Source organism: Pseudomonas vanderleydeniana, assembly GCF_014268755.2.
Taxonomy (GTDB): Bacteria; Pseudomonadota; Gammaproteobacteria; order Pseudomonadales; family Pseudomonadaceae; genus Aquipseudomonas; species Aquipseudomonas vanderleydeniana.
In genome coordinates this window covers 5,506,443-5,617,683 of sequence record NZ_CP077093.1, presented here as the reverse complement: position 1 = coordinate 5,617,683, position 111,241 = coordinate 5,506,443, and the positions used below count along the sequence as shown (strand labels likewise).

Here is a 111,241-nt window from a genome sequence, read left to right as displayed (position 1 = left end):
GCCTTGACTTGCGCCCGGCAACTGTCGAGGCTGGGCGGGTTGAAAGGGAGACAACCATGCCTGACCTTGCTACCGCCACTATGCCATCTCGTTCCGTTCCGGCCCCCGTGCCTTCTGTCCAGGCACTGCCGATCCGATGAAGTTATCCACAACCCTGGCCTGGGCGCTCGCCCCGGCCTGTATCAGCGGTGTGCTGCTGGCCGCCGACGTTCCGGGTAGCCATGACCTGCCGCTGGTACCACGCCTGGCCGATGCGCAGATCGTCGATTACCGGGCCCCGGCCGAGCTGGAACGCATTTATCCACAGGGCTCGATCCGCAAGATCAGCAATCGGCTGCGCAGCGAGGGACAGGTCAATGCCCGAGGACAGATGACCTCGGTGACCTACGAGCTGCCCCCGGAACACACGGCCAACGAGGCCTTTACGGCGGCACGCGAGGCCCTGCAGAAGGAGGGCGCGCAGTTGCTGTTCTGGTGCCAGGCCCGCGATTGCGGCGAGAACAGCCTGTGGGCCAACGAGGTTTTCGCCAATCCGCTGCTGTCCGGGGCCGATGACCAGCAGGCCTACCTGCTGTTGCGCCTGGCCGCGCCCCAGGATGATTCGCTGATGGCCCTGTACAGCATCACCCGTGGCAACCGCCGGGCCTACCTGCACGTCGAGCAGTTCGCCGCGAACGCGCCGTTGGGCGAGTTGCTGCCTACCTCGGCGACCCTGCTGCGCGAGTTGCGTGACACTGGCAAGCTCGACCTGCCGAAGCTGGCTGGCGAACCGCAGGCAACCTGGGTCACCCTGATTTCCCGAGGCCTGAATCTCGATACCACCTCCCGTGTCAGCCTGTCGGGCGCTTCCGCCGAGGCCTGGCGCCAGGCGCTGGTGGCTGCCGGTGTCAGGGGCTCCCGACTGGAACTGGGTGACAGCAGGACCGCTGGCCTGCACCTGGAGCTGTTGCGATAGTGGTGCGAATGGCGAACCCGGGCTTGCGGGTTCGCCTAAGCTTTCCTTGTCTGATCTCTTTGTGGAATCCCCATGCTCAATAATGATCGGCTGTTGGTGCAGATACTGCTCCTCGTGCTGTTTGGCGCCAGCCTGTGGGTCATGGCGCCGTTCTGGTCGGCGCTGTTCTGGGGCGCGGTGCTGGCGTTCGCCAGTTGGCCACTGATGCTGCTGCTGACACGCCTGCTGGGTGGGCGCGAGTCGCTGGCGGCCGGGGTCCTGACCCTTGGCTGGATCGTCCTGGTGGCGGCGCCGCTGGTGTGGCTGGGGCTCAACCTGGCGGACCACGTGCGCGATGCGGTGTCCTTCATCAAGGACGTCCAGGTCGACGGCCTGCCTGCGGCCCCGACCTGGCTGGCCGGAGTGCCGATCGTCGGCGAGCGCCTGGTCGGCTTCTGGGACACCGTCGACCAGCAGGGGGCCGCGCTGATGGTGACGGTCAAGCCGTACCTGGGGCAGGTCGGCAACTGGTTGCTGGCGCGCAGTGCGCAGATTGGCGGCGGCATCCTCGAGCTGACCCTGAGCATCCTCTTCGTGTTCTTTTTCTATCGGGACGGCCCGCGCTTGGCGGCGTTCGTGCTCAGCCTGCTGGAGCGGCTGATCGGCGAGCGTGCCGGCTACTACCAGGAACTGGTGGCCGGTACGGTGCAGCGGGTGGTCAACGGCGTGATCGGTACGGCGGCGGCTCAGGCGCTGCTGGCGCTGATCGGTTTCCTCATCGCCGGAGTACCTGGGGCCCTGGTGCTGGGGCTGGCGACTTTCCTGCTCAGCCTGATCCCCATGGGGCCGCCGCTGGTGTGGATTCCGGCCACGGCCTGGCTGGCCTGGAAGGGCGAGTACGGCATGGCGGTGTTCCTGGGGATCTGGGGGACGTTCATCATCAGTGGCGTGGACAACGTGCTCAAGCCGTACCTGATCAGTCGCGGTGGCAACCTGCCGCTGGTGGTGGTGTTACTGGGGGTGTTCGGCGGGCTGATCACCTTCGGCTTCATCGGCCTGTTCATCGGCCCGACCCTGTTGGCGGTGGCCTACAGCCTGCTGCTCGACTGGAGTGCGAGCCAGGGGCGGCGCGAGGAAAAGACCTGACATTTGTCTGTGGGGGGATTCCGGGGAGGCGCAAGGCTTACGGGCCTGTTCGCGGGCAAGCCTCGCTCCTACAGAGCCTGTGTCGCACAGCTGTTCTGTGCACGACTAAGACTCTGTAGGAGCGAGGCTTGCCCGCGAAGGCGTCAGTGAGATCGGCACCGCACTTTAGGTACCCCGCATCTCCCACTGCCGCAGGATCAGGCCGCCGCCGCGGTGCTGCTGGTCGCCGTCACGGTGTTGCGGTTCTGATACTGGGTGTTGAGGTTGACGAGCAACCGGCTGAGGGCTTCGGCGATGTTGTCCTGGGCCGTCTGGGTCGTGGTACGGCTGGTGGTGCCGCTGGCGTCGGCCAGGGCCTGGAGCAGCATGGCGCTGGCCGTGTTGCTGGTACTGGCCGTCGTCGAGGTGCTGCTGGTGGTGGCGGTGCTGGTCGCACAGCTGTCGGTGGTGCCTTGCAGTGCGCTGGCCAGTTCGGCCTGGCTGATGCTGCCATCGCCATTGCTGTCCAGCTGGCTGAACAGCTGGCTGCTCGACAGTTGCGCCGGCGGCGGTGGCGGGGCGAAGGCCGCAGCCAGCTCGTCAACGCTGATGCTGCCGCTCGAGTCCTTGTCCAGGGACGAGAACAGCGAGGAACTGTCGGTGGTGATGCCGGCATTGGTCAGTCCGGTGGACAGTTCGTCGTTGCTGACGGTGCCGTCGCCATTGGTGTCCAGGGCCTTGAGCAGGGCATCGGCCAGCTGGGTGTCAGGGGCGTGATCGCCATGCTCGGGGCGCTTGAGGGCGGCCAGTTCGTCAAGGCTGATGCCACCGCTGCTGTCGCTGTCGAGCGAAGTGAAGTTCTGGCTCAGGTCGGTGAGCAGCTTGTTGTCGCTGTCCTTGGACAGGGCGGTGTTCAGTTCATCCTGGCTGATGGAGCCGTCGCCGTTGGTGTCGAGCTTGGCGAGCAGTTGCTTCTGGAATTGTTGCTGGCGTTGCGTGGCCGTCGTCGTGCTGTTGTAGCCGACGTAGCTCAGTAGACTGCTGACGCTACCGATCATGGTGCTCACTCCCTAAGTGTTGGCAAGGCCGATGACGGTGCACCGGCTCATGCAGACTCCCAAGGGCAGGTGTCGAGGGTATGTGGGCTTTGTACCGGTCGGTACACACAGCGATCAGGCGCGGGGCAGGGTGACCACGGCGGTCAGGCCGCCACCGGGGGTTTCTTCCAGCATCAGTTCGCCGCCCAGGCGCTGCGCGGCTTCCCGGGCGATGGTCATGCCCAGGCCGACGCCACCGGAGTTGCGGTTGCGCGAACCTTCCAGGCGATAGAACGGCTCGAACACCGCCTCGCGCTTGTCGGCGGCGATGCCGGGGCCATGGTCGATGACCCGGATGACCAATTGCCGCCGGCTGTCCTCCAGGGTGATCAGGGCATCGCCAGCGTAGCGCAGGGCATTGTCCATCAGGTTGTTCAGGCAGGAACGCAAGGCCATCGGCTGTACCAGCAGCGGTGCGCAATGGCCGCTGGCGCGGACCTGGGCCCCCTGGTCCTGGGCGTTCTCGCACAGCGATTCGACCAGTGCCTGCACGTCCATCCATTGCATGGCTTCGCTGGTGCGCTGTTCGTGCAGGTAGCTCAGGGTGGCATCGAGCATGCCGATCATGTCGTTCAGGTCCTGGCGCATCTGGCCCTGCAGTTTCACATCGTCGATCTGCTCCAGGCGCAGCTTGAGGCGTGACAGCGGCGTGCGCAGGTCATGGGACACCGCGCCGAGCATACGGCCACGCTGCTGCACCTGCTCACGGATACGCTGCTGCATCAGGTTGAAGGTGGCGGCCGCCTGCCGGGCTTCCTGCGGACCGGTTTCGTCCAGCGGCGGGCTGTCGAGGTCCTCGCTCAGGCGCTCGGCCGCCTTGCTCAGGCGGTGGATGGGCCGCGAGAGCAGCTTGGCACCGTACCAGGCGGCAATGACCAGGGCCACGAGCTGGAAGGTCAATGGCACCAACGGCCCGCCGAACCATGGCCGTGGTGGATGACGAAAGTGGGGCGGCGGCGGTCCGAAGCGCGGGTCGGCGTTTTGCGCCATGTTCATCGGAGGCGGCGGTGGTGGCGGGCCACCACCGTAATGACGGAACCAGAGAAAGGCCAGCAGGTGAGCCAGGACGATGGCCAGCATCAACACGCCGAACAGGCGCCCGAACAGCGTGTTGAAGCGGGGCCGCATCAGCCGATGTCTCGTGCGTCGAACAGGTAGCCTTCACCGCGCACGGTCTTGATCAGTTGTGGCGATTTCGGATCGTCGCCGAGCTTCTGCCGCAACCGCGAGACCAGCAGGTCGATACTGCGATCGAACGCCTCTATGGAGCGGCCCCGCGCGGCGTCGAGCAACTGCTCGCGGCTCAGGACCCGGCGCGGACGCTCGATGAATACCCACAGCAGGCGGAACTCGGCGTTGGACAGCGGCACCACCAGGCCATCGTCGGCGATCAGCTGGCGCAGCACACTGTTCAGGCGCCAGTTGTCGAAACGGATATTGGCTCGTTGCTCGGTGCGGTCATCGCGCACCCGGCGCAGGATGGTCTGGATGCGTGCCACCAGCTCCCGTGGTTCGAACGGCTTGGCCATGTAGTCGTCGGCACCCAGTTCCAGGCCGATGATGCGGTCGGTGGGTTCGCAGCGCGCGGTCAGCATCAGGATCGGGATGTCCGATTCGGCGCGCAGCCAGCGGCACAGCGACAGGCCGTCTTCGCCTGGCAGCATCAGGTCCAGGACCACCACGTCGAAGGTTTCCAACTGCATGGCCTGGCGCATGGCCGCGCCGTCGGTCACGCCGACCGCCTGGATACTGAAGCGGGCGAGGTAGTCGATCAGCAGCTCACGGATCGGAATATCGTCGTCGACGATCAGCGCGCGGACATTCCAGCGCTTGTCATCGCCCGGCGATAGCGGTTTGTTGACGTCGGCCAGAGGTGCGGGAGTGTTCTGCATGCGTGTGATTATCTGCCGGTAAAGCCGCGAAACGCAAAGCGCCCCGCGAGGTCGTTGCACGAATAAGAGGGCCCGGCCCACAGGCGGGGTGCCCGTTTCAAGTGTAGCTGCGCAGGAAGCTACAGGCGCCGCATGTTGACTGGTTGTCAGTTATGTAACGACTTTGACACAAAGCGGCGGGGCGCCCAGAACCCCTGCTCGCACCGGGTCCGGGTCAGCTTCCTGGGGATTCTAGGGTGTAATGCCTACGTAAATTGACTCTTTACGCCTTCTTTACGTATCGCCCCGGGTGTCGCTCTCGTTCCTTTACGGCCTTCCTTCCGACAATGGCTCCACACGCGGCAATCGCCGTATCACGGAGAAATCCCATGGGCATTCTGGACGCGGTGTCACTGCTGCTGGCAGTGGCGCTGTTCATCTATCTACTGGTTGCGCTGTTGCGCGCGGATCGGAACTAGGAGCGGCGGTTATGCATGGTTATGACTATTGGCTGATCCTGGCCTTCCTGGCACTGGTGCTGTTGCCGGCACCTGCGCTGGGACGCTTCTACTACAACGTGATGGAAGGTCGGCGCACCTGGCTGACACCGGTGTTGGGGCCAGTGGAACGGGCCTGTTATCGCCTGTCCGGGGTGGATGAACAGACCGAACAGAGCTGGCAGAAATACACCCTGGCGGTGCTGGCCTTCAATTTCGCCGGCTTCGTGCTGCTGTTCGCGATCCTGCAACTGCAGCAGTACCTGCCACTCAACCCGCAGAACCTGCCGGGCCAGGAGTGGACGCTGGCGTTCAATACCGCGGTCAGTTTCATGACCAACACCAACTGGCAGAACTACAGCGGCGAGGCATCCCTCAGCTACCTGAGCCAGATGATCGGCCTGACCGTGCAGAACTTCGTCAGTGCCGCCACCGGCCTGGCCGTACTGGTCGCGTTGTGCCGGGGCATTGCCCGGCGCTCGGCGTCGACCCTGGGGAACTTCTGGGTCGACATGACCCGTGCGACCCTCTATGGCCTGCTGCCGCTGTGCCTGCTGCTGGCGCTGTTCCTGGTCTGGCAGGGCGTGCCGCAGACCTTTGCCCATTACGTCAATGCCGTCACCCTGCAGGGCGCCGACCAGGTGATTCCGCTCGGCCCGGCCGCCAGCCAGATCGCCATCAAGCAACTGGGAACCAACGGCGGTGGTTTCTTCGGCGTCAACTCGGCGCATCCGTTCGAGAACCCGACGGCCTGGAGCGACCTGTTCGAACTGGCCTCGATCATCCTGATCCCGGCAGCGCTGGTGTTCACCTTCGGCCATTACGTCAAGGACCTGCGCCAGAGCCGCGCGATCATGGGCTGCATGCTGGCCCTGCTGCTGATCGGTGGCGCCGTCTCGCTGTATGCCGAGTACCAGCCGAACCCGACGCTGAACAACCCGGTGGTGGAGCAGACCGCCCCGCTCGAAGGCAAGGAAACCCGCTTCGGTACCACCGGCAGCGTGCTCTGGTCGGTGACCACCACGGCGGCCTCCAACGGTTCGGTCAACGCCATGCATGACAGCCTCAGCCCGCTGAGCGGCATGGTGGCGCTGGTCAACATGATGGTTGGCGAAGTGATCTTCGGCGGTGTCGGCGCGGGCCTTTACGGCATGCTGCTGAACGTGCTGATCGCGGTATTCCTCGCCGGCCTGATGATCGGCCGGACTCCTGAGTACCTGGGCAAGAAGCTCCAGGCCCGGGAAGTGCAACTGCTGGTGGTGACGTTGCTGGTAATGCCGATCGGTACCCTGGTGCTGGGCGCGATCGCCGCCAGCCTGCCCGGCCCGGCCGCTGCGGTCAGCAACCCCGGTGCCCACGGCTTCAGCCAGCTGCTGTACGCCTACACCTCGGCCAGTGCCAACAACGGCTCGGCGTTCGGTGGCTTCAGTGGCAACACCGCGTTCCACAACCTGATGCTGGGCCTGAGCATGCTGCTCGGCCGCTTCGGCTACATCCTTCCGGTACTGGCCCTGGCCGGCAGCCTGGCGATGAAGAAAACCGTGCCGGTCGGCCAGAACAGCTTCCCGACCCACGGCCCGCTGTTCGTCACCCTGCTGACCGTGACCATCCTGCTGGTCGGTGGCCTGACGTTCCTGCCGACCCTGGCCCTGGGGCCGATCGCCGAACATTTGAGTATGGCCGCTCTTGGGTTCAAGAGCTGAGGACCTGATGATGAACATGCCTCTTCCTGCGACAAAACCGGCTGTCGTCGCACAGCCCAAGACTACCTTCGCCGACCTGTGGCGGCCGGCGCTGGTGCAGGCCTTCGTCAAGCTCGATCCGCGCCAGTTGCAGCGGGCGCCGGTGATGCTGGTGGTGGAACTGACGGCGGTATTGACCACCGTCCTCTGCCTGGTCCCCAACAGCGCCGTGCCGACCTTCGTTGCGGTACAGATCGCCCTCTGGCTGTGGTTCACCGTGCTGTTCGCCAACTTCGCCGAAGCCTTGGCCGAAGGTCGCGGCAAGGCCCGGGCCGACAGCCTCAAGGCCGGCAGCGAGGGGCTCAGCGCCCGGCGTCGCAAGGCCGACAACAGCTTCCAGGTGGTGCCTGCCAGCAGCCTGCGCAAGGGCGACGTGGTCCGGGTCGAGGCCGGTGAGATGATTCCCGGTGACGGCGAGGTGATCGAAGGTATCGCCGCGGTCAACGAAGCGGCCATCACCGGCGAATCGGCGCCGGTGATCCGCGAGTCCGGCGGCGACCGCTCGGCGGTGACCGGCAACACCCGGCTGGTCTCCGACTGGTTGCTGGTGCGCATCACCAGCAACCCCGGCGAGTCGACCCTGGACCGCATGATCGCCCTGGTCGAAGGTGCCAAGCGGCAGAAAACACCCAATGAGGTCGCGCTGGATATCCTGCTGATCGGCCTGACCCTGATCTTCCTGCTGGTGGTGGTGACCCTGCAGCCGTTCGCCCACTTCGCTGGCGGCAGCTTGCCGCTGGTGTTCCTGGTGGCGCTGCTGGTGACGCTGATCCCGACCACCATCGGCGGCCTGCTGTCGGCCATCGGTATCGCCGGGATGGACCGCCTGGTGCGGCTGAACGTGATCGCCAAGTCCGGTCGTGCGGTAGAGGCCGCTGGTGATGTGCACGTGCTGCTGCTGGACAAGACCGGCACCATCACCTTCGGCAACCGCCGTTGCTCGGCGATCCACCCGGCGCCTGGCGTACCGGTTCGCGAACTGGCCGAGGGGGCCCTGCTGGCCTCGCTGGCCGATGAAACCGCCGAAGGCAAATCCATCGTCGAGTACCTGCGGGATCTTTATCCACAGGCGGAGCCGGCGGCCGCGGAACTGACCGCGGTGCCGTTCAGTGCCGAAACCCGCCTGTCGGGTGTCGACCACCAGGGGCGGGTGTACCGCAAGGGCGCGGTGGATTCGCTGCTGGCCTTCCTCGGCCAGAAACGCGCCGACCTGCAGCCGGCACTGTCCCGCGAGATCGACAAGATCGCCCAGAGTGGCGGGACGCCGCTGCTGGTCTGCGCCCAAGGCAAGCTGCTCGGTGTCATCCACCTCAAGGACGTGGTCAAGCCGGGCATCCGCGAGCGTTTCGCCGAACTGCGCAAGCTGGGTATTCGCACCGTCATGGTCACCGGTGACAACCCGCTGACGGCGGCGGCGATCGCTGCCGAGGCCGGGGTCGACGACGTGCTGGCCGAGGCCACGCCGGAGAAGAAACTGGCCCGCATCCGCCTGGAGCAGAACGACGGTCGGCTGGTCGCGATGTGCGGCGACGGGGCCAACGACGCCCCGGCACTGGCGCAGGCCGACGTCGGCATGGCGATGAACGATGGTACGCAGGCTGCCCGCGAAGCGGCGAACATGGTCGACCTCGACAGCGACCCGACCAAGCTGCTGGACGTAGTGCAGATCGGCAAGGAGCTGCTGGTGACCCGTGGTGCGCTGACCACCTTCTCGATCGCCAACGACGTGGCCAAGTACTTCGCGATCCTGCCGGCACTGTTCGCGGCGATCTATCCGCAGCTCGGCGTGCTCAACATCATGCAGTTGGCCAGCCCGCAGAGCGCGATCCTTTCGGCCATCGTGTTCAACGCGTTGATCATCGTCGTACTGATCCCGCTGGCACTGCGTGGTGTGCGGGTCCAGGCGGCGAGCGCCGCGCACCTGCTGCGCCGCAACCTGCTGATCTACGGCCTGGGCGGGATCCTCGTGCCATTCGTGGGCATCAAGGCCATCGACCTGCTGCTGACCGCATTGCACCTGGTGTAGCCCTGGTGGCCCGCTCCCTGTGGGGCGGGCCCCATGGCTGCCGGATTTGTAGGGAATAACTCTAGTGGGAGCCGGCGGTCCGGCGCCCCGGTTTATCCACGAAGACGGCACGCCCGTCACCCCATCATCCGAATCGAGGAACTGAACATGTCTACTGTATGGCGCCCGGCCCTGAGCCTGTTGGCCCTGATGACCCTGATCACCGGCATCGCCTACCCGCTGGTGGTCACCGGCGTGGCCCAGGCCGTTTTCCCCGACCAGGCCAATGGCAGCCTGCTGCGCGACGCCGACGGCAAGGTCCGTGGCTCGTCGCTGATTGCCCAGGATTTCACCGGCGACGCCTGGTTCCATCCACGGCCTTCGGCCGGGGCCTTTGCCACGGTATCCAGCGGCGCGAGCAACCTCTCGCCGAGCAACCCGGCGCTGGCCACGCGCATTTTCGACGATGCGGCCAAGCAGGCGGTACCTGGCCAGGGGCCGGTGCCGCTGGCGCTGCTGACCACTTCCGGCAGCGGTCTCGATCCGCACTTGCCACCGGCTGCGGTTCGCTATCAACTGGCACGGGTGGCGCAGGCACGCAACCTGTCGGCGGCGGCCGTGGAGAAGCTGGTAGAGGCGCATATCGAGCAGCCGCTGATTGGCCCGCCGGTGGTCAATGTGCTTGCCTTGAATGCGGCGCTGGCCGATATCTCGAAATAGTCCGCTGTTGCCAGGGGGATGTGGGTCAGGTTTGCTGGCCTCTTCGCGGCTTCTTTGATCGTTCCCACGCTCTGCGTGGGAATGCATCCGGTGACGCTCCGCGTTGCCAAGGCTGGACGCCGAGCGTCCGGCGTGGTGTTCCCACGCAGAGCGTGGGAACAATCATGAATCCATGAAATTCCCCGCATGATCGTTCCCACGCTCTGCGTGGGAATGCATCCTGTGGCGCTCTGCGTCGCCAAGGCTGGACGCGGAGCGTCCGGTGCGGCATTCCCACGCAGAGCGTGGGAACGATCAACACATCCTATGAGGGGGAGTTTCGTACATGAGTGATTCAGGTCGCGCCGACGCGCTGCTCGCCGAACTGCCCCGGGCCGGTCGTGGCCGGCTCAAGGTATTCCTCGGCGCCGCCCCGGGCGTGGGCAAGACCTATGCGATGCTCCAGGCCGCGCATACGCAATTGCGCCAGGGCGTGAAGGTACTGGCTGGCGTGGTGGAGACCCATGGCCGGGCGGAGACCGAGGCGCTGCTCGCGGGGTTGCCGCAACTGCCGCTGGTACGCTCCGAATATCGCGGCGTGCTGCTTGAGGAAATGGACCTCGACGGTCTGCTCAAGGCCCGGCCGAAACTGGTGCTGGTCGATGAGCTGGCCCACAGCAACGCACCCGGCAGTCGCCATCTCAAGCGTTGGCAGGATGTCCAGGAACTGCTGGCTGCTGGCGTCGATGTATTCACCACGGTCAACGTCCAGCATCTGGAAAGCCTCAATGACCAGGTCCGCGGCATCACCGGCGTGCAGGTGCGCGAGACCTTGCCCGACTGGGTCCTGCAGGAAGCCGATGAGCTGCTGTTGATCGACCTGCCGCCACGTGAACTGCTCGAACGCCTGCGCGACGGCAAGGTCTATGTACCGGAGCAGGCACGGGCGGCGATCGATGCGTTCTTTACCCAGACCAATCTCACCGCCCTGCGCGAGCTGGCCATGCAGACCGCTGCGGCCCAGGTCGACAATGACCTGGCCCAGGGTTACCGGACTCTCGGCCAGGCCGCCCCGGCGATTCGTGGTCGCCTGCTGGTGGGGGTGGACGGCGATGCACAGGCTGAGCGCCTGGTGCGCCATGCCAGCCGGGTCGCGCAGCGGCGGCATCTGCCCTGGAGCCTGGTGCACGTGGATAACGGCAGCAGCCGCGACGAGCAGTCGCGACTGCGCCTGCAGAGTGCCCAGCAACTGGCCGAGCGCCTGGGCGGCGAAGTGGTGCTGCTGCGAGCCGGCGAGGTGGCCAAGACCCTGATCCAGCATGCCGCCGAGCGCCGTGCCAGCCTGGTGCTGGTCGGCCAGTCGCGCCAGCGTCTGCGTCGTCGGCTGTTTGGCGGCGGGCTGGCGGCACACCTGCTGCGCAATGCCCGGGGCCTGGAAATCAACGTTCTCGACAGCCAGGAGGAGCAACGCCAGCCCCGTGTCCGTGAACCCCATGCGGTGGTCTGGCTCGACTATCTGCTGGCCGTGCTGGCGACGGTGCTGGCCAGCGCCCTGGCCTGGGGCGTGGCCAGTGTGCTGCCGTTGCCGAACATCTCGCTGGTGTTTCTCGCCGCGGTGTTGCTGGTGGCGGTGCGCAGCAGCCTCGGCCCGTCGCTGGTCTGTGCGGTGTTGTCATTCCTGACCTACGACTTCCTGTTCATCCCGCCGAACTTCTCCTTTGCGATCCAGCGTGAAGAGGATGTGCTGACCTTGCTGTTCTTCCTGATGATGGCGGCGCTGACCGGCAACCTGGCCGCTCGCCAGCGCCGCCAGTTGCAGGCCCTGCGCGATACCCAGGAGGAAACCAGCGAATTGCTCGACCTGTCGCGCAAGTTGACCGCCGCCACCGACCGCCAGGCGGTGATCAGCGCGGCGTCCCTGCACCTCAGTGGCTGGGACGAATTGGACGTGTGCCTGCTCAACCGCGACGGGCAGGGTGGCTGGAAGGTCGAGAGCGGTGGCGCATGGAGTTTTTCCGAGGCTGAACGCGCTGCGGCCGATTGGGCCTGGCAGCACGACCAGCCGGCGGGGATGGGGACCGGTACACTGCCATTCGGCCGCTGGTGGTGGTGGCCGTTGTCGGCGGAGGAAGGGCCGTTGGCGTTGCTTGGTGTCTGTCCGCGCGAAGGCCAGTCGTTGACGGGACAGCGTCGCCGCCTGCTGACCGCGCTGAGCCAGCCGCTGGCCCAGGCCCTGGCCCGGGCACAGTTGGCCGACGACCTCGAGGCGGCCCGCCTGCACGGCGAAACCGAGCAACTGCGCAGCGCCTTGCTGGCGTCGGTCTCCCATGACCTGCGCACACCGCTGACCTCGATGCGCGGCAGCATCGACAGCCTGCTGGCCCTCGGCGAGGCGATCCCGCTGGCCGACCGCCAGGAGCTGCTGGAAGGCACCCGCGACGAGGCCGAACGGCTCGACCGCTATATCCAGAACCTGCTGGACATGACCCGGCTCGGTCACGGCGCGCTGAAACTGGCGCGCGACTGGGTGGCGCCGGCGGACATCGTCGGCAGTGCCCTGAACCGCTTGCGCGCGGTGCTGGCGCCATTGCAGGTCAGTACCCGGGTTCCTGACGAGTTGCCGCTGCTCTACGTGCATGCCGCCTTGATCGAGCAGGCCCTGGTCAATGTCATGGAGAACGCCGCGCGCTTTTCACCGAGCCATGGTCGCCTGCACATCCATGCCGGGGTGGCCGCTGGCGAACTGTTCTTCGCGGTCAGCGACGAGGGACCGGGCATTCCCGAGGAGGAGCGCAGCAAGATCTTCGACATGTTCTACACCGCGGCGCGTGGCGATCGTGGCGGCCAGGGTACCGGCCTCGGCTTGGCGATCTGCCAGGGCATGGTCGGCGCCCATGGCGGGCATATCGGCGTGTCGGAGGGCATCGATGGTCGAGGCACCTGTATCACTCTATTCCTGCCCCTGCAGGAGCAACCGGGATTTGAAAGTGAAGCCTGATATGCTTTGGCGCTTCTTCAGCACGATTGCCCAACCATGAGCCAGATTTCGACCATCCTGGTCATCGACGACGAACCGCAGATTCGCAAGTTCCTGCGCATCAGCCTCGCTTCCCAGGGGTATCGGGTGCTGGAGGCCGGTACGGGCGCCGAGGGCCTGGCCCAGGCGGCGCTGAACAAGCCCGACCTGCTGGTACTGGACCTCGGCTTGCCGGACATGGACGGCCAGCAGGTGCTGCGCGAGTTTCGCGAATGGTCCGCGGCGCCGGTGCTGGTACTGTCGGTACGGGCCAGCGAAGCGCAGAAGGTCCAGGCCCTCGATGGCGGCGCCAACGACTATGTGACCAAGCCCTTCGGTATCCAGGAGTTCCTTGCGCGCATCCGTGCGCTGCTGCGCCAGGTGCCGGTGGGCGAGGTTCAGGAGGCGGCCCTGAAGTTCGGCCCGCTGACCGTCGACCTGGCGTATCGCCGGGTGTCGCTGGACGGTATGGAAGTGGCGCTGACGCGCAAGGAATACGCGGTGCTCGCCCAGCTGGCGCGGCATCCCGGGCGGGTCATCACCCAGCAGCAACTGCTCAAGGACATCTGGGGGCCGACCCATACCGAGGACAGCCACTACCTGCGGATCGTGGTCGGGCACCTGCGCCAGAAACTGGCTGATGATCCGACCCGACCGCGTTTCATTGTCACCGAAGCCGGTGTCGGCTATCGCCTGCTCGACAACCAGGGCTGACTTCGGGCCGATAGCGTCTTTGCGGCGAGTGGGCTGCTGGGGTGAGCGAGCTGCTGTGGTCGGCGAGCTGTTGTGGTGAGCGGGCTTGCCCGCGCTGGGGTGCGAAGCAGCCCTGAAGCCAGGCGACCCGGCTGGGTCAGATGGATCGCGGTGGCTGGTTTTGGGGCTGCCTTGCCGCCCAGCGCGGGCAAGCCCGCTCACCACAGAAGCCCGCCTACCACAGCCGCGGGCTTGCCACACACCAGGTGTTTGCCGCATGGCTTGATGTGTTCCACAGGATTTCTTTGACAGGCCGCCCGGCCTCAGCGGCGTTCCTCCTCGTAGCGATCCAGGGTATCGCGGGCGATTTCGCGGCCCAGGGCGATCAATTCCGGCGCCTTGTAGAACTCGAAGAAGCGACAGACCCGCTTGGGCACGTTGATCAGGATATCCGGTGGATAGCCGGCAATCTTGTACTGCGCCAGCGAGGTCTGCATCACCTCGAAACTCTGGTTGATCAGGTCCAGCAAGGACGCGGGGCCAACGTTGTCGACGATGAACGAACCGGTCGCCGATTTCGGCGCGCCATCGGCCTCGGGAGCGGCCGCCGGCTGCTGGGCTTCGGGATCGGCGGCGTCGAGCCAGGCGTTGGCGAGGTCCGCCGAGTCGGCGACCAGGGTCTGCTGCTCCAGGCGCAGCAACTCCTCGGCCTGCTTGCGGCGGAACGGCAGGCGCGAACCCATCGAGCTGAGCAGGGCGTTGAAGCGGCTCTTGAAGGCCGGTGGCCGTTGGATCACCGGCAGTTGGTACTGCTTCTGGTTGGTGGCGTTGAGGTTGACGGCGATGATCAGGTCGCAGTGGCTGGAGACCACCGGTACGATCGGCAGCGGGTTGAGAATGCCGCCGTCGACCAGCATGCGATTGCCTTGCATGACCGGGGTGAACAGGCTCGGGATGGCCGCCGAGGCGCGCATCGCCTGGTGCAGGCAACCTTCCTGGAACCAGATTTCCTGCTGGTTGGTGAGGTCGGCGGCGACTGCCGTGTAGGGAATGCGCAGGTTCTCGATGTCGATTTCGCCAACGATCTTGCGGATCTGGCCGAAGACCTTTTCGCCGCGGATCGCCCCCAGCCGGAAGCTGACGTCGACCAGGCGCAGGACGTCGAGATAGTCCAGGCTTTCGATCCAGTTGCGGTATTCGTCGAGCTTGCCGGCAGCGTAGATGCCGCCGACCACTGCGCCCATCGAGCAGCCGGCGATGCAGGCCACTTCATAGCCGCGTCGTTCGATCTCCTCGATTACCCCGATATGGGCATACCCCCGGGCCCCACCCGAACCCAGCACCAATGCAACGCGTTTTTTCATCATGCACTCCTTCCAGCCGGTGACCCACAATGCACCCAAGGCGGGTGGCGGCACAATCATCGGCATTTGCATGAAGTCATCGATGGCTTTCGTTCATGGGGATTGGCTAAGCTTGTAGAACGGTGCAAGGCACTTTTTGCCTGGCGTGCCGTCATAAGCTGCACGACTGTTTTTTCTTGAGGTGTCATCGATGAAAGCCTGGATCTGTGTGCCATTGATTGCATTGGCGTTGGCCGGTTGCGCGGGCAAGACTGCCTATCGCGAAACCTGCGGTACCCAGCTGGATGCTGCCTGGCGTGAACTGGACCTGGCCAAGGCCGAGGGCTTTGCCGGGACCGTGAGCTACTCCAAGGCTCTCTCGTTGCTGACCGGGGCCAAGACCCAACAGCAGTTCGAGGCCTACGAGGGTTGTTCGGCCAAGGCCGAGAAAGCGCGTTTCTACATTCGTGAGTCGCGTGCCGGTCGCTAACTGGATTTGATTCGGGGCAGTTTGCCGGGTAGATGCGTGCGCCGAGCACGCCTCTGTGTCACGTCCTCGCTCTGCAGGAGCAGGGCTTGCCCGCGAAAAACGAGACTGCGGTGTCTCTGAAAGGTCGCAGCGATACCTTCGCGGGCAAGCCCTGCTCCTACAGGGTTGCGGCGATGCCTTCACATTTGGATGTCTGCCTATGCGCAGTAAACTGCAAGACTGCCTGGAGGCCGTCAACCAGGTGGTGTTGGGCAAGGATGCGCAGGTCCGGCTGGCCCTGACCTGTCTTCTGGCCGACGGCCATCTGCTGATCGAGGACCTGCCCGGCATGGGCAAGACCACGCTCAGCCATACCCTGGCCAGGGTTCTTGGCCTGAGTTTCCAGCGTATCCAGTTCACGTCCGACCTACTGCCCAGTGATATTCTCGGTACCTCGGTGTTCGACAAGGACAGCGGCGGTTTCGTGTTCCATCCCGGGCCGATCTTCGCCGAGCTGGTATTGGCCGATGAAATCAACCGCGCCACCCCCAAGAGCCAGAGTGCCCTGCTCGAAGCCATGGAAGAAGGCCAGGTGACCATCGAAGGCGCCACCCGGCCATTGCCGTCGCCGTTCTTCGTCATCGCCACGCAGAATCCCACCAGCCAGGGCGGCACCTTCGCCTTGCCCGAGTCGCAGCTCGATCGCTTCCTGATGCGCGTGTCCCTCGGCTATCCGGCCCGGGCGGCGGAAAAGGCCTTGTTGCTGGGGGCCTCGCGGCGCGACCTGCTGCCCCGGCTGCAACCGATCCTCAGCCATGGCGAACTGGCTGCGCTGCAACAGCAGGTCAAGCAGGTCCGCGCCAGCGACCCGCTGGTGGACTACGTCCTGCGCCTGGTCGGCGCGACCCGCAGCGAGGCGCAGTTCGCCTGGGGGCTGTCGCCGCGGGCCAGCCTGGCGATCCTCGCCGCCGCCCGTGCCTGGGCGCTGCTCGCCGGCCGCGACTATGTGATCCCGGAGGACGTGCAGGCGGTGTTGCCGGCGGTGGTCGGCCATCGCCTGCGCGAGCGCGCCGACCCGGCCGGGTTGGGCGGTGGCGCGTTGGTGCAATGGTTGCTGCGCGAAGTGCCGGCGCTTTGATTGTCCGTCTGCGCACGGCGTGGCGGGCCTGGCTGGCCCGACGCCTGCCGCCGGCGCCGCGGGTGGAACTGACCCAGCGGCGGATTTTCATCATGCCCAACCGCGCGGGCGGGGTGTTTGCCACCTTGCTGTTGCTGATCCTGCTGGTGGCGATCAACTACCAGAACAGCCTTGCCTATGGCCTGTGCTTCCTGCTGTTGTCGGTGTTCGTGGTGGCGATCCTGCATACCTATCGCAATCTGCGCGGCCTGGTGCTCAGTGCCGGGGTTGGGCCGGCGGTGTTCGTCGGCGAGGAGGCGCGTTTCGTGGTGCGCCTGGAAAGCGCCGGGAAGCGTCACCAGGCGATCCATCTCGGCTGGTCAGGCCAGGCGAGCCAGCTTGCGGATGTGCCGCCGGCGGGTTTCCATGAACTGGAACTGACCCGGCCGACCCGGGCCCGCGGCTGGCTGGCGGCACCACGTATCGGCGTGCGCAGCAGCTTTCCGCTGGGCATCCTGCGGGCCTGGAGTTGGGTCGACCTGGGCCAGCAGGTGCTGGTTTATCCACAGCCGCTGGAAGGTGAACTGCCAACCCTGGCCAGCGTACCGGAGGATGCCCCGCAGGAGGGGGTGCGGGCCCACGGGCAGGGCGTCGACGACTACCAGGGCCTGAAACCCTACCAGCCTGGCGACTCCTGGCGGCGCTTGCACTGGAAGGCCTATTCCCGTGGACAGGGGTTGCTGATCAAGGATTTCGCCCGCCTTGAAGGCCAGGAGCATTGCCTGGACTTCCTGGCGCTGGGGGGGGACGTCGAGCAGCGTCTGTCACGCCTGTGCTACTGGGTACTGGAACTGACCCGTCGCGAACAGCCGTTCGCCTTGCAATTGCCCGGTCGACACCTGGCCACGGACAGCGGCGCGGTGCACTGCGAAGCCTGCCTGCGTGCCCTGGCACTGTTTGGACAGTCGCCATGAGCGGCGCGACGACGATTTCCCGCGCCAGCCTGGTCTGGCTGCTGGTGGCCCAGGCCCTGGTCATGTTGCCGTTCTGGTTCCACGTGCCGTTGTGGATGGTCGCCTTCTGGCTGGGCTGCACCTTCTGGCGTATCCAGGTGTACCGCATGCGCGCAACGTTTCCCGGGCGCTTGCTGGAGTTGCTGTTGCTGCTGTTCACCATCGCCGGGATCTGGCTGTCGCGCAGCAGCCTGATCGGCCTGGATGCCGGCGCGGTGCTGCTGGTGGCGATGTTCATCCTCAAGCTGGTGGAAACCCGCACCCATCGCGATGCGCTGGTGCTGATATTCCTCGGGTTGTTCTGCGTGGCGGTGGCCTATCTGTTCGAGGACAGCCTGCCGTGGGCAGCCTACAGCCTGTTGCCGATCACCGCCCTGCTGGCGGCCCTGATCGGCTTGCAGCAGGGCCCGGGTACCCGGCCACCGGCAACCCTGAGGCTGGCCGCGACGCTGCTGGCGCAAGCCTTGCCGCTGATGCTGTTGCTGTTCCTGTTCTTCCCGCGGATCGCGCCGCTGTGGTCATTGCCGCTGCCGAGCGACAAGGGCCTGAGCGGCCTTTCCGAAAGCATGGCGCCGGCCGACGTGGCTGAACTCGGGCGCTCCGCCGAGCTGGCATTTCGTGCCAGCTTCGACGGCCCGCTGCCGCCGCGGCGGGAACTGTACTGGCGTGCCCTGACCCTGGAACAGTTCGATGGCCGGCGCTGGAGCCAGTCGCCGGGGATCGCCTCCAGCCCACCACCGAAATGGCAGGCCAGCGGCGAGCCGTGGCGCTACAGCGTCATCCTGCAACCCAGCGGCAAACCCTGGCTGCCGACGCTCGATGTCGCCCGTAGCGAATTGGGCGACGCGCGCCAGTTGGCGGACTATCGGCTGCAGCGCCAGCGCCCGGTACAGCAGGCGCTGCTGTACCGGGCCAGTTCCTGGCCGCAGGTGCCGCGCGATGTGCAGCTCGATGAACGGGCGCGCCGCCGGGCCCTGCAATTGCCCGCCGAGGGCGATCCCCGGACGCGGCAGTGGGCCGCCGAACTGCGGCGCACTTATCCACAGCCCGAGGCGTTGGTGGCGGCACTGCTCAGACATTTTCACGATGAACCCTATCGCTACACCCTCCAGCCGCCGACGCTGGGAGCGGACAGCATCGACGGTTTCCTGTTCGACAGCCGCCAGGGCTTCTGCGCGCACTTCGCCGGAGCCATGACCTATGTGCTGCGGGCGGCCGGCATTCCGGCGCGGGTGGTGGCCGGCTACCAGGGCGGCGAGTTGAATCCGAGTGGCGGTTTCCTTACCGTACGCCAGTACGACGCCCATGCCTGGGTCGAGTATTGGCAGGTCGCAAGGGGCTGGCGCAGCGTCGATCCGACCTATGCGGTGGCACCGCAACGGATCGACCAGGGGCTGGAGCAGGCCCTGTCCGCCGACGAGGGCGTGCCCGGCGCCTCGGTGTTCTCGCCGCTGCGCTACCGGCAGCTGACCTGGCTCAACGAGTTGCGCCTGGGCTGGGATAATCTCAATTACGGTTGGCAACGCTGGGTCCTGGGTTATCAGGGGGAACAGCAGTTGCAGTTGCTTTGGCGCTGGTTCGGCGACCTGTCGCGGCTGGCGCTGCCGGTTGGCCTGGTGGTGATCCTGGGCCTGCTGTCGTTATGGCTGCTACGTCCCTGGCAGGTGAGGACCGACCCGCAGTTGCGGGCGTTCGCCACCTTCGAAAAACTGTTGCGGCGGCATGGCCTGGTGCGCGAGCCGGGCGAGGGGCCGCTGGCGTTTGCCGAGCGTGCGGCCGTGCACTTGCCACGCCAGGCACAGGGTATCCGCCGCTTTGGCGAGTTGTTCGTCAGTCAGCGCTATGCTGAGCGAACCCCGTCGATGGATGTATTGCAACAGGAGTTGCGCTCATTGCGTCGCAGTCTTGGCAATTCCATTTGGGAGTGAATGTCGATGTCGGTCCTGGTTGATCGTTTGGTGGTTCAGGTGCTGAACCTGGAAGTACGCTTGCTGGCCTGTCATGCGCGGATCGATGCGCTGACCGATGACGAGGGCCTGCATGACCTGCGCATTGCCGTGCGCCGGCTACGCAGCCTGTTGCGACCCTTGCGCGGACTGCCGGGTGTCGAGCAACTGGAGCTGGCGGCAGCCGAAGTAGGCCGGCTGACCACGCCGATTCGCGATCGCGAGGTTCTGGCGGCCTATCTGCATCGCCAGGGGCACCATGGCGCGGCGACACGGCGTACCGCGCAACTGGCCGAGGACTACTGGAAAGTCGCACGCAGTACCGAGCTCAAGCACCTGCTCGATGTGCTCGATGCCTTTCCGCGCTTCCTGCGCGCGGCTGAACACCAGGGCCTGCTCAAGGGCTTGCAGAAACGCATTGAGAAGCGCCTGGCCAGGCAATGGCAGGCATTGGACGAGGCCTTGCATGCACCGGGGCATGATCGCCATCGCCTGCGCCTGCTGATCAAGCGGGTGCGCTACGCCGCTGAAGCCTACCCCGAGCTGGATCGATTGCCGCCCCCGGCGTTGCCGAGGCTCAAGGCGGCCCAGGAGGCCCTGGGCGACTGGCATGACTGCTGGCAGTGGTTGCTCCAGGCCGAAACCCAGGCGGACCTGCAACCTTGCGTCAATGGTTGGCGCCGCACCATGGCCGATGCCGAAGGCAAGTCGGACCGGATGCTGGAGAAACTGAGCAACCGCTGTTTTTCCTGAAGCGACGACCTGTATGACAGGTCATTTGGCCGGAATAGGCCCTTTACCTCCCCATAAGGCTGGTTAAGATTCACTTCCATCATGCAAGTTTCCAATTTGCAGGGATATCAGGGAATTCTTGTCAGCCGAGGTGTGCATGCGCTTTTCCGATCTGCTCGAAGGGGTCCGTCGTGATCCCCAGGCTCTTGTCATCCCGGCCGAGTGGGGCCAGGGGCGTGCTTCCTTTGGCGGCCTGGTGGTCGCACTCCAGTACGAGGCCATGCGCGCCCGTGTGCCGGCCGAGCGCCCGGTGCGTTCGTTGGCGGTGACTTTCGTCGGTCCGGTCGAGCCGCTGGTGCCGGTCAGTTTCGAGGTCGAGGTGCTGCGCGAGGGCAAGGCGGTCAGTCAGGTGCTCGGGCGGGCGGTGCAGAACGGCCAGGTGGTGACTCTGGTGCAGGGCAGCTTCGGCGCGTCGCGCGAGTCGGTGGTTGCGGTGGCCGCCGAGCCGGCGCCGGAAATGAAGCACTGGGACAAGTGCCAGGAGTTGCCGTACTTCAAGGGCGTGACGCCGGAGTTCATGCAGCACGTGGCAATGCGCTGGGCGGTCGGTGGCTTTCCGTTCACCGGCAACACTTCGCGGGAGATGGGCGGCTGGGTGCGCCTGCGCGGCGACGTCGAGCAGGAGCCCCTGAACGAGGCGCATCTGCTGGCCCTGGTGGATGCCTGGCCGCCGGCGCTGCTGCCGCACCTGAAAAAGATGGCGGCGGGCAGCACCCTGACCTGGACCATCGAGTTCGTGCAGCCGCTGCTGGCACTCGACACCCTGGACTGGTGCAAGTACCTGGCGGTGATCGAGCATGCCCGCGATGGCTACGGCCATGTGGCGGCGGCGCTGTGGAGCCCGGACGATCGCCTGATCGCCCTGAGCCGGCAGACCGTCACGGTGTTTGGCTGACTGGCGCTGTGTGTGGGGGCCGGGGTACTTCTTCCGGGATCGGAGGCATTGCTGTGGGAGCCGGATTTATCCGCGAAGAAGGTAACACGTCTCTTCTGGAAGACCTCGTTATCGTTCTTCGCGGATAAATCCGGCTCCCACAGGATAGTGTGCTCCTACAGGGGCGTTGTGCTTTCGGAGTCCGGTTACTAGGCTTCGAGCGTCTGCCGCTTGCGCTGCACTGCACTGGCCGCGACCAGGCCGATCACGCCGATGGCGACGTTGGTCAGGTCCTGGGTGAAGACCCCGCTGGCCAGCAGCAGGAACGCCAGGGCAAACAGGATCACCGAGAGCAGTTGCAGGCCTTCGCGTGTGCCGTCGCTCGAAGCTTGTGGCGCAACGCGCCATTGCCAGGCGGGAAAGTTGGGATGACGTTTGCCCATGATCGTGTTCCTTGGTTCGTGTATTCGATGAACCTAGGATAGGGCGGGCAAACGTCGGCGACGAATCAACTCTTGCTATCGCGGCTATAGCTTGAGCTGGCCAATGGCTTTGTTCAGTTCACCGGCCAGGGTTGCCAGTTCATTGCTGGTGCTGGCCGAGTCGACGGTCTGTTGGACGGTGTTCTCGGTGACATCGCGGATGCTCACCACCGCCCGGTTCATTTCCTCGGCGACCTGGCTCTGCTGCTCGGCGGCTACGGCGATCTGGGTGTTGCTCTCGCGCATCTGCGCCACCGCACCGGTGATCTCGGCCAGGGCGGCTCCGGCTTCCTGGGCCTGCTGGACGCAGTCGTCGGCCTTGAACGAGCTTTCCTGCATGAAGTCCACGGCATCGCGGGTGCCGGACTGCAGGGCCGAGACCATGGTGGTGATTTCATCGGTGGAGGTCTGCACGCGCTTGGCCAGGTTGCGTACCTCGTCGGCGACCACCGCGAAGCCGCGCCCCATTTCCCCGGCCCGGGCCGCCTCGATCGCGGCGTTGAGGGCGAGCAGGTTGGTCTGCTCGGCGATGCTGTGGATCACGTTGACCACGCCATTGATCTTCTGGCTGTCCTCGGCCAGGCGCTGGATCATCTCGGCGGTCTGCTGCACGCCGTTGGACAGGCCGGCGATCGATTGCTGGACGCGGCTGACCACCTCCTTGCCGCTGCCGGCCAGGGTGTCGGCGGTCTTCGACAGGTCGCGGGTGGCACCGGCGTGCTGGGCGATGTGGTAGACCGTCGCGGTCATTTCGTTGATGGCAGTGGCGGCCTGATCGGTTTCGCTCTGTTGGCCGAGCATGCCGTGCTGGACGTCGTTCATGCTCGACGCCAGGCGCGCCGCACCGACATCCAGCTGTGCGGCGGTACGGGCGACGGTGCCGACCACGCGCTGGTAGCCGGCCTGCATGGCGTTGAAGGCACTGGCCATCTGGCCGACCTCATCCTTGCACGCCAGGGGTACCCGGGCGGACAGGTCGCCGGTCTTTTCCACGTGCAGCATCACGTCCTTGAGGGTGTTGAGCTGGCTGAGCAGGAAGCGGATCAGCAACTGCGAGGCGCAGAGCATCGCCAGCATCAGGATGAACACGGCCACGGCGTAGTGGGTGAAACGGTCGCTGAATACCTGGGCCAGGCTCGGCGCATAGGCGAGCACGGCGACTCGCTGGTCGCCATGGCTGAGCACTTCGGCGCCGTGCAGCGGGTTGTCGCCGAACAGCGGCATGTAGTCGTAGGCGACCCAACCCTGGGCGTCGCCCAGGCGTGGCAGCATCTGGCCATTGAGGCTGGGTGTCTGGCCGTTCTGGAACACCAGCAACTGGTCATTCTGCGGCAGGGGCTGGCCGGCGGGCCAGCTGGACAGCAGCCGTGCCTCGGCCTGTGCGGCGGCGCGCGCGCTGTCGGTGCGGGCCTGCTGTTCAAGCTGTACCGCGTACAGCACCAACAGCAGGGTGGTGACGAAGGCCACTGCGTTGACGGCCCAGAATTTGTACTTCAGCGAGATGTTGCTAAGCCAGGCACCCATGGAAGGTCTTCTCTGATTGAGCGGAAACAGTATTGGCAAGGTGCCATCATTGTGTCCCGCGCAAGGTGAAGACGTGTTGACATGGGTCAAGCAATCGATGGCAGGCCGAAGAATGCCCGCGCGCAGGCAGTGCTGTGGGCGGCCAGCTCGGTTTCGCTTTCACCGCGATGCAGGGCCACTTCGCGCAGGACTTCGGTGAGGAAGGCGGGCTCGTTGCGTCCGTTCTTCGGCTTGGGCCGCAGGCTGCGCGGTAGCAGGTAGGGCGCATCGCTTTCCAGCATCAGGCGACCCCGGGGGATTTCCCGCACCAGCGGATGCAGGTGGGTGCCGCGGCGCTCGTCGCAGATCCAGCCGGTGATGCCGATGTGCAGGTCCAGGTCCAGGTAGCTGAACAGCGCCCGCTGCTCGCCGGTGAAGCAATGCACCACGGCAGCGGGCAGCTGGTCGCGGTAGTCACGCAGGATTTCCAGCAGGCGCGGGTTGGCGTCGCGTTCGTGGAGGAACACCGGCATCTGCAGTTCGACCGCCAGGGCCAGGTGCTCCTCGAGGACTTTCTCCTGCTGTGGGCGTGGAGAAAAGTCGCGGTTGAAATCCAACCCGCATTCACCGACCGCACGAACGTTCGTCTCCTTGAGCAGGCTTTTCAGACGAGCGGCACTGTCGGCGTTCCAGTCACTGGCGGAGTGGGGGTGGACACCGGCCGTGGCGAACAGTTGGCGACCGCTCTCATCCAGCGTCCGGCATAGCTCCAGGGCCTGTTCGCTGCCTTCGATACTGGTGCCGGTCAGCACCAGTTGGCAGACCCCGGCGGCCTGTGCGCGGTCGAGTATTTCCCGGTGTTTTCCGGAAAAAGCCGAGTTGGTCAGGTTGACGCCGATATCGATGAGTTGCATGGTTCGTCCTCAGGCCACAGGCCGGAAAGCATACCAGAGCTGTAGATTTATAATAAAAACCAAGAACTACAACGAGTTATGACTGTCTTTTAAGGCCGCAAGCAAGCAGCGACAGCTTTTTCGTCCGCTGCCGTAGTCGTCTTGCGCACCCTGTATGCGTTCAAGAGACGCGCGGTTTCTATCGACCCGTAGCACGTCAGGTGACTTGCGCGGGACAGTATTCTTTCCGGAGAACGGATGAAGCGACCCTCGCTGTTGCTCCTGCTGTGCCTGTTCCTGCTGCCGCTGCCGGCGGTTGCGCGGCTGGCCGGGCCATTGGAAATCGGCCATCCGGGCAAGGTCCGCGACCTGGCGGACATCCGCAGCAGTCGTGTCCTGCGGGTACTGGTCAACCAGAGTCGCAACAGCTCGGGAGAAATCCAGGGTGAGGCCATCGGTGTCGAGTACCACCGCCTGCGGGCCTTCGAGCAGTACCTGAACGGGCATGCCCGGGACAATCAGGAGATCACCCTCAAGCTCATTCCCAAGGCCAAGGACCAGTTGCTCGGCGCCCTGCAGCGCGGCGAAGGCGACCTGGTCGCACCGGGCGAACTGCTGGATGCGCAACCCGGGCATGCGGTCAGCGCCAGTGAGCCGATCGGCAATCCGGTGCCGCTGCTGTTGGTGGGCCTCAAGGGCGAAAAGCGGGTTACCCGCGTCGAGCAGCTTTCCGGGCGGACACTGACCCTGACCACCGGCAGTGCCGCCGCCGATGCGCTGAACCAGATCAACCAGAAACTGGCCCTGCACAAGCTGCCACCGGTGAAGGTCGAGTGGGTTGACCCGAGCCTGGCAGTCGAAGATGTGCTGGAAATGGTCCAGGGCGGGATCTTTCACCTGACCATCGTCGAGCAGCCGATTGCCGAGCGCTGGGCCAGGATCATGCCCAAGCTGCGTTTCGACCGGCAGGTGCTGGTCGGCGAGCCGGGGCAGATGCATTGGTTCGTGCGCCGCGATGCCTCGATGCTGCTGGCCAGCATCGATCGTTTCTTCAAGACCTACAAGTCACCGTCCGATCAGGACGTGGCGTTCCTGCGCATCTATCGGCGCCTGTACCAGGTGCATTATCCGCTGGCCCGCGATGACCGGCAGAAGCTGGACAAGCTGCGGCCGGTGCTGCAGCGGCATGCCCAGGCCCAGGGTCTTGACTGGCTGAACCTGGCCGCGCTGGCGTTCAAGGAGTCGGCACTGGACCCGGCAGCCCGGGGTGCGAGCGGGGCCACCGGGCTACTGCAGATCACCCCCTCGGCGGCGCAACGGGTCGGCGTGGGCAATATCCAGAATGTCGATAACAACGTGCAGGCCGGGGCCAAGTACCTGGCGATGATCCGCCGCAAGTTCTTCGCCAGCCCCAAGCTCAACGAGCGTGAGCGCATGGCCTTCGTCCTGGCGGCCTACAACATGGGGCCCGAGCGGGTCCAGGGCATGCGCGCCGAGGCGCGGCGGCGTGGATTGAACCCCAACCAGTGGTTCTTCCAGGTCGAGCGGGTGGCGATGGAGCAGGTGGGAATGGCGCCGGTCAACTATGTTAATAGTGTGAACAAGTACTACCTGGCGTTCGATCGGGAGCGCGGTTCCCTGGAAAGGGATTCTCTGGAACACAACGGAAGGAAGATTGCCTCACGGAAATGATCGAATAGTTCGATTGTTATGTCAGGTTTTTTGCGCTTTTTTCATTTTAAAAGCTGATTAATATGGCGCCCATCAACTCGACATTTGAATTAAGGATTCAACCATGAGCACTCTGACCCAACGCGTTCTGAACACCCGTGCCGGCTACGGCCTGACTGCCCTGCGGATTCTGGTGGGGATCATCTTCGCCGCCCACGGCGCGCAAAAACTCTTCGGCCTGTTCGGTGGCTACGGCCTGGCAGGCACCGCCCAATGGATGGAAAGCATCGGTCTGGCACCCGGCCACCTGATGGCGCTGCTGGCGGGTGGCACGGAGTTCTTCGGTGGCCTGGCACTGATCGTCGGCCTGCTGGCACGTCCTGCGGCGTTGGGCCTGACCTTCACCCTGGTGGTGGCAATCCTCTCGGTGCACATCCACAACGGCCTGTTCATGAGCAACAACGGCTACGAGTTCGCCCTGGCCCTGTTGGGCGGCACTCTCGCGGTGCTGATCGAAGGTGCGGGCAAGGCCTCGATCGATGGCATCATCAAGCGCTGATCATCCAGGAAGATTACCAAAGGCCCGCACCCGCGGGCCTTTTTCATTGGGACACTGCGCAGGGCGCGATTCTTGACAGCCCCCCCCGGGCTTCTCTAGGATGCCGCGTATGCGCCGATTTAAACAGCTACTTGCGGGGCGCCAGGGGAGTCGACTGCACTCCGCCAGAGGTCTGGTCCAGACTTCGAAATACCGCTAAAGCGCTGGTTCGGTGTTGCCTCACACCTGCCCGGCAGATCGTTGAGGCGGAGACCACACGTTGAACAATCCACGCCCAGTTGTACGTCTTGTGCCTATCACGGCCCACCTTCCCGAACGCAATCCGAAAATTCTCCTGTGTGGCAAGAACCAGCCGACGCTGCTGCGTTGCCTGGACGGCTGGCCGCGTCGCAAGGGGCGTGCCTCGGCCTTCCTGATCCAGTTTGCCGAAGACGGTGATTCGCTGGAGCGCTTTGCCGATGACAGTTTCGACATGGCGGTGATCCAGTCGCCGAGTGCGGAGCAGGCCGAGGCGGTGATCCGCCAGTTGACGCGCGTGGCGCGACAGGGGCTGATTACCCGGCGCTGAGCCTGTCGGTATTCAAGTGAGTCCTTCGCGGCTCAGGGATAGTCGATGGCGGTGATGTACACCAACTGCTCGCCAGTCGGTGTCATGACCTTCACCTCGGCATCCAGCGCCTTGCCGATCAGGGCGCGGGCCAGGGGCGAGTCGATGCTGATCAGGTTCAGCTTCAGGTCCAGCTCGTCGGGGCCGACGATGCGGTAGCGCGACTCCTTGCCCTCCTCGTTCTCGATGGTCACCCAGGCACCGAAGTAGACCTTGTTCGGATCGCTCGGGCGTTCGCCGACCACCTTGAGGTTTTCCAGGCGCTTGGTCAGGAAGCGCACGCGACTGTCGATCTCGCGCAGCATCTTCTTGCCGTAGGTGTACTCGGCATTTTCCGAACGATCGCCCTGGGCGGCCGCCTCGCTGACCGACTGGGTGACCTGTGGCCGACGTACGTGCCACAACTCGTGCAGTTCGGCGCGCATGCGCGCTTCGCCCTCGGGGGTGATCAGGGCGGTGCCGGCGGTACGGGGAGGGCGGTAACGGCTCATTGTCATTCCATTCGTGAAACAGCGCGCGAGTCTATCAGCCCTCGCGCAGCACTGTCAGTGGGCTGGCATTCAGCGCCCGGCGGGTGCCGAAGACACCTGCGCCGCCGATCATCAGGGCACCGAGCAACGGCAGTAGCAACAGCCATGGATGCGGGTGCCAGGGCAGGTCGAAGGCGAACCGATACAGCACCAGGCTCACCAGCTCGGCACCCAGCGCAGCCAACAGGCCACTGGCGGCGCCAAGCAGACCGAACTCGATACGCCGCGCCTTGACCAGCAGGCGCCGCTCCGCGCCCAGTGCCCGCAACAGCGCGCCCTGGCGAATGCGTTCGTCGAGGGTCGCCTGCAGGCCGGAGAACAGCACCGCCATGCCCGCCGCGAGGACGAACAGCAGAACGTATTCCACCGCGATGGTGACCTGCGCGAGGATGCTGCGCAACTGTGCGAGCAGGGCCTCGACCTGCAGGATGGTCGCCGCCGGGAAGGCCCGGGACAGCTCGACGATATCCTTGTCGTGACCGGGTGCCAGGTAGAAGCTGGTCAGGTAGGTCGCCGGCAGGTCCTGCAGGGTACCGGGCTGGAAAATCATGAAGAAGTTCGGCTGGAAGTTGTCCCAGTTGATGCTGCGCAAGCTGCTGACCCGGGCTTCGCGCTGGCTGCCGCCGACGCTGAACACCAGGTGGTCACCGAGCTTGATCTTCAGGCTGGCGGCGACCTTGGCCTCCACCGACACCTCGGGAATGCCGCCATCGGGCTGCTGTGACCACCAGCTGCCAGCCGTCAGGGCGTTGCCCGCCGGCAGGTCGGCGGCCCAGGTCAGGCTGAGGTCGCGCTGGATCGCCCGGTCGCCGGCGGAGTCCTTGCTGACGATTTCCTGCACCGGCTCGCCGTTGATGCTGACCAGGCGCCCCGGCACCACCGGGTAGATCGGCGCCGACTGGGCCGAAAGCCTGTTCAGGTGGTCACGGAAGCCGTCCTTGTCCGCTGGCAGGATGTTCAGGGCGAAGTAGTTCGGGGCGTTCTTCGGCAACTGGTTCTGCCAGGTGTCGAGCAGTTCGCCGCGCAGCAGTGCGATCAATGCCATGGACAGCAGGATCAGCCCGAATGCCAGGGACTGGCCCGCAGCGGCCAGCGGGTGGCGCAGCAGTTGGCCGAGGCCCAGGCGCCAGGGTAGCGAGGCCTTGGCCAGCAGGCGGCGCAGGCTCTGCAAGCCGAGCAGCATCAGGCCGCCGAGCAGCAGGGCGGCAATCACGCCGCCGCCGAGCAGGGCGAAGGTCAGCACCAGGTCCAGGCTCAGGCGCCACATGATCAACCCCAGGGCCAGCAACGCGGTGCCATAGACCACCCAGGTGCTGGCGGGAATCGGCAGCAGGTCGCGGCGCAATACCCGCAACGGTGGGACCCGGCCCAGCGCCGCCAGCGGTGGCAGGGCAAAACCGGCCAGCGCCACCAGCCCGGTGCCGATGCCGGCCAGCGCCGGGGTCAGGCCACCGGGGGGAACATCGGCCGGCAACAGGTCGTGCAGCAACTGGAACAGTCCCAGTTGGGCCAGCCAACCCAGCAGTGCGCCGCTGATGCTGGCGAGCAGGCCGAGGATCGCCAATTGCAGGCTGAACAGGGTCATGGCTTCCCGTCGCGACAGCCCGAGACAGCGCAACAGCGCGCTGGCGTCGAAACGGCGGGCGGCGAAGCGGCTGGCGCTGAGGGCCACGGCCACGCCGGACAGCAGTACCGCGACCAGGCTCGCCATGTTCAGGTAGCGTTCGGCCTTGCCCAGCGCGCCGCCAATCTGCTGGTTGCCGTCGCGGGCATCGAGCAGCCGCTGGTTGGCCGCCAGTCCCGGCTTGAGCAGGTCGCGGTAGGTCAGCAGGGCGCTGGCCGGGCCGCGCCACAGCTCGCGGAAGTTGACCCGGCTGCCGGGCTGTACCACGCCGGTGGCCTCCAGGTCCGCCAGGTTGATCAGTACCCGGGGCGTCAGGCTGTAGAAATTGGCGGCCCGATCCGGCTCGTAGGTGAGCACCCGGGCGATGCGCACGGTCTTCATGCCAACGTCGATGCTGTCGCCGATCTTCAGGTCCAGTGCGGTCATCAACCGTGCTTCGACCCAGGCCTCGCCAGGCGCCGGCCCGCCGCCAGCGGTTTCTGCCCCGAAGGGCTGTGCCGCGCTCTTGAGTTCACCGCGCAGCGGGTAGTGCTCGTCCGCGGCCTTGATGCTCGACAGCTGGATGCCGTTGTCGGTGGCGATGACGCTGGAGAACTCGACGACCTGGGCATGCTCCAGGCCCAGCTCGCGACCGATCTGGAGCTGTTCCGGGCGGGCTTTCGAGGTGCCCTCGAGCACCAGGTCGGCGGCGAGGAATTCGGTGGCGCGCAACATCATCGCGCCGTTCAGGCGAGCACCGAAGTAACCGATGGCGGTACTGGCCGCCACGGCGACCAGCAGGGCGAAGAACAGTACCCGCAGTTCCCCGGCGCGGGCATCGCGCTGGAGCTGGCGGGTGGCGAGACTGAACAGGCGCAACAGCGGCAGGCGTGCCATCAAGGCTCCAGGGGCGCGACCAGCTGGCCGGCGTCAAGACGGATCAGGCGCCGGCAGCGATGCGCCAGGCGTTCGTCGTGGGTCACCAGCACCAGCGTGGTGCCGCGCTCCTTGTTCAGCTCGAAGAGCAGGTCGCTGATGCGTTCGCCGGTGTGGCTGTCGAGGTTGCCGGTGGGTTCGTCGGCGAACAGCACGTCCGGCTCGGCGGCAAAGGCCCGGGCGATCGCCACCCGCTGCTGCTCGCCACCGGACAGCTGGCGTGGCGAGTGGGTCAGCCGCTTGCCCAGGCCAACTCGTTCGAGCAGGCCGCGGGCGCGTTCGCGGGCGTCGCTGCGGCCATCGAGTTCCAGTGGCAGCATGACGTTTTCCAGGGCGTTGAGGCTGTCGAGCAGTTGGAAGCTCTGGAACACGAAGCCGACATGCTCGGCACGGATGCGCGCGCGCTGGTCTTCGTCGAGGTTGCTCAGCGCACGTCCGGCCAGGGTCACCTCGCCGCCGCTGGGCAGGTCGAGGCCGGCCAGCAGGCCGAGCAGGGTGGATTTGCCGGAGCCGGAGGCGCCGACGATGGCCAGGCTGTCGCCCTTGTTCAGGTGCAGGGAGAGAGGGTGCAGGATGGTCAGTTCGCCTTCCGCGCTGGGAACCACTTTGCTAAGGTTCTGCGCGGTGAGAATGCTTTCGCCCATGGAGAATCCGATGCGAGTTTGGTTTTTGAGTGCCGGCCTGGCCCTGATGTGCATGGCTCAGAATGCGGCGGCGGGCACGGTCCTGATCGTTGGAGATAGTATCAGCGCGGCTTTCGGCCTGGATACCCGTGTCGGCTGGGTCGCCTTGTTGGAAAAGCGGCTCAGGGACGAGGGTTTCAAGGACAAGGTGGTCAACGCTTCCATCAGCGGTGACACCAGTGCAGGTGGCCAGGCGCGGCTACCGGCGCTGCTTGCGCAGCACAAGCCGGAGCTGGTGATCATCGAGTTGGGGGGCAACGATGGCCTGCGTGGGCAGTTGCCTACGCAATTGAAACAAAATCTTGCATCGATGATCGACAACGCCCGGGCCAGTGGGGCCAAGGTGCTGTTGCTCGGCATGCAGTTGCCGCCCAACTATGGCGCTCGCTACACCAAGGCTTTTGCCGAGGTGTATCCGGCCCTGGCCCAGGAGAAAAACGTCGCGCTGGTGCCGTTTTTTCTCGAAGGCGTGGGCGGCCACCCGGACCTGATGCAGGCCGATGGGATTCACCCGGGGCCCGCTGGTCAGGACAAGTTGCTCAATAACGTCTGGCCGACCCTGAAACCGCTGCTTTGAGCTTTTTTACCGGCGGTTTTTCGGCTAAGGTGGCGCCCCCCTGTCAGGAGCCCCCGATGCAGCGTCCCGCCTGGTCCCTATTTGCCTACCAACTGATCGAGCCCGACGAGCAGCTGGATCTGTTCGCCTGCCAGGAAGTGCGGGTGCATCTGGTCACGCGTCAGTTGGAACTGGGTGGCTCCGCCGATCGCACGCTGTGCGGCAGCCTGCTGCCGGCACAACCGCGCTGGTCGGGAGTGGACAAGTCGATTTTTCGCGACCAGCGTCTGTGCCCGTTCTGCCGAGCGATTCTCGAGTCCCAGAAGCGTGGCACGCCACCGATCTGGCCGGAATTGCGTTTCGAACTGTAAAACCTGCCTGTCTGCCAGCTGAAGCGCCGCCAATGTCCTGCCGGGTGGCCGGCAGCAGGTGTACAATCGCGTTTTATTTCTCCGTTGATCATGCGAAGGATTTCCCGGATGTTGTCGCGCTTTCCTGCCGTCACCCGTTGCCTGTCCATTGCCGCCCTGTGTGCGGCAGGTCCCGTTTCTGCACTGGAATTGCCGCTGCCACCGCCGGGCGAGGATATCGTCGGCCAGGTCCAGGTGATCAAGGCCAAGTACGAAGATACCTTTGCCGATCTCGGTACCACCTACGACCTGGGCTACTCGGAGATGGTCGCGGCCAACCCGGGTGTCGACGCCTGGTTGCCGGGTGCGGGTACCGATGTCGTCCTGCCGACCCGCTTCATCCTGCCGCCGGGGCCGCGCGAAGGCATCGTGATCAACCTGGCCGAGTATCGCCTGTACTATTTCCCCAAGGGCCGCAACGTGGTCTACACCTTCCCGTTGGGTATCGGACGTGAAGGCTGGGGCTCGCCGATCGCGCACACCACCATCACCGCCAAGACGCCGAACCCGACCTGGACGCCGCCGGCCTCGATCAAGGCCGAGCACGCCGCCAACGGCGACCCGCTGCCCAATGTGGTGCCGGCCGGTCCGGACAACCCGCTGGGGCCGTTCAAGTTCACCCTGGGCACGCCGGGCTACCTGATCCATGGTTCGAACATGAAGTTCGGTATCGGTACCCGGACCAGTCATGGCTGCTTCCGCATGTTCAACAACAATGTGCTGGAAATGGCCAGCATGGTGCCGGTCGGTACCTCGGTGCGGATCATCAACGAGGCCTACAAGTTCGGTATCAGTGGCGGCAAGGTCTACCTGGAGGCGCACACGCCGCTGGACGACAACGGCAACCCGTCGGTGGTCGACAAGCACACCGCGGTGATCAACGCCCTGCTCAAGCGTGACGACCTGGCGAAGAACCTGCGGGTGAACTGGGACGAGGTGCGTGACGTGGTGGCGGCCGAAGATGGCCTGCCGACCGAAATCGCCGTGCCGGGTACGGCGCCGGTGGTATCGAGCGCACCGATCGACCTGCAGCAGTAAGCGCTTCGAACGACCCGCCTGGGGCCTTGCGCGCCAGGCGGGTTTTTCATGCCTGGCCGCCAGGCGACAGGCATAAAAAAAGCCGACCCAAGAATGGATCGGCTTGATAACAGCCCCGAGGGACTATTACTTGCGGCTGGCTTTTTCCAGCATGCGCAGAGCGCGCTCGTTAGCTTCGTCAGCAGTCTGTTGTGCTTTTTGAGCAGCAGCCAGAGCTTCATCAGCTTTGCGGTAGGCTTCGTCAGCACGAGCCTGAGCACGAGCAGCTGCGTCTTCAGTAGCAGTCAGACGAGCTTCGGTTTCTTTCGATGCACTGCTGCAACCGGTAGCCAGAACAGCGGCCAGGGCCAGAGCCGAGAATTTCAGAACGTTGTTCATCGTGTTCCCCTTCAAGGACTTTCTATTAATGACCATAACCCCAGAGTGAGGAAATAGCCGGCATACATACTACCCATTACTTGTAGTAAGTAAACTGACGTAACGCAAGAAGCAAAAAAAATTCTTGGCACAGAATGTTTTTCAGCTAACTTTTCATGAAGCTGTATAAAAAATATGCAGCTGCAACACCCGTTCCGAGCGCTTTTTGGAATCTTGAACCGGTCTGTATGTCAATGGTGGCAATTGTCCGGCTCGTATCCAGGAATCGTTCTAATTGTCACGGGTGACTCTTGCTCTCTACCGCTTGCCGAGCGGCGAGTGTCTTTTGCTAGTTGAAAAGTGACTTTAACCACAGCCGTGCGTCATACAACATGACATTCCGGCAATTTTCAGCCTGCATTCAGGTTTTCGTCCGCAGGGGCGTGTTTGCCCGCGCTATGATCCGAACGGTGCCAGGCAACGTGACGAGCGTATCTTGAGCATTTGCGCCAAGGGTGCCTACTATTTGATACGTGCTCGTGTTTTCAGGGAGCGGTCGGCTTTTCTCGTTGTCCAAACAGGCACGGGGTGGCGTAGAGGTTCCTTCGCCGGAAAAACATCGGTAAGGTAGGGTCGAATACCAAGACCCGCGAGGAGTAGTGATGAGCGAGGCGTTGTCCATCCACCATGACCAGGCTGGTCATCAGTTCGAGACCAATGTGGACGGTCATCGTGCCTACCTGACCTATATGGACCTGGGTAAGCAGACCCTGGATATCTACCGCACCTTCGTGCCCAACGCGTTGCGTGGCCGAGGCATTGCGGCGGCGCTGACCGAACAGGCACTGGAGTACGCCGAACGGATGGGGTACACGGTCATCCCTTCCTGCTCCTATGTGGAGCGCTACATGGAGCGGCACCAGCGGCACGCTGCCAAGACCTGATCCAATCGAACAGACATGAAAACGCCGGGCATTGCCCGGCGTTTTCGTTTGTGCGCAATCGTTTCGCGATCAGCCACGGCCACGCTTGGGCAGCACGTCCTTGAGCTTGGCGTGCATGCTGCGCAGGGTTTTCTCGGTGCTGTCCCAGTCGATGCAGGCGTCGGTAATCGAGACACCGTACTGCAGGTCGGCGAGGTCTTTCGGAATTGCCTGGCAGCCCCAGTTCAGGTGGCTCTCGACCATCAGGCCGATGATCGACTGGTTGCCTTCGAGGATCTGGTTGGCGACGTTCTCCATCACCAGCGGTTGCAGGGCCGGGTCCTTGTTGGAGTTGGCGTGGCTGCAATCGACCATGATGTTGTTCTGGATCCCGGCCTTGGTCAGCGCCTGCTCGCAGAGCGCAACGCTCACCGAGTCATAGTTGGGCTTGCCGTTGCCGCCGCGCAGTACCACGTGACCGTAGGCGTTGCCCTTGGTGGTGACGATCGACACGCCGCCTTCCTGGTTGATCCCGAGGAAGCGGTGCGGCTTGGAGACCGACTGCAGGGCGTTGATCGCCACGGTCAGGCCGCCGTCGGTGCCATTCTTGAAACCGACTGCCGAGGACAGGCCGGAAGCCATTTCGCGGTGGGTCTGGGATTCGGTGGTGCGGGCACCGATGGCCGACCAGCTGATCAGGTCCTGCAGGTACTGCGGCGAGATCGGGTCCAGCGCTTCGGTCGCGGTCGGCAGGCCCATTTCGGCCAGGTCCAGCAGCAATTGGCGGCCGATGTGCAGGCCGTCCTGGATCTTGAACGAGTCATCCAGGTATGGATCGTTGATCAGGCCCTTCCAGCCGACCGTGGTCCGCGGCTTCTCGAAGTACACGCGCATCACCAGGTACAGGCTGTCGGAGACTTCGGCAGCAAGCACCTTGAGACGTTCGGCATATTCGTGGGCCGCCTTGATGTCGTGGATCGAGCAGGGCCCGATGACGACGAACAGGCGATGGTCCTTGCCATCGAGAATATTGCGAATCACTTCGCGGCCCCGGGTCACGGTGCGCAGGGCAGCCTCGCTCAGGGGAATGTCACGCTTGAGCTGATCAGGCGTGATCAGCGTCTCGTTGGAGGCGACGTTAAGGTCGTTGATCGGTAAATCAGCCATCGTGTTACTCGTCAGGTCACGGGTGCCGGTCGCCAGCCCCGCGCGGCGGAGCACAGCGATATGAGCGTGTCGGGGAGCCGAACCTTAGCGCGTTAGGCCGTGGCCGGGCAATGGGCAAAGGCCGGATTAATCCAGCAACGTGCGGGTAAAGGGCTGCCCGAGGCTGGCGTGGGAAAAATCGCTGGCATTTTGCAGCACCCATTCGCGGGCGATGGCCTCGATGCTTTGCGGCCCGGCATCCAGTTGCTGGCGGGCGCGCTGGTAGCGTTCTATCTGGCAGATCTGCTCGCCCATGCGGGCGCCGAACAGGGTCTGCTCGTCGACGAAGGCGATGCCGACCAGAAATACATGCTTGCGTTTCAGGCACCAGGCCACGTAGCCGGAGTAACATGCGCTTTCGCCCAGGCTCGGAATGCGCATTTCCAGCGCCGAACCATGTCGCCAGGCGCGTGGCGAGTGGCAGGCGATGCCACCGAGGCTGAGGCTGTGCAGCCTGTGCCTGGAAATGCAAGAGTGCTCGAGCAAGGTCAGTTTCACTGGAACGTCTACGGGATGAGGTAGAAAACGCACCATGACAAACGACTCCGTGTGCCGGTCACCGGAAAAACCTTTCCCCAGTATAGTGAAGGGGGTCGAGTTGTCCGATTTCGATGCGGATCGCCAGTTGCTCGACCTGCCGGGTGTTTCGTTGCTGATCTTCACCAGTCCCGGTTGCGCTTCCTGCCGTTTTGCCCGGCAGGCGTTGCCGGCACTGGGCTTGCCGGTCGATCGCCTGTGCTGGATCGACGCCGGTGACAATGGCGGGCTGGTCCAGCGCTACGAGGTTTTCCACCTGCCCGCCCTGTTCGTGGTGCGCGACGGCGAGTTTCAGGGCGCCCTGCGTTCCACGCTGGCCCGGCGCGAGTTGACCGAGGCCCTGCAGCAGGCGCTGGAGCGGGTGCCCGAGGAGTTGCCATGAACGAGACGGTGGTGTCCCCGCGCATCGGTATCATCGGAACGGGGGCCATTGGCGGTTTCTACGGGGTCATGCTGGCGCGGGCCGGGTTCGACGTGCACTTTCTGCTGCGCAGCGATTTCCAGCAGGTGACCGATCATGGCCTGGTGCTGGACAGCCTGATCCATGGCCGGCTGCACCTGCATCCGGTCCAGGGCTACGCCGCCGCGCAGGACCTGCCGGTCTGCGACTACCTGCTGATCTGCACCAAGGCGCTGGATGACCCGCAACTGCTGGCCTCGGTGGTCGGCATTGCCGCCCCGGGCGCGAGCCTGCTGCTGATGCAGAATGGCCTGCGGGTCGAGGAGCGATTGCGCCGGACACTGCCCGATGAGCTGCACCTGCTGGGCGGCCTGTGCCTGAGTTGCGTGCATCGCCAGTCGCCCGGGGTGGTGGCCCACCAGGCCATGGGCGGAGTGAACATCGCCTATCACAGTGGGCCGGCGCAGGGGCTGGAGCAGCAGCGGGCAGTGGTCGAGTCGGCGGCCCGGCTGTTCCGCCAGGCAGGGTTGGAGTCGAACGCCATCGGCGATCTGCAGCAGGCCCGCTGGCAGAAACTGGTGTTGAATATCGCGACCAACGGTTTGTCGGTCCTGCTCGATTGCGGCACCGAACGCATGCTGGCCGATGCCGACAGTTGTGCCCTGGTGCGTGCCTTGATGGAGGAGGTGGGCCAGGCGGCCGGCGCCTGCGGTTATCCGTTGCCGCCAGGTTTCATCGAACAGCTGATGTACATGGCGGCCCGGGTCCCGGATTATTACCCCAGCATGTATCACGATTATCGGCACCGACGGCCGATGGAACTGGAGGCGATCTATGAACGCCCCCTGGCCATGGCGCGACGGGCCGGCTGCGAAATGCCCAGGACGCAGACACTGCTCCAGGCCCTGCGGTTTCTCGAGTCACGACAGCTTTGCGCGAAGGAGCAACCATGACAGTTTCAGCGACCAGGCCGCGTGTCGGCATCATCGGCACCGGTGCGATCGGCGGGTTCTACGGGGTGATGCTGGCGCGGGCCGGTTTCGACGTGCATTTCCTGCTGCGCAGCGAATTTTCCGCGGTGGCCGAAAACGGGCTGCGGATCGACAGCGCCGTCCACGGTCCGTTGCACCTGGAGCCGGTCCAGGCCTACGCCTCGGCCGAGGACCTGCCGCCTTGCGACTGGCTGCTGGTGGGCGCCAAGGCCACCGCCAACGCCGAGTTGGCACCGTTGATCACCCAGGTCGCGGCGCCCGGCGCCAAGGTCCTGCTGTTGCAGAATGGCCTGGGGGTCGAGGAACAGTTGCGGCCGCTGCTGCCTGACTCGCTGCACCTGCTCGGCGGGTTGTGTTTCATCTGCGTGCATCGCACCGGCCCCGGAGCGGTGGTGCACCAGGCACTGGGTTCGGTGAACATCGGTTACCACAGTGGCCCGCTGGCCGATGACCCGGGCGCCCGCCAGGCGCTGGTCGAGGAGGGCGCCGGCCTGTTCCGCCAGGCCGGCATCGAATCCCAGGCCATGGCCAACCTGGAGCAGGCGCGCTGGCAGAAGCTGGTGTGGAACGTGCCCTACAACGGCCTGTCGGTGCTGCTGCGGGCCAGTACCACGCCACTGATGTGCGATGCCAGCAGTCGCGAGCTGGTCCAGGCGCTGATGGCGGAAGTGGTCCAGGGCGCTCAGGCCTGTGGCTACGTGTTGCCAGCCGGGTACGCCGAGCATCTGTTCAAGGTCACGGAGAAGATGCCGGACTACTGGCCGAGCATGTACCACGACTTCAGCCACAAGCGGGCGCTCGAACTGGAGGCGATCTACGCCCGTCCCCTGGCCGCCGCTCTCGAGGCCGGTTGCGAATTGCCGAAGATCCGCGCCCTGTACCAGGCCCTGGATTTCATCGACGCGCACAATCGCTGATATGATTGGGAGAACATCATGGCAAACAGCCTTGGCGGTAAGCTGGTGCTGGCGATTTCCTCGCGGGCGTTGTTCGACCTGAGTGAAAGCCACCAGGTCTACCTGACCCAGGGGGTCGAGGCCTATCGCAAGTACCAGATCGAGCACGAGGAGGAGATCCTCGAGCCGGGAGAGGCCTTTCCCCTGGTGCAGAAACTCTTGAGTCTCAACACCAGCCTGGGCCGCTCACGGGTCGAGGTGGTGCTGGTGTCGCGCAACAGTGCCGACACCGGCCTGCGGGTGTTCAACTCGATCCAGCATTACGGCCTGGATATCTCCCGTGCGGCGTTCGCTGGCGGGCGTACTCCCTATCCCTACCTGTCGGCGTTCGGCTGTCACCTGTTTCTCTCGACTCACGCCGACGATGTGCGCAGCGCCCTCGATGCCGGTTTTGCCGCCGCGACGATCCTGGCCGGCGGCGCGCGCCGTGCGACCAGCGCCGAGTTGCGGATCGCCTTCGACGGCGATGCGGTGCTGTTTTCCGATGAGTCGGAGCGCATCTACCAGCTCGGCGGGTTGGAGGCCTTCCAGGCCAACGAGCGCCAGTCGGCCCGCGAGCCGTTGCCGGGTGGCCCGTTCAAGGGGTTCCTGGCGGCGCTCAACCTGCTGCAGCGCGAGTTCGCCGACGAGGCCTGTCCGATCCGCACGGCGCTGGTCACCGCCCGTTCCGCGCCGTCTCACGAACGGGTGATCCGCACCCTGCGCGAATGGGATATCCGCCTGGACGAGTCGCTGTTTCTGGGTGGCCTGGACAAGTCGGCATTCCTCGAGGCGTTTGCCGCCGACGTGTTTTTCGACGACCAGAGCGGACATTGCGAGAGAGCCCGCGAAGTGGTCGCCACCGGTCACGTTCCCCATGGCATCAGCAACGAACCCCAGGCGACGGATTAGCCCGACCAGCAGGGCGCCGAACTGTTCGGCGCGCTGCTAAGCTCAATCCATCTCCGCCATCCTGGCAATCGAGGAGGCCCCATGATCCGTTCGATGCTGTATGCCACCGACCTTGGCCTGTATGCGCCTTACGTCATGCAGCATGCACTGGGGCTGGCTCGAACGTTCAAGGCCGACCTGCATGTGGTGCACGCGGTCGAGCCCATGGGGCTGTTTGCGGAGTCGGTGTTGCAGAGCTACCTGGACGAGCAGGCATTGAACGAATTGCACAGCCAGGGTCTTAACACCGTGATGGCCAATATCGAGCAGCGGGTATTGGACAGTTTTCGCGAGGAGTTGGGGGAAGGGCAGCAGGACCTGGCGATGATCCAGTCGGTCCAGGTGATCCAGGGCGATCCGTCACAGGTGATTCTCGCCCACGCGCAACGGCTGGCCGTCGATCTGTTGATTGTCGGGAGTCACAGCCATGGTACCGGTGCGGAGGCACACTTGGGGCGTACCGCCGCACGGGTCCTGCAGTTGTCGCGCGTACCGGTGTACCTCGTGCCCTTGTTGCAACGTCGCCGGCACGGCGACAGCTGAAGCGAAATTCAGCGAATTGATAAAAAGTTCTAGATTTATTATTCGTACCTTTCATATAGTTATATATCGCCGCTGCTGCCTGTGGCGTCTACCTGCTTTGAGGGATACATATGAAGCTTCAACAACTGCGCTACATCTGGGAGGTGGCGCACCACGACCTCAACGTTTCCGCGACGGCGCAAAGCCTCTACACCTCACAGCCGGGTATCAGCAAGCAGATCCGTCTGCTCGAAGACGAGCTGGGCGTCGAAGTCTTTGCACGCAGTGGCAAGCACCTGACTCGTGTCACACCGGCCGGTGAGCGCATCATCAACACCGCTGGCGAGATCCTGCGCAAGGTCGAGAGCATCAAGCAGATCGCCCAGGAATTCTCCAACGAAAAGAAAGGCACCCTGTCGATCGCCACCACCCATACCCAGGCGCGTTATGCCCTGCCACCGGTGATCAGCAGCTTCATCAAACAGTACCCGGACGTGGCGTTGCACATGCACCAGGGCTCGCCGATGCAGATCGCCGAAATGGCCGCCGACGGTACCGTCGACTTCGCCATCGCCACCGAGGCGCTGGAGCTGTTCGGTGACCTGGTGATGATGCCGTGCTACCGCTGGAACCGTTGCGTGGTGGTACCGCAGGGGCACCCCCTGACCAAGTTGCCGAAGTTGACCCTGGAAACGCTGGCCGAGTACCCGATCGTCACCTACGTCTTCGGCTTCACTGGACGTTCCAAGCTGGACGAAGCCTTCAGCCATCGTGGCCTGACGCCGAAGGTGGTGTTCACCGCCGCTGACGCCGACGTGATCAAGACCTACGTCCGCCTGGGTCTGGGGGTGGGGATCGTGGCGAAGATGGCGGTCGATCCGGTGCTCGACAAGGACCTGGTGGTGCTCGATGCCAGCGAACTGTTCGAGTCCAGCATCACCAAGATCGGCTTCCGTCGCGGCACCTTCCTGCGTGGTTTCATGTGCGACTTCATCGAGAAGTTCGCGCCGCACCTGACCCGCGAAGTGATGGCCAAGGCCATCCAGTGCCACAACAAGCAGGAGCTGGAAGAGCTGTTTGACGGTGTCGAACTGCCGGTCCACTGATTCCGGTCGCCATGTGAGCGGACGCGGAGCGTCCTTGGCGGCATTCCCACGCGGAGCGTGGGAACGATCAGCAAGTATTCGGAGCCGGTACCGATCGTTCCCACGCTCTGCGTGGGAACGCCGCCCGTGAAGCTCCGCGTCACACCGGGATCAGCCCTTGCTGATCAGGTTGCCGGCGTGCAGGCCGCACTCTTTCTGCGTGGCTTCCTCCCACCACCAGCGGCCTTCGCGCTCGTGCTGGTTCGGCAGGACCGGACGGGTGCAGGGCTCGCAGCCGATGCTGATGAAGCCGCGTTCGTGCAGGCTGTTGTAGGGCAGTTCCAGCATGCGGATGTAGCCCCAGACTTCTTCGCTGGTCATCTGCGCCAGCGGATTGAACTTGTACAGGGTACGTTCCGGGGTCGAGAAGGCGCTGTCGATTTCCAGTACGGCCACCTGGCTGCGGGTGCCAGGGCTCTGGTCGCGACGCTGGCCGGTGGCCCAGGCGGTCACGCCGGACAGCTTGCGCCGCAACGGCTCGATCTTGCGCACGCCGCAGCATTCGCCATGGCCGTCCTTGTAGAAACTGAACAGGCCCTTTTCCTTGACGAACGGCTCGAGCCGGGTGTGATCCGGGGAGACCAGCTCGATGTCGATCTTGTAGAACTCGCGAACCTGGTCGATGAAGCGGTAGGTCTCCGGGTGCAGGCGACCGGTGTCGAGGCTGAACACCTTGACGTTCTTGTTCAGCTTCCAGGCCATGTCCACCAGGACCACGTCCTCGGCACCGCTGAAAGATATCCACAGGTCGTCGCCAAACTGGGAGAAGGCCAGCTTGAGGATGTCCTGCGGTGATTTTGTGGCGTATGTCGCAGCGAGTTCGGCGACGTCGAACGGTTGACTCATCAGGCGGTTCCTACAGTCGTTGGCGCTTTGCGCTCATATAGGCGGCAATAGTAACAAAATCTTGCTGGTGCGAGCCGGTTCAGAGTGCCTGCAAGGTATCGAGCAGCACCTTCACCTTGGTAATCGACTCCTGGTATTCGGCCTGCCACTCGGAGTCGGCGACGATGCCGCCACCGCCCCAGCAACTGACCTGGCCATCCTTGACCAGCAGGCTGCGGATGGCGATCGAGCTGTCCATCTCGCCGCGTACGTCCAGGTAAAGCAGCGAACCGCAGTACAGGGCACGGCGTGTCGGTTCGAGTTCGTCGATGATCTGCATGGCGCGGATCTTCGGGGCGCCGGTGATCGAACCACCGGGGAAGCTGCCGGCGATCAGGTCCAGGGCGTCGCGACCGGCGGCCAGTTCTCCGGTCACGCTGCTGACCAGATGGTGCACGTTCGGGTAGCTCTCCAGGCTGAACAGCTCCGGTACCCGCACGCTGCCGATCTTGCAGGTCCGGCCGAGGTCGTTGCGCAGCAGGTCGACGATCATCAGGTTTTCCGCGCGGTCCTTGGTACTGCCCCGCAACTGGGCAGCGTTGGCCGCATCTTCGGCAGCGTCCCGGCCCCTTGGCCGGGTGCCCTTGATCGGCCGGGTTTCCACCTGGCCGTTGCTGACCCGGACGAAGCGTTCCGGCGACAGGCTCAGTACCGCGCCATTGTCCGGCAGGCTCTGGAAGCCGGAGAACGGTGTCGGGCAGGCGGCACGCAAGGCCAGGTAGGCGACCCATGGGTCCCCCTGGCAGCTCGCACGAAAACGCTGGGCGAAGTTGACCTGATAGCAGTCACCCGCCTGGATGTACTGTTGGATGCGCTCGAAGGCCTGGCGGTACGACTCGGCGTCCAGGTCGGCGGCCATCGGCGTGTCGAGTTGGAAACTGCCGGTTTCAGTGGCTGGCTCCTGGCTGAACAGTTGGACCAGGCGCTCACGTTCGGCCTGCTCGACCGTCGGATGGAATACCAGTTGGCTGGTAGCCTGCTGGTGGTCGCTGACCAGCGCCCAGGCGTACAGGCCGAAGCGCGCATCGGGTAGCTGCAGATCGTCCCGGGCCTGGCTGGGCAGGGCTTCCAGATGGCGACCGAAATCGTAGCTCAGGTAACCGATCAGGCCGCCGGCGAATGGCAGTTCGACCGCTGCGGGCAATTCGGCCCGGCCCAGGCGCGCCAGGGTGCCACGCAGGCGCACGAGGAAATCTTCGCCCGCCTCGTTCGGCAGGACGGTCAGTTGCTCCAGTGGCCAGGCGCTGAGCAGATCGTAGCGCCCACGTTCAGCCACCGGCCGACCGCTGTCGAGCAGCACCGCGCCGGGGGCGTGACGAATGGCCGCGAAATAGGCAGCGGGATCGGGGCGGTAGGGCAGCGGGTGTACGGAGCAGGTCGACATGCGGGGTGGATCAGCCTTGGGCGCAGGGGAGGGCGATTGTAGTCTCCTGTAGGAAATGCTCCTAGAGGGGTGTCGGTACTGGCTATATTCATGGCCTGGAGTTCAGGCAGACACCGCAAACCGTGGGAGCCGGATTTATCCGCGAAGAACGATAACACGGTAATCCTGTACCGCCGCGTCGTCTGGTTCGCGGATAAATCCGGCTCCCACAGGTGGGTTGGTTCCCTCCGTTATCAGGCATTCCGTGGAGCTACATGGCCGAACAGACCTTGGACGAAACGCACCCGCTCCTCCGCGGTTTCGCTGAGGCCGGCCGCTGCCAGCTCTTCCAGGTGCGCTTCCACCGCCTGGGCCCGGGTGGTCAGGCCGCAATCATTGGCGATCTGGATGTTCAGTCCGGGGCGGGCGTTGAGCTCGAGGATCAATGGGCCCTTGTCCTGGTCCAGCACCATGTCCACGCCGATGTAGCCCAGGCCACACAGCTCGTAGCAGCCGGCGGCGAGCTTCATGAAGCCGTCCCAGTTTGGCAGTTGCACACCGTCCACCGCGTTGGTGGTGTCAGGGTGCTTGCTGATGATGTTGTTCAGCCAGGTACCGCGCAGGGTCAGGCCAGTCGCCAGGTCGACACCGACGCCGATGGCGCCCTGGTGCAGGTTGGCCTTGCCGTTGGACTGGCGGGTCGGCAGGCGCAGCATGGCCATGACCGGGTAGCCCATCAGCACGATGATGCGGATGTCCGGCACGCCCTCATAGCTGATGCTCCTGAAGATCTGGTCGGGGGTCACCCGGTATTCGATCAGCGCGCGGTCGCGATGGCCGCCCAGGGAATAGAGCCCGGTGAGGATGCTGGACACCTGGTGCTCGATTTCCTCATGGCTGATGATCCGTCCGGAAACGGTCCGGTAGCGCCCTTCGAAACGGTCGGCGATCACCAGGATGCCGTCGCCACCGGCACCCTGGGCCGGCTTGATGACGAAGTCGCTGCGCCCGCCGATGATTTCGTCGAGCTTGTCGATGTCCTTTTCGGTGGAGATCACGCCATACATTTCCGGCACGTGGATGCCGGCGGCGATTGCCCGTTCCTTGGTGATGATCTTGTCATCGACGATCGGGTACAGGCTGCGCTTGTTGTACTTGAGCACATAGTCGGCGTTACGCCGGTTGATGCCCATGATGCCCTTGGCCTCCAGGGCCTTCCAGGTTTTCCACAGGCCGAACATCAGGCGTCTTCCTTGAGAAAGGCCTTGAAACGCACCAGTTCGGTCAGGCGGTAGCCGCGATAGCGTCCCATGGCCAGCATGAAGCCCACCAGGATCAGCAGGATCGCCGGGAAGGTGAAGACGAAGTACACCAGTTCCGGCACGCTCATGATCAGATGTGCCAGCGAGGCGGCGAACAGGGTGCCGATCGCGACTTTCATCGCATGGCCGCCGCCGCGTTCCTCCCAGGTGATGGACAGGCGCTCGATGGTCATGGTCAGGATCACCATCGGGAACAACGCGACCGAGAGGCCGCGCTCCAGGCCGAGCTTGTGGCTGAACAGGCTGATGGCGGCGATCAGCACCACAACGAAGGTCAGCACCACCGACAATCGCGGCAGCATCTGCAGCTTCAGGTGTTCCAGGTAGGAGCGTAGCGACAGGCCGAGCGCGGTGATGATGGTGAACAGCACGATGCCGAAGCCCAGCTGGGTCTCGCGAAAGGCCAGGGCGATCAGGACCGGGGTGAAGGTGCCGAGGGTCTGCAGGCCGATCAGGTTGCGCAGGATCAGGATCACCAGCACGCCGATCGGGATCATCACCATGATCATGAAGGTCTGCTGGGTCTGCAGCGGCAGGCCGTAGAGCGAGTATTCGAGGAAGTTGGCGTCGGAGTTCTCGTCGGTCAGCTTGGCCAGGCGGATGGCGTTCATCTCGCTGTTGTTCAGGCTGAAGTTGACGCTGGCCTTCTTGCCGCCCTCGACGGTGATCAGGTTGTCGTCGCCGGTCCACCAGACCAGGCGGTCTTCAGGCAGGCCCTGTTCGCCGGTGTCCGGGTTGAAGTACAGCCAGTCGTTGCCGTTGAAACTGCGCAGCCAGAGTTCCGGGGTTTGCGGCTGGTCGGCGACCAGGCGGATGGTGTGGACCTTTTCCAGCGGTACGTGGGCAATCGACAGCAGCAGTTCGATGATCTGTGCCTTGTGCGGGGTCGATGGATCGCCGGCCAGCAGCAGCTTGACGTTGTCGTCGCCCAGGTTGTTGACGCGCTTGATGGTTTCGCTGATGAAGGTCTCGACGTCGGCCGAGTGCTGGCGGATGGGCGCCATCAGTGCTTCGGCAGCGATTTTTTCCGGGCCTTCGATGGCCATGCTGTCACGGAAGGTCGGGCCCTTGACCTTGGGTTTTTCGCCGGTATAGCGCTTGGTCAGCACCAGGCGATAGTAGAGCGTCTGCTTGCCGCTGACCCGCCGGGCCGACCAGGTGACCTTGCGATTGCCATCGGCACGGTTGACGCTGACCCCGTAGTTGTTGGAGATGAAGCTCTCGTTGAGGCTCACGTAGTCACGGCTCAGCGGCGGCACGAACATCTGGATCTTCACCGGGTCCTTGCTGGCGGCGACGAACTCGACCTTGGCGTCGATGTTCCACAGGTCGTCGGTGGCATCTTCGGTGACCGGAATCCCCAGGACGAAAATCTGATAGGCCGTGACCGAAATACCGAGCACCACCAGGATGGCGATCAGGACTTTCAGATGGAGGGTAAGAGAACGCATGCGAATTACTCGGCGGTTTGAGCGTCGGCGATGCAGGCGGGCTTGCCGGCAGCGTATTTAAGGCTGGGGTCTACCAGCGCATCGAAGCGCTTGAGCGCCTCGGAGCCAATCAGGAGCGGGTATTGGAAAGCACTTCGGTCGGTCAAGTTCACTTCGATGGTGCGCAGGGCGCTGCCCATGCAGACATTCAGGGTGATCACCGGGCGGGCGGTGTAAGCCTTGTCCTCGTCCGGGTCGTAGTCGCCGGAGCGGCGCTTGATCTTGCTGACCCGTGCCAACGGCAGTTCGATGGGGTGTGAATGCGCCGTATCGATGGCCAGGTAGAAACGTACCCAGCTTTCACCGTTACGCTTGAAACGCTTGATGTCACGGGCACTCAGGGAGGCCGTCTTGGCACCGGTGTCGAGCTTGGCCGCGACTTCCAGGTCGATACCGTCCAGGGTCGCGTACTCGTTCAGGCCGTACACGGTCTTTCCCGCCGCGCTGGCGAGGCCTGGCAGGCAGAAAAGAAGCAAGAGCAGTAGAGGGAAGGGCTTGAGTCTCATAAGTCCTGGCGCGTATTCAAGGTGACTGGCAATACCGCGCAAGCTTCCTCGTGCGTCTGTCAGATGAAGATGACAGGCATGGCATCGTCAGATGCGCGCGGCATTCTAACATGCTGGTTTTATGGCGCCAGCGCCGGGGTGGTTGTCTCCATCATGATCCGCTGTTTTCTCGCGCTCTTAGACTATTGTCGACAATATCGATTAATTCTTTGACTGTGCTGGTCTGATTGGCTAGTTTTACCGTCATTGATTTTGAAGGTGTCGACAATATGCTGGAAAATCTGGAGTCGCTGGCCGCTCCCCAGGAAGATTCGGAAACGCTTTCCGAGAACGTCTTCCGGCGCATCCAGGCTGCCATCGTGAAGGGCGAGATCGCTCCGGGCAGCAAGATTTCCGAGCCGGAACTGGCACGCACCTACGGTATCAGCCGTGGCCCGCTGCGCGAGGCCATCCACCGCCTGGAAGGGCAGCGCCTGTTGGTGCGGGTGCCTCATGTCGGGGCGCGGGTGGTTTCGCTCAGCCATGCCGAACTGATCGAACTCTATGAGATCCGCGAGTCCCTGGAGGGCATGGCCTGCCGTCTTGCCGCCGAGCGCATGACCCGCGAAGAGATCGAGGAACTGCGCCAGGTGCTGCATACCCACGAACGCGATGCGGCGTTCCAGGCGGGTGTCGGCTACTACCAGCAGGAAGGCGATTTCGACTTCCACTACCGGATTATCCAGGGGGCCGGCAACCGCACCCTGACCCAGATGCTCTGCGGCGAGCTCTACCAGCTCGTGCGCATGTACCGCATCCAGTTTTCCGCGACCCCCAACCGGCCACGCCAGGCCTTTGCCGAGCACCATCGGATTCTCGATGCGATTGCCGATCGTGATGGTGAACTGGCCGAACTGCTGATGCGCCGTCACATCGGCGCCTCGAAACGCAATATTGCGCGTCACTACCAGGACGGCGCCAAACCGACAGCCACTCCACGAGGTGAGTCATGAGTCAGGGTTCCAACAAAAACACGCCCGGTCAGCGTTTCCGCGATGCGGTCGCCAGCGAGCATCCACTGCAGGTGGTCGGCACGATCAACGCCAACCACGCCCTGCTGGCCAAGCGCGCCGGTTTCAAGGCGATCTACCTGTCGGGTGGCGGGGTCGCGGCCGGCTCCCTCGGCCTGCCTGACCTGGGCATCTCCGGCCTGGATGACGTGCTGACCGACGTGCGACGCATCACCGATGTCTGCGACCTGCCGCTGTTGGTGGATGTCGACACCGGTTTCGGTTCCTCGGCCTTCAACGTCGCGCGTACCGTGCGCTCGATGAGCAAGTTCGGCGCGGCGGCGATCCATATCGAGGACCAGGTCGGGGCCAAGCGCTGCGGCCACCGGCCGAACAAGGAAATCGTTTCCCAGCAGGAAATGGTCGATCGCATCAAGGCGGCCGTTGACGCGCGCCTCGACGACAGCTTCGTGATCATGGCGCGCACCGACGCGCTGGCGGTCGAAGGCCTGGAAGCCGCGCTGGACCGCGCAGCGGCCTGCATCGAGGCCGGTGCCGACATGATTTTCCCGGAAGCCATCACCGAACTGGAGATGTACAAGCTGTTCGCCAACCGGGTGAAGGCGCCGATCCTGGCCAATATCACCGAGTTCGGCGCGACGCCGCTGTACACCACCGAACAGCTGGCATCCGTCGACGTATCGCTGGTGCTGTACCCGCTGTCGGCGTTCCGCGCCATGAACAAGGCGGCGGAAAACGTCTACACCGCGATTCGTCGCGATGGCACCCAGCAGAACGTGATCGACACCATGCAGACCCGCATGGAGCTCTACGATCGCATCGACTACCACGCCTTCGAGCAGAAGCTCGATGCGTTGTTCGCCCAGAAGAAGGGCTGAAGCCAGGCGCCGGCTTGCTGGCGATCCAGGCGACGCGGTGGATCATGGGCATCGCGTCGATATCATCGCCAGCAAGCCGGCTCCCACAGAAAAATTGAATAGCCTGAGTGATCGAATTGCCGATCCCCGACAACCTACAAGAATTTGGAGAGAGCAATGGCTGAAGCAAAAGTACTGAGCGGTGCCGGCCTGCGTGGCCAGGTCGCCGGACAAACCGCCCTGTCCACCGTGGGCCAGGCTGGTGCCGGTCTGACCTATCGTGGTTATGACGTGCGTGAGCTGGCGGCCGAGGCGCGCTTCGAGGAGGTCGCCTACCTGCTGCTGTACGGCGAGCTGCCCAACGCCACCGAGCTGGCGGCCTACATGGGCAAGCTGCGCACCCTGCGCGACCTGCCCCAGGCGCTGAAAGAGGTGCTCGAGCGCATACCGGCCGATGCCCACCCGATGGACGTGATGCGCACCGGCTGCTCGTTCCTGGGCAACATCGAGCCGGAGGGCGACTTCTCCCGCCAGCACGAAGCCACCGACCGCCTGCTGGCCGCCTTCCCGGCGATCATGTGCTACTGGTATCGCTTCAGCCATGAAGGCAAGCGTATCGACTGCGTGACCGACGAGGCGTCCCTTGGCGGGCATTTCCTGCACCTGCTGCACGGCAAGGCGCCGAGCGAGCTGCATCGCAAGGTGATGGACGTGTCGCTGATCCTCTATGCGGAGCACGAGTTCAACGCCTCGACCTTTACCGCACGGGTCTGTGCCTCGACCCTGTCCGACCTGTTCTCCTGCGTCACCGCAGCCATCGGTTCGCTGCGCGGCCCGCTGCACGGCGGTGCCAACGAGGCGGCGATGGAGATGATCGAGCGCTATGGTTCGGCCCAGGAGGCCATCGAGGGCACCCTCGGCATGCTGGCGCGCAAGGACAAGATCATGGGCTTCGGCCATGCGATCTACAAGGACAGCGACCCGCGCAACGAGGTGATCAAGGGTTGGTCGAAGCAGCTCGCCGATGAAGTCGGTGACAGCGTGCTGTTCCCGGTGTCCGAGGCGATCGACAAGACCATGTGGGAACAGAAGAAACTGTTCCCCAACGCCGACTTCTACCATGCCTCGGCGTACCACTTCATGGGTATCCCGACCAAGCTGTTCACGCCGATCTTCGTCTGCTCGCGCCTGACCGGCTGGGCGGCGCATGTGTTCGAGCAGCGTGCCAACAACCGCATCATCCGTCCGAGCGCCGAGTACACCGGCGTCGAGCAGCGCAAGTTCGTGCCAATCGAGCGTCGCTGAGGCCTTGGCCGTGGGAGTCGGGCGCGGGCCCTGTTCGCGGATAAATCCGGCTCCCACAGGTTTGAGGCAGGCCTGAAATCTGTGTTCGACGCATGCGCCCTGTGGGAGCCGGATTTATCCGCGAAAGGGGCCTCAAGCTCACCCGATAACTCCCTGCCGGCCCGTGTTTGCTTCTGACTTAACCGTGATCGAGTCCCAGACCATGAATACCCAATACCGTAAACCGTTGCCCGGCAGTCACCTGGACTTCTTCGATGCCCGTGCGGCGGTCGATGCGATCCAGCCCGGGGCCTACGCCACGCTGCCCTACACCTCCCGCGTCCTGGCTGAGAACCTGGTGCGGCGCTGCGAGCCGGCGACGCTGACCGACTCCCTCAAGCAACTGATCGAACGCAAGCGCGACCTGGATTTTCCCTGGTTCCCGGCCCGCGTGGTCTGCCACGACATCCTCGGCCAGACCGCGCTGGTCGACCTGGCCGGCCTGCGGGATGCCATTGCCTCCCAGGGCGGTGATCCGGCCCAGGTCAACCCGGTGGTACCGACCCAACTGATCGTCGACCACTCGCTGGCGGTGGAATGCGGTGGTTTCGATCCGGATGCGTTCGCCAAGAACCGCGCCATCGAGGACCGTCGCAACGAGGATCGTTTCCACTTCATCGACTGGACCAAGAAGGCGTTCAAGAACGTCGACGTGATCCCGCCGGGCAACGGCATCATGCACCAGATCAACCTGGAGAAGATGTCCCCGGTGATCCAGGCGCGTGACGGCGTGGCCTTCCCCGATACCTGCGTCGGTACCGACAGCCACACCCCGCACGTCGATGCGCTGGGCGTGATCGCCATCGGTGTCGGCGGCCTGGAAGCCGAGAGCGTGATGCTGGGTCGTGCTTCCTGGATGCGCCTGCCGGAGATCGTTGGCGTCGAGCTGACCGGCAAGTTGCAACCGGGTATCACCGCTACCGACATGGTGCTGGCGCTGACCGAGTTCCTGCGCAAGCAGAAGGTGGTCGGGGCCTACCTGGAGTTCTTCGGCGAAGGCGCCAGTGCGCTGACCCTGGGCGACCGTGCGACTATCTCCAACATGGCCCCGGAGTACGGCGCCACGGCGGCGATGTTCTACATCGACCAGCAGACCATCGACTACCTGAAGCTCACCGGTCGTGAGGATGCGCAGGTGCAACTGGTCGAAACCTACGCCCGCGAGAGTGGCCTGTGGGCCGACAGCCTCCAGGGCGTGCAGTACGAGCGCGGCCTGCAGTTCGACCTGTCTTCGGTGGTGCGCAACATGGCCGGCCCCAGCAACCCGCATGCCCGCGTCGCCACCAGCGACCTGGCGGCCAAGGGCATCGCCGGGCAGTGGAGCGAAGTGCCGGGGCAGATGCCCGACGGCGCGGTGATCATCGCCGCCATCACCAGTTGCACCAACACCAGCAACCCGCGCAACGTCATCGCCGCCGGCCTGCTGGCGCGCAACGCCAACAGGCTGGGCCTGACCCGCAAGCCGTGGGTCAAGTCGTCGCTGGCGCCGGGCTCCCGGGCGGTTGCGCTGTACCTGGATGAAGCCGGCTTGACCCAGGAACTGGAGCAACTGGGCTTTGGCGTGGTGGCCTTCGCCTGCACCACCTGCAACGGCATGTCCGGCGCGCTGGACCCGGTGATCCAGCAGGAAATCATCGATCGTGACCTCTACGCCACGGCGGTGCTCTCCGGTAACCGCAACTTCGACGGGCGTATCCATCCGTACGCCAAGCAGGCATTCCTGGCGTCACCGCCGCTGGTGGTGGCCTACGCGATTGCCGGGACCATCCGTTTCGATATCGAGAAGGACGTGCTGGGGCGCGATGCCGACGGCCAGGAAATCCGCCTCAAGGACATCTGGCCGAGCGACGAGGAAATCGATGCAATGGTCAAGGCTTCGGTCAAGCCGGAGCAGTTCCGCAAGGTCTATACGCCGATGTTCGCCATTCACGAGGACAACGGTCCGAAGGTCGAGCCGCTCTATGACTGGCGGCCGATGAGCACCTATATCCGTCGTCCGCCGTACTGGGAAGGCGCCCTGGCCGGGGCCCGACCGCTCAAGGGCATGCGCCCGCTGGCGGTGCTGCCGGACAACATCACCACCGATCACCTGTCGCCGTCCAACGCTATCCTGCTGGACAGTGCGGCCGGTGAGTACCTGGCGAAAATGGGCCTGCCGGAGGAGGACTTCAACTCCTACGCCACCCACCGCGGCGACCACCTCACTGCCCAGCGCGCGACGTTCGCCAACCCGAAACTGTTCAACGAAATGGTTCAGGAGAACGGCAAGGTCAAGCAGGGCTCCCTGGCGCGGGTCGAGCCGGAAGGCCAGGTCATGCGCATGTGGGAAGCCATCGAGACCTACATGGACCGCAAGCAGTCCTTGATCATCATCGCCGGCGCCGACTACGGCCAGGGTTCGTCCCGTGACTGGGCGGCCAAGGGCGTCCGGCTGGCGGGGGTCGAGGCGATCGTCGCCGAAGGCTTCGAGCGCATCCACCGGACCAACCTGGTCGGCATGGGCGTGTTGCCGCTGGAGTTCAAGCCGGGCACCGATCGCAAGACCCTTGGCATCGACGGCACCGAGACGTTCGACGTGATCGGCGAGCGTACGCCGCGGGCGACCCTGACCCTGGTCATCCGGCGCAGGGACGGCGAGCGTGTCGAGGTGCCAGTGACCTGCAGGCTGGATACCGCCGAAGAGGTCTCGATCTACGAGGCGGGCGGTGTGCTGCAGCGTTTTGCGCAGGACTTCCTCCAGTCGGCGAGCGCACGCTGACAGAAGAAAACGGCAACTGCTCCGCCCTGTGGGAGCCGGATTCATCCGCGAACCAGGCAACGCGGTCATACCGGATGGCTGCGTTATCGTTCTTCGCGGATGAATCCGGCTCCCACGGGGCGGGGTGGCGGCCATGGCAATGCGAACCCATTCCGGTCCTGCCGCGCAACCCAGGCGCGCAGGCCCCGCAGGAGGCTTCATGACCCACGCCGCACAAATCAGAATCCCCGCCACCTACATGCGTGGTGGTACCAGCAAGGGGGTGTTCTTCAACCTCAGCGACCTGCCCGAGGCCGCGCAGTTGCCCGGCGCGGCACGCGACGCGCTGCTGCTGCGGGTGATCGGCAGCCCCGATCCCTATGAAAAGCAGATCGATGGCATGGGGGGGGCGACCTCCAGCACCAGCAAGACGGTGATCCTGTCGCGCAGCATCAAGGCCGGTCACGATGTCGACTACCTGTTCGGCCAGGTGTCGATCGACAAGCCGTTCATCGACTGGAGCGGCAACTGCGGCAACCTGTCGGCCGCAGTGGGCTCGTTCGCCATCAGTGCCGGCCTGGTCGATGCCGCGCGGGTTCCGCGCAATGGCGTGGCGGTGGTGCGGATCTGGCAGGTGAACATCGGCAAGACCATCATCGCCCATGTGCCGATCACTGACGGCCAGGTCCAGGAAACCGGCGACTTCGAACTCGATGGCGTGACGTTTCCCGCCGCCGAGGTGCAACTCGAGTTCATGGACCCGGCGGCCGAGGAGGAGGGCGCTGGCGGTTCGATGTTCCCCACCGGCAACCTGGTGGATGACCTGGAGGTTCCGGGTGTCGGTACCTTCAAGGCGACCCTGATCAATGCCGGGATTCCGACGATCTTCGTCAATGCCGCGGACATCGGCTACACCGGCACCGAGTTGCAGGGCGATATCAACAGTGATCCCAAGGCCCTGGCACGCTTCGAGACCATTCGTGCCTACGGGGCGCTGCGCATGGGGTTGATCGACCGTATCGACGAAGCGGCCAAGCGCCAGCACACGCCGAAGGTCGCCTTCGTCGCACCGCCAGCCAGCTACACCGCATCAAGTGGCAAGGCGGTGGCGGCCGGTGACCTGGACCTGCTGGTACGGGCGCTGTCGATGGGCAAGCTGCACCACGCCATGATGGGCACCGCGGCGGTGGCCATCGGCACGGCGGCGGCGATTCCCGGGACGTTGGTGAACCTGGCGGCGGGCGGCGGCGAGCGCAGTTCGGTGCGTTTCGGCCACCCGTCGGGAACCCTGCGGGTCGGTGCCGAGGCCACCCAGGCCGACGGTGAATGGACCGTGGTCAAGGCCATCATGAGCCGCAGCGCGCGGGTGCTGATGGAAGGCTGGGTGCGGGTGCCGGGCGACGCCTTCTAGATCGGGGGTATCAGGTCAACCGCATTCGCGGCGGTTCGGCGCCCGACAAGCCCGGCGCCTGCAAGGATCGCTCGCCCCTGTGGGAGCCGGGCTTGCCCGCGAATAGGCCGTCCCTGCTCCCACACCTTTCGGATCCTTACTTGAACCGGCGCTCCACGCCTTTTTCCACGAGAATCTTCGCCGAAATCTCTTCCACGGAGAAATGCGTGGAGTTGATGTGCGGGATGTTTTCCCGGCGGAACAGGTTTTCCACCTCGCGTACCTCGAATTCGCACTGAGCATAGCTCGAGTAGCGGCTGTTGGGCTTGCGCTCGTTGCGGATCGCGGTCAGGCGGTCCGGGTCGATGGTCAGGCCGAACAGCTTGTGCTGGTGGGCGCGCAGGGCCGTCGGCAGTTGCAGGCGCTCCATGTCTTCCTCGGTCAACGGGTAGTTGGCGGCCCGGATACCGAACTGCATCGCCATGTACAGGCACGTCGGCGTCTTGCCGCAGCGCGACACGCCGACCAGGATCAGGTCGGCCTTGTCGTAGTAGTGGGTGCGGGCGCCGTCGTCGTTATCGAGGGCGAAGTTCACCGCCTCGATCCGTTCCATGTAGTTGGAGTTGCCGCCGATCGAGTGGGATTTGCCCACGGAGTAGGAGGAATGCTCGCTCAGTTCCTGTTCCAGCGGGGCGAGGAAGGTGGAAAAAATGTCGATCATGAAACCATTGGACGTCGCGAGAATCTCACGAATGTCCTGATTGACGATGGTGTCGAAGATGATCGGGCGGTAACCGTCCCGTTCTGCGGCGCTGTTGATCTTCTGGACCATGGCCCGGGCCTTATCCACGCTGTCGATGTACGGTTGCGTGGATTTGGCGAAGGTAATGCTTTCGAACTGCGCCAACAGGCTTTGACCCAGGGTTTCGGCGGTGATGCCGGTGCCATCGGAGATAAAGAAAGCAGATCGTTTCATTTGCACCTTGGGCCTTAAGCTGATGACGATTCTTGGATATGATAGGCAGGATTTGCCCGCCTGGAACGGCTGGCATTCTCACTTATTTTCCAGGTCCAGGCCACAGAGCGGATCGACCAGCCATTTGAACATGGCCCGCCCTGAGCTTCATCCAACACAGTCAGTGGAGAGATCACCTTGGTAGAGTACGTAGTTTCCCTCGATAAGCTCGGCGTCCATGATGTGGAGCACGTAGGGGGCAAGAACGCATCCCTTGGCGAGATGATCAGTAACCTCGCGGGCGCCGGCGTGTCGGTTCCCGGCGGCTTTGCCACTACGGCTCAGGCGTATCGCGATTTTCTCGAACAGAGTGGCCTGAACGACCGCATCCACGCCGCGCTCGACGCGCTGGACGTCGATGACGTCAACGCCCTGGCCAGGACCGGCGCCCAGATCCGCCAGTGGATCATGGAAGCCGAGTTCCCCGAGCGCCTCAACAGCGAAATCCGCACCGCCTTCGCCGCCCTGTCGGCCGGCAACCCGGACATGGCCGTGGCCGTACGTTCCTCGGCGACCGCCGAAGACCTGCCGGACGCCTCCTTCGCCGGCCAGCAGGAAACCTTCCTGAACATCCGCGGCGTGGACAACGTCATCCGCGCGGCCAAGGAAGTGTTCGCCTCGCTGTTCAACGACCGCGCCATTTCCTACCGCGTGCACCAGGGCTTCGACCACAAGCTGGTCGCCCTGTCGGCCGGCGTGCAGCGCATGGTCCGTTCGGAAACCGGCACCGCCGGCGTGATGTTCACCCTCGACACCGAGTCGGGCTTCCGTGACGTGGTGTTCATCACCGGCGCCTACGGCCTGGGTGAAACCGTCGTGCAGGGCGCGGTGAACCCGGACGAGTTCTACGTCCACAAGAGCACCCTGAGCGCCGGCCGCCCGGCGATCCTGCGCCGCAACCTGGGCAGCAAGGCGATCAAGATGATCTACGGCGACGAGGCCAAGGCCGGTCGTTCGGTCAAGACCGTCGAGGTCGACAAGGCCGATCGCGCGCGTTTCTGCCTGACCGACGCCGAAGTCAGCGAGCTGGCCAAGCAGGCGATGATCATCGAGAAGCACTACCAGTGCCCGATGGACATCGAGTGGGCCAAGGACGGTGACGACGGCAAGCTGTACATTGTGCAGGCTCGTCCTGAAACCGTGAAGAGCCGCGCCAGCGCCAACGTCATGGAACGCTACCTGCTCAAGGAAAAGGGCACCGTGCTGGTCGAAGGCCGGGCCATCGGCCAGCGCATCGGTGCCGGCAAGGTCCGCATCATTCGCGACGTGACCGAGATGGACAAGGTCCAGGTCGGCGACGTGCTGGTGTCCGACATGACCGACCCGGACTGGGAACCGGTGATGAAGCGCGCCAGCGCCATCGTCACCAACCGCGGCGGCCGTACCTGCCACGCGGCGATCATCGCCCGTGAACTGGGGATTCCGGCGGTCGTCGGTTGCGGCAACGCCACCGAACTGCTCAAGGACGGCCAGGGCGTGACCGTTTCCTGTGCCGAAGGCGACACCGGCTACATCTTCGAAGGCGAGCTGGGCTTCGACATCAAGAAGAACTCCGTCGACGCCATGCCGGAGCTGCCGTTCAAGATCATGATGAACGTCGGCAACCCGGACCGCGCGTTCGATTTCGCGCAGTTGCCGAACGCCGGCGTGGGCCTGGCCCGCCTGGAATTCATCATCAACCGCATGATCGGCGTGCACCCCAAGGCGCTGCTGAACTACGCCGGCCTGCCGCTGGACATCAAGGAAAGCGTCGACAAGCGCATCGCCGGCTACGACGATCCGGTCGGCTTCTATGTCGAGAAGCTGGTGGAGGGCATCAGCACCCTGGCCGCAGCGTTCTGGCCGAAGAAGGTCATCGTGCGCCTGTCGGACTTCAAGTCCAACGAATACGCCAACCTGATCGGCGGCAAGCTCTACGAGCCGGAAGAAGAAAACCCGATGCTGGGCTTCCGCGGCGCCTCGCGCTACATCAGCGAGTCGTTCCGTGACTGCTTCGAGCTCGAGTGCCGTGCGCTCAAGCGCGTGCGCAACGAGATGGGCCTGACCAACGTCGAGATCATGGTGCCGTTCGTGCGCACCCTGGGCGAAGCCAGCCAGGTGGTCGAGCTGCTGGCGGCCAACGGCCTGGCCCGCGGCCAGGACGGCCTGCGCGTGATCATGATGTGCGAACTGCCGTCCAACGCGATCCTGGCCGACGAGTTCCTCGAGCACTTCGACGGTTTCTCCATCGGCTCCAACGACCTGACCCAGCTGACCCTGGGCCTGGACCGCGACTCGGGGATCATCGCGCACCTGTTCGACGAGCGTAACCCGGCGGTGAAGAAGCTGTTGTCCAACGCGATCCAGGCCTGCAACAAGGCCGGCAAGTACATCGGCATCTGTGGCCAGGGCCCATCCGACCACCCGGACCTGGCCCGCTGGCTGATGGAACAGGGCATCGAAAGTGTGTCGCTGAACCCGGATACCGTGCTGGAAACCTGGTTCTTCCTGGCTGAAGGCCAGGCGTAGGTCCGAGAGAGGGTACCGGCGCCCAGGCGCCACCTGAGCCTTTGTGGGGCGGGTGGCGGGGCGCTTGGTGCCTTGTGTCATATGGGGCGAAGCCGCACAGGCATCGCCCTTTTTTGTGCAAGAGCCTTATGCAAAGCAGCAGTGATCTTTTTCCGGTGGCTTTGCTCAGCGCCGAGCGTCGTGGCGACCTGAGCGAAGACGTCTATCGTTTGAAACCGGGCAACAGCCCCGATGCCTCCGTCGAGCTGGCCGTGACCCGCCTGGGCATGGCCGACGAACCGCAGGCCCGTGGCGTGCCGGTGATTCTCCTGCATGGCAGTTTTTCCAACCGGCGGTTCTGGTTCTCGCCCAAGGGCGTTGGCCTGGGCGCCTACCTGGCGCGTGCCGGCTTCGATGTCTGGGTGCCGGAAATGCGTGGCCACGGGCTGTCCGTGCGCAACCAGGACTATCGCAAGAACCGTGTGGCCGACTACGCCCGCTACGACCTGCCGGCGATCGCCGCGTTCGTCCGTGAGCAGAGTGGTCAGGTTCCCCATTGGATCGGCCATTCCCTGGGCGGTACGACCCTGGCGGCAGCCCTGGGCGGCCAGTACCTGGGGGCACCCGCCGTGGCCTCGGCGGCGCTGTTCGGCAGCCAGGTCAGCCGCACCTACTGGCCGCTGAAGATTCCCGCGGTGGAGTGGAGCGGACGTTTCCTGCTCAAGCGTTTTCCTCACCTGTCCGGCTCGCGTCTCAAGCGTGGGCCGGAGGACGAGCCGATCGGACTGGCGCTGGAAAGCATGCGCTGGTACGGCCTGTTCGGCCGCTTCGGCGACAAGGAGCGCAACTGGTGGGATGGCCTGGCGGAGGTCGAGGTGCCGCTGCTGGCGGTGAGCGCCGAAGGCGACCAACAGGATCCGGCGTGGGCCTGCCGCAAGTTGTTCGAGCAGATCGGCTCGCCGCTCAAGCGTTTCATCTGCCTGGGGCGAGCGGCCGGTTTCAGCTCGGCGTTCGGGCATGTCGAGATGCTGGTGAGCAAGCCGGCACAAACCGAGGTGTGGCCGCTGGTGGCGGACTGGTTGCGCGATCAGCAGGCTTTTGTGGCGCCTCAGTCAGGCGAGGTTCAGCAAGCGTCCTGATAAGGGCATTCCGCTTCAGGGGCGTTGCGGCTAACATATGACGCATTGAGCCGTTCTGGTCATTGTCTAAACAAACGACCGGTCAGCGCGTTTCTTCAAGAGGTGCCGGGGAGGATTGGCACCTCGGATTGCGGTCTCTCACCTACAGGAGTTTGTCCATGAACCATTACGTCACTCCCGACCTGTGCGACGCCTACCCGGAGCTGGTGCAGGTGCTTGAGCCGATGTTCAGCAACTTCGGCGGTCGCGATTCCTTCGGGGGCCAGATCGTGACCATCAAGTGCTTCGAGGATAACTCCCTGGTCAAGGAGCAGGTCGAGCTCCCGGGCGCTGGCAAGGTCCTGGTCGTCGATGGCGGTGGCTCGTTGCGCCGTGCGCTGCTCGGCGACATGCTGGCCGAGAAGGCCGCACGGAACGGTTGGGAAGGCCTGGTGGTCTATGGCTGCATTCGTGACGTCGATGTGATCGCCCAGACCGACCTGGGTGTGCAGGCCCTGGCCAGCCATCCGATGAAGACCGACAAGCGCGGTATCGGTGACCTGAACGTGAAGGTCACCTTCGCCGGCGTCACCTTCGTACCGGGTGAATACGTGTATGCGGACAACAACGGGATCATCGTCTCGCCCAGTCCGCTTGAGATGCCTGAGTAATTTGTCGAAGTAGACCAACAGGGGTGGGGATGTTCGAGGAAGACAACGCGCAATGGGGGCTGGTCCATGCCCTGGTTCTCGATGGTAAGGGTGGTGCGCGCTCGATTGCTCGGACCGAGCTGGATGACCTGCAGTTGCAGCCGCAGGAGAGCCTCTGGCTGCACTGGGATCGCAGCCATCCCCAAACCCAGACCTGGCTGCGCACTTCCAGCGGCCTGAGCGAGTTCAGTTGCAACCTGCTGCTGGAAGAGAACACCCGCCCGCGCCTGTTGCCGCTGCCGGACAGCGAGTTTCTGTTGTTCCTGCGCGGGGTCAACCTCAACCCGGGCGCCGAACCCGAGGACATGGTTTCGGTGCGCATCTTCGCTTCAGCCCAGCGGGTGATTTCCCTGCGCCTGCGTCCGTTGCGGGCCACCGACGAGTTGCTGGCACAACTGGAGGACGGGCGGGGACCGAAAACCGCCTCCGAGCTCATCCTCTACATCGGCCAGCACCTGACGATGAAGGTCCAGGATCTGATCGGCGACCTCTCCGAAGCGGTCGATGACGAGGAAGAAAAGGGAGATTCCGACGAACGGTATTGTCCCGACCACAGCGTGGTTGTGCAGATCCGTCGCCGGGCGGCCGGACTGAAGCGTTTTCTGGCCCCGCAGCGGGACATTTTCGGCCAGTTGACGAGGACCAGGCTGCCCTGGTTCGCCAGTGACGATGCCGACTACTGGAACGAATTGAACAACAGCCTGACCCGCTACCTCGAAGAGCTCGAACTGACCCGGGAGCGCGTGGGGCTGCTGCTTGACGCCGAGGACCGGCGCCTGAACCAGCACATGAACAAGATCATGTACCGCTTCGGGATCATCACCGGGATCTTCCTGCCGATGAGTTTTCTCACCGGCCTTCTGGGGATCAACGTCGGTGGCATTCCGGGGTCCCAGGACCCCTACGGCTTCATCATTGCCTGCCTGCTGATCGTCGGTGTTGCGCTCGGGCAGTGGTGGTTGTTCCGTCGTTTGCGCTGGCTCTGAAGAATGTTGCATGTGACCCGGAAAATCCCGATCGCGTCTTTTCAAGACATTCCGAGAGGTGCGTATGCACGATCCTTTTGAACAGTCTCTGCGTGACATGCTCAAGGCTTCGCCGTCCACTGCGCGTGACGACGATGCGTGCCTGGGGCGTGTCCTGAAAACTGCCAACCGCCAGGTTGGCGCGGGTGATCTCTTCAGTCTGCTCGGGCGCTGGCTGCAAGCGCTGATGATCGCCCTGAACAATGGATCGGCCCATGTGATGCCGGTTTCTCGTCGTACCCCTACAAGTCGCAGTGCGGATAAGGCTGATTGAATATGGAACTTGATCTCTGGACTCGGAGTCTGGTGACGGCGATGACAGCGTTGTGGACGAAGGTCGCGAACTTCATCCCGAACCTGTTTGGCGCCCTGGTCGTGGTACTGCTGGGCTTCGTCGTGGCCAAGCTGCTCGACACCCTGCTGTCCAAGCTGCTGGCCAAGCTCGGGCTCGATCGCCTGATGGCGGGCACTGGCTTGACCAAGCTGCTCAGCCGGGCCGGCATCCAGGTGCCGATCTCGACGCTGATCGGCAAGATCGTCTACTGGTTCATCCTGCTGATTTTCCTGGTTTCCGCCGCGGAATCGCTGGGCCTGGAGCGGGTTTCGGCGACGCTGGACATGCTTGCCCTGTACCTGCCGAAGGTATTCGGCGCGGCACTGGTGCTGCTGGTCGGCATGCTGCTGGCCCAGTTGGTCAACGGCCTGGTGCGCGGTGCCGCGGAGGGCGTGGGCCTGGATTACGCCAGCGGCCTGGGGCGTGTTGCCCAGGGCCTGGTGGTGATCATCAGCATTTCGGTGGCGATCAGCCAGCTGGAGGTCAAGACCGACCTGCTGAACCATGTGATCGTGATCGTCCTGATTACCGTTGGTCTGGCCGTTGCGTTGGCCATGGGCCTGGGGAGCCGGGAAATTGCCGGGCAGATCCTGGCGGGAATTTATGTGCGTGAGTTGTACCAGGTTGGGCAACAAGTGCGAGTTGGCGAGGTCGAAGGGCAGATCGAAGAGATCGGCACGGTCAAGACCACATTGCTGACCGACGAGGGTGAGCTAGTCTCTCTCTCCAATCGGATCCTGCTGGAACAGCATGTGAGTAGCCGCTAATCCGGCAAACCCTGCTAATGTATGCCGCCGCAAAAAGCCCCCCGCCTGGGGCCGCGGCGGACATTGACCTGACTGTCGGCAAGACTCGTTTTGAATAAAACCCAATCGCTATCGATGCGTTACGACCCCCGCGAGCTTACCGATGAGGAGCTGGTGGCGCGTTCGCATGCGGAGCTGTTTCACGTGACACGCGCCTACGAAGAGTTGATGCGGCGCTATCAACGAACTTTGTTCAGCGTTTGTTCAAGGTATTTAGGGAACGATCGTGACGCGGATGATGTCTGTCAGGAAGTGATGTTGAAGGTGCTGTATGGCCTTAAGAACTTTGAGGGTAAATCGAAGTTCAAGACATGGCTTTATAGCATCACGTACAACGAATGTATCACCCAGTACCGTAAAGAACGGCGCAAGCGTCGTCTCATGGATGCCCTGAGCCTCGATCCGCTCGAGGAGGCTTCCGAGGAGAAGACGCCGGCGCCGGAAGAAAAAGGCGGTCTTGACCGCTGGCTGGTGCATGTGAATCCGATCGATCGGGAAATTCTGGTGCTACGTTTTGTCGCAGAGCTGGAATTCCAGGAGATCGCCGACATCATGCACATGGGCTTGAGTGCTACGAAAATGCGCTACAAGAGGGCGCTTGATAAATTGCGTGAGAAATTTGCGGGCATTGCTGAAACTTAGTTCGACGCAAATATCTCTTACGTTCAGGCAAGTTCTGCTAGACTTGTCGCCGAGTTGTCCCCCGGTTTGGGGACTGATTCACAATCACCAGATGGGGATTTAACGGATGAAACTGAAAAACACCTTGGGCATTGCCGTTGGTACACTTGTAGCCGCAACTTCGTTCGGCGCTCTGGCACAAGGCCAAGGCGCAGTCGAGGGTGAGCTGTTCTACAAAAAGCAGTACAACGACAGCGTCAACCACGTTGAAGATGGCTACAACCCAGGCGCTTCGCTGGGCTACTTCATCACTGACGACGTATCGGTCAACCTGACCTACGACAAGAGCAACCACACTCGTTCGAACGACGGCACCGGCAGCCAGAAGCTGGGCGGTGACAAGTTCGGCCTGAAAGGTCAGTACCACTTCGGTACCGTTGGCGATGCAATCCGTCCATACGTTGAAGGCGGCGTTGCTCACGGCAGCCTGACCAACGTTGCTGCTGACGGCCACACCGGTCGTGACCAGTCGACTTTCCTGACCACCGGCGCTGGCGCCAAGTGGTACATCACCGACAACTTCTACGCTCGTGGCGGTGTTGAAGCCGACTACAAGCTGGACAACGGTCGTTGGGACTACGCAGCTGTCGTAGGTCTGGGCGTGAACTTCGGTGGCAACGGCGGCAAGGTTGCTCCAGCACCTGCTCCAGCTCCAGTTGCTCAAGAGCCAGCTCCAGCTCCTGAAGCTCCAGTAGCTGAAGTGGTCAAGGTTGAGCTGGACGTGAAGTTCGACTTCAACAAGTCCGTGGTCAAGCCTAACAGCTACGGCGACGTGAAGAACCTGGCTGACTTCATGAAGCAGTACCCACAAACCACCACCGTGGTTGCTGGTCACACCGACAGCATCGGTACCGACGCCTACAACCAGAAGCTGTCCCAGCGTCGTGCTGACGCTGTGAAGCAAATCCTGGTCAAAGACGGTATCGCTCCTAACCGCGTTGAGTCGGTTGGCTACGGCAAGACCCGTCCAGTGGCTGACAACGCCACTGAAGCTGGCCGCGCGATCAACCGTCGCGTAGAAGCTTCCGTTGAAGCCCAAGCTAAGTAATTAGCCTGGTGTTGCGAAAAGCCCGGCCCCGGCCGGGCTTTTCTTTGCCTGCGATTTGCCCGGGGCCACTCACTCAGGCTTTCAGGGCCCACAGCAGCAGGGCCAGGTTGACCAGCAGCGAGACCAGCGCCACGGTGCGCCAGACTTTCAGCGGCTCACGCTCCAGCAACGGCCGGGGACGCACGCTCAATTCATTCCGTTCAGCCTTTTCCAGTACCAGTAGCCATTGCTCGGCCGTCTCGTAGCGTTGCGCGGGGTCGACCGCGATGGCGCGATCGAGGCTGTGCGCCAGCCAGGCGGGCAGGTCCGGGCGATAACGCTGGGCATTGACCGGTGTCCCGAAGCGCGGGCGCTGGAACGCCTCGATTTCGCCGTGGGGGTAGTGCCCGGTCAGCAGATGGAACAGGCTGACGCCGACGCTGTAGAGGTCCTGGCGGACATCCGGGGGATACCCTTCGAAGGCCTCCGGGGCGATGTAGCCAGGGGTGCCCGGCAGTTCATGACCGGGCTTTTCGCTCAGGCCCGGACAATAGGCCAGGCCGAAATCCAGTAGCCGCAATTCGCCATCGGTGCCCAGGTGCAGGTTCTCCGGCTTGATATCGCGGTGCAGGATGTTGCGCCGGTGGAGCATGCCGACCGCCTGTAGGGTGCGTCTGGCCAATTCCTGCCATTGCACCAGTGGCAATGGACCGGCCTGCCGGAACAGGTCGGCGAGAGTCTGTCCCGGGTACTCGCGCATCACGTAGTACAGGTGCTGGCGTTGCCCGGCGGGATGGACCTCGGGGAAGCAACGCCCGGCCACCCGACGCAGGAACCACTCTTCCAGCAACAGGCCCTGGCCGGCCTCGGCCTCCGCGTGTCGGCTCTCGGGCAGGGTCTTGAGCAGCCAGGGTTGCTGGTGGGCATCCCGAACCCGGTAGAGCAGCGATTGGCGGGTTTGCCCGAGAAGGCTGTCGACCTGCCAGCCTTCGAAGCACTGGCCGGGCTTGAGCAGAGGCGGCAACGACCATTGCTGCAACTGGATCAGCGTGTCGCCGAGACTGTCGGTTCCCGGCTGTTCGACCCTGACCAGCAGGGCGCTGGCGTTGTCCTGGCTACCGGCCAGGTGGGCGGCATTGACCAGCGTGGTCACTGCCTCGTCGGGCTGTGGCTGTTCACGCAGGATGTTGGCGATCGCTGCATCACCGAGCGTGGCCCAGACGCCATCGCTGAGCAGCAGGAAGCTTTCGCCCTGGCGCAGCTCGCCGTCGAGGTAGTCGACCACCAGGTGCTGGTCCAGGCCCAGCGCCCGCTTGAGTACGTGCTGCATGTCCGGTTGGTCCCAGACATGGTCCTGGCTGATCCGGTGCAGTTGGTCGTCGTGCCAGCGATAGACCCGGCAATCGCCCACATGGGCCAGGGTAAAGCGTCGTCCGCGCAGGACCACGGCACTCAGGGTGGTGAGCAGCGGTTGTCCGCCGCCATTGGCCCGCAACCAGCGATTCTGTGCCAGCAGCAGCCGGTCCAGCGCCTGCGCCACGCCCCAGGTGGGCGGCGTGGCGTAATAATCGAGCGCCAGGGCCTGCAGGGTGGCCTGCGCCGCCAGTGCGCCGTCGGCACACTGGCTGACCCCGTCAGCGAGGGCGAACAGGTAGCCCTTGCTGGCGGCCAGCTCCGGCGCCGGCGTGACCAGGCGCATGGCGTCCTGGTTCTCCGCGCGCGGGCCAGTGGCACTGGCCTGGGCGAAACTCAGTTGCAGGGCCACCGCCAGGTCAGACCCGGGCCGCGGTCACGGCCGCCGAGCCCCAGGTGGTCCGCCAGCGGCGCTTGACCCCGTGCAGGCCGAACCAGGCGAGCACGCCGAGGCTGGCGAACAACCACAGGGCCAGTTGATAGCTGCCGGTGCTCTGCTTGATTGCACCCATGCCGGCTGCCAGGGCGAAACCGCCGATACCGCCGGCCATGCCGATCAGGCCGGTCATCACACCGATTTCCAGGCGGAAACGTTGCGGCACCAACTGGAACACCGCGCCGTTGCCGGCCCCGAGGCCGAGCATTGCCAGCACGAACAGCGCCAGGGCGGCATAGGAGCTGGGCAGGTTGAAGCCGACGGCGGCGATGCAGGTCGCGGCCACGGCATACATGCCGAGCAGGGTGCGGATGCCGCCGAAACGGTCGGCCAGGGCGCCACCGAGCGGACGCATCAGGCTGCCGCCGAACACGCAGGCCGCGGTGTAGTAGCCGGCGGTCACCGGACTCAGCGCGTACTGGTCGTTGAAGTAGCCGGGCAGCGCACTGGCCAGGCCGATGAAGCCGCCGAAAGTCACGCTGTAGAAAAACATGAACCACCAGCTGTCGCGGTCGCCCAGGGCCTTCATGTAGTCACCCATGGACTTGGCCTTGGGGCGTTGTGGCGCGTTGCGCGCCAGCAGGACGAACACCAGCAGGGTGGCGAGCAGCGGGATCAGGGCGAAACCGAAGACGTTGCTCCAGCCGAACGAGGCCGCCAGCAGGGGCGCGATCAGGGCGGCGAACACGGTGCCCGAGTTGCCGGCGCCGGCGATGCCCATGGCCTTGCCCTGGTGCTGCGGTGGGTACCACTGGGAGGCGAGGGGCAGGGCCACGGCGAACGAGGCTCCGGCCATGCCGAGGAACAGGCCCAGCAGCAGTGCCTGTTCATAACTGTGGATACCCAGTTGCCAGGCGCCCAGCAGCGCGCTGATCACGCAGACCTGGCCGATGATTCCCGCTGTCTTCGGGGACAGCCGGTCCGCCAGCATGCCCATCAGGAAGCGCAGCACCGCGCCGGCGAGGATCGGCGTGGCCACCACCAGGCCGCGTTGCTGGGTGCTCAGGTGCAGGTCGGCGGCGATCTGCACCGCCAGGGGGCCGAGCAGGTACCAGACCATGAAACTCAGGTCGAAATACAGAAAGGCCGAAAACAGGGTCGGGGTATGGCCGGACTTCCAGAAGCTTGCATTCATCACGCACCTCAGCGGTAAGAGTCTCAAGGGGAGCTATCGCAAGGGGGACTACCGGCGGGTGCACCGATACGGCTGCACCACCGGCCCGTCTTGCGGGGCCAGAACGCAAAAGACGTCGCCACCCGCTGCGCTGGCGCGAAGGGGGTGGGCGACGTCTTTGTCGTAAAGTGGGGCAACCGCCGTTGGTTACCTGCAGGCTCGAATAAGCAAGAGGCGGGCCAGGTCGGCGAGTGTCTCAGCCGAGCAGTTCGCTCATGGCGATGATCTGTTCGGCAACCTGGATCAGCTTCTGCTGGCGGCTCATGGCCTGGCGCCGCATCAGCGTGTAGGCCTCCTCTTCCTTGCAGTCCTTCATCTTCATCAGCAGGCCCTTGGCCTGTTCGATGCGCTTGCGTTCGGCCAGTTGCTGGTCGCGTGCCTGCAACTGTGCACGCAACGCCTGGTCGCTCTCGAAACGGGCCATGGCGACGTCGAGGATCGGCTGCAGGCGCTGGGCCTGGATGCCTTCGACGATGTAGGCACTGACGCCGGACTTGATGGCCTGGCGCATCACGCCCGGATCGTGTTCGTCGGTGAACATGACGATGGGGCGGGGCTGGTCACGGCTGACCAGCACCACCTGTTCCATCACGTCGCGGCTGGGGGATTCGGTGTCGATCAGGATCACGTCGGGACGCACGCTCTCCACGCGCGCCGGCAGGTCGATGGTCAGCCCCGACTCGTCGATGACGTCGAAGCCGGCCTCGACCAGCGCCGCCCGCAGGCGCCCGACCTTTTTCGCGGTGTCGTTGATCAGCAGGATACGCAGCATGTTCGGGCCTCCGATCAGTGACGGACGAGCGCGGCGGGCTCGTCACTCATGGCATGCAGCCGGAAGCCGCGGGCATAGCCGGCCGGATCGCTGCCGTCCCAGACCAGGCCGTCGACCAGCCGGCTGCTGCGCATCACCTCGGCCCCGTGCTCGATGCCCAGTGCAGTGGCCGCCTGGCGATACAGTTCCAGTTGTTGCACCTGGCGGGCGACACCGAGGTAGTCGGGGTCCTCGCGCAGCAGGCCCCAGCGGCGGAATTGGGTCATGAACCACATGCCGTCCGACAGGTAGGGCAGGTTCACCGCGCCGGCCGCGTGGAAGCGCACGGGGTGGGAGTCCTGCCAGCGCTGGCCGAGGCCGTTGTCGTAGTCGCCGAGCAGACGTGGCTGGATGTGTTCCAGGGGTGCATCGAGATAGTCGCTGCCGCTGAGCAATTGCGCGGTACTGCGGCGGTTTTCCTGGCTTTGTTCGATGAACCGGCTGGCTTCGAGCACCGCCATCACCAGGGCTCGGGCGGTATTGGGGTACTGCTCGACGAACGCACGGGTACAGCCCAGTACCTTCTCCGGATGGTCGGGCCAGATCGACTGGCTGGTGGCGAGGGTGCAGCCCAGGCCCTGGCGCACCGCGCTGTCGCTCCACGGTTCGCCGACGCAGAAACCGTCGATCCGTCCGGCCCGCAGGTGCGCGATCATCTGCGGCGGGGGCACCACCACGCTGTTGACGTCGTGCAAGGGGTGGATGCCCTGGCTGGCCAGCCAGTAATACAGCCACATGGCGTGGGTCCCGGTGGGGAAGGTCTGGGCAAACGTCAGCCTTGCGCCGTTCTGGTGCGCGTGCCGGCCCAGTGCTTCAGGGTTGGTCACGCCGGCCGCCTGCAACGCCGGGGACAGGTTGATGCTCTGGCCGTTCTGGTTCAGCCCCATCAACACCGCCATGTCGGTAGCCGCGCTGCCGCCGATGCCCAGGTGCACGGCATAGACCAGCCCGTACAGGCTGTGGGCGGCATCCAGCTCGCCGCTGACCAGCTTGTCGCGCAGGCTGGCCCAGGACGGCTGGCGCTTGAGGTTCAGAGTCAGGCCGTACGGTTGGGCAAAGCCCTGGGTGGCGGCGACCACCAGTGAAGCGCAGTCGCTCAAGGGCATGAAGCCGAGGTCCAGGCTGGGTTTCTCCGGCGCATCGCTGCCGTTGACCCAGGCGAGGGGGGAGACGGGAAGTTCGTTCATCGGCTTTTCACTCTTCATAAAAAACGTCGTACCCGGCCGACCCCTGGGGGCTGGCGGGTTACGACGTCTTTGTCCTGGCTGCCCGGCCGCCGTTGGCCAGGGTCTACCGGGAGGTAGCAAGGCATATGCCACTGTCGCGGGCGCAGCCGCTGGCCATCAGCTTCTCATCATGATCTGGGCGAGGGATCGGACCATCATGCTCCGAGACTGATCGACGACAGGTGGAATGCACGGTGCAGGCTGATGAACGCTTCGCGATGACGTGTCCCGGGGGGCTCTCCGCGCAACGGGTGGCGCTCGTGCGGGCCGGCGACACCGGTGTCTGTCTGATTCCCGATGAGGTGATGGTGGGCGGCTGCCTGCCACCCGGCTGGCAAGGCCTGGTGGTCGGACGCAATGCGTTGCGGGTCACCTCCGGTGACTGGAGCAGTGCGGGCTTGTCCGGAACCTGCCTGATGAAGCTGCAGGTGTTCATCGACATGGGGGTGACGGTCGAGCGCGACCGTCCGTGCGTACAGCCCTGGGCGGCCTTGTCGATGCCGCTGGCGGTGAGCCGCAGCCGGGCTTGCCTGGAACGTTGGTACATCGAGCAGGCCCTGCGTGATGATTCCGACTACCGGCGGTTCGCCAGCGTGCTGCGCCAGAGCGCGAGCTATTGGCTGGTGCGTTTTCTGCTGGAGCAGGGCACCGCCAGCGAAAAGCTGATCGGCCTGGCCCGTCGCTATGGGGTTTCGGTCTCGCATTTTCGGCGCTTGTGCCACCAGGCACTGGGGGGCGCGGCCAAGCCGGAACTGCGCGATTGGCGCGCGGCCAAGGCGCTGCTGCGGATGATCCGTGGCGGCGGCTCGCTGACCGACGTGGCGCTGGAGTATGGCTATGCGTCCTCGTCGCATTTTTCCAAGGAAGTGCGCGAATTGCTTGGCGTCGCGCCGAGCCGGCTGCTCGATCTGGTGGAGCAGCCGGATTGAGCCGGCTGGCGCCGCGGTCGATGCGGCACCGGCTTGGCGCATGGCTGCTCTGCGCGCTGTGTTGGAGCGCGAATGCCTCGCCCGGGCCGAGCGGTGACTACGTCGCGCGCGAGGAAGGCCTGCGCAGCTTCTTTTCCGCCTTGTCGGCGCCGCTGGGCAAACCGATCATCGTCAGCAAGGCGGCCGCCGGCAAACGTATCAGCGGTGAGTTTCCACTGCATTCGGCACGCCAGACCTTCGACCGCATCGTCGTCCAACTGGGGCTGATCTGGTACAGCGATGGCCAGGCCATCTACCTGTATGACGCGTCCGAGGTGAAAAGCTCGGTGGTCGCGCTGCGGGTGATCAGTGTCGATACCCTCAAGCAGTTCCTGCGCCAGTCGGGGCTCGAGGATGCGCGTTACCCGCTGCGCAACGACGGTCGCCGGACCTTCTATGTGTCCGGCCCGCCGATCTACGTCGACCTGGTCATGCAGGCGGCGCAACTGATGGACAACCGGCCTTCGGAGCTGCTGCTCGGCCAGCAGCGGATCGGTGTGATCCACCTGCTCAATACCTTCGTCGCTGACCGCGAGTACGAACAGCGCGACCGCAAGGTGTCGATTCCCGGCATGGCCACGGTGATCGACAGCCTGCTCAAGGGGGAGCCGGGCGGTGTCGAGCCCCAGGTCGAGGTCCGCACGGTGAGCGGCAGCCCGTTGCGCATGCCGCAGTTTCCCCTGGAAGGGCTGGCGACGCCGGTTTCACCGGATGACCCCACCGCCCCTCGGGTGCTGGCGCGGGAGGCCGCCGCCGGCAACATTCGCGTGGTTGCCTACCCGGATACCAACAGCCTGCTGGTCAAGGGCCTGCCTGAGCAGGTGCGCTTCATCGAGAACCTGGTGGCGGCGCTGGACGTGCCCAAGCGCCATGTCGAGCTGTCGCTGTGGATCATCGACCTGAACCAGGACGAACTGAACCAGCTCGGGGTGAACTGGCAGGGTGCGGTCAAGCTCGGCTCGCAGTTGCAGGCGTCGCTCAACGCCGGTTCGGTGACCACCCTCGACGGTGTTTCCTTCATGGCCAGGGTCCTGGCCCTGGCCCGGAAGAATCGCGCCAACGTGGTCGCGCGACCGGTGATCCTGACCCAGGAGAACGTCCCGGCGCTGTTCGACAACAACCGGACCTTCTACACCCAGTTGCTGGGAGAACGCAGTGTCGACCTGCAGAGCGTGACCTACGGGACCCTGGTCAGCGTGCTGCCGCGCTTTGCCATCGCCGATGAAATCGAGATGTCGCTGAACATCGAGGACGGCAGCGAGGTCAAGCGTGACGAGGTGGCAGTGGGCGTGTTGCCGTTGGTCGGGCGCACCCGGATCAACACGGTCGCCCGCGTTCCGCAGGGCAAGAGCCTGCTGATCGGCGGTTTTACCCGGGACGACTACAGCGAACAGGTCGCGCGGATTCCGCTGCTCGGCTCGATCCCGCTGATTGGCGGGTTGTTCCGTTATCGGGTCAACAGTTCGGCGAACACCGCCCGGGTTTTTCTGATCCAGCCGCGGGAAATTCTCGGTGCCTTGCAGGCCAGTACCCAGGAACTGGGCAAGGGCCTGATGAGCGCGGAGCAACAGGAAATGGTGCGTCGGGCGTTCATGCGGGCGGTGGATGGCTGATGACATCGATCGGTTCCCTTTCGAACCGGGCCTTCCTGGCTCGCCTCGACGCCGCCCGGCAGGAGGCCCAGGCCCAGCCCGATGCCGAGTCGAACGACCCGGACGCGAATCCGGTGACGCTGTTGCAGCGCTTCATCCAGAACAGTGATGACATGGCGGCGGCCCTGGCCGGTTTTCGCCAGCGCCGGCATTTCGAGCTCAAGGCCGAAAACCGGCCGGAGAGTTTCGAGGCGGTGCTCGACGAGGATGTGCAACCCAAGGCCCGGCAGGTGCTGGCGTTGGCCAAGGCCACGGACAAACCGGTCGAATGGCTGTTGCAGGCCGCCCGTGGATTGTTTCCCGACGACAGCGACCTGGTGCTGGTCCTGCGCGAACTGCTGCGCCGCAGCAAGCTTCAGTCCGCTACTTTCCAGCGCCTGGAGCAGTTGCTGGAAACGGTGGTGGCACAGGCCTCGCCCCGGCGATTGAAGGCCGGCATCAACAGCGCCCTGAAAGCCCGCCTGTTCGGTCGGGCGATGGAGCTGCGCGCCGGACTGCTGCGTGAGGCTTATCGGGATTACCTGGAAAGCGAAGCCGGTGCGGTTGCCTGCTACGAGGACTGGGTAGCGTTGTTCGGCGCCGGGCGGCGAGCCGTGGTGCTGGCCTTTATCGAGGCGGCGCTGCTCACCGATATCGCCGCGCAGGACCCCAGTTGTTCACGCCAGGAGTTCGGTCCCCTGCTGGCCCGGCTCACCGACCTGAAGCGCCTGCGTTCGGCCGATGCGCTGTTTGTCGAGGGGCTGCTGGGTGATGCGCTGGTGCGCCAGTTCAATGACGAGGAGGGTGACTGGCTGGTGTTCTTCCTCGGCGTACTCAGGTATCCCGGCGAACTCGACCCGTTGCTGTCCGGGGTGCTCGGCGAGCGAGTGTTGCTGGCCCTGTACCGCGAGCGCTCGGCATTGATGCAGACGCTGCGGCGAGCGTGCCTGCGACTGCCCCATGAGCTGTTCGCCGACGATGACGCCCTGGCGCAACTGGCGGAGCAGTTCCTCGCGCTGGCCGATGTGACCCTGGCCCATGAGCAGATCGAGCGGCGGCGTGGCGTTCGGTCTTTCGATGAATCGGCAGGTTGAGCGGCCATGCCCGATCGATTCCTGCGTGCACTGGCGGCCCGTCCCGAGCTGCTGATCCTGTCGTTGATGGTGATGATCATCGCGATGCTGATCATTCCCTTGCCGACACCCCTGGTGGATTTCCTGATCGGCCTGAACATCATCATCTCGCTGCTGATCTTCATGGGCTCGTTCTACATCGAGCGCATCCTCGGTTTCTCCACCTTCCCGGCACTGCTGCTGCTGACCACGCTGTTCCGCCTGGCACTGTCGATCAGCACCAGCCGCCTGATCCTGACGCAGGCCGACGCTGGCGAGATCATCGCCTCGTTCGGCGAATTCGTGATCGGCGAGAACCTGGTGGTCGGCTTTGTGATCTTCGTCATCGTCACCGTCGTGCAGTTCATCGTCATTACCAAGGGCTCGGAGCGGGTCGCCGAGGTGGCGGCGCGTTTCTCCCTGGACGGCATGCCGGGCAAGCAGATGAGCATCGACGGCGACCTCAAGGCCGGCGCCATCGACGCCGAGCAGGCCCGCGACAAGCGCAATGTACTGGAGCGCGAGAGCCAGCTCTACGGCTCTTTCGACGGCGCGATGAAGTTCATCAAGGGCGACGCGATCGCCGGGATCATCATCATCTTCGTCAACTTCCTCGGTGGTATCGCCATCGGTGTCGGCCAATTGGGCATGGACTTCGGCACGGCACTGTCGATCTATACCCTGCTGACCATCGGCGATGGCCTGGTGGCGCAGATCCCGGCGCTGCTGATCGCCATTGGTGCCGGTTTCATCGTCACCCGGGTCAACGGTGACGAGGCCAACCTGGGGCGCAACATGCTCACGCAGATGTTCGCCAACCCGTTCGTGGTCGCAGTCACCGCGTTGCTGGCGGTGGCGGTCGGAACCTTGCCGGGCTTTCCGCTGATGACCTTCGTGGTAATTGCCGCCGTGCTGGCGCTGGTGGTGTTCCTGCGTTGGCGCAAGCCGCGTGCTGCTGCGGGCGAAGCCCGGCAGGGCGAGCCGGTGGCCGCTGACGAAACCCTGGTCGAGGGCGAGTTGGGGTGGTTGGAGAGCGTCAACGAAATCGCCACCGAGACCGTCGCGCTGATCCTCCTGGTGCCCTCGACGAGGGTGGCCGAGTTGCGTGCGGCCCGGCTCGACGAGCGCTTTCGCAGCCAGTTCTTCGTCGACTACGGCCTGAAGATCCCGCTCCCGCAGTTGCGCGCCTCCGAGGCATTGCCCGGGCATCAGGTCGCGGTGCTGATCAACGAGGTGCGCGCCGACCAGTTCGATATCCATTTCGACCACTGGCGGGTCCTCGACTATTCGCCGGAGCTGGCCGCCATGGGCCTGCCGCTGGTGCGCGGGCGCGACAGCAACGACCTGGAAAGCATCTGGATCGCCGCCGAGGGCAAGGGCACCGCGACGGAACTGGGCTACCGACTGCGTGCCGCCCATGAGGAGTGCTACCGCTGCCTGGTGACCCTGCTGGCGCGCAACATCAACGAGTTCTTCGGTGTGCAGGAAACCAAGGCGCTGCTCGACGAAATGGAGGGACGCTATCCGGACCTGCTCAAGGAAGTCTATCGCCACGTGACCGTGCAGAAGATCGCCGAAATCCTCCAGCGCCTGGTTGGCGAGCGGATCTCCGTGCGCAACATGAAGCTGATTCTCGAGTCCCTGGCCCACTGGGCGTCCCGGGAGAAGGACAGCATCGCCCTGGTCGAGCACGTGCGGGGTGGCCTGGGGCGCTACATCAGCAACAAGTTCGCCCATGGCAACGACCTGCGCGTGCTGCTGTTGTCACCAGAGTTCGAGGACGTGGTTCGCCACGGTATCCGCCAGACCTCCAGCGGCAGCTTCCTCAACCTGGAGCCGGCGCAGTCCGAGGACCTGATCGATCGGCTGAGCCTGGGCCTGGACGGCCTGCACGTGCCGCACAAAGACCTGGTGCTGCTGTGCTCGGTGGATGTGCGGCGCTACATCAAAAAGCTGGTCGAAGGGCGGTTTCGCGAGCTGGACGTCATGTCCTTCGGCGAGATCAGCGAGACCATTTCCGTAACTGTCATCAAGACCCTTTGAAGGAAAAGTACCCATGTCGAATATGGACATCGCCGAGCGCCTGCGTGGTGCGTTGTTGTACAGCGGTTGCACCGACGCGCAACTGGGCCACTTCGACGGCCACAGCACGATCGAACTGGAGATGAAGGAGCAGCCCAACATCCGCGTCGACGTCATCGAGGGCGACGTCTGGCTGTGGAGCGAGCTGAAGCAGATGACCCCTGCCGTCCTGGCCTACAGTGCCGAAGCGTTGCTGCGTTACCTGCTCAAGGGCAATGCCGACGCCCGTACCGGTCAATTGCAGTTGTTCGAGGCCGAGGGCCAGTTCGAGGTGCGCTTGATGCTCGCTGAGGTGGCGTTGGCCAGCGACCAGTCCTTTGCCGAGGCGATCGATGGGTTCATGCAGGACACCGAGGAACTATGCCGCCTCATTCGCCAATGAGCGCACTTCGACTCGAGCGCCGTGGGGCGCATCCACGGCGCTTGAACGGGCCGCTGGTCGAGGCGGCGCTGCGCGGGGTTTCCATCGGCGAGGTCTGCGAGGTCCGCCGGCACTGGGCCTCGACCGAACTGCTGGCCCGGGCCCAGGTGATCGGCTTCAAGCCCGAGGTGGTGGTGCTCAGCCTGCTCGGTGAGGCGCGCGGATTGTCCCGTGAGTCGATGATCGTGCCGACCGGATCGACGCTGCGCCTGTATTGCAGCGCCGCCATGCTTGGCAGCGTACTCGACGCCCGCGGTACCATCGTCGAGCGCCTGGCCCCGGCGGCCGGATTCGCCGGCGTGGATTACCCGGTGGATGCCGACCCGCCGGGCTACCGGCAACGACGCCCGGTGAGCGAACCGCTGATCACCGGTATCCGTGCGATCGATGGCCTGCTGACCTGTGGGGTCGGCCAGCGCATGGGTATCTTCGCCGCGGCGGGTTCCGGCAAGACCTCTCTGATCAACATGCTGATCAGCCATGCCGAGGCCGATGTATTCGTCATCGGCCTGATTGGCGAACGTGGGCGCGAGGTCACCGAGTTCATCGAGCACCTGCGCCACAGTCACAAGCGGGCACGCTGCGTGGTGGTCTACGCCACCTCCGACCTGTCCTCGGTGGACCGCTGCAACGCGGCCCTGCAGGCGACCGCGGTCGCCGAGTACTTTCGCGACCAGGGGCATTGCGTGGTGCTGCTGCTCGACTCGCTGACCCGTTACGCCCGCGCCCGGCGTGACCTGGCCCTGGCCGCCGGCGAGCTGCCGGCGCGACGCGGTTATCCGGCCTCGGTGTTCGATGCCTTGCCACGCCTGCTCGAGCGGCCCGGGCATACGGTGCAAGGCAGCATCACCGCGTACTACACAGTGCTGCTGGAAAGCGACGACGAGCCGGACCCCATCGCCGAGGAGATCCGTTCGATTCTCGACGGGCATATCTACCTGAGCCGCAGCCTGGCCGCCAAGGGCCATTTCCCGGCGATCGACGTGTTGCGCAGTGCCAGCCGGGTGGCACGGCAGGTGACCGATGAGCGGACCCGACAGCTGGCAATCGCCACTCGCGAGGTGCTGGCGCGGCTGGAAGCGTTGCAGGTGTTTCTCGACCTCGGTGAGTACAGCCCCGGAGTCGACGCGGCCAATGACCAGGCCATGGCCTGCCGGGATGAGCTGCACGCCTGGTTGCGCCAGGCCGTCGATGAGCCGAGCCAGCCGGACGAAACCCTTCGGAGCCTGCATGAACTCCTTGGCTGATATCGAGCGCCTGCTGCGTTTCGGCAACTGGCGTCTGCGCAGAGTGGAGACGACGTTGCTGTGCCTGCGTCAGCGTCGGGTGCAGTTGCTGCATGAGTTGTCGGCGCTGGATGAGCAGGAGGCGTCGTTGCGGGCCCTGCTCGACAGCCACCGTGCCGAGGACCGGGTGTTCGATCACGGGCAGTTGCTGGGGATGCTGCGACGCCAGGCGGTGATTCGCCGGCAGATCCAGCAGATGGCGCTGGAGCGCCAGCCCCTGACGGAGCAGCGTGCAGAGCTGGACCAGCAGGTACGGCAACGACAGCAGGAGTTGGAGCGACTGCAGCGCAAGCAGTCGAAGTACACCGCCGTGCGCCAACGTCTGGGTCGCGAGCTGCGATTGCAGCGTTTGCGCCGTGATGAAGGCGAAGTCGATGAACGCATGGGAGTGACACGATGAACAGCATTTCGCCGGTTTTGCCCGTCGTCGAGATCCTTCCGGGTGAAGAGATCGAAGGGTGGCGGCAGGGTGAGCCGAATACGCATATTCCCGAGGAGGGGTCGCTGCCTGATGGTGTGGCGCTGTTGCTGGCGGTACTTGAGCCATCACTGCGGGGAGAGCGTCGTCCACTGGCGTCACCGATGGCCGCGGCAGGTCGGTCAGCGGTGCTTGGTGCGATCGCGCAGGCACCGGGAGCGGCAGAGGCCCTGTTGCTGCCTGAAGGTGCCATGCCGGGAGGGGAGGGGCTGCCCGCTGCCGGGAGGGGCACGCTCGGGGTCGAGGCGGTGTTTCGTGACGGGCTGGGCATGCAGGCGCAGGCCGCTGTTGAAGAGCCTGCGCCCAGTGTCGTCGAGGAAGGCCGGGGATCGGCCGAGACTGTGCCAGAGGTGTCTGTCTTGCGGGGGGCCGGCGAGTTCACCCTGGACTTTGTGCAGGCCAGGCTGGAGGCAGCGGCTGCGTTGGCCCCGCCATTTTTCAGCGGCATGGCCGAGGAATCGGCGGCGATGCCCGAGCCGCACGAGGAGGCGACCCCGGAACCCTCGGAGCCGGACGAGGAGCCCGCGGCGAGTGGCGATCTCCTCCAGGTGCCGTTCAACAACGACCGCGCCCGTGGGCAGGTACTGATCAGCCGGGAGGGCCCCGGGGCCGCCGGGCTGTTGATCCGCGCGACCGACCGGCAGGTGTTCGAGCAGCTCAAGGGGCACCTCGACCAGGCTCGGCAGCCGCACTGGCGGCTGGACGAAATGCTCGCCAGTGACAGCGGGCGCTCGACATGACGAGCGTGTTGCCGAGGTTGCGCCAGGTCGATCCGTTGCAACAAGCGTATCGGCAGACAGTGCAGCGTTGGCGGCAGGCGGGCCATCAGGCCGATCTGCACAGGCCGGCGTTTGGTACCGACTACCTGGCGTTCTGCGTTGAGGGCCCTGGTGGTGGCTGGCAGGGGCTGGTCGAGGCCCGCGAATGGCTCGCCGGCCTGCTGCCAGCACTGCCGGTGTTGTTGAAGGTTCCGTGCAGCCTCGAGCGGATCGTCGAGCTGTTCCAGGCCTTGGCGTGTCCGTTGGAGAGCGGCCTGGACGAACTGGCATACGAGCGGCTCTCGACGGTCGAGGTGAGCACCGCGCAAGGGCTGGAACGCTCCCTACCCCGTGTGGCGACCGCCTGGGGTTTCCTGTGGCTGTCGCGTTTGCCCGAGCCGTCGCGCCAGCCGCGACCGATGGCGTACAGCCCGTGGTTGCGAGACCTGCCACATTGCCTGCGGGCAACACTCGGCTACAGCCAACTGGCACCTGCCGTGCTGCCGACGCTCGCCAGCGGCGATCTCCTGCGAATCAGCCGGTTGACCTGGCACTGGCAGCTCGCGGGCCAGCCGGTTGGCGAATTCACTCTTATCGAACGAGGCCTGCAGATGACCCTGTCCCCCCAGACACCACCCACCGAGCTCTCTGACGCACTGGGTGGCATACCCGTGCGCCTGGAGTTCGTGCTCCACGAGCAGTGCATCAGCCTGGCCGAACTGGCGGCGCTGATCGAGGGTCAGGTGCTGGCGCTCGCGCCTTCGGTGCTGGGCCATATCGAGGTTCGTGCCAATGGCCGGATGCTTGCCCGCGGTGAACTGGTGCAGTTGGGCGAGAGCCTGGGCGTGGAGTTGCAGCAGATTCGCCGGGAGCACGCCGATGAATAATGACGTGTCGCTGATCGCGCTGCTGGCATTCGCCTCGCTGTTGCCATTCCTGGTGGCGGCGGGGACCTGCTATCTGAAGTTCTCCATCGTCTTCGTGATCGTGCGCAATGCCCTGGGCTTGCAGCAGGTACCGTCGAACATCAGTCTCAATGCGATCGCGCTGCTGTTGGCGCTGTTCGTCATGAGCCCGGTGGTGCAGCAGGGGTATGACTATTATCGCGACCAGCAGGTGCGTTTCGACAGTGTCGAGGCGCTGGTCGAGTTCAGCGAAAACGGCCTGGGCAGCTACAAGGACTATCTGCGCCGCTACACCGATCCGCAGCTGGCATTTTTCTTCGAGCGGGCCCAGCAGGCGGGAGAGACGGATACCGTGTCGCTGCGCGATGAGGACCTCGAGCCTTCGCTGTTCGCCCTGCTGCCAGCCTATGCGCTGAGTGAAATCAAGAGCGCGTTCAAGATCGGCTTCTATCTCTACCTGCCTTTCGTCATCGTCGATCTGGTGATCTCCAGCATCCTGCTGGCGCTGGGCATGATGATGATGAGCCCGATGATCATCTCGGTACCGATCAAGCTGGTGCTGTTCGTTGCACTCGACGGTTGGGCCCTGTTGTCCACCGGGCTGGTCGGGCAGTACCTGGCGTTGCGGGTGTGAGCGCGGGCGAATGAGCGACCTGGTCTATGCCGGCAACAAGACCCTGTACCTGATCCTGCTGCTGGTTGCCTGGCCGATCATCGTCGCTACCGTGGTCGGCCTGGTGGTCGGCCTGATCCAGACCGTCACCCAACTGCAGGAGCAGACCCTGCCGTTCGCCCTCAAGCTGCTGGCGGTCTCGGCCTGCCTGTTCCTGCTGGCGGGCTGGTATGGCGAGACGCTGCTGGCGTTCAGTTGGGAAATCATGCGCCTGGCGCTGGGTTGAGCGCTTCGTGTCGGTGGCGCTGTTCTTCGACCTGCAGGCCTGGCTGGCGGCCGCGCTGCTGGCCTCGGCCAGACTGGCCCCGATCTTTTTCATGCTGCCGTTTCTCAACGGCGCAGTGCTGACCGGAGCTTCGCGACAGGCGGTGCTGGTGCTGGTCGCGCTGGGGTTCTGGCCGAATGCGGGTATCGCCTTGCCCGCGCTGGACAGCCTGGCGTTCGTGGGCCTGCTGATCGGTGAGGCCGGCATCGGCATTCTGCTCGGCTGCCTGTTGTGCTGGCCGTTCTGGGTGCTGCATGGCATGGGCAACCTGATCGACAACCAGCGCGGGGCGATGCTCAGCAGTACGGTTGACCCGGCCAACGGGGTGGACACCTCGGAACTGTCGAACTTCCTCCAGCTGTTTGCCGTGGTGATCTACCTCGAAGGCGGTGGCCTGCAACTGATGGTCGAGACCGTGGCCCGCAGCTACCAGCTGTGCGCGCCGGTGGCGGACTGCCCGCTGAGCCTGTCGCACTTGGTGACGCTGCTCGATGGCCTGCTCGGCAAGATCCTGGTCATCAGTGCCCCGGTGGTCGCGGCCCTGCTGATCAGCGAGGTGCTGCTGGGGCTGCTGTCGCGCTATGCACCGCAGATGAATGCCTTTTCCGTCTCGTTGACGATCAAGAGCCTGGTGGCGCTGGCGGTGTTGCTGTTGTACTTCGGCAGCCATCTGCCGGATGAGGTGTTGCGCATGGGGCGGTCCTTGGACGGGCTGGAGACGCACCTGGCCGTCCCGAGGCCGCAGTGACATGTCCGAGAGCGCCTCGAAGACCGAAAAACCCACGATCAAGCGCCTGCGGGACTCGGCGCGCAAGGGCCAGACCTTCAAGGCCAAGGACCTGGTCGTCAGCTGCATGATGCTGTGCGCGATCCTGTTCCTGGTGTTCGGTGTCTCGCTGCTGGAGGTCATGGAGGTCTACCGGCGGATCATCGCCTCCGGCCTGGCCGACGATACCCGGGGCTACACCGCGCAACTGCTTGAGCTGGGGTTGCTGTGCATCCTGCCGCTGTCCCTGGTGTGCGTGTTGAGCAGTGCACTGCCGGCACTGCTGCAGAGTGGCTTCGTCCTGGCTTTCGAGGCGTTGAAGCCGAACCTCGGGGCGCTCAACCCGATCAACGGATTCAAGAAGCTGTTCAGCCTGCGCACGCTCAAGGACACCGTCAAGGCCTTGCTCTACCTGGGCAGCTTCGGCGTGGCCCTGTGGGCGGTCTGGCAGGCGGAGCGGCAGTTGCTGTTCGCCCAGCTGTTCGCCCAGCCGGCCGATCTGTTCCCGGCCTGGGGGCGGATGCTGCTGAGCCTGCTGCTGAGGTTCATGGCCTGTGCGCTGCTGATCGTGCTGCTCGATGCCTTGTGCGAATACTGGCTGCACATCAAGGACCTGAAGATGGACCTGCACTCGGTCAAGCGCGAACACAAGGAGCAGGAAGGCGACCCGCAGATCAAGCAAAAGCGCCGCGACCTGCACCTTGAACTGCTTTCCGAACAGGTCCGCTCGGACATCCGCGGTTCGCGGCTCATCGTCGCCAACCCGACCCACATCGCCATCGGTATCTACTTCCGGCCGGATATCAGCTTCATCCCCCTGGTCAGCGTGATCGAGACCAACCAGCGGGCCCTGGCGGTACGCGCCTACGCCCGGGAGGTCGGGGTCCCGGTGGTCAGCGATATCCGCCTGGCCCGGCGGATCTACCGTACCCACCAGCGCTACAGCTTCATCAAGCTGCAGGAAATCGAGGAAGTCCTGCGCCTGCTGATCTGGCTCGAACAGGTCGAGCAGGCTTGATCGGATCCTGTCCGGCAGCAGGTTCGCATGAGCGCATTTTGGCGGTGGGGCGGCGGGGATTTTGGCTCAATGCAGGCGTCAATCAGGCAGGCGCCATCTTCAGGAGTGTGGTCGATGAGTCGCAAAGACAGGCAAGAGGACGAACAGATGGCTTTCGAGGCGGTGCAGGCCGTCCTGGAAGGCATGCCGCTCAAGGATGTGCGCGGGATCAGCGATGAGCAGATGGACAGTCTTTATGCCTATGCCTACGAGTTCTACGAACAGGGGCGACTGGACGATGCGGAGAAGTTCTTCCACTTCCTGTGCATCTACGACTTCTACAACAGCCAGTACTGGATGGGGCTGGCGGCGGTACACCAGTTGCGCAACAACCACCAGAAGGCGATCGAGCTGTATGCGGTGGCCTTTGCCCAGGGTCGGGACGACTACCGCCCGATGTTCTACACCGGCCAGTGCCAGCTTGCCCTCGGGCAGGGCGGCAAGGCCAAGCTGTGTTTCGAGTATGTGGTGGAACGGGTCACCCACGACGACTTGCGTCGGCAGGCCCAGGTCTACCTCGATGCCTTGGGTCATATCGATAGTCGAGCAACGGAGGATCAGCAATGACAGAAATCCATGGGATCCCCGGTTCGGGGCCCCGGCTTGTTCCTGATGCGGGCCCCTATGCCGAGGCGGCCCGCAAGGCAGCCCGGACCGACGAGTTCCAGCGGCTCAACCATGAACTGCTGGCTGGGCTGGAATCGGTGGACTACCAGGCTGCGGGTGGCAGCAGGAGCGAAATCCGGCCGCGACTGCAACCACCGCCACCCCGCGCAGGCGAAGATCATCTGAGCGCCGAGGGCGAGTTCGTCCGGTTGATCGCTTCACTGGTCGAGCTGTTGGGCAACAGCAACCTGGAGAGCCTGAAGAACCGGCTGTCGATGCTGCGTTCCATGGCACATGCATCCCAGCAGGCGTTGCAGCGGCTGTCCGCCGATTATGCCGAGGCACTGGCCGAGCTGGTGGCGGCCCAGGGGGAGGTCGACACCAGCCAGGAGCGTCTGGAGGCGTTGAAGGCCCGGCTCGACCAGGCCCATGGTGAGCTTGAGAAGGCCGAGTCGCATCTGGCATCCCTGAGCCCCTCCTCACCGGAGTATGCCGCGGCCAAGGCCAGGCGTGACCAGGCCAAGGCCGCTGTCGATAGCCTTCAACAAGGTTTCCGGCAGGCTGCGGATACCCATGTGCAACTGCTGGGCAGTGCCAAGCTGGCTGCCCTCAGGGCCGAGGGGTTGGCCCGGCAGATCCAGGACAAGGCGGCTGGTCGTCCTGTCGGCGATGCGCTGGAACAACAGCACCTGAACGCCGCAGGGGCTCTCGCGTTGGCGATGGCGAGGCTGATCGAGCTGCTGGGTGATGCGGCCGATCGGCAGTTGCAGGCCGATCAGGAACTGTTCCTCACCATGCAGGCGGCCCGTCAGGAGTTCATGCGGATCAAGTCCGAGGAATATCAGGAAGAGGTGCGCAAGGCCGAGGCGGCCCAGAAGGCCATGGGTTGTATCGGCAAGATCCTCGGCTGGCTGGTCATGGCAATCAGCGCGGTGGTGGCGGTGGTCAGTACCGTCGCCACCCTCGGGGCGGCAGCTCCCGCCGCCGGAGCCCTGGTCGCCGCAGCGATTGGCATCGTCGGCGTGCTGGCCTCGCTGTCGGACATGATCGTCAAGGAAGCGACTGGCAACTCGTTCATGGAAAAGGCCATCAAGCCGGTGATGGAGGTCTTTCAGAAACTGGTCAAGCTGATGGCGGACATGTACAGCGAGGTCCTCATGGCAATGGGGGTTCCCGAGGACAAGGCGAAAATCATTGGCGCGATCATGGGGGCCATTGCCGCCGTGGTCATGGTCATCGCCGCCGCAGTGGTGGGGATCCAGGCGGCGGGACCGGTGCTTGGCTCGGTGATGAACAAGGTCGTCGAGAAACTGGGCGATGCGTTCTCCAGGCTGGTACCCGAGTTGCTCAAGCAGGGCTTGAACAGCGTGGGCAAGAGTCTGGCCAGCCTGGCGGAGCAACTGCGTGGGCTATTGGCATCATCCACCGACGAGGTGGCGATCAGTCAATTGAAAAACCGCCTCGAACTGCTGCTCGCGGTGGTCCAGACGGCCGGTACCGCCACCCAGTCGGGATTGCAGATCAAGAACGGCATTCACCAGAAACAGGGCGCCGAGCATCTGGCCGATATCCGCGTCAGCATGGCCATCGTCGATGCGCTGGGAGGTTACCTGGAGGAGGCGCTGGAGACCTTCGCCAGGTCGATCCAGAACAATGACGAGCAGATGAAGCGCTTCATGGCCAGGGTGCAGCAGGATCATGGTGCGGCGCTGCAGGTCGCTCGCAATATCAGTCTTGAACGGAGGTAGTTCCCATGTACGGTATTTCCCATCTATCGTTGATGCAACCCGTGCCCAGTGGGGGCGTTTCCCCCGAGTCGGCCACAGGGCTGCCGCCATCTCCCGCGAAGTCTCTGCTCGACAGCACCCCGTTGCAGCACCAGCTCGACAGGCAGGTCTGTGCCGCGCATTCGAACAGCGTCGAGGTGTTGAAAGGGCCACTGGCTGTCCTGGGTTTCACCGACGTCGAATCGACGACGCTGCTGGGTCCGCTGGATGACCGGCAACTCAGGAAGTTGCGCGAACTGGGCTCGTTCGACCTTGCCGGTCTTGCCAGGCTGATCGGCCAGCTTGGCGACGAGGAGTTCACACGGCTGACCGATATCAGCGGGTTGCCCGACCACGAGCTGGACGCGGTGGTAAACGCGGTCGTCCGGCCTGCCGGCGACGAAACCCCTGGGTTGTCGGGTTTCGACCCCAGCGTCTGGGAGAAGCGTATCGGTGTGCTGCTGACAGCGATCATCGCCTTCAATATCGCCCGGCTGGCCAATGCCCAGTTGCGTGGACACTTCAGTGTGATGTCCGCCAATGCTGCGGTGGAGCAGGGCAAGGCGATTCGTGAGGGTGGCAATGCCAGTCTGTATTCCAGCCTCGGGATGGCGATGGCCGCCGGTGCCTTGTCGGGGGGCGGCCTGTTCCTGTCGATCAAGAGCTTCCAGGCCAAACAGGCTGATATCACCACCAACAGGAGCGATGCCCTGGAGGCCGGGCGCCTGCAGGCCGACTTGCGCAAGGATCTCTACGATCCCGACCATTTGAACGTCCTCAAGCCTGAAGAACAGGAGGTTTATCGCCATTCGCTGAATACGCTGATCAGTGATGCCGGGCTGCGTCGGGAGACCTCCGAGTGGATGAGCCAGTTGGCCTCACGCCAGCCGGATCAGTTGGCCGCGATCGGCAACAGCATGAGCTCGATGTCCTCGGTCGTCAGCAATGTGGTGAATGCGTCCATCCGGCTTGAGGAGGTCGTCCAGAACGAGCGGGGCGTACTCCAGCAGAGTAACCAGAATGTGCAGAAAAACCTCGCGGAAGAGCAGGGGCAGGTCGATACCAGGGATGCGGCGTTGTTGCAGAAGCTGATGGAGATCCTCGATCAGATCAATCACTCGCAAAGCAGCATGATCGATGCTCTGGTGCGTGCCTGATGGATATCTCGAACATCCGGCTCACCTCGAACTGGGACTTGGTCCGGCGTCCGGCCACGCCAGAGGAGCCGGTTCCTGAAACCGTCGCCTTGCCCCGTGGGTCCAAGGCTCCATTGGATGTCGCGCTGAAGGCCGTCCAGAGTCAGCTGCAGCGGCTGCTGGAGGCCCACGGGGAGCGGCGCGACTACACGCAGAAGGTGCTGGAGCAGCGCCTGAAATTACTCGATGAACTCTCCGTCGGCATCGTCGAGGGCAACGACGAGATCGTGATCGGGCAACGGTCGATCATCAATGAAGTCAACGGCGCTCTTCCAGGCGAGGTCCGCACGCAGGCCGAAGACCAGGCGGGGCAGACACCGGAGTTTTTCGACAAGCTGATCGAGCTGATCAACCTGATCGGCGGCAGCTATCTGGAGGTCTACAAGAATATCGTCCAGCAGTACTCGGCCTTTTTCGATGCGTTCAACCGCGAGATCACCTCGAAGATCAAGGACTGGATGGAAGCGACCAACGAAGGCAAGGAAATCACGCTGAATGTGAAGCAATTGAAAGCTGCCCTGGAAAAGCTGATCGATGCGTTCAGCAAGGTCGAACCCTTTGACCCGCAGAATCCTGACAAGCCAAGCGGCGTGTTGTTTCCCAAACCTCCGGAAAGGTCCACCACGGACAAGGAGGCGGCGCAGCAGTGGTGCAGGACGCTGGGCCTGGACCCTACCAATCCGGACATCCTGAAAGACGATGGCGACGGGAATTTTTCCGTCATGCTCGACACCGGCCCGCTGAAACAGATGCTGCGGGACCTGCCAGCCGGTGATTCGGTGACGTGGGACAGCGCGCTCTTCCAGTCCTGGCAGACCGGCTTCAATGCCCAGGGTGAACGGCTGAAGAACAAGCTCCAGGAGTACACGCAGAAATACTCCGGCGCCAACTCGACCCACGACAACTTCATCAAGGTCCTCTCCAACCATATCAACCAGTTCGCGGACATGCTCAAGAGCATGAGCCACACCTGACCCACCAGCCCCCTTCACCCTTTCTCGAAGATGCAACCTGCGGGACGCGCCGCCGGCGGTGTCCTGTGCTGGAGAAACAACCGATGAGCTATCTGAAACCAGGCCACTGCGAGCACTTCATCGAACAGCAGGTCATGGTCCTGCTGGCTGGCCACTTCCAGCTGGAGCGACGCCAGGTCCTGCTCGATTCACGGCTGATCGAGGACCTGTACCTGGACTCGATGGGCATCATCGAAATGGTGATGCTGCTCAACGAGGCCTTCCGGATCGACTTGCCCGAGGACGGCGTGGCCAGCTGGCGCACCATTGCGGACGTGTGCCGCCTCGTAGGAAATACCCGTCAGTGCAGTAGAGTTGCGGAAGCTGCTGACGTCCTTTAGGGATACTTCTGCTGCTACCTATCTGCCGTTGCGTGAAGTTTTTTGAATCCTCAAAACATGTGGTGTTTTTCTTGTTTTTATGGAGAAACGTCCTACGGATTGTTGTCGGCCAAGTTTCTATAGTCGCCTGGTTCCTCGTGACGAACCCCGCAGTGTCTGGGGCTCGTTCTTGAATGTCAGTCCATCTGCATAGAGGTTTCAAGCACGATATGGGCCTTGCCACTGATAACTTCCTGAAACAATCGTTCGCGTTCGGCGAGTGGCTACTGCAAGGCGATGGTGTGCTGTTGCGCAATGGAAAGGTCGTTCACCTGCCGCCCAAGGAGTTGCAGGTCCTGCGCCTGCTGCTCGACTGCGCCGGACGACTGGTCACCAAGGACCATCTGCTCGATCGCGTCTGGGCCGGCAGTGATGCCGCGGAGGAGTCGTTGACGCGTTGTATCTATGCCTTGCGCAAGTTGCTCGGCGCCGAGCGCGGCTATATCGCGACCGTGTACGGCAAGGGCTACCGTTTTACCGGTGTGGTGGCTGCACTGGTGTCCCCCCCCGTTGAGGCCCCGACGGGGCCTTCGCTGGCGGTGATGCCGTTTCGCCAGGCGGATGAGCGGTTGTCGTCGAGCCTTCAGGAGGCGACGATTCGCCAACTGAAGACGGCATTCGACGGCACACTGAGGATCCTGCCCGCGGCGCTGACGATGGCGGGAGCCGGCGCGATCGATACCCGGCAACTGATGGAGCGGCTGGCGCCGGATTACTACCTGAGTGGACGCCTTCAGGCCTGCGGCGATCAGCTGGAACTGTCAGTGGAACTGATTCGCGGCCACGGCCACCATCTGGTGTATGGTCCCATGACCGTCAAGGGTACGAGCGAGGAGGTGCTCGGGTCGATGGTGTCGATGGTGGCCCGTCATCTGCCCCAGGTGCGTCCTGCCGCCGACGGTTGTTCGTCCTACCCCGTGGCGTTGGCCTTTCTCCAGGGCATGCACGGTTTACAGCGGCATACCGTGCAAAGCGTGCGCGAGGCCTTGTTGTATTTTCGCCAGTGCCTGCAGATGGATGCGAGCTATGTGCCGCCCTGGTGGGGGGTGGCCGACGCCTATCTGGCGCTGTCCCTGCTGGGGGCGATCGATCAGCAGTCGGCGATCGGCAATGCCCGCGATGCGTTGGCCCGGGCGCTGGAGCTGGAACCGGGCAACCGAGAGGCGCTGGCGCGGCTCGCCCTGGTCACCAGCCTGCAAGGCTGTGACGATGCCGCCCAGGTGCTGTTCCAGCGTTGTCTGGCGGGCAGTGAACGGGCCGATATCCACTATCTGCAGGGCTGGCATTACTGGGCCGGGGGGCACGATGAACGGGCTCTGGCGTGCCTGGAGGCGGCGCTGCGGCAAGACCCCGGCGCGATCGCGGCCCAACTGATGCGCATCCGCATCGTCTTTGCCCGCGATCCCTGGGCAGCCCTGGCCATGACGCGTGACGTGCTGGAGGCTCAGGCGGACGAGCATCCGCTGCTCGGTGACCAGTATGCCGTTATCCAGGCGCATTGTGCGCAGCTGGTCTCGCCCCCGGGGATATCGGCAGGGCGGCAGCCGGACTGAACATGAGCAGGAGCAACCCGTGGCTTGCCTGGTGGCTGCTGATGTGGGCGGGGGCGGCACCAGCCTTCTGCTGGGAGAGTGCCGGGCGCGCCCATGGCATCGAGCCGGAACTGCTGTATGCCATTGCCCATGTGGAGAGCGGCCTGCGACCGCAGGCGATGAATCACAACCCTGATGGCAGTCGCGACATCGGTCTCATGCAAATCAACAGTCTGCATCTGCCCCGATTATCCGGGCAGGGGATTACCGAGCAGCGATTGCTTGAGGAGCCTTGCCTGAGTGTGTGGGTCGGGGCGTCGATCCTGGCGCAGTTCATTGCCCGGCACGGTTATGGCTGGACGGCGGTGGGTGCCTACAACGCCGGTGGCGCCGGAGATCGCCAGGCGGCTCGGCAGCGTTATGCACGCAAGGTCTGGCGTTTCTATCGGGTTCTGGTGCCCTGAACGGGGCGTTTCTGATCGGAATATTCCGATGTCGACGGCGGGCGATCAGGATCGGCCTGCCGGACGTGGCTAGCATCTGCCCGACGCTTTCCCATCGAAGAGGGTGGAGATGTCGGATAACCCCTTTTTACCCTGCGTGCTGAGAGTGGGCAGTGGCCTGTTGCAAGGGTGCGAGTTCAGGCTCTGCAACAGCCGTACGCTATTCATCGTCGGAGCCGCTGATGTGCTCGACGACGAAGGCCTGGTGGCCGCGGTGCCCGATGAGGCGATCTTCGTTCCCGTCGAGCGGCGCAGTTGCAATTTCGAGGTACTGCTCGGCCCGGAGGGCGCGCGCCTGCGCATCCTGGGCGAGCAGGTCGAACTGCGCGACGTGGTGTTCCAGCGCCGTGAGCGGATCGGCGAACTGCTCGTCGCCCTGCGGCCCGAGGGGGAGCCCTGGGCGCCGGATCTGTTCGAGGTGGCGTTGTCGAGCGAACCGCTGAAGAGCGCCCGTGGCCTGCGCCCACGGCTCCGGAAGCTAGTCGTCAGCCTCCTGCTGTTCATCCTGCTGGCGGTGTGTGCGGCGGTTTCGTCGTTGCCGATGGACAGTGCCCGGGCGGACATTGCCGCGCTGCTCGTCGGCACCCGCGGCGCGATCAAGGTCCTGCAGGGGCGGGACGAGCGGGTCCATGTGTTCGTGACCTCGGATCACGATGCGAGTTGGAGTCGCCAGGTACTGATGCGGCAGGGCATCGCCAGCTCGGTGCTGGATGTACAGGCGGAGAGCCGGCGCCTGGAGTCGTTGCTGGCCGAGCGGATTCCGGCATCGCAGGTGGTACGGATTGACCTGTCGCAGCCTGATCGTGTGCGGGTGCTGCGGGGGGCGCCAGGCCTGGTTGACGCCGAGCTCAGGCAGCAGGTCCGGCGACTGTTGCTCGACGAGGCCGCTTATGTGCGGCAGGTGGACTTCGCGCTCATCGATGAGCAGCTGCCCGCGATGCTGGCGGCTCAGGGCCTGGAGCGCCTGGGGCTGTCGTATGAGCGGGTCGGGCAGGGCGAGCCCGTGCTATTGCGGATCGTCGGCGACCTGCACGATGCCGAGCGTGAAGAGGCCCGGCGCTTCATCGAGGACTTCCAGCGCCGCTGGGGCAACCATGGCGTGCGCTTCGACATCGAGCTTCGCGACGACCCATTCAAGGGGCGCTCGTTTCAGGCGGGGCCCGGGGGCTACATCAAGACGAGCCATTCGTCCTGGTATTTTCCAACGACGCAGCAAGTGAGGTGATGGATGAGTATCCCAAGACCGATCGAGTTCCACGATGACTTCCTGGGCAAGCAGGCAGAGGCTTTCGAGACCGGCGCCAAGGCGCTCAAGGACATATTGGACAATGCGCTGAAGGCGCTCAAGGATGACCCGTCGGACCCTGGCCTGCTGGCGGCCTACCAGTCGGCCTTTTCTTCCTACACCGTGTTCCGCAATGTCCAGACCAACACGATCAAGGGCTTCAAGGACATCGACATGTCGACCATCCAGGCGGCACGCTGATCTTCCGTCACCGATCCGGCTGGCGTCGAGCGCCGGCCTTTGCGAGGGATACGATGTCCTATTCAATTCCGACCGTTGGCCTGCGCGACGAGGTGGCGATGGCCGAGCTGCGCATTGCCGCGGAAAGCCCGGCGGTTTCCCTGGAGGCTCGCCTGGTCGAGGCCTTTGCCGGTGCTGCGGTAGGCTCGGCCGGTAGGGTGGGCGGGATCCAGCAGATACTGGCCAGCCCCGATGTCACCCACCCGGAGCGGCTGGCGCAGCTGCAGGAGCAACTGGCGCAGCACACCGTCGATATCAACTTGCTCAATGTCCTGGTGCGCAAGGCCGTGGGCACGGCAGAAACCCTCCTGCGTTCGTCATGAAGCCAGGTACCTGGCTGGTGTTGCTGTGCCTGATCCTGGCGGGCTGCCGCCAGCCCGACCTGCTCGACGGCCTTGACCAGCAACAGGCCAATGAGGTCGTGGCGGTGTTGCAGCGCAACAACATCGGGGTGGACAAGCGCGACAACGGCAAGGCGGGCTACAGCGTCAGGGTGGCGCGGGTGGATTTTCCGGCAGCGGTGGACCTGCTCAGCCTCTACTCGTTGCCCTCCAGGCCACGCCTGGAAGTGGCCGAGCTGTTTCCCGCCGACTCGCTGGTCGCCTCGCCCCGGGCGGAAAAGGCACGCCTGTATTCGGCTCTGGAGCAACGCTTGGAGCAGTCACTCAACCTGCTCGAAGGGGTGGTCTCGGCGCGGGTACATGTCAGTTACGACCTTGAGGCCGGGGAGGGTGGACGCAAGGCCGCGCCCGTGCACCTGTCGGCGCTGGCGGTGCATGAGCGCGATGTCGAGCCGGGATTGCTGGTTGGCGATATCAAGCGCCTGCTGAAGAACAGCTTCGCGGGGCTGGAGTACGAACACATTTCGGTGGTGCTCAGTCGTCGGGGGCCGATCCAGCATGTGGCACCGGTGGCTGCCGAACCGCAGGGCAGCGCCTGGTGGCTGGCCGCGGTGGTCATGCTCACCCTGCTGGGGGCCGGTGGGTTCTACCAGCTACGCATGAGGCCCGGGCGTTCATGAGCGAACTGGACGATTGCCTGCGGCAGATTCTCTGGCAGCCGCTGGACTATCTCGAACCGGGCCGACTTCAACTGTCCGGGGCGTTCGCCGACGAGCCGACACGACAGGTACTCAACCATATTCTGCTGGAAGGCCTGCAACTGCCGATGTCCTTGTCACGCCCCGATACGTTCGTTGCCGTCTGGATCCGCCACTGGCGACAGTTGCCGCAGGTCGCCCGGCTGATGGGGGCGCAACGCTTGTGGCCGGCCCTGGCACGCGGTGCGCGCATGGGGGCGTTGTCCGTGCAGGTGCGTGAGTTCGCCCGCTGTGCGATCGGCCCCCGTTCACCCCTGGCGCTCAGCGCCGAATATCCCGTGTTGCAGCAGGTGGATGGCATGGGGTTGGCTTACCTGCTGGGATTGGCGCTGCCGGCAGCACTGCGCGAGCGACTGGTGTTGCAGTTCCCGGCGACGGTGGTCGCCTGGCAGGCCTGCCTGCCGGTCTCGCAGTCCGATCCGGCGTTGTTCTTCCTGGCGGTACAGCATGCTCGACACTCTTCGTAGCCTGGACGAGTTGCCCGCTGATGGCCCCGACTGCGTGCATGTCACCCGCCAGGAGCTGGCGACGGCGCGTCGCTGCCGGGCACTGGAGCTCGAGGCCCGGCGGCGGGCCCGTGACCTGCTCGACGAGGCGCAGGGCCACGTTGAGGCCATCCGGGCCGCAGCCTTTGCCGAAGGTTATGGCGAGGGCGTCTTGCAGGCCGCGGTCGATCTGGCCCGCGGCCTGTGCGAGACGCAGCGCCTGGCCGGGCAGTTGCATCGACAAATGGCCGAATCGGTCCGGCAATTGCTCAAGCACCTGCTGGATGATCCTCGCTGGTTCGACGAGATGCTTGAGCATTGGTTGGCAGAACAGGCCGAGAGCGGGCGTTCGGCCTTGCAGATCCTGCTGCCCCGGCGTTATCGGGGGCGGGTGGCGAGGTTGCGTGAGCAACTGGAAGGCCTGGGGCTGGAGTCGGTCCAGTTCGAGTTCTGCGAACAGGAGCGGCATGTCGTCCGTCTGGGCGAGCAACTGTTCGAATTCGAGCCCGAATCGGCCCGCGAGCCACTGGCACCGCAGGTATTGAGTCAACTGGTGGGGCTGCCGGACGGTGTCCGCGAACTGGATGAGCAGGCCCGCCAGGCCCTGGCGCGGCTGGTTTCGGCGTTCACCGGAGCTGGCTCGCCAGCGCCGTTGCAAAGCCATGATGCGGATTGACGGTGGCTCTTGGGTGCCGGTCGCCGCAAGCGATTCGGTCACGCCCCTGGAGCAGCGGCTGAGCGCCGCCCCGTCTCCTGGGCCGGACTTTGAGACGTTCTACCAGCGGCTGCTGGAGCTGGCGGGGGCGGGGAGCCCGGCGATCCTGCGGTTCATCAGTGCTTACCGCAGCAACGGGGAAGGCCAGCCGGACTATCGCTCCCTCAATGAGCAACTGAAGGTGGTCGGGCAGATCCTGGCGCGATTCAAGGAAGAGGGCCTGGCAGGCTCGGCGCAGGAGCGCGAGATGCGCGAAGCGATGAACCGCCTGTTTGGCGCCGGCCTGTTCATCAACCGCTACTTGCACGAGGTGTTCCAGCCACTGGCTGACGATAGTTGGGAAAACGCGGACTGGTGACCTCGCTTGTCAGGGGGCGGCCCGGCTATAATCACCGGTTCAATTCGCCGCCATCCGAGTCATGTCCGCCCATGTATAACCTGGCCCGCCAGCTGTTGTTCAAACTTTCTCCGGAAACTTCCCATGATTTGTCCCTGGACCTGATCGGTGCGGGCGGACGCCTGGGACTCAACGGCCTGCTGTGCAAGGCACCGGCTGCAAATCCGGTGACGGTCATGGGACTGACCTTCCCCAACCCGGTGGGCCTGGCCGCGGGCCTGGACAAGAACGGGGCGGCCATCGACGGTTTCTCCCAGCTGGGTTTCGGCTTCGTCGAGATCGGCACGGTGACCCCGCGGCCACAGCCGGGCAACCCGAAGCCCAGGATCTTTCGCCTGCCCGAGGCCGAGGCGATCATCAATCGCATGGGCTTCAACAACCTGGGCGTGGACAACCTGTTGGCCCGGGTTCGTGCCTCGCGCTACAGCGGCATCCTCGGCATCAATATCGGCAAGAACTTCGACACGCCGGTAGAACGCGCAGTCGACGACTACCTGATCTGCCTGGACAAGGTCTACACCCACGCCAGCTACGTCACGGTCAACGTCAGCTCGCCGAACACCCCGGGCCTGCGCAGCCTGCAATTCGGTGACTCGCTCAAGCAATTGCTCGAGGCCCTGCACAAGCGCCAACAGGAGTTGGCCGCGCAACATGGCAAGCACGTGCCGCTGGCGATCAAGATCGCCCCGGACATGACCGACGAGGAAACCGTACTGGTGGCCCAGGCGCTGCTGGAGTCGGGCATGGATGCGGTGATCGCCACCAACACCACCCTGAGCCGGGTCGGCGTCGAGGGCCTGGCCCATGGCGACGAGGCCGGTGGCCTGTCCGGTGCGCCGGTACGCGAGAAGAGCACGCACACGGTCAAGGTGCTTGCGGCGGAACTGGCGGGGCGCCTACCGATCATCGCCGCTGGCGGGATCACCGAGGGTGAGCACGCGGCCGAGAAGATCGCCGCCGGCGCGAGCCTGGTGCAGTTGTACTCGGGCTTCATCTACAAGGGCCCGGCATTGATTCGCGAGTCGGTGGATGCCATTGCGGCCTACCGTCGCTGAAACGGACGGCGAATCGCAGGCATTAAAAAGGGCTCCACCTGGAGCCCCTGGGCCGAAGCCCGCCGCCCGGATGGGGCGCGCTTGGTTTGATCATCATGCTCGAATTGTGGTGTCGGAATGTGCCCTGATCAGCCGACAGCGTGAAGTTCGTTGAGTCTGTGGATGCCCGCGGTGCCGGTCATACCGTCCCAGTTGTCGCCACGTCCCTCGCGCCAGCCGTTGATCCAGGCTTGGCGTACCGACGGTAGAGTAAAGGGGCAAAGCTCGCGGGATTTGCCGTTAACGCCGTATTGATATCCGCGTAAAAACGCTCTTTCCAACGGATCACGCTTGAGTCTTCTCATAGGGTGTTGCCCTCACTGGTTGACTGTTATATGTCCCGTCGACCTCTGTCGAGGCCGCGCAGATTGCATTGCTCTGCATCTGCTTGGTGCCCGCTGCCGGCGTGGCGGGCTCCGCTCCGCACGAAACAACCCGCACGCGTTGGTCGGCGAGTTTCGGCAGGGAGCGGGTTGTTGACGCCATTGCGACGTCAACCTGAGTTGATTTCTAACCAATGCGCGGAGGCGTGTGAATGATCGTTTTGTCATAAGGACGTAACGATATGAGTGTTAGGGCCATAAGATCAGCTGGCCATTTGCTCGGCCTGTGGCAGAAAATCCAGCTATGATCAGCCCTTGCATGAACAATGAGTTTAATTCGCCACTGCGAATACCGACCCGTTGTGCTCAGGTATTATTCGACGAAGGGTCACGATGTGACTTTTTGTTACGGAAAGATTGAACTGCTCCGGCGTCCAATTTCATTTGTCCTCCTGTTTTTCAGGTAGTGGGACAATGAAATCAGCCGGGGTGGAATGGCGTAATGGTGCGCCACACGAGCACTCTTCGAGAAAAGTGCTCGATCGAAACCGAACGGCGATGCGTCGTCCGTTCATTGACTGCTCAAGGCCCTGGAATTCCCATGTCGGATCGTTACGAACTCTTCCTCACTTGCCCCAAAGGTCTCGAAGGCCTGCTCCTTGAGGAAGCCGTCGGGCTTGGCCTTGAGGAGGCGCGCGAGCACACCTCGGCCATTCGCGGCCAGGCCACCATGGAGACGGCCTACCGGCTGTGCCTCTGGTCACGCCTGGCCAACCGCGTACTGCTGGTACTCAAGCGTTTCCCGATGAAAAATGCCGACGACCTGTACCAGGGCGTGCTGGATGTCGACTGGCAGGACCACATGCTCGCCGATGGCAGCCTGGCGGTGGAGTTCAGTGGCCACGGCTCGGGTATCGACAACAGCCACTTTGGTGCGCTCAAGGTCAAGGATGCGATCGTCGACAAGCTGCGCACGCCAGCCGGCGCGCGGCCGAGCATCGACAAGGTCAGCCCGGACCTGCGCATCCACCTGCGCCTGGACCGGGGCGAGGCGATCCTGTCTCTCGACCTGTCCGGGCACAGCCTGCACCAGCGCGGCTATCGCCTGCAGCAGGGCGCGGCTCCGCTCAAGGAAAACCTCGCGGCGGCGGTGCTGATTCGCGCCGGTTGGCCGCGCATCGCCGCCGAAGGTGGCGCGCTGGCCGACCCGATGTGTGGCGTGGGTACCTTCCTGGTGGAAGCGGCGATGATCGCCGCCGATATCGCGCCGAACCTCAATCGGGTCCATTGGGGCTTCGATGCCTGGCTGGGGCATGTCCCGGCCGTGTGGAAAAAGGTCCAGGCCGAGGCCGAAGCCCGTGCCGAAGCCGGCCTGGCCAAGCCGCCGCTGTGGATTCGTGGTTATGAAGCCGACCCGCGGCTGATTCAGCCGGGGCGCAATAACGTCGAGCGGGCCGGCTTGAGCAACTGGATCAAGATCTACCAGGGCGAAGTCGGCACCTTCGAGCCGCGCCCGGACCAGAACCAGAAAGGCCTGGTGATCTGCAACCCGCCGTACGGCGAGCGCCTGGGCGACGAGGCGAGCCTGCTCTATCTCTACCAGAACCTCGGCGAACGCCTGCGCCAGGCCTGCCTGAACTGGGAGGCGGCGGTGTTCACCGGGGCGCCGGACCTGGGCAAACGCATGGGCATCCGCAGCCACAAGCAGTACGCGTTCTGGAACGGTGCCTTGCCGTGCAAGCTGCTGTTGATCAAGGTGCGTCCGGATCAGTTCGTCACCGGCGAGCGCCGTACTGCCGAGCAACGCCAGGTCGAGCGTGAACTGGCCGAAGCCGGTGACGAAGCCGGCATCGCGGCGCCGGCCACCGAGCCGGCACGCCTGAGCGAAGGCGGGCAGATGTTCGCCAATCGCCTGCAGAAGAACCTCAAGCAACTGGGCAAGTGGGCCAAGCGTGAAGGCGTGGACTGCTACCGGGTCTATGATGCCGACATGCCGGAGTACTCCCTGGCGATCGACCTGTACCACGACTGGGTTCACGTGCAGGAGTATGCCGCGCCCAAGTCGGTCGACCCGGAAAAGGCCCAGGCTCGCCTGTTCGATGCCCTGGCGGCGATTCCCCAGGCGCTCAACGTCGACAAGAGCCGGGTGATCATCAAGCGTCGTGAGCGCCAGAGCGGGACCCGTCAGTACGAGCGCCAGGGCGCCCAGGGCAAGTTCCTCGAGGTCAACGAAGGCGGGGTGAAGCTGCTGGTCAACCTGACCGACTATCTCGACACCGGGCTGTTCCTCGACCACCGGCCGATGCGCCTGCGGATCCAGAAAGAGGCGGCCGGCAAGCGCTTCCTCAATTTGTTCTGCTACACCGCAACCGCCAGTGTGCACGCAGCCAAGGGCGGTGCGCGCACCACGACCAGTGTCGACCTGTCGAAAACCTACCTGGACTGGGCGCGACGCAACCTGTCGCTGAATGGTTTCTCCGACAAGAACCGCCTGGAGCAAGGCGATGTAATGGCCTGGCTCGAAGGCAACCGCGACGAGTTCGACCTGATCTTCATCGATCCGCCGACCTTCTCCAACTCCAAGCGCATGGAGGGCGTGTTCGACGTCCAGCGTGACCACGTGCAGTTGCTCGACCTGGCCATGGCCCGCCTGGCCCCGGGCGGCGTGCTGTACTTCTCGAACAACTTCCGCAAGTTCCAGCTGGAAGAGCACATCACCACGCGTTATGCCGTCGAGGAAATCAGCAGCCAGACCGTGGCCCCGGACTTTGCCCGCAACAGCAAGATCCATCGCGCCTGGAAAATCACCGCCCGCTGATCCGCCCGTCTTTGCGGAGCCCCGTTTTTTGTGGGCTCCGCAGCCTCCGGGACTGGCTAAACTACTGGCGAATAGCTATAACTCAGTCGAAGCCAAAGTGATGTAAACACGCCGGCGTGATGAGTTGTCGCCTATGTCGTCGCATGCCGTACGCCCCAAGATTCTTGGCTTTATCAGCGAAGATGCCTCAGCGTGGCTGGTCGCCGTGCTGGTCCTGCTGGCGGGCGGGCTGCTGACGCTGTTGCTGGCCGTGGGTAGCCACGACCTCTACCAGCGACAGCTGCAGCAGCGTTTCGATTTGCTGGCCAGCGAACGCTTCAGTCGGATCGAGGAGCGTTTCGACGATCAGATACAGCGGCTCGACAGCCTGCGGCGTTTCTTCGTCAATTCCGATTCGGTTTCCCGCCGTGAATTCACCGGTTATGCCCGGCCGTTGCTGCGGCGTACCCAGGCCTATGCGTGGGCGCCACGGGTGGGTGGCAGCGCACGGGCGCTCTTCGAGCGGCGGGTTCGCGCCGAGGGCATCGGCGATTTTTCCATCCGCGAACTCGATGCCCAGGGGCACCTGCAGTTGGCGGAGGTACGTGACGAGTACGTGCCGGTGCTTTATAGCGAGACGCAAAGCCCCCTGGGCTCGCCGCTGGGTTATGACCTGCTGGCGCAACCCTTGCGTCGGGCGACCCTGGAGCGGGCCCGTGAGTCGGGTCTCATGGCCATTTCGCAACCGTTGAACCTGGTGGGCGTCGAACCGGGCTATGACCGTGGTGCGCTGCTGGTCGCCCCCGTGGTGATGCCCACCGCCGTCGGGCAGCCGCAACCGGGGCCCCTCGGCTATGTACTGGCGGTGATCAGCCTGCGCCAGCTGGTGACTGACGGCTTGCCGGAACAGAGCCAGGACAACCTGTCGGTGCGCATTCTCGACCTGTCGACCGAGGGCGAGCATGAGGTGTTGTACCAGTCACCCAATCCACCCATGGAACATTCCCTGACTGCTGTTCGCCTGCTGCGGCTGGCCGATCGTGACTACCAGGTGACCATCGACTCCAGCGAGCCGTTCAAGCAGGCCAACCACTCCTCGGTGAGCAGCCTGGTGGTGCTGGGCGGGTTGTTGAGCGTGTTGCTCAGCGCCCTGCTGTACAGCCTGGTCAGCCAGCGCCAGCGTGCACTGCGCCTGGTGGAGCAGCGTACCGCGCAATTGCAGGTGCGCGACCGCCTGCTGGAAAAACTCAGTGCCAACGTGCCTGGCAGTCTCTACCAGTACAAGCTCAACCTCGATGGCAGTTCGCAGTTCGTCTACGCCAGTGCCGGCACCGGGGATACCTTCGAAGTCGATGTCCGGTTGCTGCAGGAGGATGCCGCGCCAGCGTTCGAGCGAGTGCATCCGGATGACCTGGCGGAGCTGAGGGCCTCGATCCAGGTCTCGGCCCTGCGGCTGAGCCCCTGGCGCGAGGAGTTTCGCGTGATCCTGCCGACGCGCGGGGTGCGCTGGTTGCGTGGCGAGGCGCTGCCCGAACGCCTGCCGGGGGGCGAGGTGCTCTGGCATGGCTATCTTTCGGATATCTCCGACCTCAAGCGGGTCGAGGACGAGCTGCGGGCCCTGTCGGTCACCGACTCCCTGACGGGTATCTACAACCGCCGCTATTTCCAGGAACGCCTGAGTGCCGAGATGGCGCTGGCCCAGCGTGGCCCTGGCAGGTTGTCGGTGATCATGCTCGACATCGATCATTTCAAGCGGATCAACGATCAGCACGGCCATGCCGAGGGCGATCGGGTGCTCAAGGAAGTGTGCCTGCGGGTTGGCCACCGGCTACGCCGTACCGATGTGTTCTGTCGCCTGGGGGGCGAGGAATTCATGGTGCTGTGCCCCAACACCGACGCCGGGCAAGCCAGCACCCTGGCGATGGAGTTATGGTTGGCGTTGCGCTGTGCCCCCTTCGGGCGTGTCGGGCAGGTGACGGCCAGCTTCGGTATCGCCAGTTGGCGAGTCGGCGAGGGGGCGGATGCGTTATTGCTGCGCGCGGACTCGGGTGTGTACCTGGCCAAGCAGAACGGCCGTGACCAGGTGACGGTGGAGCAGGACTGACGCCTGGTGGATCAGTCGTCGGCGCGGGCCGGTCGTGGCTGGCGATACAGGTCGAGCAGTACCTGGTCCAGTACCGCCGAGGCGCCCCAGGGCTTCGGATCGTTGAGAATCGCTACCACGGCCCAGGTCGTGCCGTTGCTGTCACGGCTGAAGCCGGCAATCGCCCGTACGGTGTTCAGGGTGCCGGTCTTGATATGCGCCTCGCCCGACATCGCCGTGTGCTTCAGGCGCTTGCGCATGGTGCCGTCCATGCCGGCGATCGGCAGTGAGCTGATGAACTCCGCGGCGTAGGGGCTTTTCCAGGCCGCCTGCAGCATGCTTGCCATTTCCCGCGCGCTGACCCGCTCGGCGCGGGACAGGCCGGAACCGTTTTCCATCACCAGGTGCGGGGCGGTGATGCCTTTCTGTGCCAGCCACTGGCGGATGACCCGTTGGGCGGCCTTGGCATCGTCGCCGTCGGCATCGTTGCGGAACTTCGCACCGAGGCTGAGGAACAGTTGCTGGGCCATGGTGTTGTTACTGTATTTGTTGATGTCGCGGATGATTTCCGCCAGGTCGGGCGAGAAGGCCCGGGCCAGGACCTTGGCGTCCTTGGGGACGGTGCCCTGGCGATCCTTGCCCTGGATGCTGCCACCCAGTTCCTGCCAGATGGCGCGTACGGCACCGGCGGTATAGGTCGGGTGATCGAGCAGCGACAGGTAGGTCTGCGAGCTGCAGCCCTCGGCCAACTGGCCGCTGACGGTGACAGTAGTCGTGCCGTCGGCCTGGGCTACCGGGTTGTAGCGCACGTCGCCACTGCACTGCTTGGCGTTGATCACCTTGACCTGGTTATCGATATGGATGCTGGCGATCGGCGGCTCGACCGATACCAGCACCTTGCCCGAGTCGTTGCGGGCGACGAAGCGCAACGCCTTGAGGTTGACCAGCAGGGCGTCGGGCTTGACCAGAAACGGCCGGTTTTCGTCATTGCCGTCGTCGTCGAACTCTGGTGTCTGCTGGGGCGGCACGAAGAAGCCGCGGTCGAGCACCAGGTCGCCGGTCACCTGGGTCACGCCGTTGGCGCGCAGGTCACGCATCAGCAGCCACAGCTTCTCCATGTTCAGCTTGGGGTCGCCGCCGCCCTTGAGGTACAGGTTGCCGTTGAGGATGCCGTCGCTCAGGGTGCCATCGGTGTAGAACTCGGTTTTCCACTGGTGGTTGGGGCCGAGCATCTCCAGGGCGGAGTAGGTGGTGATCAGCTTCATGGTCGAGGCCGGGTTCACCGACACGTCGGCATTGAAGACCGTCGGTGTGCCGGGGCCGTCGAGCGGCAGCATGACCAGCGACAGGGCTTCGTCCTGCAGCTTGTTGGCCTTGATCGCCTGTTGGACTTTGGGGGAGAGGCTGGTGTTGACGGGGGCGCCGTAGGTGGTGGCTGTATAGAGAGAGAGTGCGGCAGGGAGGAGCAGGCCGGCGAGTGCCAATGGGCGCAAAGATCTGATCATATGAAGTAAAGCCCTACAGCCGAGGGGAAAAATACGAGGGCATGGATGAAAAGGCCCTCAACGGTCATGAAAGTGACGGCATTATGCATCAGTAGGGTGTTCGTGGGGGCCAGCCGGCCCTGGCGACAACAGGATTTTTCCTGGCGTTTGGTCGGTGTCGTGCACGGATTCGGGCAATTGCGCCCTTAAACTGCTAAAGTGCCGCCCGTTATTACTTTTGAGGATTGTTTCATGGCGACCAACCGTTCCCGGCGTCTGCGCAAAAAACTGTGCGTTGATGAGTTTCAAGAGCTGGGTTTCGAGCTGAACCTGGATTTCAAAGAAGACCTGAGCGAACAGGCTATCGATGCTTTCCTCGACGCTTTCCTGAAGGAAGCCATGGAAGCCAACGGTCTGGGCTATGTCGGTGGCGATGACTTCGGTCTGGTCTGCCTGATCAAGCGTGGCTCGGTCTCCGAAGAGCAGCGCGCTGCCGTTGAAGCCTGGCTCAAGGGCCGCAGCGAACTGACCTCGGTCGAAGTCAGCCCGCTGTTGGACGTCTGGTACCCGGAAAAGCCGATCAATCCGGCTGCCTGATGCCATTCGGGCCTGTGCCCGGGTATAAAAAAGGACACGCCTGGCGTGTCCTTTTTTTTGTGCCTGCTTTCCATGAGCCAGGCCCTGCGCAGGAGCCGGCTCGCTGCGGCGGCGTCGCGACGATCCGCCGAAGGCGGGCTCAGTCGTAGATGGCCTTCTTCTTCCAGTCTGCCTCGACTTCCTTGAGGCCCTGGGTCAACTCGTTCACATCATCCTCAGCCGGTTGGGACGTCGCCAGTACCATCGCGTTGGCCCGCGCCAGCAGTTTTTCCATCAATTGCAGTTGTTCGGCATACATCGCCGGTTCCTGCTGCTTGCGCAGGTACTGCGCACCACGCTCGAAGGCCAGGCGGGCCTGCCCCGGCTGTTCCTGTTGCAATGCCTGTTGGCCGAGGTTGTTGAAGAACTCGATATGCAGCAGCACCAGGATATGGCGAACCTCGCGAATCCACTGCTTGGCCTCATTGGCCGGCAGGAAACCTTCCTGGGCGGCACGAGTGATCTGGGTGTGCATCGCTTCAAGCAGGAAACGCACGTCCTTGGCCTTGGCCTCGGTCTGGATGGGGGCCTGTGGATTGTTGATCGCGATCGACTCGCCCTGGGCGATCAGGCCATTGAGTTCCTGGATTCGCGTCTTGAGGCGATCGTTGCCCTTTTCCATATTAAGCAGGCGCTGGGTGACGTTGAGTTCCAGGCGCGTGAGCAGCAGCTTGAGGCCAGGGCTCATGAACTGGCCGGGGAAGGTTTCGGTGAGTTCGCCGCAGCGACGCAGGCGATCACTGAGCTCGACCTTGAGGCGTGCCTTTTCCAGCTTGCTGTTCTCAGCCATATGGTTGAGGAAGCCGATGCCGATCAGGAGAAAGATCCCGGCTGCGACCAGCAGGGTGATCATAAGTGGTGTCACCGTTAAGACCTCTTCAAGGTGTAGTGCAAATTCAGTGTAGTGGCTTGGCGTGGTTGCCGATAGCGCTGAATGACGTGCTGCACGGCTGCAGAGCGCTTCTTCTATAGATGTATTCCACATTGCCACTATTTAGGCTGGCGAACTATAGCGTCTTGTCGAGTGCCAGAATACAGGCGTCAAACCCGGGACGCGAGAGCGCCCTCGAAAGGCCTGCAAAGCGGGGCGAAGTCATTGATTTAAATAAATTTATCTTTGGGGGTTGACGACTCTGCGAACCATCCATAGAATGCGCGCCACTTGCAGCGTAAAGCACACAGCGAAACGCGGCAGGGAGTGAATGTTGTAGCGTGTCCCCTTCGTCTAGTGGCCTAGGACACCGCCCTTTCACGGCGGTAACAGGGGTTCGAGTCCCCTAGGGGACGCCAATGCGGGAATAGCTCAGTTGGTAGAGCACGACCTTGCCAAGGTCGGGGTCGCGAGTTCGAGTCTCGTTTCCCGCTCCAATTTTAAACGGTCTTGCCTTCGGGCAGAGTCGAGTGAAACCAGGAACAGGTCTTCGGACGTGGTTCTGGACACCGTAACACACACCATGTGTTCCGGGTAGCGTGTCCCCTTCGTCTAGTGGCCTAGGACACCGCCCTTTCACGGCGGTAACAGGGGTTCGAGTCCCCTAGGGGACGCCATTTGCGGGAATAGCTCAGTTGGTAGAGCACGACCTTGCCAAGGTCGGGGTCGCGAGTTCGAGTCTCGTTTCCCGCTCCAAATTAAACGAAAACGCCGCTCAGCAATGAGCGGCGTTTTTGTTCGTGCGTGTTGTTCATATCTTCGGCGGCGAGTGCATGCCTTTGGCCTTCCGGCGTCAGCGGGAAGCGGGTTGCTGACAGGCACTGGTTGGCTGATAGGCGTCGTATTCACCGATCAGGTCTTGAGTTCTCGGGTCTGTGCGGCACCGGACTGCATGAAGCCAGGACCCGCCGTTGCGGCGGGTCCGGAATACCATCAAAGCTTCGGCAATTGCCCGATGCGCCCCATCATCTCCGTGACGATCTGCAGGTCCAGCTGGAACTGCTCAACGGTCTTGAACTCGTTATCGGTGTGCCCGGTGTACTTGACCTCCGGTCGAGCCAGTCCGAATTGCACGCCGTTGGGTAGCTCGTGGACCGAAGTGGCGCCGGCGGAGGTGCCGAACTTGTGCGGCATGCCGAGGTTTTCGCTGGCGACCGCGAGCAGTGCCTTGACCCACTCACCCTCGGGGTTGCGGTACATCGGTTCGGCGATCTTGTAGTCGAAATTCACGGCGACATGGCTCTTCTTGCTCCAGGCATCGAGCTTGTCGGCGATTTCGGCCTTGAGCACCTCCGGGGTCTTGCCCTTCGGCACCCGCAGGTTCACCGCCAGCTTGAAGTCCTTGTCATCCTGGCCGACATAGGTCAGCGAGGTGGTCAGCGGGCCCATGAACTCATCGGCAAAACCGACCCCCAGCTTTTTGCCCAGGTAATCCAACCCCCAGTTGTCGGCGGCGTAGCGGGCTGCATCGGTGATGTGGTTGTGCTTGAGCGCGACCTGGCCGTCCAGGCTGTTGATGAAGTCGAGCATTCGCGCCACCGGGTTGACCCCTGACTCGGGTTCGGAGGAGTGGGCGGAAACACCGGTCACGGTCAGCGTGACGTCCTTGCCGGAGAACTTGGCGTTTACCTCGAAGTTGCCGCCATGCTGTTTGATGTAGTCGGCACCCGCTTTTTGCAGGCTGGCGGCCAGCTCGGCAGGTTTGTCGGTGACCAGGGTGGCGACCGACGCCGATGGAATCTGGTTGGTCGCCAGGCCGCCGGTGAGCGAGGTGATCTCGGCGCCCTGGCCCTCTGCCGTGCGCCGGGCAAAGCGGGCCATGATGGTGCCGTAGCCTTTTTCGGCGATCACCACCGGGTAGCCGCCATCCAGCGCCAGGTTGTACTCGGGGGTCGGGTTGCGTTCGAAGTAGTAGGGGATGGCATCGCCGGTGGTTTCTTCGGTGGTGTCCACCAGCAACTTGAAATTCCGCGCCAGTGGCAGTTTCTCTTCCTTGATGATCTTCATCGCATAGAGCGCCACCACGATACCGTTCTTGTCATCCTCGGTACCGCGACCGTACATGCGGTCGCCGATCAGGGTGACCTTGAAGGGATCGAGGTGGGTGCCGTCCTTGAGCACCCAGTTTTGCGGGGTCACCGGTACCACGTCGGCATGGGCATGGATGCCGACGACTTCCTTGCCGCTGCCGCCGAGGGAAATTTCGTAGACGCGGTTGTCGATGTTGCGGAAGTCCAGGTTGAAGGCCTGGGCCAGGCTCCGGATCTTGTCGGCGATCCGCACGAATTCCGGGTTCTCGTGCTGTTCCACGCCGTCGACACGGAAGGTCGGGATTTCCACCAGTTCTCGCAGGGTTTCGGTGGCAGCCTTGCCGTACTTCACTCGCGCGTACAGGCCGAGCAGGCGATGGATTTCGTTCTGCTGTGGTGTGGACAGTTGCCTGTTGCCCAGGAAGGCACTGATGGCCGGCTCCAGTTTGGCGCTCTTTGCCAGCTCGCTCTTGCCCAGGCTGCCGAGGAACTGTCGGAAGTCCTTGACCGAGGTGCCGCTGAAGGCCTTGAGGATCGCCTCGTTCTGCTGTGCGCTGATGTTGGCGAAGGCGGGGGCGGCGAGCGCCGAAAGGCTGGCCAGCAGGGTTGCGCAGGCCAGTTGCTTGAGTGCGAAGTTCATTGCGAGGGGCATTCCTTTGCAAACGGAGTGTGGGAAATATCTGATCGATAGGACAAAAACCTGTTCAAGCTAACATCTTGAACAGGTGGTACGGGAGTGCCGCTTCGTTGATTTTTCGCACAACGGTCGTGCAAATCTGTTGCCTGCCAAGGCGGGCGGGACTAGAGGGAAAGCACCAGTCGCCCGGCAAACAGGATCAGCACGACCCCCATGCTGCGCTCGAACCAGTGGCCCATCTTCAGGAAGGCCTGGCGCACCCGCTCGCTGGAAAACAGCAGGCTGACCAGGATGAACCACAACGCATTGACGGCACACATCCACAAGCCATAAAGCGCCTGGATTTGCAGGGGGGTGGAGGCACTGACCACCGTGGTGAAGATCGCCAGGAAGAACAGTGTGGCCTTGGGGTTGGTGGCGTTGGTCAGGAAGCCTGTCGAGAAGGCTTTCAGCAGACCCTGGCGCGGAGCCTCGTCTGCCGCTTGGGTGTCGAGAGCTGCCCGGGCTGCCTGTGGTTTGCTCCTGAGCAGGTTGATGCCCAGGTAGAGGATGTAGCCGGCGCCGATGACCTTGGCGACATGCAGCAGCCAGGGGGCGCTGTTCATCAGGGCGCCGACGCCGAGCAGGGTGTACAGCACATGCACCGAGATGCCCGCGCCAATGCCGAGCGCGGTGAGCAATCCGACCAGCCGGCCGAAGCGCACGCTCTGGCGGATGGTGACGGCGAAGTCCGGGCCCGGGGCGACCACGGCGAGAAAGTGGATGGTCGCCAGGGCGATGAATTCATGAAGGTATTGGGAATGCATGAGGGGTTCCAGGATATCGACAAAGGCTCAGATCACTCGGTAGGCGACCGACAGCACGCCTTTCTTCTCGGTTACCGAAAGCACCTCGACCAGCCCGATCACAGCGGTCGAAACGACATGGGTACCGCCGCAGGGATAGCTCGGCAGGTCACCGAAACCGACGCTGCGCTGTTCGCCCTCGAGTAGCAGGTGACGAGGCAGGTCGCCGGCGATCCAGCCGGCCAGCGCGGCCTCCACGTCCTGGGCGGTAAAGGCCTGCGCCGACTCGCCACGGCAGAAGGACACGCGGCTTTCACCCGGCCAGTGGTGGGCTTTCTGCGGTTTCCAGCCCTGGCTTTCGCCATAGTGGCCGATCAGGTGGCCAGCGGAATGCAGGCGCGCATGCAGCGCCCGTCGTTCGCTATCGACGCTGGCCTGGGCGGTTCCGACCGGCACGGCACTGTCCAGGTAATGCACGATTCGTCCCGGCTCCTGCAGCACGCGCAGCACCCGGGCGGTTCCGATGGTGCCGGTGTCGAACGGCTGACCGCCGCCCTGGGGGTGAAAGGGGGTGGCCTCGAGGATGACCGCGAACTGTTCGGCGCAGGCTTCGCAGCTCAGTACTTCGACCTCGGCGGTCAGCGCGTCATCATGGAAAAACAGGCGGTGCGTCATGGTTCGGATCTCGCTGGGTTTTGTCGGTGACCAGTATAAAAATGGCCACGGCGTGTGATAATCCGATCAAATCTCAATGGACCTGTGCGTCATGAGCATAAATCCACCCCTGGCCCTGTTGGGCGAAATGGCGATTTTCGTCAAGGTGGTCGAGACCGGCAGTTTCTCCGAGGCGGCCCGCCAGCTCGGGGCTTCGCCGTCGGCGGTCAGTCGCTCGATTTCCCGCCTGGAGAAGGCCCTGGCGACCCGCCTGCTGCAACGCACCACGCGCAAGCTGCGCCTGAGCGACAGCGGCGAAGAGGCCTTCAGGCGTTGCCGGGAGATGGTCAATGCGGCCCGTTCGGTGATGGAGATCAGCGGCCAGTACACCGATGAGGCGCAAGGCTTGGTGCGGGTCAGCGTGCCCAAGGCGGTAGGACGTTTCGTGGTGCACCCGCACATGCCGGCGTTCCTGCGGCGTTATCCACAGGTCGACGTGCAGATGATTCTCGAGGACCGTCCTGTCGATCTGATCGAGGACAATGTCGACCTGATCCTGCGCATCACCGACCACCCGCCCGTCGGCCTGGTGGGGCGCCAATTGATGCCGATCGAACATCTGCTGTGTGCGACCCCGCAGTACCTGGCCGAGCACGGGACACCCCAGCATCCCCATGACCTGCTGGAGCACAGTTGCATCTATCTGGGGGATACGCCCAATGACTCGCGCTGGAAGTTCAGGCGCGCTGGCAAGTCGGTGACGGTCGGGGTGCGCGGACGTTATGCGGCCAACCACACGGGGGTGCGGCTGGATGCGGTGTTGCAGCATATCGGGATTGGCAGCCTGCCGTACTTCACGGCGAAACATGCCTTGGAGCAGGGGCTGATCGTGCAGGTGCTGCCGGCCTGGACGTTCCTGGCCTCCTACCACGGTGGCCTTTGGTTGCTGTATCCGCCGACGCCTTATCTGTCGCCGAAGCTGCGGGTGTTTATCGACTACCTGGTGGAGTGCCTGGCGCGCGAGCCCACCCTCAAGTCAGCCCAGGCTTCGGTATCACCGTGATCCAGGGGACACCACGCGTCTTCTTGTAGGAGCCGGCGGTGCGGCGTCCAGCTACGGGGCGTAATTGGACGGCCTTGAGCGCCGGAAGGGAAAACCGGGAAATCAGTGCTTGCTGTCCTGGTCCGACAGGGCCAGCAGCTGCTTTTCCTGGTTCCAGTCGAACGGTTCGTCGTTCTGTTCGGCTTCGTAGCGACGCTCCTCCAGGGCCTGGTACAGGTCCAGTTCCTCGTCGGGCATGTAGTGCAGGCAGTCACCGCCAAAGAACCACAGCAGGTCGCGCGGGACCAGGTGGGCGATCTGCGGGTAGCGCTGGATCACCTGGCATAGCAGGTCCTGGCCCAGGTACTGGCTTTCGATCGGGTCGACCGGCAGTTGGGCGCGCAACTCGTCGAAGCGCTCCAGGAACAACGCATGGCTCTCCTCGGGCACCTGTTCGGCTTCGCCGACGGCGACCAGGATGCTGCGCAGGTGGTCGAGCAGGACCAGATGATCGGCAAGTACGTTGGACATGGCAGGGGCCTCAAGAATAAAACAGGCGCAGGAGTATAAAGCTCCGCGCGCCTGTTGTCCCGTCGGGCTCGGTCGGGCGACGGGCGGGACGTCGCCTGGCCCTTGCAATGCCGAGGCTAGCGGACCTTGCCGGCGGTCGGGTGCAGTTCCTCCTTGCTGAAATCATCCACGTCGATCACCTTGCGCCGCGCTGCCTCGGCCTGGCGCACGGTTTCGGCCTCGCGTGGCTGCAGGACCCCGGCCTCCAGGCCGGCGTCGATCAACGACTCTCCAGGGGCGGGGGCGAACTGGCCGTTCCTGAGCGCGATGTGCAGCTTTTTCCGCGGTTCATGGCTCGCCTCCAGCAGATCATGGGCATGCTGCAGCGCGCCGACCGGATCGTCCGCCGCTTGCGGGCGATAGCAGCCGGCAAGGATTGCCTCCAGGGCCGGGTCGCCCTTGGCTCGACCGAGTACGGCGGCGACTTCGGCATCGAGGGCGTCCGACGGTCCGGTATGCCTGCGACCGAACGGGAACACGATAACCCGCAACAGGCAGCCGAGCACCCGGCTGGGGAAGTTGCGCAGCAGTTCGTCCAGCGCCCGCTCGGCATGGCCCAGGCTTTCTTCCAGGGCCCAGGCGAGCAGCGGGTCGAGCGATTGCGGCGAGTCCAGGTCGTGATAACGCTTGAGCGCCGCCGAGCCCAGGTACAGGTGGCTGAGCACATCGCCCAGGCGTGCCGACAGCCGCTCGCGGCGTTTCAGTTCGCCGCCGAGCAGCATCATGCTCAGGTCGGCCAGCAGGGCGAAGGCCGCTGCCTGGCGGTTCAGTGCGCGGAAATATTTCTGGCTCAGGCGGTTGCCCGGCGCGGCCTCGAAATGTCCGAGCCCGAGGTTCAGCAGCAGGGTGCTGCCGGCATTGCCCACGGCAAAGCCGATATGCCGCAGCAACAGGCCGTCGAACTCCTTAAGTGCCTGGTCGTGGTCCTCGCGGGCGGCCAGGGCCATTTCCTTGAGCACGAACGGATGGCAGCGAATCGCGCCCTGGCCGAAGATCATCAGGTTGCGCGAGAGGATGTTCGCGCCCTCCACGGTGATGAAGATCGGTGCGCCTTGCCAGTTGCGCCCCAGGTAGTTGTTGGGGCCCATGATGATGCCCTTGCCGCCGTGCACGTCCATGGCGTGGCCGATGCATTCGCGGCCGCGTTCGGTCAGGTGGTACTTGAGGATCGCCGACAGCACCGAGGGCTTTTCGCCCAGGTCCACGGCATTGGCGGTGAGCATACGTGCGCTGTCCATCAGCCAGGCATTGCCGCCGATTCGTGCCAGCGCTTCCTGGATGCCCTCGAAGGCCGACAGCGGCACGTTGAACTGCTCGCGAACCTGCGCGTACTGGCCGGTCACCAGGCTGGTGAACTTGGCCGCGCCGGTACCGACGGCCGGCAGCGAGATCGAACGGCCGACCGACAGGCAGTTCATCAGCATCATCCAGCCCTTGCCGAGCATGTCCCGGCCGCCGATGAGGTAGTCCAGCGGGATGAATACGTCCTTGCCCGAGTTGGGGCCGTTCATGAAGGCGGCGCCCAATGGCAGGTGGCGGCGGCCGATCTCGACACCGGGAGTATCGGTGGGAATCAGTGCCAGGCTGATGCCCAGGTCTTCCTGGTCACCGAGCAGATGGTCCGGGTCGTGGGCCTTGAAGGCCAGGCCGAGCAGGGTCGCGACCGGGCCGAGGGTGATGTAGCGCTTTTCCCAGTTCAGGCGCAGGCCGAGAACTTCCTCACCGTTCCAGTCGCCCTTGCAGACGACCCCGGTGTCCGGCATCGCGCCGGCATCGGAACCCGCCAGGGGCCCGGTCAGGGCGAAGCAGGGGATGTCGTCGCCACGGGCCAGGCGTGGCAGGTAATGGTCGCGCTGGGCTTCGGTGCCGTAATGCAGTAGCAACTCGGCCGGGCCCAGGGAGTTGGGTACCATGACGGTAGAGGCCAGGTCGCCGCTGCGGGTCGCCAGCTTCATCGCCACCTGGGAGTGGGCGTAGGCCGAAAAGCCCTTGCCGCCGTATTCCTTGGGGATGATCAGGGCAAAGAAACCGTGTTCCTTGATGTGGGCCCAGGCGGCGGGCGGCAGGTCCAGGTCCTGGCCGATCTGCCAGTCGCTGACCATGGCGCAGAGTTCTTCGGTCGGGCCGTCGATGAAGGCCTGTTCCTCCTCGGTCAATTGCGCCTTGGGGTACGCCAGCAGCTTGTTCCAGTCCGGACGGCCGCTGAACAGTTCACCGTCCCACCAGACGGTGCCGGCGTCGATGGCATCGCGTTCGGTCGCGGACATCGGCGGCAGGACCTTGCGGAACCAGGCAAACAGCGGTGCAGTGAACAACCGGCGGCGCAGGTCCGGCAGCAACAGCGGCACGGCGATCGCCGCGAGGAGCAGCCAGAGCACCAGCATCAGGCCGCCAGGGGCATGGCCGAAGGCCCCCATCGCCAGGAGATACAGCGCCACGGCGCCAAGGGCGGGTAGGGCGGCGATGCGTCGGTGCGCCAGGTAGGCGACGCCGAGCAGCAGGACCAGTATCCACAACAGCAGCATATTCCATCCTCCGTGAGACAGGGCAAAAACACTTCAGAGCTTAGCCGGCATCTGGCAAGCCGGATGCCGAGGCGGTGTATCCAGGTCTGTGGGCGCGCGCGGCCGGGTGGCTATCGCCAGGGGCTGCCCGCAGGAAAGGCGTAGTTGGTCTGGCAGTTGGCCGAATCGTCGTGCCCGACGCAGGGGGCCCAAGGCTAGACTCGAGGCTTCCCAAGGAGACTGCTCTCATGCATGAGTATCTGAATCCAGGACGCTTCATCGATAGTGACCACCCGGCGGTGGTGGAGTTCGCCGAGAGTCGGCGCGGTGCCAGCCGCGATCCCAGGGAACAGGCCATCAGCCTGTATTACGCCGTGCGTGACGAGATCCGTTACAACATCTACGCCTTCAATCGCAATCCGCAGACCCTGTGCGGCAGCCACGCCCTGGCGCTGGGGCAGAGCTATTGCGTGCCCAAGGCGACGCTGCTCGCTGCCTGTGCTCGGCATTGCGCGATACCGGCGCGGATCGGCCTGGCGGATGTGCGCAATCACCTGTCGACCCCGCGAGTGCTGGAGTTGCTCAAGAGCGAAGTGTTCGCCATGCACGGTTATACCGAGCTGTATCTGGACGGGCGTTGGGTCAAGGCCACGCCGGCTTTCGATCGCGGCCTGTGCGAAGCCTTCGGGGTGATTGCGCTGGAGTTCGATGGGCAGGCCGACAGCGTGTTTCATCCCTATACCCGGGATGGCCAGCGGCACATGGAGTACCTGCGCGACCATGGGCAGTTCGCCGATGTGCCGGAATCGTTGTTCTTCGGACACCTTGCCGAGTGTTATCCGCACCTGTTCCTCCCCGACGTGCTGCCCCTGCGTGGTGACATGCGCAACGATTTGAGTCGTGGCTGATCGGGCGTAGACTGCGTCGGCATTTATCCTGAGAGAGGCCGTCATGCTGAAGATCTGGGGTCGCAAGAATTCGTCGAATGTCAGAAAGGCGCTGTGGATTGCCGAGGAACTGGGGCTCTCCTACGAGTCCATCGATGCCGGTGGTGCCTTCGGGGTCGTGAACACGCCGCAGTACCGAGAGAAGAATCCCAACGGCCTGGTCCCGATGATCGAGGATGGCGACTTCGTCCTGTGGGAATCCAACACCATCGTCCGCTATCTGGGGGGCAAGCATGCGCCGGGCTCCGCCTGGTCGCCGAGCGACCTGCAGGCCCGGGCCCGTGCCGAGAAATGGATGGACTGGACCACGTCGTCGTTCGCCGCACCGTTTCGCGTGGTGTTCTGGGGCGTGCTGCGCACACCGGCCGAGCAACAGGACTGGACGGCCATCCATGCCGGCTTGAAAACCTGTGGCGAGTTGCTGGGCATGGCCGAGCGGACGCTGGCTGAACAACCCTACCTGTCCGGTCAGGAAATCGGCATGGGCGACATTCCCCTGGGCAGCTTCATCTACGCCTGGTTCGAAATGCCCATCGAGCGACCAGCGCTGCCCCATCTGAGTGCCTGGTACGAGCGCCTGAAACAGCGGCCGGCCTACCAGCGTGCGGTGATGACCGCGTTGACCTGATAAATACTATTAACGCAGGTTGCTGTACTTGTGCGGCGTAGCCAAGCAACATAGTTGCAGGCGCGCCGCTATTGCCTTTGGCCCGGCGTGCCCCCATGTGGGGCTATGGAAGGCCGGCCATGTGCCTGGTTTTCGCGCAGTTTCCAGACCTTTTCCTTCCTTCTTGGTGCATCGTCCGATATGAGTTCCGCTCTGTCCATCCGGCAGCTAACCAAAACCTACGGCAACGGTTTCCAGGCCCTGAGTGGTATCGATCTGGATGTCGCCGAAGGTGACTTCTTCGCCTTGCTCGGCCCCAATGGGGCCGGCAAGTCCACCACCATCGGCATTCTCTCGACCCTGGTGAACAAGACCAGCGGCACGGTGAATGTCTTCGGCCACGACCTGGACCGGCAACCCGCCGCACTCAAGCGCAGCATCGGCGTGGTGCCGCAGGAGTTCAACTTCAACCAGTTCGAGAAGACCTTCGACATCGTCGTGACCCAGGCCGGCTATTACGGCATCCCGGCGAAAGTCGCCAAGGAGCGCGCCGAGCAGTACCTGACCCAGCTGGGCCTGTGGGACAAGCGCGACGTGCCGTCACGCTCGTTGTCCGGCGGCATGAAGCGTCGGTTGATGATCGCCCGGGCGCTGGTGCA

Annotated in this window: 107 protein-coding genes and 4 tRNA genes (2 of these 111 only partly in view); 80 read left to right on the top strand and 31 right to left on the bottom strand. The window is 64.1% G+C overall.

Going from position 1 to position 111,241, the window contains the following annotated elements:
• The 3 genes from HU752_RS25170 to HU752_RS25160 form a co-directional block, all read left to right on the top strand.
• Positions 1–7: the final stretch of an alpha/beta hydrolase gene (locus HU752_RS25170; RefSeq protein ID WP_186682287.1), read on the top strand. Its footprint begins 848 nt before the window's first position; only the last 7 of its 855 coding nucleotides appear in the window; its start codon lies off the left edge, out of view; the stop codon is at positions 5–7.
• Positions 8–136: 129 nt separating this feature from the next.
• The gene (locus tag HU752_RS25165; RefSeq protein WP_186682288.1) at positions 137–955 is read left to right on the top strand and encodes a DUF4892 domain-containing protein; all 819 of its coding nucleotides are present in this window, start codon (positions 137–139) and stop codon (positions 953–955) included.
• Positions 956–1,027: 72 nt separating this feature from the next.
• Entirely contained in the window at positions 1,028–2,080 is a 1,053-nt protein-coding gene (locus tag HU752_RS25160; protein ID WP_186682290.1) for an AI-2E family transporter, read from the top strand.
• Between the two features lie 197 nt (positions 2,081–2,277).
• On the opposite strand, the gene xopAW is transcribed toward HU752_RS25160, so the two are convergent.
• The 3 genes from xopAW to HU752_RS25145 all read right to left on the bottom strand — a co-directional run bounded on the left by xopAW (position 2,278) and on the right by HU752_RS25145 (position 5,048).
• Positions 2,278–3,117 carry a XopAW family type III secretion system calcium-binding effector gene (gene xopAW / locus HU752_RS25155; RefSeq protein WP_186682292.1) on the bottom strand — a complete coding sequence of 280 codons (840 nt, stop codon included), beginning with the start codon at positions 3,115–3,117 and terminating at the stop codon, positions 2,278–2,280.
• Positions 3,118–3,231: 114 nt separating this feature from the next.
• Entirely contained in the window at positions 3,232–4,284 is a 1,053-nt protein-coding gene (locus HU752_RS25150) for a sensor histidine kinase (protein ID WP_186682294.1), read from the bottom strand.
• Positions 4,284–5,048, bottom strand: coding sequence for a response regulator (locus HU752_RS25145; protein ID WP_186682296.1), 765 nt, complete (start codon positions 5,046–5,048; stop codon positions 4,284–4,286). Before HU752_RS25145 ends, HU752_RS25150 begins: the two co-directional genes overlap by 1 nt.
• A gap of 368 nt (positions 5,049–5,416) precedes the next feature.
• Between HU752_RS25145 and kdpF the strand changes: the two genes are divergently transcribed.
• The 6 genes from kdpF (at position 5,417) to HU752_RS25115 (ending at position 13,700) form a co-directional block, all read left to right on the top strand.
• Positions 5,417–5,506: a K(+)-transporting ATPase subunit F gene (gene kdpF / locus HU752_RS25140; RefSeq protein ID WP_017902697.1), complete on the top strand. Its 90-nt coding sequence runs from the start codon at positions 5,417–5,419 to the stop codon at positions 5,504–5,506.
• A gap of 11 nt (positions 5,507–5,517) precedes the next feature.
• On the top strand, positions 5,518–7,227 hold the full coding sequence (gene kdpA / locus HU752_RS25135) for a potassium-transporting ATPase subunit KdpA (protein WP_186682298.1): 1,710 nt from the start codon (positions 5,518–5,520) through the stop codon (positions 7,225–7,227).
• A gap of 16 nt (positions 7,228–7,243) precedes the next feature.
• On the top strand, positions 7,244–9,292 hold the full coding sequence (gene kdpB / locus HU752_RS25130) for a potassium-transporting ATPase subunit KdpB (RefSeq protein WP_437182387.1): 2,049 nt from the start codon (positions 7,244–7,246) through the stop codon (positions 9,290–9,292).
• A 147-nt stretch (positions 9,293–9,439) separates the two neighbouring features.
• Positions 9,440–9,991 (top strand): potassium-transporting ATPase subunit KdpC, encoded by a 552-nt coding sequence (gene kdpC, locus HU752_RS25125; RefSeq protein ID WP_186682302.1) that lies wholly within the window; start codon positions 9,440–9,442, stop codon positions 9,989–9,991.
• Between the two features lie 325 nt (positions 9,992–10,316).
• Positions 10,317–12,968 carry a DUF4118 domain-containing protein gene (locus HU752_RS25120; RefSeq protein WP_186682304.1) on the top strand — a complete coding sequence of 884 codons (2,652 nt, stop codon included), beginning with the start codon at positions 10,317–10,319 and terminating at the stop codon, positions 12,966–12,968.
• Between the two features lie 36 nt (positions 12,969–13,004).
• The gene (locus tag HU752_RS25115) at positions 13,005–13,700 is read left to right on the top strand and encodes a response regulator (RefSeq protein ID WP_186682306.1); all 696 of its coding nucleotides are present in this window, start codon (positions 13,005–13,007) and stop codon (positions 13,698–13,700) included.
• A 302-nt stretch (positions 13,701–14,002) separates the two neighbouring features.
• Here the strand turns inward: HU752_RS25115 and HU752_RS25110 are convergent, their stop codons facing one another.
• Complete coding sequence (locus HU752_RS25110; protein ID WP_186682308.1) at positions 14,003–15,043, bottom strand: patatin-like phospholipase family protein; 1,041 nt, start codon at positions 15,041–15,043, stop codon at positions 14,003–14,005.
• A 190-nt stretch (positions 15,044–15,233) separates the two neighbouring features.
• On the opposite strand from HU752_RS25110, the gene HU752_RS25105 reads away from it, so the two are divergent.
• The 6 genes from HU752_RS25105 to HU752_RS25080 all read left to right on the top strand — a co-directional run bounded on the left by HU752_RS25105 (position 15,234) and on the right by HU752_RS25080 (position 21,254).
• Positions 15,234–15,512, top strand: a complete 279-nt coding sequence (locus tag HU752_RS25105) for a hypothetical protein (RefSeq protein WP_017902690.1) — start codon at positions 15,234–15,236, stop codon at positions 15,510–15,512.
• A 199-nt stretch (positions 15,513–15,711) separates the two neighbouring features.
• Complete coding sequence (locus HU752_RS25100) at positions 15,712–16,629, top strand: AAA family ATPase (protein ID WP_186682310.1); 918 nt, start codon at positions 15,712–15,714, stop codon at positions 16,627–16,629.
• The gene (locus HU752_RS25095; protein ID WP_186682312.1) at positions 16,599–17,582 is read left to right on the top strand and encodes a DUF58 domain-containing protein; all 984 of its coding nucleotides are present in this window, start codon (positions 16,599–16,601) and stop codon (positions 17,580–17,582) included. Before HU752_RS25100 ends, HU752_RS25095 begins: the two co-directional genes overlap by 31 nt.
• Positions 17,579–19,549, top strand: coding sequence for a transglutaminase TgpA family protein (locus tag HU752_RS25090; RefSeq protein WP_186682314.1), 1,971 nt, complete (start codon positions 17,579–17,581; stop codon positions 19,547–19,549). Before HU752_RS25095 ends, HU752_RS25090 begins: the two co-directional genes overlap by 4 nt.
• Positions 19,550–19,555: 6 nt before the next feature.
• Positions 19,556–20,320, top strand: a complete 765-nt coding sequence (locus HU752_RS25085; RefSeq protein WP_186682316.1) for a CHAD domain-containing protein — start codon at positions 19,556–19,558, stop codon at positions 20,318–20,320.
• Between the two features lie 136 nt (positions 20,321–20,456).
• Positions 20,457–21,254 (top strand): acyl-CoA thioesterase, encoded by a 798-nt coding sequence (locus HU752_RS25080; RefSeq protein ID WP_186682318.1) that lies wholly within the window; start codon positions 20,457–20,459, stop codon positions 21,252–21,254.
• 188 nt (positions 21,255–21,442) lie between these two features.
• Here HU752_RS25080 and HU752_RS25075 read toward each other — a convergent pair whose 3' ends face one another.
• The 3 genes from HU752_RS25075 to HU752_RS25065 form a co-directional block, all read right to left on the bottom strand.
• Entirely contained in the window at positions 21,443–21,676 is a 234-nt protein-coding gene (locus HU752_RS25075; RefSeq protein ID WP_186682320.1) for a terminase, read from the bottom strand.
• A gap of 84 nt (positions 21,677–21,760) precedes the next feature.
• A complete protein-coding gene (locus HU752_RS25070; protein WP_186682322.1) occupies positions 21,761–23,239 on the bottom strand; it encodes a methyl-accepting chemotaxis protein in 1,479 nt (492 codons plus the stop codon).
• A gap of 86 nt (positions 23,240–23,325) precedes the next feature.
• Complete coding sequence (locus tag HU752_RS25065) at positions 23,326–24,132, bottom strand: TatD family hydrolase (protein ID WP_186682324.1); 807 nt, start codon at positions 24,130–24,132, stop codon at positions 23,326–23,328.
• A 237-nt stretch (positions 24,133–24,369) separates the two neighbouring features.
• Between HU752_RS25065 and HU752_RS25060 the strand changes: the two genes are divergently transcribed.
• From HU752_RS25060 to HU752_RS25050, 3 genes are all read left to right on the top strand, one after another.
• On the top strand, positions 24,370–25,803 hold the full coding sequence (locus HU752_RS25060) for an MltF family protein (RefSeq protein ID WP_186682326.1): 1,434 nt from the start codon (positions 24,370–24,372) through the stop codon (positions 25,801–25,803).
• 103 nt (positions 25,804–25,906) lie between these two features.
• A complete protein-coding gene (locus HU752_RS25055; protein WP_186682328.1) occupies positions 25,907–26,341 on the top strand; it encodes a DoxX family protein in 435 nt (144 codons plus the stop codon).
• Between the two features lie 259 nt (positions 26,342–26,600).
• Positions 26,601–26,909 (top strand): class I SAM-dependent methyltransferase, encoded by a 309-nt coding sequence (locus tag HU752_RS25050; protein ID WP_186682330.1) that lies wholly within the window; start codon positions 26,601–26,603, stop codon positions 26,907–26,909.
• A 32-nt stretch (positions 26,910–26,941) separates the two neighbouring features.
• Here HU752_RS25050 and greB read toward each other — a convergent pair whose 3' ends face one another.
• Genes greB through HU752_RS25035 form a run of 3 tightly spaced genes read right to left on the bottom strand, consistent with a single transcriptional unit; the run spans position 26,942 to position 30,661 of the window.
• Positions 26,942–27,439 carry a transcription elongation factor GreB gene (greB, locus tag HU752_RS25045; protein ID WP_186682332.1) on the bottom strand — a complete coding sequence of 166 codons (498 nt, stop codon included), beginning with the start codon at positions 27,437–27,439 and terminating at the stop codon, positions 26,942–26,944.
• Positions 27,440–27,473: 34 nt separating this feature from the next.
• Positions 27,474–29,978: an ABC transporter permease gene (locus HU752_RS25040; RefSeq protein WP_186682334.1), complete on the bottom strand. Its 2,505-nt coding sequence runs from the start codon at positions 29,976–29,978 to the stop codon at positions 27,474–27,476.
• A complete protein-coding gene (locus HU752_RS25035; protein WP_186682336.1) occupies positions 29,978–30,661 on the bottom strand; it encodes an ABC transporter ATP-binding protein in 684 nt (227 codons plus the stop codon). The genes HU752_RS25040 and HU752_RS25035 overlap by 1 nt, the downstream gene beginning before the upstream one ends.
• Before the next feature lie 10 nt (positions 30,662–30,671).
• On the opposite strand from HU752_RS25035, the gene HU752_RS25030 reads away from it, so the two are divergent.
• The 3 genes from HU752_RS25030 to HU752_RS25020 all read left to right on the top strand — a co-directional run bounded on the left by HU752_RS25030 (position 30,672) and on the right by HU752_RS25020 (position 32,704).
• Positions 30,672–31,277, top strand: a complete 606-nt coding sequence (locus tag HU752_RS25030; protein WP_186682338.1) for an arylesterase — start codon at positions 30,672–30,674, stop codon at positions 31,275–31,277.
• Between the two features lie 56 nt (positions 31,278–31,333).
• A complete protein-coding gene (locus tag HU752_RS25025; protein ID WP_054060742.1) occupies positions 31,334–31,627 on the top strand; it encodes a hypothetical protein in 294 nt (97 codons plus the stop codon).
• A 108-nt stretch (positions 31,628–31,735) separates the two neighbouring features.
• Positions 31,736–32,704 (top strand): L,D-transpeptidase family protein, encoded by a 969-nt coding sequence (locus HU752_RS25020; RefSeq protein ID WP_186682340.1) that lies wholly within the window; start codon positions 31,736–31,738, stop codon positions 32,702–32,704.
• Positions 32,705–32,830: 126 nt separating this feature from the next.
• Here HU752_RS25020 and oprI read toward each other — a convergent pair whose 3' ends face one another.
• Positions 32,831–33,082 (bottom strand): outer membrane lipoprotei OprI, encoded by a 252-nt coding sequence (oprI, locus tag HU752_RS25015; RefSeq protein ID WP_011335311.1) that lies wholly within the window; start codon positions 33,080–33,082, stop codon positions 32,831–32,833.
• Between the two features lie 641 nt (positions 33,083–33,723).
• Between oprI and HU752_RS25010 the strand changes: the two genes are divergently transcribed.
• On the top strand, positions 33,724–34,005 hold the full coding sequence (locus tag HU752_RS25010) for a GNAT family N-acetyltransferase (protein ID WP_010448985.1): 282 nt from the start codon (positions 33,724–33,726) through the stop codon (positions 34,003–34,005).
• A 69-nt stretch (positions 34,006–34,074) separates the two neighbouring features.
• On the opposite strand, the gene HU752_RS25005 is transcribed toward HU752_RS25010, so the two are convergent.
• Together HU752_RS25005 and HU752_RS25000 are read right to left on the bottom strand one after the other, a co-directional pair.
• A complete protein-coding gene (locus HU752_RS25005) occupies positions 34,075–35,151 on the bottom strand; it encodes a 3-deoxy-7-phosphoheptulonate synthase (RefSeq protein ID WP_017901874.1) in 1,077 nt (358 codons plus the stop codon).
• A 126-nt stretch (positions 35,152–35,277) separates the two neighbouring features.
• Complete coding sequence (locus tag HU752_RS25000; protein ID WP_186682342.1) at positions 35,278–35,724, bottom strand: PilZ domain-containing protein; 447 nt, start codon at positions 35,722–35,724, stop codon at positions 35,278–35,280.
• On the opposite strand from HU752_RS25000, the gene HU752_RS24995 reads away from it, so the two are divergent.
• The 6 genes from HU752_RS24995 to cysB all read left to right on the top strand — a co-directional run bounded on the left by HU752_RS24995 (position 35,723) and on the right by cysB (position 40,633).
• A complete protein-coding gene (locus HU752_RS24995) occupies positions 35,723–36,109 on the top strand; it encodes a thioredoxin family protein (protein ID WP_186682344.1) in 387 nt (128 codons plus the stop codon). The two genes, HU752_RS25000 and HU752_RS24995, sit on opposite strands and share 2 nt — an antisense overlap.
• Positions 36,106–37,080, top strand: coding sequence for a putative 2-dehydropantoate 2-reductase (locus tag HU752_RS24990; RefSeq protein WP_186682346.1), 975 nt, complete (start codon positions 36,106–36,108; stop codon positions 37,078–37,080). Before HU752_RS24995 ends, HU752_RS24990 begins: the two co-directional genes overlap by 4 nt.
• A complete protein-coding gene (locus HU752_RS24985) occupies positions 37,077–38,036 on the top strand; it encodes a putative 2-dehydropantoate 2-reductase (protein WP_186682349.1) in 960 nt (319 codons plus the stop codon). Before HU752_RS24990 ends, HU752_RS24985 begins: the two co-directional genes overlap by 4 nt.
• Positions 38,037–38,054: 18 nt before the next feature.
• Entirely contained in the window at positions 38,055–38,966 is a 912-nt protein-coding gene (locus tag HU752_RS24980; protein ID WP_186682351.1) for a 5'-nucleotidase, read from the top strand.
• Between the two features lie 81 nt (positions 38,967–39,047).
• Complete coding sequence (locus HU752_RS24975) at positions 39,048–39,548, top strand: universal stress protein (protein ID WP_186682353.1); 501 nt, start codon at positions 39,048–39,050, stop codon at positions 39,546–39,548.
• Positions 39,549–39,658: 110 nt separating this feature from the next.
• Positions 39,659–40,633, top strand: a complete 975-nt coding sequence (gene cysB, locus HU752_RS24970; RefSeq protein WP_186682362.1) for an HTH-type transcriptional regulator CysB — start codon at positions 39,659–39,661, stop codon at positions 40,631–40,633.
• Between the two features lie 150 nt (positions 40,634–40,783).
• On the opposite strand, the gene HU752_RS24965 is transcribed toward cysB, so the two are convergent.
• The 5 genes from HU752_RS24965 to rloA form a co-directional block, all read right to left on the bottom strand.
• Positions 40,784–41,518 (bottom strand): phosphoadenylyl-sulfate reductase, encoded by a 735-nt coding sequence (locus tag HU752_RS24965; protein ID WP_186682364.1) that lies wholly within the window; start codon positions 41,516–41,518, stop codon positions 40,784–40,786.
• Between the two features lie 79 nt (positions 41,519–41,597).
• A complete protein-coding gene (pabB, locus tag HU752_RS24960; RefSeq protein ID WP_186682366.1) occupies positions 41,598–42,941 on the bottom strand; it encodes an aminodeoxychorismate synthase component I in 1,344 nt (447 codons plus the stop codon).
• Positions 42,942–43,174: 233 nt separating this feature from the next.
• Positions 43,175–44,161, bottom strand: a complete 987-nt coding sequence (locus HU752_RS24955) for an alpha-L-glutamate ligase-like protein (protein WP_186682368.1) — start codon at positions 44,159–44,161, stop codon at positions 43,175–43,177.
• Positions 44,161–45,693, bottom strand: a complete 1,533-nt coding sequence (gene rloB, locus HU752_RS24950) for an osmotic stress tolerance membrane protein RloB (protein ID WP_186682370.1) — start codon at positions 45,691–45,693, stop codon at positions 44,161–44,163. The genes HU752_RS24955 and rloB overlap by 1 nt, the downstream gene beginning before the upstream one ends.
• A 5-nt stretch (positions 45,694–45,698) precedes the next feature.
• Positions 45,699–46,238 (bottom strand): retropepsin-like aspartic peptidase RloA, encoded by a 540-nt coding sequence (gene rloA, locus HU752_RS24945; protein ID WP_186682372.1) that lies wholly within the window; start codon positions 46,236–46,238, stop codon positions 45,699–45,701.
• 269 nt (positions 46,239–46,507) lie between these two features.
• On the opposite strand from rloA, the gene HU752_RS24940 reads away from it, so the two are divergent.
• The 5 genes from HU752_RS24940 to prpF all read left to right on the top strand — a co-directional run bounded on the left by HU752_RS24940 (position 46,508) and on the right by prpF (position 53,597).
• On the top strand, positions 46,508–47,230 hold the full coding sequence (locus HU752_RS24940; protein ID WP_186682374.1) for a GntR family transcriptional regulator: 723 nt from the start codon (positions 46,508–46,510) through the stop codon (positions 47,228–47,230).
• Positions 47,227–48,126 carry a methylisocitrate lyase gene (gene prpB, locus HU752_RS24935; protein WP_186682376.1) on the top strand — a complete coding sequence of 300 codons (900 nt, stop codon included), beginning with the start codon at positions 47,227–47,229 and terminating at the stop codon, positions 48,124–48,126. Before HU752_RS24940 ends, prpB begins: the two co-directional genes overlap by 4 nt.
• A gap of 156 nt (positions 48,127–48,282) precedes the next feature.
• Positions 48,283–49,410 (top strand): bifunctional 2-methylcitrate synthase/citrate synthase, encoded by a 1,128-nt coding sequence (gene prpC / locus HU752_RS24930; protein ID WP_186682378.1) that lies wholly within the window; start codon positions 48,283–48,285, stop codon positions 49,408–49,410.
• 202 nt (positions 49,411–49,612) lie between these two features.
• Positions 49,613–52,207 (top strand): Fe/S-dependent 2-methylisocitrate dehydratase AcnD, encoded by a 2,595-nt coding sequence (acnD, locus tag HU752_RS24925; protein WP_186682380.1) that lies wholly within the window; start codon positions 49,613–49,615, stop codon positions 52,205–52,207.
• A 199-nt stretch (positions 52,208–52,406) separates the two neighbouring features.
• The gene (gene prpF / locus HU752_RS24920; RefSeq protein ID WP_186682382.1) at positions 52,407–53,597 is read left to right on the top strand and encodes a 2-methylaconitate cis-trans isomerase PrpF; all 1,191 of its coding nucleotides are present in this window, start codon (positions 52,407–52,409) and stop codon (positions 53,595–53,597) included.
• A gap of 136 nt (positions 53,598–53,733) precedes the next feature.
• Here the strand turns inward: prpF and ppsR are convergent, their stop codons facing one another.
• Positions 53,734–54,552, bottom strand: coding sequence for a posphoenolpyruvate synthetase regulatory kinase/phosphorylase PpsR (ppsR, locus tag HU752_RS24915; RefSeq protein ID WP_186682384.1), 819 nt, complete (start codon positions 54,550–54,552; stop codon positions 53,734–53,736).
• 177 nt (positions 54,553–54,729) lie between these two features.
• On the opposite strand from ppsR, the gene ppsA reads away from it, so the two are divergent.
• The 8 genes from ppsA (at position 54,730) to HU752_RS24875 (ending at position 62,800) form a co-directional block, all read left to right on the top strand.
• A complete protein-coding gene (gene ppsA, locus HU752_RS24910; protein WP_186682386.1) occupies positions 54,730–57,099 on the top strand; it encodes a phosphoenolpyruvate synthase in 2,370 nt (789 codons plus the stop codon).
• 128 nt (positions 57,100–57,227) lie between these two features.
• Positions 57,228–58,217 (top strand): alpha/beta fold hydrolase, encoded by a 990-nt coding sequence (locus HU752_RS24905; protein ID WP_186682388.1) that lies wholly within the window; start codon positions 57,228–57,230, stop codon positions 58,215–58,217.
• Positions 58,218–58,375: 158 nt separating this feature from the next.
• Entirely contained in the window at positions 58,376–58,867 is a 492-nt protein-coding gene (gene rraA / locus HU752_RS24900) for a ribonuclease E activity regulator RraA (RefSeq protein ID WP_186682390.1), read from the top strand.
• Positions 58,868–58,896: 29 nt separating this feature from the next.
• Positions 58,897–59,892, top strand: coding sequence for a divalent cation transporter CmaX (gene cmaX, locus HU752_RS24895; protein ID WP_186682392.1), 996 nt, complete (start codon positions 58,897–58,899; stop codon positions 59,890–59,892).
• Between the two features lie 64 nt (positions 59,893–59,956).
• Complete coding sequence (locus tag HU752_RS24890; protein ID WP_186682394.1) at positions 59,957–60,205, top strand: CrfX protein; 249 nt, start codon at positions 59,957–59,959, stop codon at positions 60,203–60,205.
• 2 nt (positions 60,206–60,207) lie between these two features.
• A complete protein-coding gene (locus HU752_RS24885; protein WP_186682396.1) occupies positions 60,208–61,032 on the top strand; it encodes a mechanosensitive ion channel family protein in 825 nt (274 codons plus the stop codon).
• A gap of 90 nt (positions 61,033–61,122) precedes the next feature.
• Positions 61,123–61,713 (top strand): RNA polymerase sigma factor SigX, encoded by a 591-nt coding sequence (gene sigX, locus HU752_RS24880; RefSeq protein ID WP_026007354.1) that lies wholly within the window; start codon positions 61,123–61,125, stop codon positions 61,711–61,713.
• A 106-nt stretch (positions 61,714–61,819) separates the two neighbouring features.
• Complete coding sequence (locus tag HU752_RS24875; protein WP_186682398.1) at positions 61,820–62,800, top strand: OmpA family protein; 981 nt, start codon at positions 61,820–61,822, stop codon at positions 62,798–62,800.
• 73 nt (positions 62,801–62,873) lie between these two features.
• Here the strand turns inward: HU752_RS24875 and HU752_RS24870 are convergent, their stop codons facing one another.
• From HU752_RS24870 to HU752_RS24855, 4 genes are all read right to left on the bottom strand, one after another.
• Positions 62,874–64,544: a bifunctional protein-serine/threonine kinase/phosphatase gene (locus HU752_RS24870; RefSeq protein ID WP_186682400.1), complete on the bottom strand. Its 1,671-nt coding sequence runs from the start codon at positions 64,542–64,544 to the stop codon at positions 62,874–62,876.
• 7 nt (positions 64,545–64,551) lie between these two features.
• Entirely contained in the window at positions 64,552–65,763 is a 1,212-nt protein-coding gene (locus tag HU752_RS24865) for a nitrate/nitrite transporter (RefSeq protein WP_186682402.1), read from the bottom strand.
• A 235-nt stretch (positions 65,764–65,998) separates the two neighbouring features.
• Entirely contained in the window at positions 65,999–66,574 is a 576-nt protein-coding gene (locus HU752_RS24860; RefSeq protein ID WP_186682404.1) for an ANTAR domain-containing response regulator, read from the bottom strand.
• A 14-nt stretch (positions 66,575–66,588) separates the two neighbouring features.
• Positions 66,589–67,800 carry a CmpA/NrtA family ABC transporter substrate-binding protein gene (locus HU752_RS24855; RefSeq protein WP_186682405.1) on the bottom strand — a complete coding sequence of 404 codons (1,212 nt, stop codon included), beginning with the start codon at positions 67,798–67,800 and terminating at the stop codon, positions 66,589–66,591.
• Positions 67,801–68,057: 257 nt separating this feature from the next.
• On the opposite strand from HU752_RS24855, the gene HU752_RS24850 reads away from it, so the two are divergent.
• The 28 genes from HU752_RS24850 (at position 68,058) to HU752_RS24715 (ending at position 92,513) form a co-directional block, all read left to right on the top strand.
• Positions 68,058–68,768, top strand: coding sequence for a helix-turn-helix domain-containing protein (locus HU752_RS24850; RefSeq protein WP_186682407.1), 711 nt, complete (start codon positions 68,058–68,060; stop codon positions 68,766–68,768).
• A gap of 20 nt (positions 68,769–68,788) precedes the next feature.
• Complete coding sequence (sctC, locus tag HU752_RS24845) at positions 68,789–70,420, top strand: type III secretion system outer membrane ring subunit SctC (RefSeq protein ID WP_186682409.1); 1,632 nt, start codon at positions 68,789–68,791, stop codon at positions 70,418–70,420.
• The gene (sctW, locus tag HU752_RS24840) at positions 70,420–71,532 is read left to right on the top strand and encodes a type III secretion system gatekeeper subunit SctW (protein WP_186682411.1); all 1,113 of its coding nucleotides are present in this window, start codon (positions 70,420–70,422) and stop codon (positions 71,530–71,532) included. The genes sctC and sctW overlap by 1 nt, the downstream gene beginning before the upstream one ends.
• Positions 71,533–71,538: 6 nt before the next feature.
• On the top strand, positions 71,539–73,593 hold the full coding sequence (locus tag HU752_RS24835; RefSeq protein ID WP_186682413.1) for an EscV/YscV/HrcV family type III secretion system export apparatus protein: 2,055 nt from the start codon (positions 71,539–71,541) through the stop codon (positions 73,591–73,593).
• Positions 73,594–73,606: 13 nt separating this feature from the next.
• Positions 73,607–74,014: an InvB/SpaK family type III secretion system chaperone gene (locus HU752_RS24830; protein ID WP_186682415.1), complete on the top strand. Its 408-nt coding sequence runs from the start codon at positions 73,607–73,609 to the stop codon at positions 74,012–74,014.
• Entirely contained in the window at positions 74,011–75,300 is a 1,290-nt protein-coding gene (sctN, locus tag HU752_RS24825) for a type III secretion system ATPase SctN (RefSeq protein WP_186682417.1), read from the top strand. The genes HU752_RS24830 and sctN overlap by 4 nt, the downstream gene beginning before the upstream one ends.
• Complete coding sequence (locus HU752_RS24820; protein WP_186682419.1) at positions 75,284–75,739, top strand: SpaM family type III secretion system protein; 456 nt, start codon at positions 75,284–75,286, stop codon at positions 75,737–75,739. Before sctN ends, HU752_RS24820 begins: the two co-directional genes overlap by 17 nt.
• Positions 75,736–76,557: a hypothetical protein gene (locus HU752_RS24815; protein WP_186682421.1), complete on the top strand. Its 822-nt coding sequence runs from the start codon at positions 75,736–75,738 to the stop codon at positions 76,555–76,557. The genes HU752_RS24820 and HU752_RS24815 overlap by 4 nt, the downstream gene beginning before the upstream one ends.
• Positions 76,554–77,462, top strand: coding sequence for a FliM/FliN family flagellar motor switch protein (locus tag HU752_RS24810; RefSeq protein ID WP_186682423.1), 909 nt, complete (start codon positions 76,554–76,556; stop codon positions 77,460–77,462). The genes HU752_RS24815 and HU752_RS24810 overlap by 4 nt, the downstream gene beginning before the upstream one ends.
• Entirely contained in the window at positions 77,455–78,114 is a 660-nt protein-coding gene (locus HU752_RS24805) for an EscR/YscR/HrcR family type III secretion system export apparatus protein (protein ID WP_186682425.1), read from the top strand. Before HU752_RS24810 ends, HU752_RS24805 begins: the two co-directional genes overlap by 8 nt.
• 10 nt (positions 78,115–78,124) lie before the next feature.
• Complete coding sequence (locus HU752_RS24800; protein WP_186682427.1) at positions 78,125–78,379, top strand: EscS/YscS/HrcS family type III secretion system export apparatus protein; 255 nt, start codon at positions 78,125–78,127, stop codon at positions 78,377–78,379.
• A 7-nt stretch (positions 78,380–78,386) separates the two neighbouring features.
• Positions 78,387–79,166, top strand: a complete 780-nt coding sequence (gene sctT, locus HU752_RS24795) for a type III secretion system export apparatus subunit SctT (RefSeq protein WP_186682429.1) — start codon at positions 78,387–78,389, stop codon at positions 79,164–79,166.
• A 1-nt stretch (position 79,167) separates the two neighbouring features.
• Entirely contained in the window at positions 79,168–80,202 is a 1,035-nt protein-coding gene (locus HU752_RS24790) for an EscU/YscU/HrcU family type III secretion system export apparatus switch protein (RefSeq protein WP_186682431.1), read from the top strand.
• Positions 80,203–80,316: 114 nt separating this feature from the next.
• Complete coding sequence (gene sicA, locus HU752_RS24785) at positions 80,317–80,808, top strand: type III secretion system translocator chaperone SicA (RefSeq protein ID WP_186682433.1); 492 nt, start codon at positions 80,317–80,319, stop codon at positions 80,806–80,808.
• A complete protein-coding gene (gene sctE, locus HU752_RS24780) occupies positions 80,805–82,595 on the top strand; it encodes a type III secretion system translocon subunit SseC family protein (protein WP_186682435.1) in 1,791 nt (596 codons plus the stop codon). The genes sicA and sctE overlap by 4 nt, the downstream gene beginning before the upstream one ends.
• Positions 82,596–82,600: 5 nt before the next feature.
• Positions 82,601–83,770, top strand: coding sequence for an IpaC/SipC family type III secretion system effector (locus HU752_RS24775; protein WP_186682437.1), 1,170 nt, complete (start codon positions 82,601–82,603; stop codon positions 83,768–83,770).
• Positions 83,770–84,783: an IpaD/SipD/SspD family type III secretion system needle tip protein gene (locus HU752_RS24770; RefSeq protein WP_186682439.1), complete on the top strand. Its 1,014-nt coding sequence runs from the start codon at positions 83,770–83,772 to the stop codon at positions 84,781–84,783. The genes HU752_RS24775 and HU752_RS24770 overlap by 1 nt, the downstream gene beginning before the upstream one ends.
• Before the next feature lie 83 nt (positions 84,784–84,866).
• Entirely contained in the window at positions 84,867–85,163 is a 297-nt protein-coding gene (locus HU752_RS24765; RefSeq protein WP_186682441.1) for an acyl carrier protein, read from the top strand.
• A gap of 209 nt (positions 85,164–85,372) precedes the next feature.
• A complete protein-coding gene (locus HU752_RS24760; RefSeq protein WP_186682443.1) occupies positions 85,373–86,755 on the top strand; it encodes a winged helix-turn-helix domain-containing protein in 1,383 nt (460 codons plus the stop codon).
• A gap of 2 nt (positions 86,756–86,757) precedes the next feature.
• On the top strand, positions 86,758–87,198 hold the full coding sequence (locus HU752_RS24755) for a transglycosylase SLT domain-containing protein (RefSeq protein ID WP_186682446.1): 441 nt from the start codon (positions 86,758–86,760) through the stop codon (positions 87,196–87,198).
• Positions 87,199–87,307: 109 nt separating this feature from the next.
• The gene (locus HU752_RS24750) at positions 87,308–88,462 is read left to right on the top strand and encodes a PrgH/EprH family type III secretion apparatus protein (protein WP_189656614.1); all 1,155 of its coding nucleotides are present in this window, start codon (positions 87,308–87,310) and stop codon (positions 88,460–88,462) included.
• Positions 88,463–88,465: 3 nt separating this feature from the next.
• Positions 88,466–88,723 (top strand): type III secretion system needle filament subunit SctF, encoded by a 258-nt coding sequence (gene sctF, locus HU752_RS24745; protein ID WP_186682448.1) that lies wholly within the window; start codon positions 88,466–88,468, stop codon positions 88,721–88,723.
• A gap of 53 nt (positions 88,724–88,776) precedes the next feature.
• A complete protein-coding gene (gene sctI / locus HU752_RS24740) occupies positions 88,777–89,085 on the top strand; it encodes a type III secretion system inner rod subunit SctI (RefSeq protein WP_186682450.1) in 309 nt (102 codons plus the stop codon).
• Positions 89,082–89,783: an EscJ/YscJ/HrcJ family type III secretion inner membrane ring protein gene (locus tag HU752_RS24735; RefSeq protein WP_186682452.1), complete on the top strand. Its 702-nt coding sequence runs from the start codon at positions 89,082–89,084 to the stop codon at positions 89,781–89,783. Before sctI ends, HU752_RS24735 begins: the two co-directional genes overlap by 4 nt.
• Complete coding sequence (locus tag HU752_RS24730; RefSeq protein WP_186682454.1) at positions 89,780–90,328, top strand: OrgA/MxiK family T3SS sorting platform protein; 549 nt, start codon at positions 89,780–89,782, stop codon at positions 90,326–90,328. Before HU752_RS24735 ends, HU752_RS24730 begins: the two co-directional genes overlap by 4 nt.
• On the top strand, positions 90,309–91,022 hold the full coding sequence (locus tag HU752_RS24725) for an invasion protein OrgB (RefSeq protein ID WP_186682456.1): 714 nt from the start codon (positions 90,309–90,311) through the stop codon (positions 91,020–91,022). The genes HU752_RS24730 and HU752_RS24725 overlap by 20 nt, the downstream gene beginning before the upstream one ends.
• A 13-nt stretch (positions 91,023–91,035) precedes the next feature.
• Positions 91,036–91,419, top strand: coding sequence for a hypothetical protein (locus HU752_RS24720; protein WP_225920068.1), 384 nt, complete (start codon positions 91,036–91,038; stop codon positions 91,417–91,419).
• A gap of 71 nt (positions 91,420–91,490) precedes the next feature.
• Positions 91,491–92,513 (top strand): quinone-dependent dihydroorotate dehydrogenase, encoded by a 1,023-nt coding sequence (locus HU752_RS24715; protein WP_186682458.1) that lies wholly within the window; start codon positions 91,491–91,493, stop codon positions 92,511–92,513.
• A 128-nt stretch (positions 92,514–92,641) separates the two neighbouring features.
• Here HU752_RS24715 and rmf read toward each other — a convergent pair whose 3' ends face one another.
• Entirely contained in the window at positions 92,642–92,857 is a 216-nt protein-coding gene (gene rmf / locus HU752_RS24710) for a ribosome modulation factor (protein ID WP_010448881.1), read from the bottom strand.
• A 619-nt stretch (positions 92,858–93,476) separates the two neighbouring features.
• Between rmf and rlmKL the strand changes: the two genes are divergently transcribed.
• Together rlmKL and HU752_RS24700 are read left to right on the top strand one after the other, a co-directional pair.
• Positions 93,477–95,693 carry a bifunctional 23S rRNA (guanine(2069)-N(7))-methyltransferase RlmK/23S rRNA (guanine(2445)-N(2))-methyltransferase RlmL gene (rlmKL, locus tag HU752_RS24705; RefSeq protein WP_186682460.1) on the top strand — a complete coding sequence of 739 codons (2,217 nt, stop codon included), beginning with the start codon at positions 93,477–93,479 and terminating at the stop codon, positions 95,691–95,693.
• 133 nt (positions 95,694–95,826) lie between these two features.
• Positions 95,827–97,776, top strand: a complete 1,950-nt coding sequence (locus HU752_RS24700; RefSeq protein ID WP_186682462.1) for a sensor domain-containing diguanylate cyclase — start codon at positions 95,827–95,829, stop codon at positions 97,774–97,776.
• Positions 97,777–97,787: 11 nt separating this feature from the next.
• On the opposite strand, the gene dacB is transcribed toward HU752_RS24700, so the two are convergent.
• The gene (gene dacB, locus HU752_RS24695) at positions 97,788–99,260 is read right to left on the bottom strand and encodes a D-alanyl-D-alanine carboxypeptidase/D-alanyl-D-alanine endopeptidase (RefSeq protein ID WP_186682464.1); all 1,473 of its coding nucleotides are present in this window, start codon (positions 99,258–99,260) and stop codon (positions 97,788–97,790) included.
• Positions 99,261–99,491: 231 nt separating this feature from the next.
• Between dacB and HU752_RS24690 the strand changes: the two genes are divergently transcribed.
• On the top strand, positions 99,492–99,836 hold the full coding sequence (locus HU752_RS24690) for a YggL family protein (protein WP_186682466.1): 345 nt from the start codon (positions 99,492–99,494) through the stop codon (positions 99,834–99,836).
• A 139-nt stretch (positions 99,837–99,975) separates the two neighbouring features.
• Here HU752_RS24690 and HU752_RS24685 read toward each other — a convergent pair whose 3' ends face one another.
• Positions 99,976–100,740 (bottom strand): hypothetical protein, encoded by a 765-nt coding sequence (locus HU752_RS24685; RefSeq protein WP_186682468.1) that lies wholly within the window; start codon positions 100,738–100,740, stop codon positions 99,976–99,978.
• A 349-nt stretch (positions 100,741–101,089) separates the two neighbouring features.
• Between HU752_RS24685 and HU752_RS24680 the strand changes: the two genes are divergently transcribed.
• From HU752_RS24680 to HU752_RS24665, 4 genes are all read left to right on the top strand, one after another.
• Positions 101,090–101,165: transfer RNA gene (locus HU752_RS24680), tRNA-Glu, on the top strand.
• A 2-nt stretch (positions 101,166–101,167) separates the two neighbouring features.
• Positions 101,168–101,243: transfer RNA gene (locus HU752_RS24675), tRNA-Gly, on the top strand.
• Between the two features lie 104 nt (positions 101,244–101,347).
• Positions 101,348–101,423, top strand: a tRNA-Glu gene (locus HU752_RS24670).
• 3 nt (positions 101,424–101,426) lie between these two features.
• Positions 101,427–101,502, top strand: a tRNA-Gly gene (locus tag HU752_RS24665).
• A 237-nt stretch (positions 101,503–101,739) separates the two neighbouring features.
• Here HU752_RS24665 and HU752_RS24660 read toward each other — a convergent pair.
• The 3 genes from HU752_RS24660 to HU752_RS24650 all read right to left on the bottom strand — a co-directional run bounded on the left by HU752_RS24660 (position 101,740) and on the right by HU752_RS24650 (position 104,933).
• Positions 101,740–103,476, bottom strand: coding sequence for a dipeptidase (locus HU752_RS24660; protein WP_186681568.1), 1,737 nt, complete (start codon positions 103,474–103,476; stop codon positions 101,740–101,742).
• Positions 103,477–103,637: 161 nt separating this feature from the next.
• Positions 103,638–104,279, bottom strand: a complete 642-nt coding sequence (locus HU752_RS24655) for a LysE family translocator (RefSeq protein WP_186681566.1) — start codon at positions 104,277–104,279, stop codon at positions 103,638–103,640.
• Between the two features lie 27 nt (positions 104,280–104,306).
• Positions 104,307–104,933, bottom strand: coding sequence for an alanyl-tRNA editing protein (locus HU752_RS24650; protein WP_186681564.1), 627 nt, complete (start codon positions 104,931–104,933; stop codon positions 104,307–104,309).
• A 91-nt stretch (positions 104,934–105,024) separates the two neighbouring features.
• Between HU752_RS24650 and HU752_RS24645 the strand changes: the two genes are divergently transcribed.
• Positions 105,025–105,975, top strand: a complete 951-nt coding sequence (locus HU752_RS24645; protein ID WP_186681562.1) for a LysR family transcriptional regulator — start codon at positions 105,025–105,027, stop codon at positions 105,973–105,975.
• 102 nt (positions 105,976–106,077) lie between these two features.
• Here the strand turns inward: HU752_RS24645 and HU752_RS24640 are convergent, their stop codons facing one another.
• The gene (locus HU752_RS24640) at positions 106,078–106,485 is read right to left on the bottom strand and encodes a PA2817 family protein (RefSeq protein WP_017905788.1); all 408 of its coding nucleotides are present in this window, start codon (positions 106,483–106,485) and stop codon (positions 106,078–106,080) included.
• Between the two features lie 116 nt (positions 106,486–106,601).
• Entirely contained in the window at positions 106,602–109,049 is a 2,448-nt protein-coding gene (locus tag HU752_RS24635; RefSeq protein ID WP_186681560.1) for an acyl-CoA dehydrogenase, read from the bottom strand.
• Positions 109,050–109,276: 227 nt separating this feature from the next.
• Here HU752_RS24635 and HU752_RS24630 point away from each other — a divergent pair, with 227 nt between their 5' ends.
• The 3 genes from HU752_RS24630 to HU752_RS24620 all read left to right on the top strand — a co-directional run.
• Positions 109,277–109,936, top strand: coding sequence for a transglutaminase-like domain-containing protein (locus HU752_RS24630; protein ID WP_186681558.1), 660 nt, complete (start codon positions 109,277–109,279; stop codon positions 109,934–109,936).
• Between the two features lie 43 nt (positions 109,937–109,979).
• Positions 109,980–110,603 carry a glutathione S-transferase gene (locus HU752_RS24625; RefSeq protein ID WP_186681556.1) on the top strand — a complete coding sequence of 208 codons (624 nt, stop codon included), beginning with the start codon at positions 109,980–109,982 and terminating at the stop codon, positions 110,601–110,603.
• 180 nt (positions 110,604–110,783) lie between these two features.
• Positions 110,784–111,241, top strand: partial view of an ABC transporter ATP-binding protein gene (locus HU752_RS24620; protein WP_186681554.1) — the 5' end (the start) only. The gene runs 475 nt beyond the window's last position; 458 of the gene's 933 nt are visible here — the first part of the coding sequence; the start codon lies at positions 110,784–110,786; its stop codon lies off the right edge, out of view.

What these genes read in the sequence shown, in the direction of transcription:
- rlmKL (WP_186682460.1), top strand. Translation starts at nt 93,477, where the DNA reads ATGTCGGATCGTTACGAACTCTTCCTCACTTGCCCCAAAGGTCTCGAA.
- HU752_RS24985 (WP_186682349.1), top strand. Translation starts at nt 37,077, where the DNA reads ATGACAGTTTCAGCGACCAGGCCGCGTGTCGGCATCATCGGCACCGGT.
- HU752_RS24860 (WP_186682404.1), bottom strand. Translation starts at nt 66,574, where the DNA reads ATGCTGCGTATCCTGCTGATCAACGACACCGCGAAAAAGGTCGGGCGC.
- HU752_RS24820 (WP_186682419.1), top strand. Translation starts at nt 75,284, where the DNA reads ATGAACTCCTTGGCTGATATCGAGCGCCTGCTGCGTTTCGGCAACTGG.
- HU752_RS24830 (WP_186682415.1), top strand. Translation starts at nt 73,607, where the DNA reads ATGTCGAATATGGACATCGCCGAGCGCCTGCGTGGTGCGTTGTTGTAC.
- sctN (WP_186682417.1), top strand. Translation starts at nt 74,011, where the DNA reads ATGAGCGCACTTCGACTCGAGCGCCGTGGGGCGCATCCACGGCGCTTG.
- HU752_RS25060 (WP_186682326.1), top strand. Translation starts at nt 24,370, where the DNA reads ATGAAGCGACCCTCGCTGTTGCTCCTGCTGTGCCTGTTCCTGCTGCCG.
- HU752_RS25075 (WP_186682320.1), bottom strand. Translation starts at nt 21,676, where the DNA reads ATGGGCAAACGTCATCCCAACTTTCCCGCCTGGCAATGGCGCGTTGCG.
- HU752_RS24635 (WP_186681560.1), bottom strand. Translation starts at nt 109,049, where the DNA reads ATGCTGCTGTTGTGGATACTGGTCCTGCTGCTCGGCGTCGCCTACCTG.
- HU752_RS24640 (WP_017905788.1), bottom strand. Translation starts at nt 106,485, where the DNA reads ATGTCCAACGTACTTGCCGATCATCTGGTCCTGCTCGACCACCTGCGC.
- HU752_RS25005 (WP_017901874.1), bottom strand. Translation starts at nt 35,151, where the DNA reads ATGGCTGATTTACCGATCAACGACCTTAACGTCGCCTCCAACGAGACG.
- HU752_RS24700 (WP_186682462.1), top strand. Translation starts at nt 95,827, where the DNA reads ATGTCGTCGCATGCCGTACGCCCCAAGATTCTTGGCTTTATCAGCGAA.
- sctW (WP_186682411.1), top strand. Translation starts at nt 70,420, where the DNA reads ATGACATCGATCGGTTCCCTTTCGAACCGGGCCTTCCTGGCTCGCCTC.
- HU752_RS24995 (WP_186682344.1), top strand. Translation starts at nt 35,723, where the DNA reads ATGACAAACGACTCCGTGTGCCGGTCACCGGAAAAACCTTTCCCCAGT.
- HU752_RS25070 (WP_186682322.1), bottom strand. Translation starts at nt 23,239, where the DNA reads ATGGGTGCCTGGCTTAGCAACATCTCGCTGAAGTACAAATTCTGGGCC.
- prpF (WP_186682382.1), top strand. Translation starts at nt 52,407, where the DNA reads ATGACCCACGCCGCACAAATCAGAATCCCCGCCACCTACATGCGTGGT.
- dacB (WP_186682464.1), bottom strand. Translation starts at nt 99,260, where the DNA reads ATGATCAGATCTTTGCGCCCATTGGCACTCGCCGGCCTGCTCCTCCCT.
- HU752_RS24650 (WP_186681564.1), bottom strand. Translation starts at nt 104,933, where the DNA reads ATGACGCACCGCCTGTTTTTCCATGATGACGCGCTGACCGCCGAGGTC.
- HU752_RS24885 (WP_186682396.1), top strand. Translation starts at nt 60,208, where the DNA reads ATGGAACTTGATCTCTGGACTCGGAGTCTGGTGACGGCGATGACAGCG.
- HU752_RS24965 (WP_186682364.1), bottom strand. Translation starts at nt 41,518, where the DNA reads ATGAGTCAACCGTTCGACGTCGCCGAACTCGCTGCGACATACGCCACA.
- kdpC (WP_186682302.1), top strand. Translation starts at nt 9,440, where the DNA reads ATGTCTACTGTATGGCGCCCGGCCCTGAGCCTGTTGGCCCTGATGACC.
- sctE (WP_186682435.1), top strand. Translation starts at nt 80,805, where the DNA reads ATGACAGAAATCCATGGGATCCCCGGTTCGGGGCCCCGGCTTGTTCCT.
- HU752_RS24625 (WP_186681556.1), top strand. Translation starts at nt 109,980, where the DNA reads ATGCTGAAGATCTGGGGTCGCAAGAATTCGTCGAATGTCAGAAAGGCG.
- HU752_RS24765 (WP_186682441.1), top strand. Translation starts at nt 84,867, where the DNA reads ATGAGCTATCTGAAACCAGGCCACTGCGAGCACTTCATCGAACAGCAG.
- HU752_RS25150 (WP_186682294.1), bottom strand. Translation starts at nt 4,284, where the DNA reads ATGCGGCCCCGCTTCAACACGCTGTTCGGGCGCCTGTTCGGCGTGTTG.
- HU752_RS25145 (WP_186682296.1), bottom strand. Translation starts at nt 5,048, where the DNA reads ATGCAGAACACTCCCGCACCTCTGGCCGACGTCAACAAACCGCTATCG.
- kdpF (WP_017902697.1), top strand. Translation starts at nt 5,417, where the DNA reads ATGGGCATTCTGGACGCGGTGTCACTGCTGCTGGCAGTGGCGCTGTTC.
- HU752_RS25120 (WP_186682304.1), top strand. Translation starts at nt 10,317, where the DNA reads ATGAGTGATTCAGGTCGCGCCGACGCGCTGCTCGCCGAACTGCCCCGG.
- prpB (WP_186682376.1), top strand. Translation starts at nt 47,227, where the DNA reads ATGAGTCAGGGTTCCAACAAAAACACGCCCGGTCAGCGTTTCCGCGAT.
- rraA (WP_186682390.1), top strand. Translation starts at nt 58,376, where the DNA reads ATGAACCATTACGTCACTCCCGACCTGTGCGACGCCTACCCGGAGCTG.
- sctC (WP_186682409.1), top strand. Translation starts at nt 68,789, where the DNA reads ATGCGGCACCGGCTTGGCGCATGGCTGCTCTGCGCGCTGTGTTGGAGC.
- HU752_RS24655 (WP_186681566.1), bottom strand. Translation starts at nt 104,279, where the DNA reads ATGCATTCCCAATACCTTCATGAATTCATCGCCCTGGCGACCATCCAC.
- HU752_RS24800 (WP_186682427.1), top strand. Translation starts at nt 78,125, where the DNA reads ATGAGCGACCTGGTCTATGCCGGCAACAAGACCCTGTACCTGATCCTG.
- sctI (WP_186682450.1), top strand. Translation starts at nt 88,777, where the DNA reads ATGTCCTATTCAATTCCGACCGTTGGCCTGCGCGACGAGGTGGCGATG.
- HU752_RS24905 (WP_186682388.1), top strand. Translation starts at nt 57,228, where the DNA reads ATGCAAAGCAGCAGTGATCTTTTTCCGGTGGCTTTGCTCAGCGCCGAG.
- HU752_RS25105 (WP_017902690.1), top strand. Translation starts at nt 15,234, where the DNA reads ATGAAAGCCTGGATCTGTGTGCCATTGATTGCATTGGCGTTGGCCGGT.
- HU752_RS25000 (WP_186682342.1), bottom strand. Translation starts at nt 35,724, where the DNA reads ATGGTGCGTTTTCTACCTCATCCCGTAGACGTTCCAGTGAAACTGACC.
- HU752_RS24725 (WP_186682456.1), top strand. Translation starts at nt 90,309, where the DNA reads ATGCTCGACACTCTTCGTAGCCTGGACGAGTTGCCCGCTGATGGCCCC.
- HU752_RS24865 (WP_186682402.1), bottom strand. Translation starts at nt 65,763, where the DNA reads ATGAATGCAAGCTTCTGGAAGTCCGGCCATACCCCGACCCTGTTTTCG.
- HU752_RS24775 (WP_186682437.1), top strand. Translation starts at nt 82,601, where the DNA reads ATGTACGGTATTTCCCATCTATCGTTGATGCAACCCGTGCCCAGTGGG.
- HU752_RS24755 (WP_186682446.1), top strand. Translation starts at nt 86,758, where the DNA reads ATGAGCAGGAGCAACCCGTGGCTTGCCTGGTGGCTGCTGATGTGGGCG.
- HU752_RS24735 (WP_186682452.1), top strand. Translation starts at nt 89,082, where the DNA reads ATGAAGCCAGGTACCTGGCTGGTGTTGCTGTGCCTGATCCTGGCGGGC.
- rmf (WP_010448881.1), bottom strand. Translation starts at nt 92,857, where the DNA reads ATGAGAAGACTCAAGCGTGATCCGTTGGAAAGAGCGTTTTTACGCGGA.
- HU752_RS24975 (WP_186682353.1), top strand. Translation starts at nt 39,048, where the DNA reads ATGATCCGTTCGATGCTGTATGCCACCGACCTTGGCCTGTATGCGCCT.
- greB (WP_186682332.1), bottom strand. Translation starts at nt 27,439, where the DNA reads ATGAGCCGTTACCGCCCTCCCCGTACCGCCGGCACCGCCCTGATCACC.
- HU752_RS25035 (WP_186682336.1), bottom strand. Translation starts at nt 30,661, where the DNA reads ATGGGCGAAAGCATTCTCACCGCGCAGAACCTTAGCAAAGTGGTTCCC.
- kdpB (WP_437182387.1), top strand. Translation starts at nt 7,244, where the DNA reads ATGCCTCTTCCTGCGACAAAACCGGCTGTCGTCGCACAGCCCAAGACT.
- HU752_RS24770 (WP_186682439.1), top strand. Translation starts at nt 83,770, where the DNA reads ATGGATATCTCGAACATCCGGCTCACCTCGAACTGGGACTTGGTCCGG.
- HU752_RS24990 (WP_186682346.1), top strand. Translation starts at nt 36,106, where the DNA reads ATGAACGAGACGGTGGTGTCCCCGCGCATCGGTATCATCGGAACGGGG.
- HU752_RS24955 (WP_186682368.1), bottom strand. Translation starts at nt 44,161, where the DNA reads ATGTTCGGCCTGTGGAAAACCTGGAAGGCCCTGGAGGCCAAGGGCATC.
- pabB (WP_186682366.1), bottom strand. Translation starts at nt 42,941, where the DNA reads ATGTCGACCTGCTCCGTACACCCGCTGCCCTACCGCCCCGATCCCGCT.
- HU752_RS25030 (WP_186682338.1), top strand. Translation starts at nt 30,672, where the DNA reads ATGCGAGTTTGGTTTTTGAGTGCCGGCCTGGCCCTGATGTGCATGGCT.
- acnD (WP_186682380.1), top strand. Translation starts at nt 49,613, where the DNA reads ATGAATACCCAATACCGTAAACCGTTGCCCGGCAGTCACCTGGACTTC.
- cysB (WP_186682362.1), top strand. Translation starts at nt 39,659, where the DNA reads ATGAAGCTTCAACAACTGCGCTACATCTGGGAGGTGGCGCACCACGAC.
- HU752_RS24835 (WP_186682413.1), top strand. Translation starts at nt 71,539, where the DNA reads ATGCCCGATCGATTCCTGCGTGCACTGGCGGCCCGTCCCGAGCTGCTG.
- HU752_RS25055 (WP_186682328.1), top strand. Translation starts at nt 25,907, where the DNA reads ATGAGCACTCTGACCCAACGCGTTCTGAACACCCGTGCCGGCTACGGC.
- HU752_RS24940 (WP_186682374.1), top strand. Translation starts at nt 46,508, where the DNA reads ATGCTGGAAAATCTGGAGTCGCTGGCCGCTCCCCAGGAAGATTCGGAA.
- HU752_RS24750 (WP_189656614.1), top strand. Translation starts at nt 87,308, where the DNA reads ATGTCGGATAACCCCTTTTTACCCTGCGTGCTGAGAGTGGGCAGTGGC.
- HU752_RS24760 (WP_186682443.1), top strand. Translation starts at nt 85,373, where the DNA reads ATGGGCCTTGCCACTGATAACTTCCTGAAACAATCGTTCGCGTTCGGC.
- HU752_RS25025 (WP_054060742.1), top strand. Translation starts at nt 31,334, where the DNA reads ATGCAGCGTCCCGCCTGGTCCCTATTTGCCTACCAACTGATCGAGCCC.
- HU752_RS24730 (WP_186682454.1), top strand. Translation starts at nt 89,780, where the DNA reads ATGAGCGAACTGGACGATTGCCTGCGGCAGATTCTCTGGCAGCCGCTG.
- cmaX (WP_186682392.1), top strand. Translation starts at nt 58,897, where the DNA reads ATGTTCGAGGAAGACAACGCGCAATGGGGGCTGGTCCATGCCCTGGTT.
- oprI (WP_011335311.1), bottom strand. Translation starts at nt 33,082, where the DNA reads ATGAACAACGTTCTGAAATTCTCGGCTCTGGCCCTGGCCGCTGTTCTG.
- rloA (WP_186682372.1), bottom strand. Translation starts at nt 46,238, where the DNA reads ATGAGACTCAAGCCCTTCCCTCTACTGCTCTTGCTTCTTTTCTGCCTG.
- ppsR (WP_186682384.1), bottom strand. Translation starts at nt 54,552, where the DNA reads ATGAAACGATCTGCTTTCTTTATCTCCGATGGCACCGGCATCACCGCC.
- HU752_RS25085 (WP_186682316.1), top strand. Translation starts at nt 19,556, where the DNA reads ATGTCGGTCCTGGTTGATCGTTTGGTGGTTCAGGTGCTGAACCTGGAA.
- HU752_RS24715 (WP_186682458.1), top strand. Translation starts at nt 91,491, where the DNA reads ATGTATAACCTGGCCCGCCAGCTGTTGTTCAAACTTTCTCCGGAAACT.
- HU752_RS25115 (WP_186682306.1), top strand. Translation starts at nt 13,005, where the DNA reads ATGAGCCAGATTTCGACCATCCTGGTCATCGACGACGAACCGCAGATT.
- sctF (WP_186682448.1), top strand. Translation starts at nt 88,466, where the DNA reads ATGAGTATCCCAAGACCGATCGAGTTCCACGATGACTTCCTGGGCAAG.
- HU752_RS25110 (WP_186682308.1), bottom strand. Translation starts at nt 15,043, where the DNA reads ATGAAAAAACGCGTTGCATTGGTGCTGGGTTCGGGTGGGGCCCGGGGG.
- HU752_RS25010 (WP_010448985.1), top strand. Translation starts at nt 33,724, where the DNA reads ATGAGCGAGGCGTTGTCCATCCACCATGACCAGGCTGGTCATCAGTTC.
- HU752_RS25065 (WP_186682324.1), bottom strand. Translation starts at nt 24,132, where the DNA reads ATGCAACTCATCGATATCGGCGTCAACCTGACCAACTCGGCTTTTTCC.
- HU752_RS25040 (WP_186682334.1), bottom strand. Translation starts at nt 29,978, where the DNA reads ATGGCACGCCTGCCGCTGTTGCGCCTGTTCAGTCTCGCCACCCGCCAG.
- rloB (WP_186682370.1), bottom strand. Translation starts at nt 45,693, where the DNA reads ATGCGTTCTCTTACCCTCCATCTGAAAGTCCTGATCGCCATCCTGGTG.
- xopAW (WP_186682292.1), bottom strand. Translation starts at nt 3,117, where the DNA reads ATGATCGGTAGCGTCAGCAGTCTACTGAGCTACGTCGGCTACAACAGC.
- HU752_RS24805 (WP_186682425.1), top strand. Translation starts at nt 77,455, where the DNA reads ATGAATAATGACGTGTCGCTGATCGCGCTGCTGGCATTCGCCTCGCTG.
- HU752_RS25020 (WP_186682340.1), top strand. Translation starts at nt 31,736, where the DNA reads ATGTTGTCGCGCTTTCCTGCCGTCACCCGTTGCCTGTCCATTGCCGCC.
- HU752_RS24630 (WP_186681558.1), top strand. Translation starts at nt 109,277, where the DNA reads ATGCATGAGTATCTGAATCCAGGACGCTTCATCGATAGTGACCACCCG.
- HU752_RS24790 (WP_186682431.1), top strand. Translation starts at nt 79,168, where the DNA reads ATGTCCGAGAGCGCCTCGAAGACCGAAAAACCCACGATCAAGCGCCTG.
- HU752_RS24875 (WP_186682398.1), top strand. Translation starts at nt 61,820, where the DNA reads ATGAAACTGAAAAACACCTTGGGCATTGCCGTTGGTACACTTGTAGCC.
- HU752_RS24890 (WP_186682394.1), top strand. Translation starts at nt 59,957, where the DNA reads ATGCACGATCCTTTTGAACAGTCTCTGCGTGACATGCTCAAGGCTTCG.
- HU752_RS24645 (WP_186681562.1), top strand. Translation starts at nt 105,025, where the DNA reads ATGAGCATAAATCCACCCCTGGCCCTGTTGGGCGAAATGGCGATTTTC.
- HU752_RS24660 (WP_186681568.1), bottom strand. Translation starts at nt 103,476, where the DNA reads ATGAACTTCGCACTCAAGCAACTGGCCTGCGCAACCCTGCTGGCCAGC.
- HU752_RS24690 (WP_186682466.1), top strand. Translation starts at nt 99,492, where the DNA reads ATGGCGACCAACCGTTCCCGGCGTCTGCGCAAAAAACTGTGCGTTGAT.
- HU752_RS25100 (WP_186682310.1), top strand. Translation starts at nt 15,712, where the DNA reads ATGCGCAGTAAACTGCAAGACTGCCTGGAGGCCGTCAACCAGGTGGTG.
- prpC (WP_186682378.1), top strand. Translation starts at nt 48,283, where the DNA reads ATGGCTGAAGCAAAAGTACTGAGCGGTGCCGGCCTGCGTGGCCAGGTC.
- HU752_RS25080 (WP_186682318.1), top strand. Translation starts at nt 20,457, where the DNA reads ATGCGCTTTTCCGATCTGCTCGAAGGGGTCCGTCGTGATCCCCAGGCT.
- HU752_RS25160 (WP_186682290.1), top strand. Translation starts at nt 1,028, where the DNA reads ATGCTCAATAATGATCGGCTGTTGGTGCAGATACTGCTCCTCGTGCTG.
- HU752_RS25165 (WP_186682288.1), top strand. Translation starts at nt 137, where the DNA reads ATGAAGTTATCCACAACCCTGGCCTGGGCGCTCGCCCCGGCCTGTATC.
- HU752_RS24850 (WP_186682407.1), top strand. Translation starts at nt 68,058, where the DNA reads ATGACGTGTCCCGGGGGGCTCTCCGCGCAACGGGTGGCGCTCGTGCGG.
- HU752_RS24815 (WP_186682421.1), top strand. Translation starts at nt 75,736, where the DNA reads ATGAACAGCATTTCGCCGGTTTTGCCCGTCGTCGAGATCCTTCCGGGT.
- HU752_RS25095 (WP_186682312.1), top strand. Translation starts at nt 16,599, where the DNA reads ATGGTTGCTGCGCGAAGTGCCGGCGCTTTGATTGTCCGTCTGCGCACG.
- HU752_RS24810 (WP_186682423.1), top strand. Translation starts at nt 76,554, where the DNA reads ATGACGAGCGTGTTGCCGAGGTTGCGCCAGGTCGATCCGTTGCAACAA.
- sicA (WP_186682433.1), top strand. Translation starts at nt 80,317, where the DNA reads ATGAGTCGCAAAGACAGGCAAGAGGACGAACAGATGGCTTTCGAGGCG.
- HU752_RS24980 (WP_186682351.1), top strand. Translation starts at nt 38,055, where the DNA reads ATGGCAAACAGCCTTGGCGGTAAGCTGGTGCTGGCGATTTCCTCGCGG.
- HU752_RS24855 (WP_186682405.1), bottom strand. Translation starts at nt 67,800, where the DNA reads ATGAACGAACTTCCCGTCTCCCCCCTCGCCTGGGTCAACGGCAGCGAT.
- kdpA (WP_186682298.1), top strand. Translation starts at nt 5,518, where the DNA reads ATGCATGGTTATGACTATTGGCTGATCCTGGCCTTCCTGGCACTGGTG.
- HU752_RS25090 (WP_186682314.1), top strand. Translation starts at nt 17,579, where the DNA reads ATGAGCGGCGCGACGACGATTTCCCGCGCCAGCCTGGTCTGGCTGCTG.